This window comes from Cellulosimicrobium sp. NPDC057127 (assembly GCF_042670945.1).
GTDB lineage: Bacteria > Actinomycetota > Actinomycetes > Actinomycetales > Cellulomonadaceae > Cellulosimicrobium.
Genome location: NZ_JBHUUP010000004.1, coordinates 1 through 113,764 on the forward strand (window position 1 = coordinate 1; position 113,764 = coordinate 113,764).

101 protein-coding genes and 1 riboswitch (1 of these 102 cut by a window edge) are annotated in these 113,764 nt (G+C 73.4%); of the genes, 41 read left to right on the forward strand and 60 right to left on the reverse strand.

What is annotated here, in order from left to right:
- Positions 1-86: 86 nt before the first annotated feature.
- From ACFTZA_RS05025 to ACFTZA_RS05035, 3 genes are all read right to left on the reverse strand, one after another.
- On the reverse strand, positions 87-1,784 hold the full coding sequence (locus tag ACFTZA_RS05025; RefSeq protein WP_378191449.1) for a hypothetical protein: 1,698 nt from the start codon (positions 1,782-1,784) through the stop codon (positions 87-89).
- A gap of 83 nt (positions 1,785-1,867) precedes the next feature.
- Complete coding sequence (locus ACFTZA_RS05030) at positions 1,868-3,091, reverse strand: hypothetical protein (protein ID WP_378191451.1); 1,224 nt, start codon at positions 3,089-3,091, stop codon at positions 1,868-1,870.
- A gap of 133 nt (positions 3,092-3,224) precedes the next feature.
- On the reverse strand, positions 3,225-4,379 hold the full coding sequence (locus tag ACFTZA_RS05035; RefSeq protein ID WP_378191453.1) for a VIT1/CCC1 family protein: 1,155 nt from the start codon (positions 4,377-4,379) through the stop codon (positions 3,225-3,227).
- Between the two features lie 149 nt (positions 4,380-4,528).
- Between ACFTZA_RS05035 and ACFTZA_RS05040 the strand changes: the two genes are divergently transcribed.
- Positions 4,529-4,900, forward strand: coding sequence for an FKBP-type peptidyl-prolyl cis-trans isomerase (locus ACFTZA_RS05040; protein WP_378191455.1), 372 nt, complete (start codon positions 4,529-4,531; stop codon positions 4,898-4,900).
- A 13-nt stretch (positions 4,901-4,913) separates the two neighbouring features.
- On the opposite strand, the gene ACFTZA_RS05045 is transcribed toward ACFTZA_RS05040, so the two are convergent.
- The gene (locus ACFTZA_RS05045; RefSeq protein WP_378191458.1) at positions 4,914-5,678 is read right to left on the reverse strand and encodes a DedA family protein; all 765 of its coding nucleotides are present in this window, start codon (positions 5,676-5,678) and stop codon (positions 4,914-4,916) included.
- A 211-nt stretch (positions 5,679-5,889) separates the two neighbouring features.
- Here ACFTZA_RS05045 and ACFTZA_RS05050 point away from each other — a divergent pair, with 211 nt between their 5' ends.
- Together ACFTZA_RS05050 and ACFTZA_RS05055 are read left to right on the forward strand one after the other, a co-directional pair.
- Positions 5,890-6,465: a ribonuclease H gene (locus tag ACFTZA_RS05050; protein WP_378191460.1), complete on the forward strand. Its 576-nt coding sequence runs from the start codon at positions 5,890-5,892 to the stop codon at positions 6,463-6,465.
- 34 nt (positions 6,466-6,499) lie between these two features.
- On the forward strand, positions 6,500-7,522 hold the full coding sequence (locus tag ACFTZA_RS05055; protein ID WP_378191462.1) for a DNA-3-methyladenine glycosylase family protein: 1,023 nt from the start codon (positions 6,500-6,502) through the stop codon (positions 7,520-7,522).
- 47 nt (positions 7,523-7,569) lie between these two features.
- Here the strand turns inward: ACFTZA_RS05055 and ACFTZA_RS05060 are convergent, their stop codons facing one another.
- From ACFTZA_RS05060 to ACFTZA_RS05070, 3 genes are all read right to left on the reverse strand, one after another.
- Complete coding sequence (locus tag ACFTZA_RS05060; RefSeq protein ID WP_378191464.1) at positions 7,570-7,764, reverse strand: hypothetical protein; 195 nt, start codon at positions 7,762-7,764, stop codon at positions 7,570-7,572.
- A gap of 139 nt (positions 7,765-7,903) precedes the next feature.
- Complete coding sequence (locus tag ACFTZA_RS05065; protein ID WP_378191466.1) at positions 7,904-8,599, reverse strand: DsbA family protein; 696 nt, start codon at positions 8,597-8,599, stop codon at positions 7,904-7,906.
- A gap of 24 nt (positions 8,600-8,623) precedes the next feature.
- Positions 8,624-9,316, reverse strand: coding sequence for a DinB family protein (locus ACFTZA_RS05070; RefSeq protein ID WP_378191468.1), 693 nt, complete (start codon positions 9,314-9,316; stop codon positions 8,624-8,626).
- 286 nt (positions 9,317-9,602) lie between these two features.
- Between ACFTZA_RS05070 and ACFTZA_RS05075 the strand changes: the two genes are divergently transcribed.
- Both ACFTZA_RS05075 and ACFTZA_RS05080 read left to right on the forward strand, forming a co-directional pair.
- Positions 9,603-10,298: a histidine phosphatase family protein gene (locus ACFTZA_RS05075; RefSeq protein WP_378191470.1), complete on the forward strand. Its 696-nt coding sequence runs from the start codon at positions 9,603-9,605 to the stop codon at positions 10,296-10,298.
- Positions 10,299-10,348: 50 nt separating this feature from the next.
- Entirely contained in the window at positions 10,349-10,915 is a 567-nt protein-coding gene (locus tag ACFTZA_RS05080; RefSeq protein ID WP_378191473.1) for a PH domain-containing protein, read from the forward strand.
- Positions 10,916-10,960: 45 nt separating this feature from the next.
- Here ACFTZA_RS05080 and ACFTZA_RS05085 read toward each other — a convergent pair whose 3' ends face one another.
- Positions 10,961-11,686: an MOSC domain-containing protein gene (locus tag ACFTZA_RS05085; protein WP_378191475.1), complete on the reverse strand. Its 726-nt coding sequence runs from the start codon at positions 11,684-11,686 to the stop codon at positions 10,961-10,963.
- A gap of 73 nt (positions 11,687-11,759) precedes the next feature.
- Here ACFTZA_RS05085 and ACFTZA_RS05090 point away from each other — a divergent pair, with 73 nt between their 5' ends.
- The 6 genes from ACFTZA_RS05090 (at position 11,760) to ACFTZA_RS05115 (ending at position 18,577) form a co-directional block, all read left to right on the forward strand.
- On the forward strand, positions 11,760-12,377 hold the full coding sequence (locus tag ACFTZA_RS05090) for a class I SAM-dependent methyltransferase (RefSeq protein WP_378191477.1): 618 nt from the start codon (positions 11,760-11,762) through the stop codon (positions 12,375-12,377).
- Positions 12,374-12,646 carry a hypothetical protein gene (locus tag ACFTZA_RS05095; RefSeq protein ID WP_378191479.1) on the forward strand — a complete coding sequence of 91 codons (273 nt, stop codon included), beginning with the start codon at positions 12,374-12,376 and terminating at the stop codon, positions 12,644-12,646. The genes ACFTZA_RS05090 and ACFTZA_RS05095 overlap by 4 nt, the downstream gene beginning before the upstream one ends.
- 85 nt (positions 12,647-12,731) lie before the next feature.
- A complete protein-coding gene (locus ACFTZA_RS05100) occupies positions 12,732-14,516 on the forward strand; it encodes an AMP-binding protein (RefSeq protein ID WP_378191913.1) in 1,785 nt (594 codons plus the stop codon).
- 151 nt (positions 14,517-14,667) lie between these two features.
- Entirely contained in the window at positions 14,668-16,083 is a 1,416-nt protein-coding gene (locus tag ACFTZA_RS05105; RefSeq protein WP_378191482.1) for an NAD(P)/FAD-dependent oxidoreductase, read from the forward strand.
- A gap of 67 nt (positions 16,084-16,150) precedes the next feature.
- On the forward strand, positions 16,151-16,654 hold the full coding sequence (locus ACFTZA_RS05110; protein ID WP_378191484.1) for a hypothetical protein: 504 nt from the start codon (positions 16,151-16,153) through the stop codon (positions 16,652-16,654).
- Positions 16,655-16,795: 141 nt separating this feature from the next.
- Entirely contained in the window at positions 16,796-18,577 is a 1,782-nt protein-coding gene (locus ACFTZA_RS05115; protein WP_378191487.1) for a M28 family peptidase, read from the forward strand.
- 84 nt (positions 18,578-18,661) lie between these two features.
- On the opposite strand, the gene ACFTZA_RS05120 is transcribed toward ACFTZA_RS05115, so the two are convergent.
- Positions 18,662-19,321: an SDR family oxidoreductase gene (locus tag ACFTZA_RS05120; RefSeq protein ID WP_378191490.1), complete on the reverse strand. Its 660-nt coding sequence runs from the start codon at positions 19,319-19,321 to the stop codon at positions 18,662-18,664.
- 227 nt (positions 19,322-19,548) lie between these two features.
- On the opposite strand from ACFTZA_RS05120, the gene ACFTZA_RS05125 reads away from it, so the two are divergent.
- Entirely contained in the window at positions 19,549-21,819 is a 2,271-nt protein-coding gene (locus ACFTZA_RS05125; protein ID WP_378191915.1) for an alpha-galactosidase, read from the forward strand.
- On the opposite strand, the gene ACFTZA_RS05130 is transcribed toward ACFTZA_RS05125, so the two are convergent.
- The 5 genes from ACFTZA_RS05130 to ACFTZA_RS05150 form a co-directional block, all read right to left on the reverse strand.
- Positions 21,812-23,515: an acyltransferase gene (locus tag ACFTZA_RS05130; protein ID WP_378191492.1), complete on the reverse strand. Its 1,704-nt coding sequence runs from the start codon at positions 23,513-23,515 to the stop codon at positions 21,812-21,814. The genes ACFTZA_RS05125 and ACFTZA_RS05130 overlap by 8 nt on opposite strands.
- 88 nt (positions 23,516-23,603) lie before the next feature.
- On the reverse strand, positions 23,604-24,377 hold the full coding sequence (locus ACFTZA_RS05135) for a glycerophosphodiester phosphodiesterase (protein ID WP_378191494.1): 774 nt from the start codon (positions 24,375-24,377) through the stop codon (positions 23,604-23,606).
- Positions 24,374-25,738 (reverse strand): ABC transporter substrate-binding protein, encoded by a 1,365-nt coding sequence (locus tag ACFTZA_RS05140; RefSeq protein WP_378191496.1) that lies wholly within the window; start codon positions 25,736-25,738, stop codon positions 24,374-24,376. The genes ACFTZA_RS05135 and ACFTZA_RS05140 overlap by 4 nt, the downstream gene beginning before the upstream one ends.
- Before the next feature lie 105 nt (positions 25,739-25,843).
- On the reverse strand, positions 25,844-26,686 hold the full coding sequence (locus tag ACFTZA_RS05145; RefSeq protein WP_378191498.1) for a carbohydrate ABC transporter permease: 843 nt from the start codon (positions 26,684-26,686) through the stop codon (positions 25,844-25,846).
- Positions 26,683-27,687: a carbohydrate ABC transporter permease gene (locus tag ACFTZA_RS05150; protein WP_378191500.1), complete on the reverse strand. Its 1,005-nt coding sequence runs from the start codon at positions 27,685-27,687 to the stop codon at positions 26,683-26,685. The genes ACFTZA_RS05145 and ACFTZA_RS05150 overlap by 4 nt, the downstream gene beginning before the upstream one ends.
- 251 nt (positions 27,688-27,938) lie before the next feature.
- Here ACFTZA_RS05150 and ACFTZA_RS05155 point away from each other — a divergent pair, with 251 nt between their 5' ends.
- Positions 27,939-29,399 carry an exonuclease domain-containing protein gene (locus tag ACFTZA_RS05155; protein ID WP_378191503.1) on the forward strand — a complete coding sequence of 487 codons (1,461 nt, stop codon included), beginning with the start codon at positions 27,939-27,941 and terminating at the stop codon, positions 29,397-29,399.
- A gap of 67 nt (positions 29,400-29,466) precedes the next feature.
- Here ACFTZA_RS05155 and ACFTZA_RS05160 read toward each other — a convergent pair whose 3' ends face one another.
- Together ACFTZA_RS05160 and ACFTZA_RS05165 are read right to left on the reverse strand one after the other, a co-directional pair.
- The gene (locus tag ACFTZA_RS05160; RefSeq protein ID WP_378191506.1) at positions 29,467-30,009 is read right to left on the reverse strand and encodes a dihydrofolate reductase family protein; all 543 of its coding nucleotides are present in this window, start codon (positions 30,007-30,009) and stop codon (positions 29,467-29,469) included.
- Positions 30,010-30,324: 315 nt separating this feature from the next.
- Positions 30,325-30,771 carry a hypothetical protein gene (locus tag ACFTZA_RS05165; RefSeq protein ID WP_378191508.1) on the reverse strand — a complete coding sequence of 149 codons (447 nt, stop codon included), beginning with the start codon at positions 30,769-30,771 and terminating at the stop codon, positions 30,325-30,327.
- A gap of 139 nt (positions 30,772-30,910) precedes the next feature.
- Here ACFTZA_RS05165 and ACFTZA_RS05170 point away from each other — a divergent pair, with 139 nt between their 5' ends.
- Positions 30,911-31,918, forward strand: coding sequence for a hypothetical protein (locus ACFTZA_RS05170; protein ID WP_378191510.1), 1,008 nt, complete (start codon positions 30,911-30,913; stop codon positions 31,916-31,918).
- A 2-nt stretch (positions 31,919-31,920) separates the two neighbouring features.
- Here ACFTZA_RS05170 and ACFTZA_RS05175 read toward each other — a convergent pair whose 3' ends face one another.
- Positions 31,921-32,277: a hypothetical protein gene (locus tag ACFTZA_RS05175; protein ID WP_378191512.1), complete on the reverse strand. Its 357-nt coding sequence runs from the start codon at positions 32,275-32,277 to the stop codon at positions 31,921-31,923.
- 169 nt (positions 32,278-32,446) lie between these two features.
- Here ACFTZA_RS05175 and ACFTZA_RS05180 point away from each other — a divergent pair, with 169 nt between their 5' ends.
- Positions 32,447-32,971: an Hsp20/alpha crystallin family protein gene (locus ACFTZA_RS05180; protein WP_378191514.1), complete on the forward strand. Its 525-nt coding sequence runs from the start codon at positions 32,447-32,449 to the stop codon at positions 32,969-32,971.
- A gap of 135 nt (positions 32,972-33,106) precedes the next feature.
- On the opposite strand, the gene ACFTZA_RS05185 is transcribed toward ACFTZA_RS05180, so the two are convergent.
- The 3 genes from ACFTZA_RS05185 to ACFTZA_RS05195 form a co-directional block, all read right to left on the reverse strand.
- The gene (locus ACFTZA_RS05185; protein ID WP_378191516.1) at positions 33,107-33,607 is read right to left on the reverse strand and encodes a heme-degrading domain-containing protein; all 501 of its coding nucleotides are present in this window, start codon (positions 33,605-33,607) and stop codon (positions 33,107-33,109) included.
- A gap of 142 nt (positions 33,608-33,749) precedes the next feature.
- Positions 33,750-35,933 (reverse strand): fibronectin type III domain-containing protein, encoded by a 2,184-nt coding sequence (locus ACFTZA_RS05190; protein WP_378191518.1) that lies wholly within the window; start codon positions 35,931-35,933, stop codon positions 33,750-33,752.
- A gap of 180 nt (positions 35,934-36,113) precedes the next feature.
- Positions 36,114-36,539, reverse strand: a complete 426-nt coding sequence (locus ACFTZA_RS05195; protein WP_378191520.1) for a ChaB family protein — start codon at positions 36,537-36,539, stop codon at positions 36,114-36,116.
- Positions 36,540-36,705: 166 nt separating this feature from the next.
- Here ACFTZA_RS05195 and ACFTZA_RS05200 point away from each other — a divergent pair, with 166 nt between their 5' ends.
- Complete coding sequence (locus tag ACFTZA_RS05200; protein ID WP_378191522.1) at positions 36,706-37,458, forward strand: hypothetical protein; 753 nt, start codon at positions 36,706-36,708, stop codon at positions 37,456-37,458.
- A 165-nt stretch (positions 37,459-37,623) separates the two neighbouring features.
- On the opposite strand, the gene ACFTZA_RS05205 is transcribed toward ACFTZA_RS05200, so the two are convergent.
- The 8 genes from ACFTZA_RS05205 to ACFTZA_RS05240 form a co-directional block, all read right to left on the reverse strand.
- The gene (locus ACFTZA_RS05205) at positions 37,624-38,487 is read right to left on the reverse strand and encodes a PaaX family transcriptional regulator C-terminal domain-containing protein (protein WP_378191524.1); all 864 of its coding nucleotides are present in this window, start codon (positions 38,485-38,487) and stop codon (positions 37,624-37,626) included.
- Positions 38,488-38,527: 40 nt separating this feature from the next.
- On the reverse strand, positions 38,528-39,847 hold the full coding sequence (locus ACFTZA_RS05210) for a kynureninase (protein ID WP_378191527.1): 1,320 nt from the start codon (positions 39,845-39,847) through the stop codon (positions 38,528-38,530).
- Positions 39,844-41,424 (reverse strand): hypothetical protein, encoded by a 1,581-nt coding sequence (locus ACFTZA_RS05215; protein ID WP_378191529.1) that lies wholly within the window; start codon positions 41,422-41,424, stop codon positions 39,844-39,846. The genes ACFTZA_RS05210 and ACFTZA_RS05215 overlap by 4 nt, the downstream gene beginning before the upstream one ends.
- Complete coding sequence (kynA, locus tag ACFTZA_RS05220) at positions 41,421-42,305, reverse strand: tryptophan 2,3-dioxygenase (protein ID WP_378191531.1); 885 nt, start codon at positions 42,303-42,305, stop codon at positions 41,421-41,423. Before kynA ends, ACFTZA_RS05215 begins: the two co-directional genes overlap by 4 nt.
- Positions 42,306-42,371: 66 nt before the next feature.
- Positions 42,372-42,866 carry a GNAT family N-acetyltransferase gene (locus ACFTZA_RS05225; protein WP_378191533.1) on the reverse strand — a complete coding sequence of 165 codons (495 nt, stop codon included), beginning with the start codon at positions 42,864-42,866 and terminating at the stop codon, positions 42,372-42,374.
- A 2-nt stretch (positions 42,867-42,868) separates the two neighbouring features.
- Positions 42,869-43,624 (reverse strand): histidine phosphatase family protein, encoded by a 756-nt coding sequence (locus tag ACFTZA_RS05230; protein ID WP_378191535.1) that lies wholly within the window; start codon positions 43,622-43,624, stop codon positions 42,869-42,871.
- Between the two features lie 91 nt (positions 43,625-43,715).
- Positions 43,716-44,591 (reverse strand): hypothetical protein, encoded by an 876-nt coding sequence (locus tag ACFTZA_RS05235; RefSeq protein ID WP_378191537.1) that lies wholly within the window; start codon positions 44,589-44,591, stop codon positions 43,716-43,718.
- Positions 44,591-45,217 (reverse strand): DUF6318 family protein, encoded by a 627-nt coding sequence (locus tag ACFTZA_RS05240; RefSeq protein WP_378191539.1) that lies wholly within the window; start codon positions 45,215-45,217, stop codon positions 44,591-44,593. The genes ACFTZA_RS05235 and ACFTZA_RS05240 overlap by 1 nt, the downstream gene beginning before the upstream one ends.
- Positions 45,218-45,413: 196 nt before the next feature.
- Here ACFTZA_RS05240 and ACFTZA_RS05245 point away from each other — a divergent pair, with 196 nt between their 5' ends.
- Positions 45,414-46,355, forward strand: a complete 942-nt coding sequence (locus ACFTZA_RS05245; RefSeq protein ID WP_378191541.1) for a ribonuclease Z — start codon at positions 45,414-45,416, stop codon at positions 46,353-46,355.
- On the opposite strand, the gene ACFTZA_RS05250 is transcribed toward ACFTZA_RS05245, so the two are convergent.
- Positions 46,297-46,644 (reverse strand): hypothetical protein, encoded by a 348-nt coding sequence (locus ACFTZA_RS05250; protein ID WP_378191543.1) that lies wholly within the window; start codon positions 46,642-46,644, stop codon positions 46,297-46,299. The genes ACFTZA_RS05245 and ACFTZA_RS05250 overlap by 59 nt on opposite strands.
- A gap of 108 nt (positions 46,645-46,752) precedes the next feature.
- Positions 46,753-48,942 carry a family 43 glycosylhydrolase gene (locus ACFTZA_RS05255; RefSeq protein WP_378191545.1) on the reverse strand — a complete coding sequence of 730 codons (2,190 nt, stop codon included), beginning with the start codon at positions 48,940-48,942 and terminating at the stop codon, positions 46,753-46,755.
- Positions 48,943-49,193: 251 nt separating this feature from the next.
- Between ACFTZA_RS05255 and ACFTZA_RS05260 the strand changes: the two genes are divergently transcribed.
- Positions 49,194-50,453: an FAD-dependent monooxygenase gene (locus tag ACFTZA_RS05260; RefSeq protein ID WP_378191547.1), complete on the forward strand. Its 1,260-nt coding sequence runs from the start codon at positions 49,194-49,196 to the stop codon at positions 50,451-50,453.
- Between the two features lie 15 nt (positions 50,454-50,468).
- On the opposite strand, the gene ACFTZA_RS05265 is transcribed toward ACFTZA_RS05260, so the two are convergent.
- Positions 50,469-50,831, reverse strand: a complete 363-nt coding sequence (locus tag ACFTZA_RS05265) for a hypothetical protein (RefSeq protein WP_378191550.1) — start codon at positions 50,829-50,831, stop codon at positions 50,469-50,471.
- A gap of 92 nt (positions 50,832-50,923) precedes the next feature.
- Entirely contained in the window at positions 50,924-51,505 is a 582-nt protein-coding gene (gene mug, locus ACFTZA_RS05270; RefSeq protein WP_378191552.1) for a G/U mismatch-specific DNA glycosylase, read from the reverse strand.
- A gap of 96 nt (positions 51,506-51,601) precedes the next feature.
- On the opposite strand from mug, the gene ACFTZA_RS05275 reads away from it, so the two are divergent.
- Positions 51,602-52,039, forward strand: a complete 438-nt coding sequence (locus ACFTZA_RS05275; protein WP_378191554.1) for a helix-turn-helix domain-containing protein — start codon at positions 51,602-51,604, stop codon at positions 52,037-52,039.
- Positions 52,036-52,392, forward strand: coding sequence for a DUF86 domain-containing protein (locus tag ACFTZA_RS05280; protein ID WP_378191556.1), 357 nt, complete (start codon positions 52,036-52,038; stop codon positions 52,390-52,392). The genes ACFTZA_RS05275 and ACFTZA_RS05280 overlap by 4 nt, the downstream gene beginning before the upstream one ends.
- Before the next feature lie 520 nt (positions 52,393-52,912).
- On the opposite strand, the gene ACFTZA_RS05285 is transcribed toward ACFTZA_RS05280, so the two are convergent.
- Positions 52,913-53,734: a DUF4352 domain-containing protein gene (locus tag ACFTZA_RS05285; RefSeq protein WP_378191558.1), complete on the reverse strand. Its 822-nt coding sequence runs from the start codon at positions 53,732-53,734 to the stop codon at positions 52,913-52,915.
- Positions 53,735-54,173: 439 nt separating this feature from the next.
- Here ACFTZA_RS05285 and ACFTZA_RS05290 point away from each other — a divergent pair, with 439 nt between their 5' ends.
- Together ACFTZA_RS05290 and ACFTZA_RS05295 are read left to right on the forward strand one after the other, a co-directional pair.
- Positions 54,174-55,412 (forward strand): sensor histidine kinase, encoded by a 1,239-nt coding sequence (locus tag ACFTZA_RS05290; protein WP_378191560.1) that lies wholly within the window; start codon positions 54,174-54,176, stop codon positions 55,410-55,412.
- 80 nt (positions 55,413-55,492) lie between these two features.
- The gene (locus tag ACFTZA_RS05295) at positions 55,493-56,140 is read left to right on the forward strand and encodes a response regulator (RefSeq protein WP_378191563.1); all 648 of its coding nucleotides are present in this window, start codon (positions 55,493-55,495) and stop codon (positions 56,138-56,140) included.
- A 191-nt stretch (positions 56,141-56,331) separates the two neighbouring features.
- Here ACFTZA_RS05295 and ACFTZA_RS05300 read toward each other — a convergent pair whose 3' ends face one another.
- The 6 genes from ACFTZA_RS05300 to ACFTZA_RS05325 are packed head-to-tail and all read right to left on the reverse strand — an operon-like array spanning position 56,332 to position 63,976.
- Entirely contained in the window at positions 56,332-56,775 is a 444-nt protein-coding gene (locus ACFTZA_RS05300) for a very short patch repair endonuclease (RefSeq protein WP_378191565.1), read from the reverse strand.
- A gap of 26 nt (positions 56,776-56,801) precedes the next feature.
- Positions 56,802-57,575, reverse strand: a complete 774-nt coding sequence (locus ACFTZA_RS05305; RefSeq protein ID WP_378191567.1) for a DUF6339 family protein — start codon at positions 57,573-57,575, stop codon at positions 56,802-56,804.
- On the reverse strand, positions 57,572-58,471 hold the full coding sequence (locus ACFTZA_RS05310) for a hypothetical protein (RefSeq protein ID WP_378191569.1): 900 nt from the start codon (positions 58,469-58,471) through the stop codon (positions 57,572-57,574). The genes ACFTZA_RS05305 and ACFTZA_RS05310 overlap by 4 nt, the downstream gene beginning before the upstream one ends.
- On the reverse strand, positions 58,468-60,411 hold the full coding sequence (locus tag ACFTZA_RS05315; protein WP_378191571.1) for a hypothetical protein: 1,944 nt from the start codon (positions 60,409-60,411) through the stop codon (positions 58,468-58,470). Before ACFTZA_RS05315 ends, ACFTZA_RS05310 begins: the two co-directional genes overlap by 4 nt.
- The gene (locus ACFTZA_RS05320; protein WP_378191573.1) at positions 60,408-61,430 is read right to left on the reverse strand and encodes a PD-(D/E)XK motif protein; all 1,023 of its coding nucleotides are present in this window, start codon (positions 61,428-61,430) and stop codon (positions 60,408-60,410) included. The genes ACFTZA_RS05315 and ACFTZA_RS05320 overlap by 4 nt, the downstream gene beginning before the upstream one ends.
- Positions 61,427-63,976, reverse strand: a complete 2,550-nt coding sequence (locus ACFTZA_RS05325) for a Z1 domain-containing protein (protein WP_378191575.1) — start codon at positions 63,974-63,976, stop codon at positions 61,427-61,429. Before ACFTZA_RS05325 ends, ACFTZA_RS05320 begins: the two co-directional genes overlap by 4 nt.
- A gap of 254 nt (positions 63,977-64,230) precedes the next feature.
- Here ACFTZA_RS05325 and ACFTZA_RS05330 point away from each other — a divergent pair, with 254 nt between their 5' ends.
- Complete coding sequence (locus ACFTZA_RS05330) at positions 64,231-65,781, forward strand: DNA cytosine methyltransferase (RefSeq protein WP_378191576.1); 1,551 nt, start codon at positions 64,231-64,233, stop codon at positions 65,779-65,781.
- 317 nt (positions 65,782-66,098) lie between these two features.
- Here the strand turns inward: ACFTZA_RS05330 and ACFTZA_RS05335 are convergent, their stop codons facing one another.
- The gene (locus tag ACFTZA_RS05335; protein WP_378191916.1) at positions 66,099-67,055 is read right to left on the reverse strand and encodes an HNH endonuclease; all 957 of its coding nucleotides are present in this window, start codon (positions 67,053-67,055) and stop codon (positions 66,099-66,101) included.
- A gap of 253 nt (positions 67,056-67,308) precedes the next feature.
- On the opposite strand from ACFTZA_RS05335, the gene ACFTZA_RS05340 reads away from it, so the two are divergent.
- The 3 genes from ACFTZA_RS05340 to ACFTZA_RS05350 all read left to right on the forward strand — a co-directional run bounded on the left by ACFTZA_RS05340 (position 67,309) and on the right by ACFTZA_RS05350 (position 69,240).
- Complete coding sequence (locus ACFTZA_RS05340) at positions 67,309-68,013, forward strand: hypothetical protein (protein WP_378191578.1); 705 nt, start codon at positions 67,309-67,311, stop codon at positions 68,011-68,013.
- Positions 68,014-68,171: 158 nt separating this feature from the next.
- A complete protein-coding gene (locus ACFTZA_RS05345; protein ID WP_378191580.1) occupies positions 68,172-68,768 on the forward strand; it encodes a MarR family transcriptional regulator in 597 nt (198 codons plus the stop codon).
- Entirely contained in the window at positions 68,761-69,240 is a 480-nt protein-coding gene (locus ACFTZA_RS05350; RefSeq protein WP_378191582.1) for a HEPN domain-containing protein, read from the forward strand. Before ACFTZA_RS05345 ends, ACFTZA_RS05350 begins: the two co-directional genes overlap by 8 nt.
- 13 nt (positions 69,241-69,253) lie before the next feature.
- Here the strand turns inward: ACFTZA_RS05350 and ACFTZA_RS05355 are convergent, their stop codons facing one another.
- From ACFTZA_RS05355 to ACFTZA_RS05375, 5 genes are all read right to left on the reverse strand, one after another.
- Complete coding sequence (locus ACFTZA_RS05355) at positions 69,254-70,564, reverse strand: prolyl oligopeptidase family serine peptidase (RefSeq protein ID WP_378191584.1); 1,311 nt, start codon at positions 70,562-70,564, stop codon at positions 69,254-69,256.
- Between the two features lie 114 nt (positions 70,565-70,678).
- Entirely contained in the window at positions 70,679-70,891 is a 213-nt protein-coding gene (locus ACFTZA_RS05360; RefSeq protein WP_378191586.1) for a helix-hairpin-helix domain-containing protein, read from the reverse strand.
- 253 nt (positions 70,892-71,144) lie between these two features.
- Positions 71,145-73,616: an OmpL47-type beta-barrel domain-containing protein gene (locus tag ACFTZA_RS05365; RefSeq protein WP_378191588.1), complete on the reverse strand. Its 2,472-nt coding sequence runs from the start codon at positions 73,614-73,616 to the stop codon at positions 71,145-71,147.
- Positions 73,617-73,768: 152 nt separating this feature from the next.
- Complete coding sequence (locus ACFTZA_RS05370; protein WP_378191589.1) at positions 73,769-77,659, reverse strand: ThuA domain-containing protein; 3,891 nt, start codon at positions 77,657-77,659, stop codon at positions 73,769-73,771.
- Positions 77,660-77,838: 179 nt separating this feature from the next.
- The gene (locus ACFTZA_RS05375) at positions 77,839-78,888 is read right to left on the reverse strand and encodes a multicopper oxidase domain-containing protein (protein ID WP_378191591.1); all 1,050 of its coding nucleotides are present in this window, start codon (positions 78,886-78,888) and stop codon (positions 77,839-77,841) included.
- Positions 78,889-79,442: 554 nt separating this feature from the next.
- On the opposite strand from ACFTZA_RS05375, the gene ACFTZA_RS05380 reads away from it, so the two are divergent.
- Positions 79,443-80,564, forward strand: a complete 1,122-nt coding sequence (locus ACFTZA_RS05380; protein WP_378191593.1) for a saccharopine dehydrogenase family protein — start codon at positions 79,443-79,445, stop codon at positions 80,562-80,564.
- 1 nt (position 80,565) lies between these two features.
- On the opposite strand, the gene ACFTZA_RS05385 is transcribed toward ACFTZA_RS05380, so the two are convergent.
- From ACFTZA_RS05385 to ACFTZA_RS05395, 3 genes are all read right to left on the reverse strand, one after another.
- Positions 80,566-81,432, reverse strand: a complete 867-nt coding sequence (locus ACFTZA_RS05385) for an alpha/beta fold hydrolase (protein ID WP_378191595.1) — start codon at positions 81,430-81,432, stop codon at positions 80,566-80,568.
- A gap of 100 nt (positions 81,433-81,532) precedes the next feature.
- On the reverse strand, positions 81,533-82,741 hold the full coding sequence (locus ACFTZA_RS05390) for a cobalamin-independent methionine synthase II family protein (RefSeq protein ID WP_378191918.1): 1,209 nt from the start codon (positions 82,739-82,741) through the stop codon (positions 81,533-81,535).
- Between the two features lie 278 nt (positions 82,742-83,019).
- Complete coding sequence (locus ACFTZA_RS05395; RefSeq protein ID WP_378191597.1) at positions 83,020-83,544, reverse strand: nucleotidyltransferase family protein; 525 nt, start codon at positions 83,542-83,544, stop codon at positions 83,020-83,022.
- Positions 83,545-83,644: 100 nt separating this feature from the next.
- Positions 83,645-83,759, reverse strand: a riboswitch (SAM riboswitch).
- Between the two features lie 170 nt (positions 83,760-83,929).
- Between ACFTZA_RS05395 and ACFTZA_RS05400 the strand changes: the two genes are divergently transcribed.
- Positions 83,930-84,622 carry a histidine phosphatase family protein gene (locus tag ACFTZA_RS05400; protein WP_378191599.1) on the forward strand — a complete coding sequence of 231 codons (693 nt, stop codon included), beginning with the start codon at positions 83,930-83,932 and terminating at the stop codon, positions 84,620-84,622.
- Positions 84,623-84,696: 74 nt separating this feature from the next.
- Positions 84,697-85,266 carry a hypothetical protein gene (locus ACFTZA_RS05405; RefSeq protein ID WP_378191601.1) on the forward strand — a complete coding sequence of 190 codons (570 nt, stop codon included), beginning with the start codon at positions 84,697-84,699 and terminating at the stop codon, positions 85,264-85,266.
- A 13-nt stretch (positions 85,267-85,279) separates the two neighbouring features.
- On the opposite strand, the gene ACFTZA_RS05410 is transcribed toward ACFTZA_RS05405, so the two are convergent.
- Positions 85,280-86,128 (reverse strand): VOC family protein, encoded by an 849-nt coding sequence (locus tag ACFTZA_RS05410; protein WP_378191603.1) that lies wholly within the window; start codon positions 86,126-86,128, stop codon positions 85,280-85,282.
- Between the two features lie 140 nt (positions 86,129-86,268).
- On the opposite strand from ACFTZA_RS05410, the gene ACFTZA_RS05415 reads away from it, so the two are divergent.
- Entirely contained in the window at positions 86,269-86,454 is a 186-nt protein-coding gene (locus ACFTZA_RS05415; RefSeq protein ID WP_378191605.1) for a hypothetical protein, read from the forward strand.
- Between the two features lie 57 nt (positions 86,455-86,511).
- Here the strand turns inward: ACFTZA_RS05415 and ACFTZA_RS05420 are convergent, their stop codons facing one another.
- Complete coding sequence (locus ACFTZA_RS05420) at positions 86,512-88,206, reverse strand: FAD-dependent oxidoreductase (protein WP_378191607.1); 1,695 nt, start codon at positions 88,204-88,206, stop codon at positions 86,512-86,514.
- A 91-nt stretch (positions 88,207-88,297) separates the two neighbouring features.
- On the opposite strand from ACFTZA_RS05420, the gene ACFTZA_RS05425 reads away from it, so the two are divergent.
- From ACFTZA_RS05425 to ACFTZA_RS05440, 4 genes are all read left to right on the forward strand, one after another.
- Positions 88,298-90,973, forward strand: coding sequence for a DUF4062 domain-containing protein (locus ACFTZA_RS05425; protein ID WP_378191609.1), 2,676 nt, complete (start codon positions 88,298-88,300; stop codon positions 90,971-90,973).
- The gene (locus tag ACFTZA_RS05430) at positions 90,970-91,836 is read left to right on the forward strand and encodes a hypothetical protein (RefSeq protein WP_378191611.1); all 867 of its coding nucleotides are present in this window, start codon (positions 90,970-90,972) and stop codon (positions 91,834-91,836) included. The genes ACFTZA_RS05425 and ACFTZA_RS05430 overlap by 4 nt, the downstream gene beginning before the upstream one ends.
- 125 nt (positions 91,837-91,961) lie before the next feature.
- On the forward strand, positions 91,962-93,320 hold the full coding sequence (locus ACFTZA_RS05435; RefSeq protein WP_378191614.1) for an endonuclease/exonuclease/phosphatase family protein: 1,359 nt from the start codon (positions 91,962-91,964) through the stop codon (positions 93,318-93,320).
- A 295-nt stretch (positions 93,321-93,615) separates the two neighbouring features.
- The gene (locus tag ACFTZA_RS05440; RefSeq protein ID WP_378191616.1) at positions 93,616-94,773 is read left to right on the forward strand and encodes a ScyD/ScyE family protein; all 1,158 of its coding nucleotides are present in this window, start codon (positions 93,616-93,618) and stop codon (positions 94,771-94,773) included.
- Between the two features lie 17 nt (positions 94,774-94,790).
- On the opposite strand, the gene ACFTZA_RS05445 is transcribed toward ACFTZA_RS05440, so the two are convergent.
- Together ACFTZA_RS05445 and ACFTZA_RS05450 are read right to left on the reverse strand one after the other, a co-directional pair.
- Positions 94,791-95,741 carry an SDR family oxidoreductase gene (locus ACFTZA_RS05445; protein WP_378191618.1) on the reverse strand — a complete coding sequence of 317 codons (951 nt, stop codon included), beginning with the start codon at positions 95,739-95,741 and terminating at the stop codon, positions 94,791-94,793.
- A 51-nt stretch (positions 95,742-95,792) separates the two neighbouring features.
- Positions 95,793-96,539 (reverse strand): DUF3159 domain-containing protein, encoded by a 747-nt coding sequence (locus ACFTZA_RS05450; protein ID WP_378191620.1) that lies wholly within the window; start codon positions 96,537-96,539, stop codon positions 95,793-95,795.
- Positions 96,540-96,737: 198 nt separating this feature from the next.
- On the opposite strand from ACFTZA_RS05450, the gene ACFTZA_RS05455 reads away from it, so the two are divergent.
- Positions 96,738-97,586, forward strand: a complete 849-nt coding sequence (locus ACFTZA_RS05455) for a helix-turn-helix transcriptional regulator (protein ID WP_378191622.1) — start codon at positions 96,738-96,740, stop codon at positions 97,584-97,586.
- 3 nt (positions 97,587-97,589) lie between these two features.
- On the opposite strand, the gene ACFTZA_RS05460 is transcribed toward ACFTZA_RS05455, so the two are convergent.
- Entirely contained in the window at positions 97,590-99,017 is a 1,428-nt protein-coding gene (locus tag ACFTZA_RS05460) for a pyridoxal phosphate-dependent decarboxylase family protein (protein ID WP_378191624.1), read from the reverse strand.
- Positions 99,018-99,232: 215 nt separating this feature from the next.
- Here ACFTZA_RS05460 and ACFTZA_RS05465 point away from each other — a divergent pair, with 215 nt between their 5' ends.
- From ACFTZA_RS05465 to ACFTZA_RS05480, 4 genes are all read left to right on the forward strand, one after another.
- Complete coding sequence (locus ACFTZA_RS05465) at positions 99,233-100,852, forward strand: asparaginase (RefSeq protein WP_378191626.1); 1,620 nt, start codon at positions 99,233-99,235, stop codon at positions 100,850-100,852.
- Between the two features lie 185 nt (positions 100,853-101,037).
- Positions 101,038-101,373, forward strand: coding sequence for a hypothetical protein (locus ACFTZA_RS05470; RefSeq protein WP_378191628.1), 336 nt, complete (start codon positions 101,038-101,040; stop codon positions 101,371-101,373).
- Positions 101,370-103,640 carry a hypothetical protein gene (locus ACFTZA_RS05475; RefSeq protein ID WP_378191629.1) on the forward strand — a complete coding sequence of 757 codons (2,271 nt, stop codon included), beginning with the start codon at positions 101,370-101,372 and terminating at the stop codon, positions 103,638-103,640. Before ACFTZA_RS05470 ends, ACFTZA_RS05475 begins: the two co-directional genes overlap by 4 nt.
- A 126-nt stretch (positions 103,641-103,766) precedes the next feature.
- Complete coding sequence (locus ACFTZA_RS05480; RefSeq protein WP_378191631.1) at positions 103,767-104,195, forward strand: YchJ family protein; 429 nt, start codon at positions 103,767-103,769, stop codon at positions 104,193-104,195.
- On the opposite strand, the gene ACFTZA_RS05485 is transcribed toward ACFTZA_RS05480, so the two are convergent.
- The 7 genes from ACFTZA_RS05485 to ACFTZA_RS05515 all read right to left on the reverse strand — a co-directional run bounded on the left by ACFTZA_RS05485 (position 104,171) and on the right by ACFTZA_RS05515 (position 111,175).
- Entirely contained in the window at positions 104,171-105,133 is a 963-nt protein-coding gene (locus ACFTZA_RS05485) for a ribokinase (protein WP_378191633.1), read from the reverse strand. The genes ACFTZA_RS05480 and ACFTZA_RS05485 overlap by 25 nt on opposite strands.
- Positions 105,134-105,175: 42 nt before the next feature.
- Positions 105,176-106,033 carry a dihydrodipicolinate synthase family protein gene (locus tag ACFTZA_RS05490; protein ID WP_378191635.1) on the reverse strand — a complete coding sequence of 286 codons (858 nt, stop codon included), beginning with the start codon at positions 106,031-106,033 and terminating at the stop codon, positions 105,176-105,178.
- Positions 106,034-106,130: 97 nt separating this feature from the next.
- Positions 106,131-107,246: an exo-alpha-sialidase gene (locus ACFTZA_RS05495; RefSeq protein ID WP_378191637.1), complete on the reverse strand. Its 1,116-nt coding sequence runs from the start codon at positions 107,244-107,246 to the stop codon at positions 106,131-106,133.
- Complete coding sequence (locus ACFTZA_RS05500) at positions 107,243-108,769, reverse strand: tripartite tricarboxylate transporter permease (protein WP_378191639.1); 1,527 nt, start codon at positions 108,767-108,769, stop codon at positions 107,243-107,245. The genes ACFTZA_RS05495 and ACFTZA_RS05500 overlap by 4 nt, the downstream gene beginning before the upstream one ends.
- The gene (locus tag ACFTZA_RS05505; protein ID WP_378191641.1) at positions 108,766-109,392 is read right to left on the reverse strand and encodes a tripartite tricarboxylate transporter TctB family protein; all 627 of its coding nucleotides are present in this window, start codon (positions 109,390-109,392) and stop codon (positions 108,766-108,768) included. The genes ACFTZA_RS05500 and ACFTZA_RS05505 overlap by 4 nt, the downstream gene beginning before the upstream one ends.
- The gene (locus tag ACFTZA_RS05510) at positions 109,392-110,366 is read right to left on the reverse strand and encodes a tripartite tricarboxylate transporter substrate binding protein (RefSeq protein WP_378191643.1); all 975 of its coding nucleotides are present in this window, start codon (positions 110,364-110,366) and stop codon (positions 109,392-109,394) included. The genes ACFTZA_RS05505 and ACFTZA_RS05510 overlap by 1 nt, the downstream gene beginning before the upstream one ends.
- Before the next feature lie 95 nt (positions 110,367-110,461).
- Entirely contained in the window at positions 110,462-111,175 is a 714-nt protein-coding gene (locus ACFTZA_RS05515; protein WP_378191645.1) for a GntR family transcriptional regulator, read from the reverse strand.
- Positions 111,176-111,332: 157 nt separating this feature from the next.
- Between ACFTZA_RS05515 and ACFTZA_RS05520 the strand changes: the two genes are divergently transcribed.
- Together ACFTZA_RS05520 and ACFTZA_RS05525 are read left to right on the forward strand one after the other, a co-directional pair.
- Positions 111,333-112,364, forward strand: a complete 1,032-nt coding sequence (locus ACFTZA_RS05520; RefSeq protein WP_378191647.1) for a LacI family DNA-binding transcriptional regulator — start codon at positions 111,333-111,335, stop codon at positions 112,362-112,364.
- 127 nt (positions 112,365-112,491) lie between these two features.
- A protein-coding gene (locus ACFTZA_RS05525; protein ID WP_378191649.1) for a fucose isomerase crosses the window boundary here: on the forward strand, positions 112,492-113,764 show its 5' portion. Its footprint extends 380 nt past the window's final position; only the first 1,273 of its 1,653 coding nucleotides appear in the window; it begins with the start codon at positions 112,492-112,494; the stop codon falls past the right edge of the window.

Genomic DNA, 113,764 nt, shown 5'->3' on the forward strand with positions numbered 1-113,764 from the left:
GCGCCGCGCACCGCGCGCGGCGCCGCCCGTCAGCGGGGCCGGCGACACCTGTGCCGCCGGCCCCGGTGCTCTCCGGGGCTACCCGGTCAGACCCGGCCGCGGTCGGTGAAGACCGGGGCGTAGGCGTCCGGGTCCGCGAGCCGCGGCCGACGACGCAGGCCGCGCAGCGCCAGCCCGAGCGCCGTGAGCAGCCCCGCCATCACCAGGAGCCCGAGGTCGCCCCCGGCACCCGTCATGGCCAGCTCCGCCGGCCCCGAGGCCGCCGTCCACGTGCCCGAGCCGGCGGCCGACGCCGTCACGCCCGCCGGGTACGACACCCGCACCACCGTCTCGCCCGGGTCGGTCGGGTCCGTGCCGTCACCCGGCTGCGTCGGGTCGGTCGGGTCCGTCGGGCCCGTGGGGTCGGTCGGGTCCGTCGGGTCCGTCGGGTCCGTCGGGTCCGTCGGGTCCGTCGGGTCCGTCGGGTCCGTCGGGTCCGTCGGGTCCGTCGGGTCCGTCGGGTCGGTCGGGTCGACGGCTGCCGGGCACGCGGCTGCCGCGTCGCCCAGGAGCCCCACGCCGATGCAGGAGACGTCGACCGGTACCGCGACCGGGAGGTCGACGTCGAGCCGCGGGAGCCCGTCGAGCAGACCCTCGTCACCCAGCACCTCGTCGAGCAGCCCCTCGTCGAACAGCCCCTCGCTGCCGGAACCGTCCCCACCGAGGACACCGTCGCCCAGCAGGTCGTCGACGAGCCCGTCGTCACCGAGCAGGTCGTCGACCAGCTCGTCGTCACCCAGCAGGCCGTCGAGCAGCCCGTCGTCGACCAGCCCGTCCCCGAGGAGACCGCCGTCGAGGAGACCGCCGTCGTCGGAGCCGCTCCCGGCGTCCGAGCCGGGGCCGTCGGTCGTGCCCGAGCCGACGACCGCGTCTCCGATGACGCCCACCGCGACGTCCGACACGTCCACCGGCACCGTGACCGGCACGTCCACGTCGATCCCGTCCGACACGGCACCGTCCGGCTGGCCGCCGTCCGTCGCGCCGCCATCGGCCGGAGCCGTGGGCGTCTCGCCGCCCTCGGTCGAGCCCGCGCCGACGACCGCGTCACCGACGACGCCCACCGCGACGTCCGACACGTCCACCGGCACCGTGACCGGCACGTCCACGTCGATGCCGTCCGACGAGCCCTCGGCCGGCGGGGCCGTCGGAGCAGCGGCGTCCTGCTCCGGGCTCTCGCCGCCCGAGACCGCGGCGTCGCCCAGGAGACCCACCGCGACGTCCGACACGGAGACCGGGACGTCAACCGGCACGTCGACGTCCACGTCGGAGGGCTGTGCCGGTGACTGCTCCGCCGGGGCGGGGGCTGCAGGAGCCGGTGCCGCCTGCTGCCCGGCAGGCGCGGGTGCCACCGTGGCGTCGCCCAGGACGCCTGCGGCCACCCCCGAGACGTCGACCGGCACGTTCACCGGCACGTCGACGTCCACGTCGGCCGGCTCCGCGGGTGCCGGAGCCGGATCAGGCGCGGGGGCGGGCGCCGGGGCGGGCGCCGGGGCCTGCTGGACGGTCGCGTCGCCCAGGGCGCCGACCGCGACGTCGGACACGGAGACCGGGACGTGCACGGGCACGTCGACGGAGACGTCGGGCAGGACGTCGGTGACCTCGCTCAGCTGAGCGTCCACCGAGACGTCGAGTCCGAGATCGCCGAGGACGTCGCCCTCGGCTGCGTGGGCCGCACCGGCCCCGACGACCACGAGGCCGCCCGTGACGAGCGCTGTACGCAGCGCACGCCGGAGGAAGACATGCATGATGTTCTCTTTTCCTGGTCTGAGGTGTGATGGCGCGTCAGCGCCGGGCCGCGTGCCGTGCGCGCAGGCACGGCCGGGCCGCCTCAGGCAGGAGAAACAGGGACCTCGAAGAAGGTCGTGGGGTGGCCGGACCGCGCGTCGTCGGCGACCGCGGCCCAGCTCCGCAGGGAGATCACGAGGGCGTCGGCGCCGACGGCGGCGTCCGCGCCGCCCGCGGTCGTGCGCGACGTCGCGGAGCCCGACGGCCCGGCCCCGGTCGCGACGGCGTCACCGCTCCCGCCGAGCGCTCCGTCGCCGCCGAGGGCGACCGCGAGGCCGCTCGCGGAGAGGGCCGCGGTGGGCGCGGGAGCCGAGGTGCCGGCGCTGCCGGGTCCGCTCGCACGGACGGCCGCGTCGGCGACGGGCGCCCGGTGGGCAGGGTCGGGTGCCAGGAGCGGGGCCGCGGCGTCGACCACCGCTGGCGGCACGGCAGCGCGCCCAGGCGCCTGCGGCGGGTCCCGCGGGTCGGGCGCAGGGGCGCCGGGGACCCCCGGCGTCCCACCGGAGCCGTCCCCGTCGGGCGACGGCAGGACCGGAGCCAGCGGCTCGATCGGCGCCAGCGGGTCGAGCACGGGACCGAGGACGGGGTCGGTGACCGGCGCGAGCACGTCCGTGACGGGCGTGAGCAGGTCGAGCACCGGCGAGGTCACGGGCGCGAGCGGCGACGTCGCGCCGACGACCGGGTCGAGCACCGGCGCGAGCGCCTCGACGACGGGGGCCAGGCTCGGCAGCACGGCGTCCGCGACGGGCGTGGTGACGGGGGCGACGACCTCGACCGCCGGGTCGAGCGCGGGAGCCGCGGGCTCGACCACGCTCTCGACGACCGGCGCGACGGGCTCCACGACCGCCTCCACGACGGGCGCGACCGGCTCGGCCACGGTCTCCAGGACCGGTGCCGCCGGCTCCGTCACCGTCTCGACGACGGGAGCCACCGGCTCGGTCACCGCCTCGGCCACGGGAGCCACGGGTCGGACGACGTCGCGCACGACCGGCTCGACGACCGGCGTCACGACCTTCTCGACCACGGGGTCGAGGACAGGCTCCACGACGTCGTCCACCAGCGGGTCGACGACCGTCCCGACGGTCGAGGTCACGGGGTCGAGGACCGCGCCGATCCCCAGCGGGTCGTGCTCGGCGGCGGTCGCGCCGCCGGCCGTCGCGATCGCGAGGCCCGTGCCCAGCCCGGCCCCGGCGACGGCCGTCAGCCCGCGCAGGAGCCAGCGGCGGGCGCGCGTGCGCGCACCCTGCGCCTCCTGCGTGCCGTGCATGACCGCCCCCTGAACCGGATCGCCTGTCCCGGCCGGATCGACACCGACCGCGGGAACACGCTAACCACAGAGACGAACGTCACACCACCGGAGGGCGGCTTTCACCCGGACTTCACCCGACGGTGGCGCCACCTCATCCGACGGTGGCGCCGAACACGAGTCCGAGGACGTACGTCGCGGCGGCGGCACCGAGGCCGATCGCGACCTGGCGCAGCGCCCGCGTGACCGGCGACGTGCCGGACAGCAGACCCACGGTGGCGCCGGTCGCGAGGAGCGCGAGAGTGACGAGGCCCGAGGCGACCGCGACGGCGACGAAGCCGCTGAGGCCGAGCAGGTAGGGCAGGACGGGGACGAGCGCTCCCGACGCGAAGAAGAGGAACGACGACACCGCCGCCCCGAGGGCGGTCCCGTGGGTCTCGTGCTCGTCGCCCGACGGCGCGGGGGCGATGACGGTCTGCGCGGTGTACGTGTCGAGGACGTCGCGCGCGTGGGTCTCGGCCTCGGCCGCCGACATCCCGCGCGCCCGGTAGACGAGCGCGAGCTCGTTCGCGTCGACGTCGAGGTCGGGCAGCGCCGCGGACGCCTGCGGGCTGGGCGTCGACGCGTCCAGCAGCTCCCGCTGGGAGCGCACCGACACGTACTCCCCCGCGCCCATGGACAGCGCGCCCGCCAGGAGCCCGGCGAGGCCGGACAGGAGCACGGTCGACGTCGACGCGCCCGAGGCGCCGATGCCGAGGATCAGCGCCAGGTTCGACACGAGACCGTCGTTCGCCCCGAACACCGCGGCGCGGAACGTCCCCGACAGGCGGTTGCGCCCACGCGTCGCGAGCCCGCGCACGACCTCCTCGTGGATCCGCTCGTCGGCCGCCATGGAAGGCGTCGCGTCGGCGTCGGTGCCGTAGGACGAGCGCGACTCCGCCCGCTGGGCCAGCGCGAGCACGAACACGCCGCCGAACCGTCGCGCGAGCCACCCGAGCGTGCGGGTGCGCCGGTCGCCGGGCAGCGGTCGCCCGACGTCGGCCCCGAGGAGGTCGAGCCAGTGCTGCTCGTGACGCCCCTCCGCCTCCGCGAGCGCCAGGAGGATCTCGCGCTCCTCGCCCGTGCGCCGGCTCGCGAGGTCGCGGTACGCCGCGGCCTCGGCCCGCTCGTCGGCGAGGTAGCGGCGCCAGCGCCGCACGTCGCGCACGCTGCGCCGCTGCCCGACGACGCCCGGCACGTCGGTGGGGTGCGCAGGCTCGGTCGCGCCGTCGGCGGGCACACCGGGGCCGGGGTCGGCAGGGGTGGGCATGCCTCCATGATGGCGATCCGGCGCCCGTCCGTGTTTCGCCTGTCCGAACGCCGGCGCCGCGGGTGGCCGCGTCCGCGCGCGCGGAGGCCCGCTCGGCGGCGCACCTGCTCGGCTCTCGTCGGCGTGGCCCTCGTGGTTGGATCGAGGGCATGACCACACAGCCTGAACGCCCCGAGATCGACGCCCCCGAGGGCCCCGCGCCCACCGAGCTCGTCGTCGAGGACATCGTCGTCGGCGAGGGACCGGAGGCCGCCGCCGGGTCGACGGTCGACGTGCACTACCTCGGCGTCGAGTACGAGACCGGCGAGGAGTTCGACGCGTCGTGGAACCGCGGCCAGTCGATCAACTTCCCGCTCCGCAGCCTCATCGCCGGCTGGCAGCAGGGCATCCCCGGCATGAAGGTCGGCGGGCGCCGAAAGCTCGTCGTCCCGCCGGAGCTCGCGTACGGCCCGGCCGGTGCCGGCCACCGCCTGTCCGGCAAGACGCTGATCTTCGTGATCGACCTGCTCGGGGTCTCCTGACCGAACGCCGGGTTCAGCCCACCGACGAGCAGCTCGGGGGGCGGGACGTGCCGGGTCGTGGCGGGACCGGCGGGAGCGCCTGAGGGACGAGGGTGCGGACCGGAGACCCGGCACGTCCCGCCCCCCGAGCCACGTCCCCGCGCCCCGAGCGCGCCGCGACGACCCGGTCGACGACGACCCCCACCACCGTGCCCACGACGACACCGATGGCCACGGCCAGCAGCGGCTGGTCTCCGACCCATCGCGCCGCGAGCGTCCCGACGGCGACCGTCCACCCGGCCCAGGCGGTCGCCGCGACCGCGGACAGCGCCATGAAGCGGCGGCGCGGGAACCCGACCGCCCCCGCGGTGACGTTCACCGCGGTGCGCCCCACGGGCACGAAGCGGGCGCCGAGCACGACCGACGCGCCGCGACGGGCGAGCGCGCCGCCCGCCCACGCGACCGCGCGTCGTCCGCGGGGGCCGCGCAGCACACGCACGCGGTCCGTGCCGACGGCGCGGCCCACCGCGTACGCGAGCTGGTCGCCGCACCACGCCCCGACGGCGGCGACGAGGACCACGACCCACCAGGGGAACCCGTCGCCCGCCTGCGCCGCGACGGCGAGCGTGACGACGACCGTCTCGCCCGGCACGGGCGGGAAGAGCCCGTCGAGGGCGGTCGTCACGACGAGCGCCGGCAGCGCCCACGCGGAGTCGACGAGCGCCAGCACCCAGTCCTCGAGCTGTCCCCACAGCGCCACGATCCCGTCCACCATGCCCTCAAGGCTGCCGGTGGGCACCCACCACCACCATGGGGTATCCCCCCGGTTCGTCCCTGATGTTCCTCCCGTACGGCTCAGGACGAGGCGGCGCGGTGGACCGTGCTCGGCGGGTCGGGGGACGGGTGCGCCCGGCACCCCGTCCGGCAGGGGAGAATGGACGCCGAGCACCCACCTCCGCGCCGCGGCGAGGAGGTCCGTGATCGAGAAGCACCGTGGATCGAGGAGCGCCGTGATCACTGTCAGCACCGACGGCTCGTGCCTGAGCAACCCGGGCGGAGCGATCGGATGGGCGTGGATCAACCACGACGGGTCGTTCGACGCGGGCGGCGCGGCGAGCGGGACCAACCAGGTCGCCGAGCTGACCGCCCTCCTCCAGGCGGTGCGCGCCCACCCCGGCGCCGAGCCTCTCCTCATCGAGTCCGACTCGCAGTACGCCATCAAGTGCGCCTCCGAGTGGGTCGTGGCGTGGAAGCGCAAGGGCTGGCGGACGGCGGGCGGGCAGCCGGTGAAGAACCTCGAGCTCGTCCAGGCGATCGACCGCGCCATCACCGAGCGCGCCGGCCCGGTGCGGTTCCGGTGGGTGCGCGGGCACGTGGGCGACCCGTTCAACGAGCGCGCCGACCAGCTCGCCGGCCTGGCCGCGCAGGACTGGGCGGCGGGCCGCGGGGACGTCGACGGCACGCTCGTGCCGGAGCTGGGCGACCCGACGGCGTCACCGGGCCGCGCGCCGTCGTCGGCGGGCGTCTCCGCGTCCCGGGCGGCCGCCGCGGAGCCGGCGTGGGACATGGACACCCTCTTCGACTGACGCCACCGCTCGTCGCGGGTGCGACCATGGACGGGTGACCGTCCTGCCGAGCACGGGCCTGCCGCCCGCCGAGCACGGGATCGACGACCGTTCCCGCCCGGACCCGGTGGACGATCCCGAGGTCGGCGGTGGCGAGCCCCGTGCTCGACGCCTGGCGTCGCGCCGTCCGCTCGACCTGCACCTCACGCTGGCCCGCCTCGCCCGCGGCCCGTACGACCCGACGTTCCGTCGGACACCCGGGGGCGACGTCTGGCGCACCAGCCGCCTGCCGTCCGGGCCGGCGACGTGCCGGCTCGTCCAGGCCGGCCCGCAGGACGTCGTCGCGCACGCGTGGGGACCGGGGGCCGAGGAGGCGCTCGACGGGCTCCCACACCTGCTGGGCGAGCACGACGACGACGCGGGCTTCGTCCCGCCCCCGCAGCTGCGCGACGCGCACCGGCGCGCGCACGGTCTGCGCATCCCCCGCACGGGCCGCGTCCTCGAGTCGCTCGTGCCCGCGGTCCTCGAGCAGCGGGTCCAGAGCGTCGCCGCCTGGCGGTCGTGGGGCTGGCTGCTGCGCCGCTACGGCGAGCGCGCGCCCGGCCCCGCGGGCGAGGCCGGCATGCTCGTCGTGCCCGACGCCGCGACGTGGGCGGGCGTCCCGTCCTGGGACTGGCACCGGGCCGGGGTCGACCCGGCGCGGGCGCGCACCGTCGGCGCGGCCGCGCGCGTCGCACGGCGGCTCGAGGAGTGCCCGGCGGTGCTCGACGCGCACGGCGCGCCCGCCGCGCACGCGCGCCTCCAGCTCGTCCCCGGCATCGGGGTGTGGACCGCGGCGGAGGTCGCGCAGCGCGCCCTGGGAGACGCCGACGCCGTCTCGGTCGGCGACTTCCACCTCGCGAAGGCGGTCGGCTGGGCGCTGACCGGCGAGCGCGCGGACGACGAGCGCATGCTCGAGCTCCTCGCGCCCTACGCGCCGCACCGCTACCGGGTCGTCCGGCTCCTGGAGATCTCCGGGCGCGCCCGTCCGCCGGCCCGCGGGCCGCGGCTGTCGATCCAGGACCACCGCCGGAACTGACGACCGTCCGGGTCCGACGGCCGCCCGGGAGCGTCACGCCACGGACGTCACTCCGGGAGCGCGCACGTCCCGTCGACGCACACGCCCGCGTCGTCCGGGCCGACCATCGTGAAGCCGCCCTCGGCGCGCTGCGGGGCCGCGGCCTCGGAGGCCGAGACGCTGACGAGCGTGGTGCGGCGCGGGTTCGCGATGGAGCGGGAGAGACCTGCGGCGTGCTGGTGGTTCGCCGTGGAGTCGGCCATGGTGATCCTCCTCGTGGGGTTCACGGGCACCGGGAGGGCGGACGGGAGCCGGCGTCGGTGCCGTCCGCCCGCGGTGCGGGTGATTCAGTCTGGACGACACCCCGTCGCCCGGCCACCGGGCCGTGGTGTGAGGTGGGCCTCAGACGCCGGCGGCCTCGCGCGCCGCCTCCTCGAGCACCTGGACGAACACCGCCGGGTCCTGGGCGCCGGAGACGCCGTAGCGTCCGTCGACCACGAAGAACGGGACCCCGTTGATGCCGTAGGCACGCGCCTGCTCGATGTCCTCCTGGACGTCGTCCGCGTACCGGTGGTCCTCGAGGGCGGCGACGACCTCGCCGCGGTCGAGCCCCACCTCCGCCGCGAGGTCGGCGAGCACGTCGACGCGGCCCACGTGGCGGCCCTCCTCGAAGTACGCCTTGAGCAGGCGCTCCTTCATCTCGACCTGCCGCCCGTGCGCCTTCGCGTGGTGGAGCAGCTCGTGCGCGGTGAGCGTCTTCGTGTGCCGGAGGGCGTCGAAGTCGTACGCGAGCCCCTCGGCCGCGGCGAGCTGCGTCATCTGCGCGAGCATCTGCTCGACCTGCGCGGGCGGCATGCCCTTGTGGCCGGCGAGGAAGTCGACCTCGGTGCCCTCGAAGTCCACGGGCGTGTCGGGGGCGAGCTCGAACGAGTGGTACTCGATCTCGACGCGCGCCGGGAAGCCGCGCTCCGCCAGGCGGTCGAGCGCCGTCTCGAGGCGGCGCTTGCCGACGTAGCACCACGGGCACGCGACGTCCGACCAGATGTCGACGCGCACGACCGCGGGGGCAGGGGAAGGCGTCGGGGAAGAGTCCGTCATGGACGGGTCAACCGGGCGTCGTCGTCACGGATTCCCCGCACCTGCTGTGACGTGCGCCGCGCGGTAGAGGTCCTGGAGCACCATGATCTCGGCGCCGTGGTGGATGAGCTCGCGGTTGAGGTGCGCCACGAGGTGGGCGAACGGCGACTGCGCGTCGATCTCCGTGGCCTGGCTCAGCCCGACGGTGAAGACCTGGTCCTCGGGCAGCGCGTCCACGTCGGCGCGCCACCGCTCGACGACCCCGGCCAGGCCCGCGACCGCGTGCCCGACCTCGCCGGAGAACGTCACGCCGTCGCGCCGCAGCTCGTGCGCGCCGAACGTCCACTCCCAGCGCTCGGTGAACAGCTCGGTGAGGTGCGCCACGAGCCAGGCGATCGTGCGCGGCTGCGCGGAGTCGGGCCCGGCGGGCCACTCCATGACCCACTCGCCCGGCCCGAGCGTGCGCGGCGAGCGCTCCTCGCCCCGGCGCACCACCCGCAGCGCGCCCGGCCCGGGCTCCCACTCGAGCTCGGCCTGCGTGAGCGTCGCGAGCCGGCCCGCGAGCTCGAGCCACGAGAACCCGAGCTGGCCACGCACCACCGCGAGCGGCGTCGGCACCGCGAGGATCGACCAGTCGAAGTCGGGACTGCCGTACACCGCCGCGTCGCCCGGCGTCCCGGTCGACGTGCCGCGCTCCGTCTCGTGCTCCGACTCGTGCCCTGTCCGCTGCTCCGTCATCGTGAGCCTCCTCGCCCGTCATGGGCGAGACTAGAGCGCCCCGCCCACACACCGACCGACCGGGAGCCCGTCGTGCGCGTCCGTCCCCGCACCGTCCTGCTCGTCGCGACCGGGATCGCCGTCGTGCTCCTCGCCGCGCTCGTCGTCTTCCTCGCGAGCACGGGGCTCGACGGCGTCGCCGGCTGAACCCGCCGGCTGAACCCGCCCACGGCGCGGTCCCGGCGCGCGGACGACGGCGTGGCGCGCCATGCTGCGGGGGTACCTCTCCGAGCAGGAAGGACGGCGCATGAGCGCACCCGACCGGGCACCCGAGCGAGCATCCGAGCACGCGGACGACCCCGCGGACCGCGCGGCGCCCGACCCCCAGCTGGTCCTCGTGCGGCACGGCGAGACCGAGTGGAGCGCGACGCGCAGGCACACCGGGCGCAGCGACATCCCGCTCACGGTCGCCGGGGAGCAGCAGGCCGTCGCGGCCGGCGTGTGGCTCCAGCGGTGGGCCGACGAGCGCGGCCGGCGGCCCGCCGTCGTGCTGTCCAGCCCGCGGCAGCGCGCACGCCGCACCGCCGAGCTCGCCGGCTTCCCCGACGCCCCCACGGACGACGACCTCGTCGAGTGGGACTACGGCCCCGTCGAGGGCCGCACCTCGCGCGAGATCTCCTCGGAGCTCGGGCGCGAGTGGCTCGTGTTCCGCGACGGCGTCAACGTGCTCGCTGCACCCGACGGCCACCGCGGCGAGGAGCTCGACGACGTCGCGGCCCGCTGTGCGCGCGTGCTCGCCCGGGTGGAACCGACGCTGCGCGACGGGCAGGACGCCGTGGTGTTCGCGCACGGCCACCTGCTGCGCGTGCTCACCACGGTGTGGCTCGGCGTCGACCCCGGGCTGGGCGCCCGGCTGGAGCTGAGCACCGCGACGATCTGCCTGCTCGGGTACGGGCACGGCCTGCGCACGATCGAGGGGTGGAACCTGACCGCGACCGGCTGACCGGTCACGCCCGCGACACCCGGGACGGCCGAGGTGGCACCATGCTCCCCATGGGTCTCAGCGAGAAGCACCTCACCGAGGGCGAGCACGTCGTCATGGAGCTCAAGGAGCATGCCAAGGCGCTGTTCTGGCCCCTCGTGCTGCTCGCGGCCCTCGTGGTGGCCGTGGTCGTCGCCGTGGTGCTCGTGCCGGACGCCGTCGTGCGCTGGGTCGTCGCGGGGCTCGCGCTCGTCGCGGCGGTCGTGTGGGTGCTCGTGCCGTGGCTGCGCTGGCGCACCACCGAGTACACGGTGACCAACAAGCGCATCGCGATGCGCTCCGGCATCATCACGCGGACCGGCCGCGACATCCCGCTCTACCGCATCAACGACGTCAACTACGAGAAGGGACCGGTCGACCGGCTGTTCGGCTGCGGCACGCTCGTCATCTCCGACGCCACCGACAAGCCCGGTCTCGAGCTGCACGACGTGCCCGACGTCGAGGCCGTCCAGGTGCGCCTGCACGACCTGCTGTTCAGCGCGGACGACGGCTCCGACGACGGCGAGTGGCCGCCGAACGAGCCGCCGCGCGGACCGCGCGCCCCGCGGACGCCCCGGATCCCGCGCGCCGGCCGCTGACCGGGCCGGGCTGCCGCCGACCGACCGGGCCGACCGCGGCCGGGCTCAGTCCGCGATCCGCTGCCCCGCGGTGGTCTCGGCGCGCAGCAGCATCTCGGCCGAGAGGGTGACGTCGCCGCCGAGGTGGGCCTCGATCAGCCGCCGGGCGACGTCCGCCGCGCGCTCCGGGTCGGCGCCGCGTGCGGTCCACGCCCCGTACCAGTCCGCGAGCGTCACGCCGTGCTCGGGGCGGTAGCAGACGCCCACCGCGTCGCCCGCGCGCAGCTCGCCCGGGCGGAGCACCCGCAGGTACGCGCCGGTGCGGTTCGCGGCGGCGAACCGCTTGACCCAGCCGTCCTCGCCGAGGCGGCGCGCGAACGTCGAGCACGGCGTGCGCGGCTGCGTCACCTCGAGCAGGGCGGTCCCGACGGTCCACCGCTCCCCCACCACCGCGGCGGTCACGGGGATCCCGCGCACCCGGAGGTTCTCGCCGAAGAGGCCCGGCTCGACGACGCGCCCGAGCTGCTCCGACCACCAGTCGGCGTCGTCCTGCCCGTAGGCGTAGACGGCCTGGTCCTCGCCGCCGTGGTTGGCGCGGTCGGCCTGGAGGTCGGCGTGGAGCCCGAGACGGCGCACCCGCACCGGCCCCTCCACGGGCCGCTTGTCGATCGCGGTGACGCCGACGGGCCCGTCGTCGGGCAGCAGGGCGTGCACGCGGCAGACGGCGAGCACCTCCCCGGTCGGGGCGGACGACGCGAGATCGGTCACGGGGGCGGCGGCGGTCGTGCTCATCCTCGGATTGTGACAGCCCGAGGCCCTCACGAACACAGGTCTGCGCACCGCCGAGCACGGGTAGCCTCGGGCCATGAGCACCGCCCGCCCCTCCCGCTGGGAGCAGAAGGTCGCCGCCGACCCGTCGCACTCCACGTGGTACGTCGAGCGTTTCCGGAGCATGGCGGCCGACGGCGCGGACCTCGCGGGCGAGGCCCGCCTCGTCGACGCGATGCTGCCGCGCGGGGCTCGCGTGCTCGACGCGGGCTGCGGCCCCGGGCGCGTCGGCGCGGAGCTCGCGGCGCGCGGGCACACGGTCGTCGGCGTGGACGTCGACCCGGTGCTGGTCGAGGCGGCACGCGCCGACCACCCCGGTCCCGACTGGCGCGTCGGGGACCTCGCGGAGCTGGACCTGCCCGCGGAGGGTGTCGCCGAGCCGTTCGACGCGATCGTGTGCGCGGGCAACGTCATGACGTTCCTCGCGCCGGGCACGGAGGTCGAGGTGCTGCGACGGTTCGCGGCGCACCTCGCGCCGCAGGGACGCGCCGTCGTCGGCTTCGGCGCCGGGCGCGGCTACGCGGCGGACGCGTTCTTCGCCGACGTGGAGGCGGCGGGACTGCGCGTCGACGTCGCGCTCGCGACGTGGGACCTGCGCCCCTACGAGCCGACGTCCGACTTCCTCGTCGCCGTGCTGTGCCGTCGTACCGCGTGACGCTGGCGGTCGGTCTGCTGCACCCCGGCGCCGATCCCGAGGCGGTCCTGCCCGGCGCGGCCGACGCCGCCCGCGCGCTGACCACGGTCGAGGCGTACGACGTCGGGGTGGTGCGCGGGAGGGCGCGCGTCACCGTGCGGTTCCTCGCGGACGGCGACGAGGCGGCGCACGTCGTCGCTCGTGCCGTGGAGGACGGCGTGCGGGCGCACGCCGCGACGTCGGACCGCCGGGTCACCCGGCGCTGGGGAGCACGCTGGTACCCCGCCTGACCGGTCGCCGGCAGCCGCACGCCCGGGACCGCCCGCCGTCCACCACGAAACCTACGCAACCGTAGGTTACGGTGGCGTAGTGAACATGCTGGCGTCGAAACCTTGGATCTCCCGCTACGCGCCGGGCGTCCCGGCCGACGTGGAGATCCCCGACGAGCCCGTCACCGCCACCCTCACCGCGGCGGCCGGCCGGTGGCCCGCGCGCGTCGCCGTCGACTTCTTCGGCGCGACCACCACGTACGCCCGGCTCGCCGCCGAGGTCGAGCGCGCCGCCGGCGCCCTGCACGACCTCGGCGTACGCCGCGGAGACCGCGTCGCGGTCGTGCTGCCCAACAGCACCGCGCACGTCGTCGCGTTCTACGCCGTGCTGCGCCTCGGCGCGGTCGTCGTCGAGCACAACCCGACCTACGCCGCCGACGAGCTCGCGCACCAGCTCGCCGACTCCGGCGCGACCGTCGCGCTGGTGTGGACGAAGGCCGTCCCCGCCGTCCTGGCCGCGCAGGGCCCGCACGGCGGAGCGCCCGCGCTGCGCACAGTCGTCGCGGTGAACATCGCGCGCGACCTGCCACGGGCGTCGCGCCTCGCGCTGCACCTGCCCCTGGCGCGTGCGCGCGCCCAGCGCGACGCGCTGCGCGGCCCCGTCCCCGCGGGCGTGCCCGACTGGCACGACCTCGTGCGGCGCGCCCGGGGCCTGCCCCGGACGATCCCCGCGCCCGTCGGCGACGACGTCGCCCTCATCCAGTACACGGGCGGGACCACCGGCACGCCCAAGGGTGCCGTGCTCACGCACCGCAACCTCCTCGCCAACGTCGTCCAGGGCCAGGCCTGGGCGTCGTTCACCGAGGGCGCCGAGACCGTCTACGGCGTGCTGCCGTTCTTCCACGCGTTCGGCCTGATGTTCTGCCTCACGCTGCCGGCACGCATCGGCGCGACCCTCGTCGCCTTCCCGAAGTTCGACCCGCAGGCCGTCGTCGCCGCGCAGGCGCGCCGCCCCGCGACGTTCCTGCCCGGCGTCGCGCCCATGTTCGACCGCGTCGTCGACGCGGCGCAGGAGCGCGGGACGGGGCGCGGCGGCGACCTGTCGACGATCCGGCTCGCGTTCGCCGGGGCGATGCCGATCACGGCCGAGACCGCGCGCCGCTGGGAGGACGCCACGGGCGGTCTGCTCATCGAGGGCTACGGCATGACGGAGACCTCGCCGGTCGCGCTCGGCAACCCCGTCTCCGACGACCGCCGACCAGGCACGCTCGGGCTGCCGTTCCCGAGCACCGACATCCGCGTCGTCGACGCGGACGCGCTGGACGCCGGGACGCTGCGCGACGCCGAACCCGCCGACGACGGCACCGTGCGGGGCGAGCTCCTCGTCCGGGGGCCGCAGGTCTTCCGCGGGTACTGGAACCGGCCCGAGGAGACGGCGCACCAGCTCCTCGACGAGGGCTGGCTGCGCACCGGCGACGTCGTGCGCGTGCCGGTGACGGGGCCGGACGCCGGGCTCGTCACGCTCGTCGACCGCATCAAGGAGATGATCGTCACCGGCGGGTTCAAGGTGTACCCGTCGCAGGTCGAGGACCACCTGCGGCAGATGCCCGGCGTGCGCGACGTCGCCGTGGTCGGCCTCCCGGGGTCGGGGTCGGACGAGCGCGTCGCGGCGGTCGTCGTCCTCGACGAGGCCGACGGCGCCCCCGCACCTCCGCGCGTCGACCTCGCCGCTGTGCGCGAGTGGGGCGAGCGCCGCCTCGCCCGGTACGCGCTCCCGCGCACGCTCGCCGTCGTGACCGAGCTCCCGCGCTCGCAGATCGGCAAGGTCCTGCGGCGCGTCGTGCGCGACGACCTCGTCGGCCGCGACGACGTCGAGCACCACGGCGGCTGAGCCCTCCCGCTCACCCGGGCCGGGACGAACCGGGCGTGCCGGTTCGCCCGGTCCTCGGACCGGCCGTAACCTGGCAGACGTCGTCGGCGACGTCCGCGGCGCAGGTGGTGGGCGACGTCGGGCCCACCGTCGTCGTCCTGGAGGAGGCCCCGTGCCCGAGCCCGCCCCGTCCGCTCCCGTGCCGCACGTCGTGGTGGTCGGCGCCGGGTTCGCCGGGCTCGAGGCCGTCAAGGAGCTCGCGAAGGCTCCCGTGCGCGTCACCCTGGTGGACCGCCGCGTCTACAACACGTTCCAGCCGCTGCTGTACCAGGTGGCCACCGGGGGCCTGAACCCCGGCGACGTCACGTACTTCCTGCGCGGCCTGCGCCTCAAGCAGAAGAACGTGCGCGTCGTGCACGAGCACCTCGTCGGCATCGACCACGAGGCCCGCCGGATCCGGCTCCTCAACGACGAGTGGGTCGACTACGACTACCTCGTGCTCGCGAACGGCGTGACGACGAACTTCTTCGGCACCCCGGGCGCCAAGGAGCACGCGTTCCCCATGTACTCGCGGTCCCAGGCCATGCGGATCCGCGACACCCTCTTCATCCGGCTGGAGAAGGCGGCGGCCACGCCGCGCACCGACGACGGCCTCCGGGTCGTCGTGGTGGGCGGCGGCGCGACCGGGGTCGAGGTCGCGGGCGCCCTCGCCGAGCTGCGCACCGCCGGCCTGCGGCCCGCCTACCCGGAGATCCACGGCGACGCGTTCGAGGTCAAGATCGTCCAGCGCGGCGGCGAGGTGCTGAAGTCGTTCCACCCGAAGCTGCGCGAGTACGCGGCCCAGGAGCTGCGGCACCGCCACGTCGGCCTGCACCTGGGCGCCGGTGTCGCCGAGGTGCTGCCCGACGCCGTCGTGCTGACCGACGGCACCCGGATCCGCTCGGACCTGACGATCTGGTCCGCGGGCGTCAGCCCGCACGAGGAGGTCGACGACTGGGGCCTGCCGCGCGGGAAGAGCGGACGCGTCGTCGTCGGCGACGACCTCCAGGTCGAGGGCCTGCCCGGGGTGTTCGCCGCCGGGGACGTCGCCGTCTCCCCCGCCGAGCTGCCCCAGCTCGCGCAGCCCGCGATCCAGTCGGGAAAGCAGGTGGCGCGCAACATCCGGGCTCTCGTCGAAGGACGCCCGACGGCGCCGCTGCACTACTTCGACAAGGGCACCATGGCGGTCATCGGCCGCCGTGCGGCGATCGCCGAGGTGGTCGGGAAGATCCGGCTGACGCGCGGCGTCGCCTGGCTGGCCTGGCTGTTCGTCCACATCATGGGGCTCATCGGACCGCGCAACCGCCTCACGACGCTCGCCGGTCTGGTCACGCGGTACGGCTTCCCGTTCCACCGCCGGCCCATCCCCATCGTCGGCGACGTGCCCACCGTCCGGCCCCCGAAGCGCACCGGCGGCGCGCGCACGGCACCGGCTCCCGGCGCGTCGACGTCCGCGGGCACTGGCACTGGCACTGGCGCGAACCCGGACACGGACCCGGCCGCGGGTATGGAGACGCCGGAATCACCCGACTCCGGCGGCGCCCGTTGACAGAACGTCCCGTACCCTCGTAGAGGGCAGGGTGTCGCAGGGGCGGCGCCGCAGAGCAGGGGGCAGCATGCGTCTCGTCGCGCGCAGGAGCGCCGTCGTCGTCACGACGGTCGTCGCCGTCGTGCTCCTCGGGGCGTGCAAGGTCCCCGCCTTCCCCGGCGAACCGGAGCCGACGACGAGCCCCACCGACTCCCCCACGGCCGAGCCGACGGAACCGGGCGAGGACCCGACCGACGAGCCGGGCACCGACCCCACCGAGGAGCCGACGGACGACCCCACGACGGTCCCGGTCGAGCCCGGCGGGTCCGACGGCGTGGAGGTGAGCGTCACCATCGAGCCCGGGTTCTCCATGCCGAACGTCGTCGAGGCGTCGCTCCGGCAGGCCCGCAGTGCCCTCGAGCGCGAGGGCGCCGAGGCGGTGACCGTCGTCGACGCCCGGCGCGGCGGCGAGGTGCGGGGCCGGGCCAACGGGTGGGCGGTGTGCTCGCAGGAGCCCGCGGCGGGCGACTTCACGCGGGTCTCGGTCCCCGTCGTGCTCACCGCGGCACCGAACGAGCGGCAGTGCCGCTGACGGGTCATCTTCTCCCGGCGGGCGCGAGCGCGTACGCTCCCCAGCACACGAGTCCTCGCAGCGTCGCGCGTCTCGTGCGACTCGGCTGACTCCTCGGCACGACCGGGGACGGCCGGCGGGGGCCACTGCCGAGGAGGATGCGTGAGACCACGATCGATCGTCCCGTCCGCAGCTGCCGCGAGCCTCGTGCTCGCCGTGATGACCTCCGCACCCGTGGCCGCCGCCGGCCCCGTGGGTGCAGCACCCGGCGCCGTGCGCGCCGCCGCCGACCCCCTGCCGCTCGAGGACCTCGTCACCGGCGACGCGGTCATGGACCGCCTGGAGGAGCTCCAGGCCATCGCCGACGCGAACGACGGCAACCGGGCGCTGGAGACGCCCGGGTACGAGGCGAGCGCCGCGTACGTCGAGCAGGTGCTCACCGACGCCGGCTACGCGCCCGAGCGCCAGTACTTCACGTTCGAGGACCTCGTGGTCGACGACCTGTCGCTCACGGCCGCGGGCGTGGACGTGACCGAGGACCTGTACGCCGCCGAGTTCGCGCCGGACACACCCGACGAGGGGCTCACGGGCCCGCTCGTCCAGCCCGTCGACGAGATGCGGCACGGCTGCACGGCCGACGCCTGGACCGGGGTCGACGCCACCGACGCCGTCGCGCTCGTGAGCCGCGGCACGTGCGCCTTCTCGGAGAAGGTGCTCGCGGCGTCGCAGGCCGGGGCCGCCGCCGTGATCCTGTACAACAACGCCGACGGCGCGCTGAACCCGACGCTCGGGGCCGAGAACGACGCATGGGTGCCGACCGTCGGCATCCCGCAGGCCGCCGGGCAGGAGATCCTCGCCGCGCTCGAGTCGGGCGCGTTCCCCGAGGCGACCTACGACTACCAGTCGCACGTCGAGGAGTTCGAGTCGTTCAACGTCCTGGCGCAGACCCCCGGCGGGCGCACGAACAACGTCGTCATGGCGGGCGCGCACCTCGACAGCGTCGAGGACGGCGCGGGCATCAACGACAACGGGTCGGGCTCGATGGCGATCCTCGAGGTCGCGGTGCAGCTCGCCGCCGCGGCGGAGGACGGCGGTTGGCCCGACAACGCCGTCCGCTTCGCGTGGTGGGGCGCCGAGGAGGTCGGCCTGCGCGGGTCCACGCACTACGTGACGGACCTCGCCGAGAACGACCCGGAGGCGCTCGAGGACATCGCCACGTACCTCAACTTCGACATGGTCGGCTCGCCGAACTACATCATCGGCGTCTACGACGCCGACGAGTCGACGCACGAGGCCCCGGTCGAGGTCCCGCCGGGCTCGGCCGAGACCGAGGACGTGTTCACGGACTACTTCGACTCCATCGGCCAGCCGTGGGTCGACACCGAGTTCTCGGGCCGCTCCGACTACCAGGCCTTCATCGAGAACGGCGTCCCGGCGTCCGGGCTCTTCACCGGGGCGGACGGCTCGAAGACCGCCGAGGAGGTCGAGCTGTTCGGCGGCACCGAAGGCATCTTCTACGACCCGAACTACCACTCGCCGCAGGACACGATCGACAACGTCGACCCGACGGCGCTCGACATCATGTCCCGGGCGATCGCGCACGCGGTCGCGGTGCTCGCCGACGACACGCTCGCGGTGAACGGGGTGGCGAACCCCGAGCTCGCGGACCTCACCGCGGAGGCGCGCTGCCTCGGCGGGACGGCGTACGTCGCGGTGCGCGCGACGAACGACGAGACGGTGCGCGCCGACGTGCGGATCATCACGCCGTTCGGCCAGCAGAAGTTCGCGGGCGTCGCGCCGGACAGCGCGGCCTACCAGTCGTTCACCTCACGCGCGGCGTCGCTCGAGGCGGGCACCGTGACGGTGCGCGGGTACACGTGGAACGACGGCGACCCGCGGTACCACGCGTACGAGGTGCCGTACGAGGCCGTCAGCTGCGGCTGACACCACGCCCGACGCCGCGGGGCGCGCGCACGTGGTACCGGTGGCCGGGCCCCTCGGGACCCGGCCACCGGTGTGCGCAGGCTGCTAGCGCAGCGCCTCGAGGATCGGCGTGCCGCCGCCGGTGAAGCGCACGAACCGGCCCGCGGTCCCCGGCGTGCGCAGGACCTCGGCCGCAACCATCGCGACGTCGGCCCGCGGCACGCGTGACGCCGCGCCCGTGGGCATGTCGTCCTGCTCGCCGAGGACGGTGATCGCGCCCGTGGGGTCGTCGTCGGTCAGCGTGCCGGGGCCCAGGATCGTCCACTCCAGGTCGGTGGCGCGCAGGTGGTCGTCGGCCGCGAGCTTGGCGTCGGCGTACGGGAAGAACGCGGCGTCCTCGGGGATGCCGTGCTCGGGCACCGACCCGATCCACGACACCATGACGTAGCGGCCGACCCCCGCCGCCCGAGCCGCGTCCATCGAGCGGATCGCGGCGTCCCGGTCGACGGCGTACGTGCGGTCGGGGTTCCCGCCCCCGGCCCCGGCGGCCCACACGACGGCGTCCACGCCCCGCAGCGCCTCCGTGATCTGCTCCGTCGAGGCGTGCTCCACGTCGAGCAGGACGGGCTCGCCGCCGACCTGCCGGACGAACGGTCCCTGCTCGTCCTTGCGGACGATGCCGCTCACCTGGACGTCGCGGTCGACGAGGACGGGCAGCAGCAGACGCGCGACCTTCCCGTGCGCTCCGATGACGGCGACCTTCATGAGGGTGTCCTCTCGCTCGGGGGTGCGGTGCGCCTCCACCGTCGCGCGTCCGCGCGCGCACCGCCAGTCGGCGTCCGCGGCACGACCGCGTGCGCGATCCGTGCCAGGATCGCGGCGTGGCACAGCACGACCCCGCGCAGCACGGTCCCGGCAGCGGCTCCGCGCCGCTCTCCGTCCCCGCGGGCGCCGCGCGCGTCGACGCGCTCGTCCACCTGCGCGCGGACGGCGTGAGCGTGCTCCTCGACGTGCGCGCGGGCGAGCTGCCCGCCGTCGTGCACTGGGGCGACGACCTCGGCCCGCTCGACGCCGCCACCGCGCGCGCGGTCGTCGACGCCGGCGTCCCGCCGCTGCTCGGCAACGTCGTCGATGACCCCGTCCGCGTCGCCCTCGTGCCCGAGGCCCGCACGGGCTGGCTCGGGCGACCGGGCCTCGTCGGCGACCGCGGTGGCCGCGACTGGTCTCCACGCTTCACCACGACGGCGGCGACGCTCGACGGCGCCCCGCTCCCCCACGGCCTCGCCACGGCCGACGGCGGCGGAGCGCTGCGGGTCGAGGCCCGCGACGACGTAGCGCTCCTCGCGCTGACGCTCGACGTCGAGCTCACGCCCGACGGGGTGCTGCGCGCCCGCGCGGCGGTGACGAACGCGGGCGCGCCGTACCGCCTCGACGAGCTCGCCGTCGTGCTGCCCGTACCGCCGCGTGCCCGCGAGCTGCTCGACCTCGCCGGCCGGTGGACGAAGGAGCGCGTCCCGCAGCGCCGCGCGCTGACCGTGGGCACGCACCTGCGCGAAGGCCGGCGGGGCCGCACCGGACCGGACGCCCCGACCCTGCTCACCGCGGGGCTGCCCGGCTTCGGGTTCGCCGACGGCGAGATGTGGGGCGTGCACGTCGCGTGGTCGGGCAACCACCGGCACTGGGCCGAGCGGCTGCCGAGCGGTGAGCAGGTGGTCGGCGGGAGCGAGCTGCTGCTCCCGGGCGAGGTCGTGCTCGGCACCGGCGAGACGTACACGTCGCCGTGGGTCTACGGCGTCCACGGGCACGGGCTCGACGCGCAGGCCGCGCGGCTGCACCGCATGCTGCGGCGTCGGCCCCACCACCCGCGCACGCCGCGCCCCGTGACGCTCAACGTGTGGGAGGCCGTGTACTTCGACCACGACCTGTCGACGCTGCGCGCGCTCGCGGACGCGGCGGCGGAAATCGGCGTCGAGCGGTTCGTGCTCGACGACGGCTGGTTCCGCGGCCGGCGCGACGACACCGCCGGGCTGGGCGACTGGTTCGTCGACGAGGAGGTGTGGCCGGACGGCCTCGGCCCGCTCGCCGACCACGTGCACGGGCTCGGCATGAAGCTCGGCCTGTGGTTCGAGCCCGAGATGGTCAACCTCGACTCCGACCTCGCGCGCGAGCACCCCGACTGGGTCATGGCCACGGGCGGGCGGGTCGGCGTCCCGGCGCGCCACCAGCACGTGCTCGACCTGACGCACCCCGGTGCGGCGGCGTTCGTCCTGGAGCGCATGACCGCGGTGATCGGCGCGTCCGGCGTCGACCACGTGAAGTGGGACCACAACCGCGACCTCGTGGACGCCGGTTCGCCACCCGGCGGGGAGCCGGCCGTCCACGAGCAGACCCTCGCCGCGTACGGGCTCATGGCCGAGCTGCGGCGCCGGTTCCCCGGGCTGGAGATCGAGTCGTGCTCGTCGGGCGGCGGGCGCGTCGACCTCGGCGTCGTCGAGCACACGCAGCGCGTGTGGGCCTCGGACTGCACCGACGCGCTCGAGCGGCAGCAGGTCCAGCCGTGGACGGCGCAGCTCCTGCCGCTGGAGTACGTCGGCGCGCACGTCTCCGCGGACGTCAACCACCAGACGCAGCGCGCGCACTCGCTCTCCTTCCGCGCCGGGACCGCGCTGTTCGGCCACCTCGGTGTGGAGTGGGACCTCACGCGCTCCACGCCCGAGCAGCTCGCGGAGCTGCGCGCGTGGATCGACCTGTACCGGGCCGAGCGCGACCTCCTGCACACCGGGACCCTCGTGCGGATGGACGCCGCCGACCCGGAGTCGCAGCTCGTGTGGGGCGTCGTCGCGCCCGACCGGTCGCGCGCGCTGTTCCAGGTCGCGACCCTCGCCCGCCCGGTGACCGGGCCGCCCGGACGGTTCACGCTGCGCGGGCTCGACCCCGACCGGCGCTACCGCGTCGTGCCGCTCGCGCTCAGCCGCGACGCGTTCGGTGACCGCGTCCCGCCGTGGTTCGGCCTGCCGTCGGCGGACGGCGTCGTCGCGCCCGACGGGGTCACGCCGCGCTCGACGGCGCCGGCGCCCGACGACGTCCCGCGCGGGGCCGTGCTCACCGGCCGGGCCCTCGCCGTCGTGGGGCTCCAGGCCCCCGAGTCCCCGCCCGCGAGCACGCTCGTGCTGCGCGTGGAGGCTGCGGACGGGCCGTCCGACGGCGAGCGACCGGCCGAGGGCGTCGACGGGCCGACCGCCGGGAGGGCCGGCGTCAGCTGAGCGCGGACGCGCGCGGCTCCGGGGCGTGGACGCCGCGCGGGGTCCACCCGAGGAGGTCGGCGACGCCGAGCAGGTCCGCCGCGTACCAGGCGGTCGCGAGCCACATCTCGGTGCCCTGGAGGCTGGGTATGCCCTCGGGGACGCCGGAGGCGGTGTCGCCCCGCGTGCGCCGTGGGCCTGACGGTGCGAACGCGAGCCCGTCAGCGGACCAGCGCGTGAGGACGCCGTCGAGCACGGCCCGCGCGACGTCGGCCACCTCGTCCGTGCGGTAGCCCTCCGCGCCGCAGCGGCGCGCCCAGCGCAGCAGGTGGACGACGTCGAGCGCGTCGCACGCGGTGACCCGTGGCGGGTCCAGCACTCCCGAGGCGGCGTGCCGCAGCACCGTGTCGGTGAGCTCGCGCCCGAGGCCGAGCGGCGTGCCCCACTGGGCGAACGTGCCGCGCACGAGGCGGTACGTCCCGTTGACCGGCTCGCGCCAGCCGTCGCGGGCCCGGGGGGCTCCCCACAGCCCCGTCACGGGGTCGCGGTGCTCGACGAGCCAGCCGACGAGCGCCTCGCGCGCGCCGTCGGGCACGGCGACGCCGGTCTCGCGCGCCCACGTCAGGGCGGTGCCCACGGTGTCGACGACGGACCCGGCACCCCACGCGTTCGTGCCCCACGGCAGCGCGGCGAGCCGTGCGGCGACCTCGCCCGGGGTCGCGCCCGTGCCGGGGACGGCGGGCAGGGCCGAGCCGAGGAGGTCGAGCGCGTACCCGACGGACAGCACGTGGTATCCCTCGGCGCCCCGCGGCCACGCGTCGTCGGCCCGGTGGCTGGGGTCCGGGGCGGCGGCGGTCCCCTCGTGCTCCGCGCCGTGCTCGGGGACACGGCCGTCCGGGCCGACGAGGGCGGTGAGGCGGTCGACGTGCGCGTCGCGGGTGAGACCCGCGGGCACGCCGCCCGCGAGCGCCGCGAGCTCGACGGCGTCGCAGTGCGCGCGGACGGTCGGCGCGGCGCCGGGGGCGTCGCGGTAGCGCTCGCCGTCGAACGCGCGCTCGACGAGCCCGGGCAGGGCCGCGAGCGCGTCGGCGCCGAACTGCTCGACGCGGCGGGCGCGGTCGGCGTCCGGGTCGGCTCGGCGGGGTGCGGGGCGCTCGCCGGTGCGGCGGTCGCGGACCACCCGGGCGGGGTTGCCGACCGCGACGGCGTACGGCGGGACGTCGCGCGTCACGACGGCGCCCGCGCCGATCACCGCGTGCGCCCCGACGGTCACGCCGTCGAGCACGACGACGTGCGCGCCGATCCACACGTCGTCGCCGATCGTGATGCCGCGCGACGTCAGGCCCTGGCGGAAGACGGGGACGTCGACGCGGTCGAACGCGTGGTCGAAGCCGAGGATGCTCGTGCGGCTGCCGATGCGCACGCCGTCGCCGACGGTCACGCGGCCGCGCAGCGCGGCGGCGACGTTGACCGAGCAGTCGGCGCCGATCTCGACGTCGCCCGTGACGTGGGCGTGTGCGGCGATGTAGCTGCGGTCGCCGAGGGCGAAGGTGTCGGCGTCGACCTCGGCGAGGTCGGAGACCACGCAGCCCTCCCCCACCGCGTGGCCGGCGGTGCGCAGCGCGGCGACGCGGTCGTCGTTGGCGGCGCGCTGTTCCGGCGAGGCGGTGGTGTCGAACGTCCAGGGGGCGAAGTCGGGGGTCAGCGGGCCGGGCACGCGCCCCACTCTGGCACAGACGACTCCGCGAGACAGAGGGATCCGCGCGAGGTAGAGGGCGATCGCCCTCTACCTCGCAGGAATCCCTCTACCTCGCGGACGCGGCGAGCCAGCCGACGAGCCGGTCCGGCCGGTCGGTGATGATGCCGTCGACGCCGAGACGCACGGCGGCCTCCCAGTGCTCCGGCTGGTTGAGCGTCCACACCATGACCTGGAGGCCGGCGGCGTGCAGCCGGTCGACGAGGTCGGGCTGCTCGAGGAGCAGGGTGCCGAGCGGGTTGCACGTCATGACGCCGAGCTCGGCGCAGCGGTCGAGCAGGTCGTCACCGGCCTCGAGGACGAGCAGGCCCCGACGCAGCCCCGGGTCCGCCTCGCCGAGCGCGGCGACGGTCTCGGGCCAGAAGCTCTGCCCGATCACCCGGTCGGTCAGCCCGGCGGCGCGCAGTGGCTCGGTGACCTTGCGGACCTGCTCGGTGGTCCACGCCCCCTTGACCTCGAGCAGCAGCTCGACGCCGGGCCGGGTGAGCAGGAGGTCGACCACCTCGGCGAACGTCGGCACGCGCTGGCCCGCGAAGGCCGGCGAGAACCACGAGCCCGCGTCGAGCGCCCGCACGGCCGCGAGGTCGAGCCCCGCGAGCGCGCCGGTGCCGTCCGTCGTCGCGTCGACGGTGTCGTCGTGGATGACCACGACCTCGCCGTCGGCCGTGAGCTGGACGTCGATCTCGATGCTGCCGGCGTCCGCGCGCCACGCCGCCTCGAACGCGGCGAGCGTGTTCTGCGGCGCCACCGCGCTGTTGCCGCGGTGCGCGACGACGAGCGGCGTGCCCGGCCGACGGGCGGCCGAGGCGTCGACGGTGGTCACAGGTAGGGCTCCACGTTCTCCTCGTACGCGCGCTCGATCTGCGGCGCGATGGACTCGAAGGCCTCGGCCGGGTCGGTGCCCTCGATGACGATCTGCTCGATCGCGTCGTTGAGGAGCGCGTCGGCGCCGGGGACGAACACCCGGACATCGTCCTGGATGCGCGCCTTGTCGGCGAGCTGGTCGACGGCGGTGCGGAACTGCGGCGTCTGCTCGTAGATGGCCGTCATGGTGTCGCTCTCCACGGCGGAGGTGCGCACGGGCATGTACCCGGTCCCCTGCGAGAAGGTCGCCGTGTTCTCGGTGTTCGTGAGGAACTCGAGGAACATGGCCGCCGCGAGCTGCTCCTCGGGCGTGCTGGAGGAGGAGATGGCGACGCCGGTGCCGCCGGTCGGCGTGCCGCCGCCCGCGGGGCCGTCGGGAAGGTAGGCGGTGCCGACCTCGAACGTCGCGGCGTCGAGCGCGCCCTTGAGCGAGCCGGTCGAGCCGATCGTCGAGGCGATGAGGCCGGACGAGAAGTCGGCCATCGCGTCGTCGGCCGAGAGCGTCGCGACGCCCGACTCGTGGAAGAGGTCGTGGAGGAACTGACCGCCCGCGATCGACTCCTCCGAGTCGAGCGTGAGGTCGAAGCCGTCGGAGTACGCGCCGCCCTGGCCCCAGATCATGTTCTCGAACCACCACGCGCCCCACGACGGGCCGGTGGACAGGCCGAACGTCGAGCCGCCCTCGGGCACCTGGGCGGTGAGCGACGCGTTCCACTCCTCGAGCTCGGCCCACGTCTCGGGGCCCCGGTCCGGCAGGCCGGCGGCGGTCCACATGTCCTTGTTGTAGTAGAACAGCGGCGTCGAGCGCGCGTACGGCACGGCCCAGTGCTGGTCCTCGTACTCGTAGTCGGCGTAGAGCGCGGGCTGGAAGTCGTCCGCGTCGGCGTCGAGGTGCTCCATGACGTCGTCGAGCGGCATGATCTGGTCGTTCAGGTGGTACCGGAACCACCAGACGTCGGAGGCGATGACGAGGTCGGGCATCTCGTCGGTCTGCGACGCGGCCTGGAAGCGCTGCGCGACCTCGTCGTAGTTCGCGCCCGCGGTGACGAGCTCGACGCTGATGTCGGTCTCGGCCTCGAAGGCGTCGATGATCTGCTGCTCGATCTCCTGCGACTGACCCGGGTGGTTGCTCCACCACGTGATCTCGGACGCCGGCTCGACGGACGACCAGTCGGTCGCCTCCTCGGTCGGCTCGTCGGAGTCGCCGGCCGAGCCGACGCTCGGGCCCGCGCACGCGGTGACGGTGAGGGCCGCGACGGCGGACAGGACGGCGTAGCTGCGCAGGTTGTGCGACGCGCGCCGGGCGGGACGGTGGGACACGGGTGCTCCTTCAGGTCGTGCACCGGGACCGGTGCGCGGTTCAGGGTGCTCGGGGTCCGAGCGGGGGTGCGCCCGGCGGCGCCGGACGCGGGTCTGGTGCGGACGTCAGCCGGTGACGGCGCCCGCGGTGAGGCCGGCGACGAGCCGGCGCTGCAGGACGAGGAAGACGAGCAGGATGGGGAGGGTCACGACGACGGTCGCGGCGAGCAGCACGCCCCAGTTCGTCATGCCGTCGGTGTTCTGCAGGAGCGTGAGGCCGACGGGGAGCGTCATCGTCCTCGGGTTGTCGACGACGAGGAACGGCCACAGGTAGTCGTTCCACTCGGTGACCACGGACACCAGCGCCACCGCCGCGACGGTCGGCGAGCTCATCGGCACGACGAACCGCCACAGCGTGCGCCAGTGGCCGGCGCCGTCGAGCTCCGCCGCCTCGAGGATCGAGCGCGGCAGCGTGAGGAAGTGCTGCCGGAAGAGGAACGTGCCGAACGCGCTCGCGAGGCCGGGGACGAGGATGCCCTGGTACGTGTTCAGCCAGCCGAGGCTCGCCACGAGCGTGTAGTTCGGGATGATCGTGATCTGCGGCGGGATCATCAGCGTCGCGATGACGAGCCCGAACACGGCCTTCTTGAACGGGAAGTCGAGGAACACGAGCGCGTACGCGCAGCACAGGCCGAGCACGACCTTGAGCCCCGCCCCGACGACCGTCAGCCCGACGCTGTTCGCGAGCAGCCGGCCGAGCGGGATCGACTCCGCCGCCCGCGCGTAGTTGTCGAGGTTCACCTGTCCCGGGAGCCACTGGAGCGGGAGCTGGTACAGCTCGTCCGGCGTCTTGAAGCTCGCCAGGACCATCCACACGAGCGGTGCGCCGAGCGCGATCGTCGCGAGCACCATCGTGAGGTGGCTGCCGACCGGCAGGCGGCGGGGGCGGCGGGGCGTGAGGACGCTCATGAGTAGTGGACCTTCCGCTGGACGAACCGCATCTGCACCGCCGTCACCACGAGCAGCACGAGGAACAGGACGGTGGCGACGGCGGACGCGTAGCCCGCGCGCCCGTTGACGAAGCTCTCCTCGTAGATCGAGTACATGAGCGTCGTCGTCGAGCCGAGCGGGCCGCCCTGCGTCATCGCCTTGATGATGTCGAAGGACTGCAACGAGCTGAGCAGCATCGTCACGAGGAGGAAGAACGTCGTGGGCGTGAGCAGCGGAAGCACGATCGAACGCAGCGTGCGCGCGGAGGAGGCGCCGTCGAGCGCGGCTGCGTCCTTGAGGTCCTTCGGCACGGCCTGCAGGCCCGCCAGGTAGATGAGCGCGACGTACCCGAGGTTCTTCCACAGGTAGACGACGATGACCATGACGAGCGGCCAGGGCCGCTCGGTGTACCACTGGGGCGACGGCAGGCCCACGAGGCCGAGCAGCTCCTGCACGAGCCCGTAGCGCGGGTCGAACATGAACAGCCACAGGATGCCGACGGCGAAGCCGGAGAGCACGTAGGGGGCGAAAGCGACCGTGCGGGCGAACCCCCGCCCGGCCAGCCTGCGGTCCAGCAGGAGCGCGAGACCGAGGCCGAGGACCATCGCGCCGCCCACCGTCGCGACGGTGAACACGAGCGTCGCGGTCACCACGGTGGGCGTGCTCGCCGCGGTGAACCACTCGACGTAATTGCCGAACCCGATGGACCGGGCCACGGGCGAGCCGAGGTTCCACTGGAGCGTGGACAGGTACAGGCTCTGCAGCAGCGGCCGGTACACGAAGACGAGCAGCAGCAGGACGTTCGGACCGCCGAGCAGCAGCGCCCACAGGAGCGCGGTGCGGCGTCGGCGCGCGGCGAGGCCGCGCCGGCGCGCCGGGCCCGGCGAGGACAGGCGCGGCGAGGACGGGCGCGGCGTGCGCGCGTCGGCGGCTGGGAGGGCCTGCGCTCCGGGCGCAGGCGGGATGTCGACAGTGGTCACAGCGATGTTTCCGCTCACACGGGGATGGGTCGTCGGCCAGGCGGCCACCGCCATCTTGGAGCGGGTGAAGGGCGTGATGAGAGGTTTGTCCCCACCATCGGCCAAGGGTTCCGGCAGCGTTCATCTGCGAGCACCGGATGCGTCATCTGGGCCGGGCTGATTCACCGGCGCGCCACCCGCGCACGGCCGTCGTCCCTCGTCGTGCCACCGCGGTGGCACGGGCCGTCGGTGCGGTCGGGCAGACTGTGCGCGTGCCGTTCGCCGTCCTCGACCTGGAGACGACAGGGTTCTCCCCGCGTCTCGGCGACCGGGTGGCGGAGGTCGCCGTCGTGCTGGTCGACGACGCGGGCCGCGTCGAGGACGAGTGGTGCACCCTCGTGAACCCGGAGCGCGACCTCGGCCCGCAGCGGGTCCACGGCATCGCGGCCGCGGACGTCGCGCTCGCCCCCACGTTCGACCGCGTCGCGCCGGACCTCCTGCGGCTCCTCGCCGGCCGCGTCCTCGTGGCGCACAACGCGGCGTTCGACACGCGGTTCCTGCGCGCCGAGCTCGGCCGCGCGGGCGTCGCCGCCGCGATCGACCCGCTCGCGTGCCTGTGCACGCAGCAGCTCGCCGGCCGCCACCTCGACGGCCCGCGCGGGCTCGCCGCGTGCTGCGCCGCCGTCGGCGTGGTGCACGACGGCGTCCACTCGGCCCTGGGCGACGCGCGCGCCACCGCGGGGCTGCTCGGGCACTTCCTCGACGTCGCCGTCGACGACGCGTGCTGGGACGTCGCACGCGCCGCGGCCGAGGGCGTCCGCTGGGTGCTGCCCGGCGGCCGCGGCATCGAGCCGGTGACGCGCGGTGCGAGCCGCCGGCACGGGCACTGGCTCGCGGCGCTCGACACGGAGCCGACGCCGCGGTCGGGCGCGGCGGCGGACGGTCGGGCGGTCGGGAGCGTCACCGCCGCGGGCGCAGCGACCGCGGACGCAGCGACCGCGAGCGCGGAGTACTCCGCCCTGCTCGAGCTAGCGCTGCTCGACCGCTACGTGTCGTCGACCGAGCGCGCCGCGCTGCTCGACGTCGCGCGCCGCGCCGGCCTCGGGCGGGCGGACGTCGAGCGTCTCCACCGCGACCACCTCGCCGAGCTCGCGCGCGAGGCCCTCGACGACGCGACGGGCCGTGGCGACGCGACGGGCTGCGGCGACGCGACAGACTGCGGCGACGCGACCGGCTGCGGCGAGACCCGCGCGGACGACGTGCTCGCCGCCGACCCCGGACTGCACGAGGTCGCGGGGCAGCTCGGGCTCGACGCGGACGACGTCGCCGACGCCGTGCAGGCCGCGCTCGGGGCGCGGCTCGTGGACGCGGTGCGCGCAGAGAAGGCGGGCGGGCCCGGCACGGTAGGCCGTGCCGTCGGGCACGGCTCCCGGTTCACGCTCGCCCCGGGCGACGAGGTAGTGCTGACCGGCGAGATGCGACGCACCCGACCGGCGTGGGAGGACGCGGTCCGCCGGGCGGGGCTGGTGCCCTGGCCGCACGTGACCCGTAGTGCCCGGCTCGTCGTCGCCGCCGACCCGGACACGCTGTCGACCAAGGCGCGGACGGCGCGCCGCTACGGGATACCGGTCGTCACCGAGGACGGTTTCGAGCGGCTGCTCACCGCCGTCGCCGCGCTCGGCGCTGAGCGCGGAGTCGAGCACGGAGTCGAGCGCGGCGCGCTGTCGGCGTAGCGCACTGCTCGACCGCCGGAACGACAGTGTCCCGTGCGCGCGGGTCCCACCGTGCGACCGGGCCGGGCTATCGGTCCGTGGGGAAGCGGTAGACCGACTGGACGGCTCCGGCGTCGAGCACGCGCGACTCGACGAGCTCGGCCCGCACCGGCGCCGGGACGGGGCCGAACAGCGGGATGCCCTCCCCGACGAGCACCGGCACGCGGGTGATGACGATGTCCGAGAGCAGGCCGGCGAAGAGGAAGCCCTGCACGGTGCGGCCGCCGTCGACGTACGCGCGCTCCGCACCGGCTTCCGTCAGCGTGGCCTGCAGAGCGGGGACGTCCCGGTGGACCGTCACGGCGGAGTTCCCCATGGCCGCCTGCGGACCGGGCGGCAGGGTGCGGGAGAGCACGTGCACGGGCGTCGTGCCGTAGAACCCTGGCCCCGATGCGCTGATCACCTCGTAGCTCCGGCGGCCCATGACGACCGCGCCCACCGAGCCGAAGAAGTCGTCGTAGCCCGTCTCGCCGAGCACGTCGTCGAAGGCCGTCAGCCAGTCGATCTCGTCGTCCGGCCCGGCGATGAACCCGTCGAGACTGCAACCGAGGAACGCGTGGAAGGTTGTCATGACCGGCACGGTAGGACCCGGCGCCGACAAACCGCCGGGCGGTTGTCGGCGGACCGTGACCGCTCAGGGATCGCGACGAAGCGGCACGAGGAGGTCGGTGGCCCACCTCGACGATTCCCGAGCCGACGGAGCAGGCGTGGCCGCTTCCACCTCGTCGGACGCAGGACGCTCGCTGCCCGGACCGGGGGCGCCCCTGCGTCGTCGTCCAGCTCCGGCCCGCACCGGTCCAGTCCGGTCGTCATCGAGGACGGGGCCGAGCGCATGCTCGGTACCGTCCCCCCGCGACGCGCGTCGACATGGTGCTTCCTCGAAACGCTACGGGCAGACCTCGTCGAGCTTGACGGCAGAGAGCGTCACCACGGTTGAGATCGGGACGACGGTTCCCGGCACAGGATCTTGTGCACACACCGTCCAGTTCGAGTCGTTGACCGCAAGGCGCTCAAGTCCCGTGGCGTCCACCTGGTCCATGACGAAGGAGTCGAGGGTCTGCAACAGATCCTGTGCATCCTGCAGGTTGTGCCCGACAACGCTCGGCATTTCGAACGTCGCTTCCACCTCGGCCTCGGCCTCGGCCACTGCCTGCGGCTCCGTCTCCGCCGTCGCGGCGTCGGGCGCCACCTCGCTCGCGGAAGGGGACGGCGCAGGTTCGACAGCTTCCTCCGTGACAGTAACCGTCACCTGTTCGGGGGATTCACTTCCGCAGCTACTCAGGGCGAACGCGGTGACCGCTGCTACGAACACTCCGAACAATGATCTCCTCATTGCACCCTCCTCGTCGTCGTCCCCCAACGAAAGCGGACGGCAGGCGAGGCGTAAACCGTTGTCCCGGGTGAATCCCGACGTCGCGGTGGATGTTCAGCGTGAGTCAGCGAAGCGCTCCTCCCGATGCCACTCTGTGCCCATGAGCCCGGACGCATCTGTCGACGTCGACCCCGTCCTCGACGAGCTCTACGCGCTGCCGCTGGAGCAGTTCGTCGTCGCGCGCAACGCCGCGTCCAAGCGCATCAAGGCGTCGGGCGACGCGGTGGGCGCAGAGCGCGTCGCGCGCCTCGCGAAGCCGACCGTCGCGGCGTGGGTGGTCAACCAGGTCGCGCGCGAGCACCCCGAGGAGGTGGCGGCGCTCGTCACGCTCGGGGACGAGCTGCGGGACGCCACCGAGGACCGCGACCGCGCGCGGCTGACGGTGCTCGACCGGCTGCGCCGCGAGCGCACCGAGGCGCTGGTCCGCGTCGTCCGCGACGCCGGCGAGGTCGCGGGCCGCGCGGTGTCCGCGAGCGCCGTCGACCGGCTCGCGGAGACCCTCACGGCCGCGGTCATGGACGCCGACGCAGGCGCGGCCGTGCGCACCGGGCGGCTGGGGCAGGCTCTGCAGCACGTGGGGTTCGGGCTCGTCGACGAGGGGGGCGAACCGGCCGACGTCGTCGAGCTCCGCGCCGTCGGGTCGCCGGGCGGCACGGGCGGGCAGGAGACGGGCGGGAAGGAGGCGCGCGGCGGTCCGGGACGAGCAGGCGGGACGCGCGCGCGGTCAGCAGCCCGGTCCCGGGCGGGAGACTCGGACGACCGTGGGGAGGGCGGCGCCGACGACGCGCTCGCCGCGGCGGAGCGCGAGGTCGAGCGGGCCGCGGCGGAGGTCGACCGGCTCGAAGCGGCCCGGGACGCGGCGGACGGGCGGGCGCGCGAGGCGAGCGACGCCGTCGGGCAGGCCGAGGACGAGCTGGGGCGGATCGAGGACGAGCTGGCGCGGCTCGCGGACGAGCGCGACGCCGTCCGTGCCCGGCTGGAGGCCGCCCGTGCCGAGCAGGACGAGGCGCAGGAGGCGCTGGACGCCGCCGACGACGCCCTCGAGACGGCCGAGGAGCGCGCGTCCGCGGCGCGCAAGGCGCGGCGCGCGGCGCGCTCTCGTCGTTGACGCTACGCGGGGCCGGACCGTACGAGCGGGGCCGACCTCTCCAGCGACACGCTGCCCGACGTCAGCCGGTCCTCGATGCACCGCACGACGACGGACGCCTCGGACCGGGTCACCTCGACCTCGAACCGCACCCCGACCGACGACGGCGGTATGTCGGTGGTGGACAACGACTCCGCGACCGGGAGGCCCGAATCCTCGACGCACGACATCCAGTCGCCCTCACCGTGCCCGACGCCGATCATCCACGTCTCCCCCGACGAGCCGTCCCGCGGCTCGCCGGAGACCCCACAGGCCGACAGGGCGACGGCCAGCGCGCCGGCGACCGCCCCGACCGGCCGAGCACGAGACGTCCTCGCCATCACGCCTCCCTCCGTTCTGGTGGTGTCGGAAGCTCACGAGACCTTGCACGCACCGCACCGGTGGCATCGTTTCGTCGTGCGCGAACGCGGGATTGAGCGGGGTCGACTCAAGGTTGACGACGTCAGGACGCTGCGGGACCACCGCGGCAGCAGACCTGGAGGAGTCGACATGACCACCACCCTGATCCCCGCACCGTTCGGCACGTTCACCGCGGACCGCCTCGTGCGCGACCTGTGGACTCGTCCGGCGCCCGTCGCGCGCACCGGCTACGCACCGGCCGCGGACGTCTACCGCGACGGCGACGACCTCGTCGCCCGCTTCGACCTGCCGGGCGTCGACCCGGAGCGCGACGTGACCGTCGAGCTCGAGGGACGTCGCCTCGTCGTGCGGGGTGAGCGTCGCGACCAGCGCGTCGTCGAGACCCCGGCGGACGCCGACGGTCCGGACGCAGCCTCCGACGCGCCCGCCGAGGGCGAGTCCGAGGACGCGCGCGCCGAGACGGTCGAGAAGCCGGCCGGGCGCCGCATCCGCGAGGTGCGGTTCGGCGAGTTCCGCCGCACCGTCACCCTGCCGAAGACCGCGGACGCCGACGCGGTCCGCGCGTCGTACAACGCGGGCGTGCTCGCCGTGACCGTCGCCGGCGTGTTCGCCGGCCGGACGCCCCAGCGCATCGAGGTCACGCGCGCGGCCTGACGCCGCGCGACCGAGCAAGGACGGGGCGGGGCACCGCGCGCCGGCCCCGTCGTCGTGCCGAACCCCGGGTTGCGCGCCATGAAGCGGCTCGAACGGCGCACAACCCGGGGTTCGGCAGATCAGGCGAGCTGTAGCTCAGGCGAGCAGCGTCTCGGGGCGGCCGAGGAACGAGCGCAGCGCCTCGACGACGAGCGCGTGGTCGTCCGCCTGCGGCAGCCCGGACACGGTCGCGACACCGACGACGCCCACGCCCTCGACACGCACGGGGAACGCGCCGCCGTGCGCGGCGTACTCCTGGAGCGGGAGCTGGTGCTGGTCGTTGAACGTCGTGCCCTTGGCCTTCGCCCGCAGCCCCACCAGGTACGACGACGCGCCGAACCGCTGCACGACCCGCACCTTGCGCTCGACCCACGTGTCGTTGTCCGGCGTCGTGCCCTCGCGCGCGGCGTGGAACACCTGCTGCGGGCCCTTGCGCACGTCGATCGTCACCGCGAGGTCGCGCTCGGCGGCGAGCTCGACGAGCAGGCACCCGAGGCGCCACGCGTCGTCGTGCGTGAACGAACGGAGCACGAGGTCGTGCTCCTGCGCCTCGACGGAGGCGATGAGCGCGGGCAGGTCGTCGGGCGTCGTCGTCATGGCGACATCGTGGCACGCGCGGCGACGCGCCCGCAGACGCGCCGAACCCGGGGTTGCGTGCCGTCCGTGCGTCGGAACGACAGGTAACCCCGGGTTCGGCAGCCGAGCCGGCGGCGTCAGGGCCGACGGCGACGTCCGGCCGTCAGGCGCAGGTGAGCGCCGGGACCGGCACCTCGTAGTCGCGCGACGTGCCGTCGAGCGTGCCCGTGACCGTCACGGTCGCGCCCTCGACGGAGGCCGCGCGCACGGGGAACGACTGGTACGCCGACTTCCCGGACGCGACGTCCGCGACCTGGCGCGTGCCGAACGGCGTCGCGAGCGTGACGTCGACCGGCACGTCCTCGCCGTTGGTCGCGCGGACCGCGACGTACGCCTTGCCCGCGAGGCAGCGGGACTGGGCCGTGACCTCGACGAGCTCCGGGCCCTGCGCGGCGCGCTGCAGCGTGACCTGGTCCATGACGCGCTCGGTCGCCGTCTCGTACGTCGTGACCGTCAGCGTCCCGGGGGTGACGTCGACGTCGGAGTAGCTCGGCGTGCGCTCCTGCTCCCAGCGCGCCGTCCACGGCTTGAGCCCGTCGAAGCCGTAGAACTTCGAGCCGCTGGCCGAGTTGCCGGTCACGTACAGCACCTGGTCGTCGTCGGGCACGAGCACGTCGCCGACGGCCGCCTCGGACGCCGGGGCGACCGGCGTCGTGCCCTCCATGAGGTGGCTGCGCGTGTAGATGTGGTCGTGGCCCGCGAGGACCAGGTCGACGCCGAGCTCGCTGAACACGGGCGACAGCGCCTCACGCATGCGGACGACGTCCGTGTCGCGCGAGTGGAACGCCTGGCTGTACAGCGAGTGGTGGAACGTCACGAGCACCCACGCGTGGTCGTCGCCGTGCTCGGTCACGACGTCGCGCAGGAAGGTCTCGTGCTGCGCGATCTGCGCGGCGCTGGAGTCGTTGGAGTCGATCGCGACGACCAGCACGTCGTTGTACGAGTACCAGTAGTCGCGGCGCGGGTCGCTCGACAGGTTCGGCATCGCGTAGTGCTGGTCGTACAGCGCGCTCGCGGTGTCGTGGTTGCCGTCCTGGACGGCGAAGCGCAGCTCACGCATCTGCTCCGGGGCGAGGAAGCCCGTGTACTGCTGCGTGCTGCCCGCGGTGTCGACCTGGTCGCCCGCCGACAGCAGGAACGCCGTGTCCGGGTGACGCTCGGTCATCGTGTCGAGGCTCGCGGCCCAGCGGTCGGCGTCGGCCGCGGCGTTGCCGCTCGCGCCGATCTGCGCGTCGCCGATGAACAGGAAGCTGAACTCGTCGCCGAACGTGCCGGTGTCGAACGTGCTCGGCTCGGACCAGCCCGTGGCAGCGCTGCCCACGCGGTAGGTGTACGACGTGTGCTCCTCGAGCCCCGTCATCGTCGCGTGGTGGTACGTCGCGCCGTCGGAGGACGGGCCGCCGGTGGACGACGACGTCTGCGCGCTCGCCCAGTCGACCTCGCCCGCGCCGTCGGTCGCCCGGGCCCACTGGACCTCGCCGGCGCCGGGCAGCGTCGAGAACCAGGCGACGTTCGCCTGCGTCTCGTCCGCGCCGATGTTCAGCGCGACGTCGCGGACCTCGCCGTGCGTCGGCACGAGCGAGCGGACGTCGAGGTAGATGTCCGAGCTCGTCGGCGCGTCCTGGTACAGCGCGACGGAGACGGTGTTCTCCCCCGCCTCGAACGCGTCGGCCGGCACGACGAACGTGCTCGTCACCGGGATGGTGCGACCGTTGCCGAAGTACTGGAGGTTCTCGGTGATCTCACGGTTGTCGTCACCGAGGCGCGCGACCTCCTCGCCGTTGACGTAGACGATCGCGACGTCGTCGTAGACGATCTCGCCCTCGAACGCCGGGACGCCGTCGAGGTCCGCCGCGGTGAGCTCCACGTCGGTGCGGAAGAAGAACGTCGGGACGTCCGTCGTCGTGCCCGGGATGTACTGCGTGAGCAGCGTCGTCACGGGGAAGCCGTCGCCGACGCCCGTCGGCTGGCCGCGCTTCGCGCCGAACGGCGCGACGCCGGTCTTCCACGCCGCGTCGTCGTAGGCCGTCGTGGTCCAGACCCGCTGGTCCGGGTCGTCGCCGGCCGGGTTCGTGTTGTCCTCGAGGTAGCGCCACGTGGTGCCCGTGGTGCTGAGCAGCGACTCGTCGGCGGCCGCGGCCGTCGTGGCGGGGGCGACGTCGGCCGCGGCCGGGGCTGCGGAGGTCGCGGACGCGGCGACGAGGACGGCGCCGACAAGGGACGCGGTGAGCGCCGAGGCGGTGACGCGCGTCGGCGCGCCCGACCGCCCGGAGGCATGCAGGTCCATGGGTTCCTTCACGGGTCGGGGGCCTGGCGGCGACGGCCGTCGGACCACCGTGGCAGCGCCGGACCCAGGATGGGAAGCGCTGTCAACCTACGGAACGCGCGTGACCCCCACCGGTCGCGCGGGTGAACGGCGAACGGCGATCAGGTGACCCGGGCGACGCCCGTCCGACGACGGCGTCCGTCAGTCGCCGCGCGCCTTGCGCGTCTCCCTGTCGTTCTCCCGCTGGATCGCCTCGACGAGCTCGTCCTTGTTCATCGACGAGCGGCCGTGGACGTCGAGCTCGCGTGCCACGTCCATGAGGTGCTCCTTCGACGCGTTCGCGTCGACGCCCCCCGCGCTCTTCCCGGAGGCGTCCGGCCCGCCGCCCTCCGCGCGCTCGTCCGACGGCCCCGCCTCGTCCTTCGGCTCCCAGTGGTCGCCGACCTTCTCGTGCGTGTGCTTGAGCGCCGCGTACGCGACGCGCGCCGCCCGCTCGTCCTCGCCGTACTCGTCCATCGCGGAGTCGTACGCCTTGGCGAACGTGCGCTGCGCCTTCTCGTCGGAGCGCTGCAGCGTGCTCGGGATCTCGGACTGCTTCGCGTCCCCGCTGCGGTTGGTCTTCGGCACGTCGGCCTCCTCCCGGTCGCTGTCCGACGGCGGTCGCCGCCTCGCCCGAGCGTCTCGCCCTCGGCGCGGTCTCGCCACCGGAGCTCCGGCGGACCCCGGCTGGCACCGCGTCGCACCGAGCGGCCCGCGCCGAGCGACCTGCGTCGGCGCGGCCTACGCTGCCCGGGTGCCGAGCGCGCTGTTCTTCTCCGGCCGGATCGCCGGCTGGGGCACGACGTCCGGGACGCGGCTCGTCGTCGGGCGGTGGGCCACGTCCCCGTTCGGCGCGTTCGCCGACGTCATGGTCGAGCGGCCCGACGGCGAGCGCCTCCTGCTCGCCCCGACCGCAGAGGTCGCGGAGCTCGTGGCGTCCACGTACGCGTTCGACCGTGTCGAGGTCGTCCCGGTGCGGGTGACCGACGCCGACCCGGACGAGTCCCGGAGGCTCGTCGGCCCGACGTCGGCGCCGGGGCCGAGGCCGGGGCCCGAGCCGGGGCCGACGGGCGCGCGCAACCGTGCAGAGCGGGCCCGGGGTTCGACGACGTCCCGCTCGCCGGGGCCGTGGCGCGTAGTGGCCGGGCCGCTCGAGGCGACGCTCGTCGTCGGGCCGCGGACCAGCCTCGGCTGGGCGCTGCGCGCGGTGCCCGAGCGGCTCGCGTCGTCGCGGCGGTTCACCGCGGTGACCGACCCCGTGGCGCGCGCCCTGCTCGACGGCGTCCGCACGCGCGGCAGCGCCGGCGCCGGCCGGGTCGAGCACTACGGCGCGACGGACGTGCACGCGTTGCACGGCGCCACGACGTCCTGGGACGGCGCGGACCTCGGCGGGCTCGCGCCGGTGGACCCGCCCGTGCGGTTCGGGTTCGGGTCCACGCCGCGCCGCCCCGCGGTGACGGACGTCGTGACGACGATCGTGCTCCCGGCCGACGGCCGCGGGGCCTGAGCCCGGGGTCGGCACCGGCGACCGCGCCGCGCCGTGGCACCGGTCCGCCGGGACGAGTGCTGTGTCCCCGCCCGAGTGATGCACCTGCGCTCGAGCGATGCACTCCGGCTCGAGCGATGCACTCCTGAGCGCATCTCTCGAGCCGGAGTGCATCACTCTGCGCGGTCAGCGTCCGGCGGGCGAGGCCACTCCCGTCACGACGGCGCGCACGTGCTCCGCGGCGAGCGGCTCCAGCCGGGTGCGCAGGTCGGCGAACAGGGCGACGCTCGCCGTGCCGGGCCAGTCGCGCGGCAGCGCGCTCGGCGGCAGCCCGGGGTCGAGGTACGGGATCACCCGCCAGTCGTCGACGGCGCGCACCCACCGGGAGAACGCGTCGCGGGCCGACTCTGCGCCGTCGGCCACCGGGTCCTGCCGGGGCCTCACGCGGTCGTGCTCCGCGAGGAACGCGCGGTGCAGCGCGGCGAGCCGGTCGAGGTCCCACCAGCGGGCGGCGGCGTCGGCGAACGACCCGGCCGGGCGCGGCGTCCCGCTCGAGAACAACGTCGCGGCGCCACGCAGGTCGAGGTGGTCGAGGATCTCCTCGACCTCGATGATGAGGTGCCCGGGCGCGATCCACAGGCCGTCGGCGACCGTGCCGCAGCCGATCCACCCGAGGTGACGGCGCAGCTGGTGTCGCGCGTCGCGGCGGCCCTCGGGGATGGAGAAGGACACGAGGCACCACGGGTCGTCGTCGGCCTGCTGCCGGTAGGCGAAGATGCGGCGGTCGCCGCGTGCGAGCATCGCGTCGGCGCCGGGTGCGAGCCGGTAGCCCGGACGGCCGTCCACCGTCTCCGCCACGAGGAGGCCCTTCGCCTTGACGCGTGAGATCGCGCTGCGGGCACCGGTCGGACGGATCCCCACGGCGTCCAGCAGCGCCACGAGATCAGCCGTCGCGACCGCGCCGCCCAGGTCGCGCAGGTACAGCCCGACGACGGTACGCAGCAGCGACGTCGCACTGCCCGGGCGCGCGTCGATGTCGTCGAGGATCATGCGGCGGTGCTGGCGACGCGGGAGCCGCAGACGTCGAGAGTCACGGGGTCGGGGCGTCAGGTGCGGCGTCGACGAGCGCGTCGGCCGGGACCGCGCCGGACGTCACCTCGACGAGCGCGTCGCGCACCTCCTGGACGCCGACGCGCACCTCATCGAACGACGTCGACAGCGGCGACAGCCCGAGCCGCAGCCCGTTCGGCCGCCGAAAGTCGGGGATGACGCCGCGCTCCCAGAGCAGCGGCAGCGTCGCCTCGAACGCGTCGTGGTCGACGGTCACGTGGCTCCCCCGCCGGTCCGCGTCGCGCGGGGACGCGACGCGCGCGCCGAGCGGGACGAGCAGCTCCTCGACGAGCTCGAGCGCGAACTCGGTGAGCGCGACCGACTTCGCGCGGATCGCGTCCATCCCCGCGTCGGCGATGAGCTCGACCATGTCCTGCATCGCGAGCATCCCCACGATCGCCGGCGTGCCGGACAGGAACCGTCGCGCGCCGGCGTGCGGCGCGTACCCCGGCCCCATCTCGAACGGCGCGGCGCTGCCCATCCAGCCCTGGATCGGCTGCGTCAGCGCGTCCTGCAGGTCGGCGCGCACGTACCCGAGCGCGGGCGAGCCCGGCCCGCCGTTGAGGTACTTGTACGTGCACCCGACGGCGAGGTCGACGCCCCACGCGTCGAGCGCGACCGGGACCGCACCGGCGGAGTGGCACAGGTCCCACAGCACGAGCGCGCCGGCGTCGTACGCGACGCGCGTGATCACCTCGGCGTCGCTCACGTACCCCGACCGGTACGCGACGTGGCTCAGCACGACGAGCGCGGTACGGTCGGAGACGACCTCCGCGACCTGCTCGGGCGTCACCCCGCCGTCGTGCGCAGGGTCGATCCAGCGCAGCGTGGCCCCGTGCTCGCGCGCGACGCCCTCGAGCACGTACCGGTCGGTCGGGAAGTTGCCGGAGTCGAGGACGATCTCGTCGCGGCCTGCGACCTGCGGCGCCGCGAGCGCCGCCCGCACGAGCTTGTAGAGGATGACGGTGGTGGAGTCGGCGACGAACGTCTGCCCCGCCGCCGCGCCGAGCGTCGCCGCGCCGATCCGGTCGCCGAGCGTCAGTGGGAGCTCGTACCACTCCTCGTCCCAGCCGCGGATGAGCCGCGCACCCCACCGCTCCGTCGCGAAGCGCGCCAGCCGGTCCGCGGACGCACGCGTCGGGCGGCCGAGCGAGTTGCCGTCGAGGTAGGCGACCACGTCGTCGGACGGCACGAACGCGTCGACGTAGCCCGCGAGCGGGTCGGCGGCGTCGAACGCTCGCGCACGTGCGGCGCGCGCGGCGGCGTCCGGGTCGGTCGCGGTGCGGGGCGTGGTGGTCATCGGTGGTCCTCTCGGGTGGTGCCCGACGGCGGCGCGAACGCCGGCTGCAGCACGTCGGCCAGGTGCAGGGTCGTCGCGCCGGCGAGCCAGCGCGTGAGCTCGGCGAGCTCGTCCGGGCCGTCGAGACGGTCGAGGTCGGTGAGGCGCGTGGGAGGAGGTCCGGGGACATAGGTGACGGCGCCGACAACCGCACCGCGGCCCGTCGCGGCGAGTGCTGCGTCCGTGTCTGAGTGCTGCGCCCAGGGACGCATCTCTCGCGCGGTGACGCGTCGCTCGACGGTGCTCGGGCGCGGCACGCCGGAGGTCAGCGCGCGCACGAGGTCGTCCGCGCCGAGGCCGGCGGCGACCAGCGCTCGCAGCTCCCCCGGGTTCACGCCGAGCGGCAGGGCCCCGTTACCGAGGTCCGTCCCGTAGACGACCGTGCCGCCCAGGGCGACGAAGCGCCGCACGTTGTCGACCGCGACGTCCTGCTCCGGCGTCGGCGTGCCCCAGCCGTGGATGTCGAGCGTGCTCACCCACGTCGTGCGGCCGGTCCCTGCCCGGCCGAACACGACTTGGGCGTCGTTCTCGGGCGCAGGGCGACGCTCAGGTCGTGCTCGACGGCGCGCGGTGTCGTGCTCGGCGCGAGAGCCGGACCTGGGGCGCGGGCGGGCCATGGCGAGCAGCAGCGCGTCGGGCAGCCGCTCGGAGAACGGGGCGTGCGCGAGGCGGTCGACGCCGGCCTCGAACGCTTGCGCGGCCTGGCCCGGGCCTTCGGCGTGCGCGACGACGGCCACCCCGCGCTCGTGGGCGCGGCCGACGACGGCGGCGAGCGTCGCGTCGTCGGGCACGGGACCCGCGTCGCTGTTGAGCGCGACCTTGACGAAGGAGGCACCGGAGGCGAGCTGACGGTCGACGGCCGCGACGGCCTCGTCGGGCGTCGCGATCTCCACGACGGAACCGTCCGGTGCCCATGACCGGTCGGACGGGTAGCCGCCGGGGGCGGTGAGGAAGGCGCCGGCGAAGGTGACGTGGGGCATGCGTCGGGTCGGGTTCGCGGACGGTGCGTCCTCGGTGCTCGGGAGGCGGGTCGGGTCCGCGAGCGGTGCACCGTCGGCGCTCGGGCTGGCCGCGCCGTCACCTCCAGCGGTCCGCTGGCCGTGGCCGCGCGCGGCTTCTACGCCCTTCGCCTCCGACGTCGCACCGCGCGCTCGGCCTGCGTCGTCACCATCGCGTGCCCATGCCGCCACTTCCTCGGGGATCCAGCCGAGGTCGTGGACGGCAGCGATGCCGTGCGGGACGAGGGCCGTCGCGTCGATCAGGCCGAGGTGGACGTGGGCGTCGGTGAACGGCGGGAGCAGCGTGCCCGGGAGGTGCAGCGGGTCGGGCGCGCGGTGGTCTGCGAAGTCGACCCTCACGTCCGGGGTCGGCCTTCCGAGGGCCGACGTCGCGGCGGACGGGTCGATCTCGGCGTCGCTCCGGCGGCGGAGGCCGGACGCGGTGGCGAGGAACGACGTCGGGCCCGTGGGAGGGCGGCCCGGGAACCAGGACGCGTCGACCGTGACGACGCGCGCGGCGTCGGGCACCGGGGACGTCATGGCCGGGTGGCGCCGATCTCGGTGCGGACGGCGAAGAGCTCGGGGAAGAACGTGAGGTCGAGCGCCTTCTGGAGGAATCCGACGCCGCTCGAGCCGCCCGTGCCGCGCTTGATGCCGATGATGCGCAGGACCGTCTTCATGTGGCGGAAGCGCCAGAGCTGGAAGTTGTCCTCGAGGTCGACGAGCTCCTCGCACGTCTCGTACGCCGACCAGTGGGTGTCGGGGTCGGCGTAGATGCGGCGGAACACCTCGACGAGGTCGTCGTCGAGGTCGTGGGCGACGGTGACGTCGCGGTCGAGGAGCCGCTGCGGGACGTCGTGGCCGTGCCGCGCGAGGTAGCGCAGGAACTCGTCGTAGACGCTCGGCTCGGCGAGCAGGCGCGAGAGCCCGGCGTGGGCGCGCGGCTCGGAGGCGAACACCTGGAGCATCGCGGCGTTCTTGTTGCCGAGCACGAACTCGACCGCGCGGTACTGCCACGACTGGAAGCCGGACGCGTTGCCGAGGTAGCCGCGGAACTGCGCGTACTCGCTCGGGGTGAGCGTGGCGAGGACCGACCACTGCTCGGTGAGCGTGCGCTGGACGTGCTTGACGCGGGCGATGCGCTTGAGCGCGGCCTGGAGGTCGTCCGCGGCGAGGAGGTCGCGCGCCGACGCGAGCTCGTGGAGCACGAGCTTGAGCCACAGCTCGGTGGTCTGGTGCTGGACGATGAACAGCATCTCGTCGTGGTGCGGCGGGCTGCTGGTCGGCTGCTGCGCCGCGAGAAGGGTGTCGAGGTGCAGGTACGAGCCGTATGTCATCTGCTCGCGCAGGTCGGTGACGATGTCGGGCTCGAGGGCGCGCTCGTTCGCCGAGGGGCGTGAGGGCGGCGGCTGGTCGACCATGCCGTCGAGCGTATGGCGCGGACGTGACGATCGCCATGAGTCTGCGACACCGGTCGCCTGCTCGGCTCAGGGAAGACGGCGCATCTCGGTGTTGGGGACGACGACGCCGCGCACCGTGTTGTCCGGGCGGTCGGCGACGACGGTGAAGCCGAGGCGCTCGAAGACCGGCCGCGCGCTGCGGCTCGCGTAGGTGCGGAGCTCGGCGATCCCGCGGGCTTCGGCGTCGTGCAGGATCACGGTGAGCAGGGCGCGCGCGACGCCGCGTCCCCCGGCCCGTGGGTCGACGAACAGCATGTCGACGAGGCCGTCCGACCGCAGGTCGGCGAAACCGACGACGATGCCGTCGAGCTCGGCGACCAGGGTTGAAGCGCCGTGGCGACGTTCGTCCCAGCCGGTCAGGTCGAGACGGGCCGGTCCGAGCCAGGCGGCGATCTGGTCGGGGTCGTAGGCGGTGGCCGCGGTCCGGGCGATCGCGGTGCGCGCGACGACGTAGGTCGCCGCGGCGTCGTCCGGGCTCCGGTACGGCCGGATCTCGGGCTCGGTCCCGTCGGGGGTCGCCACGCTCAGCGGGCGTACGGGTCGTGCCGCGCGTCGGTGTGTGCGTCGGCGTCTCGGTGTGCGGTGGCCTCCGCGCGCTCGTGGTCGACGTCGGTGCGCTCGTCGGCGACGGACTCACCGGTCGGGTCGTCGGCCAGCTCGTCGGTGAGCACGTGGCCGCCGAGCGGGCCATCGCTCATGCCGACGTAGCGCCAACCGCCGTCGGGGTCACCCTCGACCTCCACGAGCCCCGTGTTCTCGAGCTGCCGGTACGCCATCGCGTCGAGGTCGACGCCGGCGGCACGGATGCTGGCCCAGGAGCGGATCGCGGCGCCGTGGGAGACGACGACGGCCGTCTGCCAGCCCGTGGACGCCACCTTCGCGACGGCGTCGTCGAAGCGGGCGACGAACTCGTGACCGTCCGGCCCGCCGGGCATGCGCCGGGTCATGTCGCCACCGCCCCAGGCGAACACCGTCTCGAGGTAGAGGACGTGGTCCTCATGCCGGCCGGACATCTCGAGGTCGCCCGCGTCGATCTCGCGGAGGCCGTCGAGCTCGAGAGGTTCCAGGTCCAGGCGCTCGACGAGCGGGGCCGCCGTGAGGTGCGTCCGGACGAGCGTCGAGACGGCCACGCCCTCGACCACCCTGTCCGCGAGCGCGTCGGGGATCGCGGCGGCCTGGCGTGCGCCGAGCGCCGTGAGGCCCGGTCCGGGAAGGGCGGTGTCGAGCAGACCGGCGACGTTGGACGGGGTCTGTCCGTGGCGGACGAGCAGCAGACGCATGATGCTCCGGAGGTCGAGGGCTACCCCACCACCCTACGAGCGGTTCGCGTGCCCGCTCCCCGGACCGGCGGTCGCCGTCCGCGACGACCGCTCAGCCGAGCGGGTCCGTGACGAGCCGCGAGCGCGCCTCGTAGACCTGGAGCGGCGGTGCCGTGGTCGACGTCGTCGCCGTCCCCGGCACGTCCGTCCACGTCGGCGCGCCGGTGATCCGGAACTGGCCCGTCCACGTCGTCGTCAGGCCGATCGTTACCGCGTCCGCCGGCTGCGCGTACGTGTGGTGCACGGTGTGGTCCGGGTACGGGGCGCCCGGGTCCGTCGTGACGAGCGGCGCGCTGCCGTCCGCGTAGTCCCACGCGTACGACTCCGGCGTCGCACAGATCTGCACCGGGATGCCGAGCAACGCCGTGTCGAACGTCTGCTCCGCCGGGTCGGTGTACGTGATCGTCGGGAGGTTCACCACCGTCCAGCCGTCCGGCGGCTGCACCACCACCGGCGAGGGTGCGATCGGCAGCGTCGCGAACTCGCGCTCCGCCTCCGCGAGCAGGTCAGCGGGCGTGATGCAGCCCTCGTCACCGACGAGCTCCGGCGGCCCCCACGAGCCGTCGGGCTGACGGGCCTCGCGGAACAGCGCGCCCTCCGCGAACTCGTCCGGCCCGCACTCGATCCCCTCGTACGCGAGCTGCTCGCCCTCGGTGCACGCGTAGTCGTAGGCGGTTGTCGGGCCGTCAAGACTGTTGACGAGCGCGCACAGGGCGGGCGTCGCGGAGAAGTACCGATCCGTCGGCTCCTCGTCGCTCGTGGGGACGTAGACGTTTCCTCCCCGAGTAGCTTCTCGTGCAGCCTCGACCGAGACCTGCTGCCCCTTTGCCTCGCCCTTGTATCCCCCGTAGTCAGTGCCCGCACTCGACGAGCCCTGGAGCGCTGGAGAAGCCATGAGTGTGACGCCGATGACTGCAGCGACGAGCATCACGCCTGCTCCAGCAGTGCAACCTCAACGACGACCCATTCCCCGTCCTTCCGGCCGATCTCCGCGCGGTAGAGGTCGTCCGTCCGCTCCTGGGAGAAGAGCTCCTTGCCCTCGGCGTCGGAGATCGTCATGGCTTCCTGAACTATGCGCATGTCTAGCGGGAAGATGCCCGTGGCCTCGTCCCGCGCATATAGCCCTGGGTCGTCCACGGTAGCTGTCACGGCACCGCCCACGAACGCGTCACCTCGCTCGCGAATCGTCTTAGCTTGGTCAATTGAGCCCTGACAAAAGCCGCAAGACTCATGCGCGAGGCTTAGCCATTCCGAGGTGTCGCCGGTAGTCATGACGTACGGGTAAAGCTCTGAGAAGTACTCCGCCGCCGCGGCAGCGCCCTCGGCGTTCTCTTGCTCCATCGCCGCGGGCCTCTCGGGCTTCGCGGGGCCGGTCTCGGTCGGCGTCGGTTCGGGCGTCTCGGTGGGCTCCTCCTCGACCGTGCTGGTCGTCGGGTCGGGCTCGGTGGGCTCCTCGCCGGTGCACCCGGCGACCAGCAGGCTGGTGGCGACGAGCGCGCCGACGGCGAGCGGCCGGCGTCGGACAGGGACTGACGACGAACGACCGGGACGCATCTCTCTCCTGCTGACGAACTGCTGCTGACGAACGCTTGCTGACGTCCCGCTGCGGGCGGGACCACGCGTACGGGGCGACCGCACCGCGCGAACTGCCCCAGAACCTAGCGAATCGACGCGGCGGACGGTACTTCGGGTCCGCACTCTGTGGAGGACCGGCCCTGTGGACGACGGGCCGCCGTGGGAGTCTGTCGGCATGTCGCGCCGTGAGCTCGTGGTTCTGGGGACGGCCAGCATGGTGCCGACGCGCACCCGGAACCACAACGGGTACGTGCTGTTCTGGGACGACGAGGCGATCCTGTTCGACCCGGGCGAGGGGACGCAGCGGCAGATGACCCTGGCCGGGGTGTCGGCGACGGACCTGACGCGCATCGCGATCACGCACCTGCACGGCGACCACAGCCTGGGTCTCGCGGGCGTCGCGCAGCGCATCAGCGGCGACGCGGTGCCGCACACGGTCCCGGTGTCGTACCCGGCGTCGGGGCAGCGGTGGGTGGAGCACCTGCTCGACGCGTCGGCGTACCGGCGCCAGGGCTCGATCGAGCTCCAGCCGCTCGACGGCGACGGCCCGGTCCCGCCGGCGGCCGATCGTCGCACCCCCGGGTTCACGCTGCGCGCGCGGCGGATCGACCACACGATCGACGCCGTCGGCTACCGCCTCGACGAGCCCGACGGCCGCCGCATGGACCCGGACCTCCTCGCCCGTCACGGTCTCGCGGGGCCGGTGGTGGGGCAGCTGCAGCGCGACGGCGTCGTCGTCACCGCCGACGGCCGGACGGTCACGGTCGAGGAGGTGAGCGGTCCACGGCCGGGTCAGTCGTTCGCGTTCGTCATGGACACGCGCCTGTGCGACGCGGTCCGGGAGCTGGCCGACGGCGTCGACCTGCTCGTCATCGAGTCGACGTTCCTCGACCGCGACCTCGACCAGGCCGAGCGCTGGGGCCACCTCACCGCCTACCAGGCCGCGAAGGTCGCGGCGGAGGGCGGCGTGCGGCACCTCGTGCTCACGCACTTCTCCCAGCGGTACAGCGACCCCGCGGAGTTCGAGCGCGAGGCCCGCACCGTGTTCGACGGCGAGCTCACCGTCGCGCAGGACCTGGACCGGGTACCGGTTCCGCCGCGTCGATCGGCCCGCTGAACCCGGTGGCTGGGAGGCTCGACACCGATCCGGCGCTCGTCCCCGTCGGCTCGGGCCCGGTGCGCCCGACGCTCGGCAGGAGGAGCATGCCGCCCGCGAGGAGAACGGCAGCCACCACCAGCAGGACGCCGAACAGCCGCACCGTCCCGACGTCGCGTGCGGTCGGCTCGGCGCGGTCGCGCTTCTCGAACAGGATCACCTCGTTCATCAGCCTGGTGGTCCTCGGCGCGATGATGTGCCAGACGCCGGCGAGGACGAGCGCGACGCCCAGGAGGATCTCGAACTTCATGGGCCCGCACCGTAGTGCGACGGGCGGCACGACGGAGGCCGCCGTCCACACCACCCTGTGGACGACGGCCTCCTGACGGGCGTTCAGCCCGTGGTCAGCGCGGCTGCGTCATCCGCACTGCACTGCGGCGTAGTCGGCGGTGACCTCCGACGTCGTACCCTCCGACGTCGTCACGGTCACCGTCGCCTCGCCAGCCTCGAGCGGTCCGCGGACCTTGAACGCCTGGTAGGCGTTCTTGCCCGGCTCGACCGCCGCGAAGTTCTTGTCGCCGAACGCGGTGGTGAGCATCATGCCCACCGCTGCGTCGCCGTCGTTCTGCGCGCGCACCGCGAGGTACGGGGTGCCGCCGAGGCACCGCGTCTGCGCGTGCACGGTGACCTCGGGCTCGGTGGGCGTCTGCTCCGACGGGTAGACGTCGACCGCGTCGAGCTCGGTGTACCAGGCCTTGCGCGTGAGGGTCACGGTGTTCGTGCCCGCCTGGAGCTGGACCTCGTGCGCGACGCTCTGCCAGTTGCCCCAGGTGGTGTGCGGGAACGTCACGACGCCGGCGTCCTCGCCGTTGACGGTGACGTAGTCGCTCGACTCGAGCGTGTACCCGCCGCGCTCGGAGCCGTTCGCGAACCGGATGGCGAGCGTGTACGGGCCCGCCTTCTCGGCCTCGATCTCCATCGCGATCGTCACGGAGCTGTCGGCGAAGTCGAGCCCGCCGACCTTCTCGCCGCCCGACGCGCCCGGGGCGGAGCCGACCGTGCCGCGCACGATGACGCCGTCCTCGAACTCGTACCGCTCGGCGTCCGCGGGGATCACCGGGGGCACGACGACCTCGGGCTCGCGCACGGTGTCGTAGACGTCGATCGCGTCGATCTCGACGAAGAACGTGCCCCGCGTGAGCGTGAGCGTGTTCCAGCCGGCGTCGAGGTCGACGAGGTGCTCGGCCGTCTGCCAGTTGCCCCACGTGGTGTGCGCGAACGTCACGACGCCGGCGTCCTCGCCACCCACCGAGACGCTGCTGGTCGCGGGGACGCGCTCGCCCTCGTCGATCGACCCGTTGGCGTAGCGGATCCCGATGAGCGCGGGCCCGGCCTCGTCGGCCCAGACGTCGACGGACACCGAGCTGTCGGCGAAGTCCATGCCGCCAACCTTCGCGCCGCCCGACGCGCTGCCGTCCTGGACCACGCGGGCGTTGGTGACGACGCCGTCCTCGGCCTGGTAGCGGTCCGACGCGGCGGCGACCGACGGGACGCCGTCCTGCGACCACTCGAGCTCGCTGAGGTACATGGCGCGGTAGGTGAACGCCTCGTTCCAGCCGTGGAAGACGATCGCCGTGCTGCCGTCGGGCCGCGTGACGACGTCCTGGCCGCCGGGGCCGCGCACGTCGCCCTGGAAGCGGTCGCTCGTCATGAGCTCGGTGGTCGCCTTGGTCCACGGGCCGAGCACGCTGTCGGACGTCGCGTACGCCGTCCGGTAGTTCCCGCCGTAGAAGTCGTTGGCGGAGTAGAAGAGGTAGTACGTGCCGTCGCGCTCGATCATGGTCGGCGCCTCGACGACGATGCCCTCGTTCGGACGGTCGACGCGGATGAGCTCGGTCGGCGGGCCCGTGAGCGTCGTGCCGTCCGCGGAGAGCGGCTGGGCGAAGAGGATGGCCGTCTTGCCGGCGCAGCAGTTCCCGTCGGCCTTCCACAGGAGCCAGAGCTGCTCGCCGTCGTGGAACGTGCCCGCGTCGATCGCGCCGCCGAGGTCCTCCGTGCCGTCCTCACCGTTGGGGCAGACGAACGGGTCGTCACCGACGGGGACGAAAGGCCCGTCCGGCGACTCGGACAACGAGACGCCGAGGCACTGGCGCGGCGAGGTCGCGTCGCGCGCGGTGTAGTAGAGCGCGTAGCCGCCCTCCACCGCCGCGACCTCGGGCGCCCAGACGCACCGGTCCGTCGCGCCGCCGGGCGAGAACGTGCACGACTCGCTCACCCAGGCCCCGAGGTCCGGCGCGACGTCGGTCGGCTCGCTCCACGTGACGAGGTCCGTCGACGTGCGGTGCTGCACGTTCCGGCCCTCGTCGTTCGTCGCGTAGGCGTGGTAGACGCCGTCGACGAGCAGGATGTCCGGGTCGGGGAAGTTGTCGTCGACGACCGGCGAGATCGTCGGGGCCTGCTCGGCGACGGCGGCCGGTGCGGTGCTGGCCGACGACGTGCCGGTCGCGGCGGTCGCGGTCGCGGCGCCCGTGACGGTCAGGCCGAGCACCATCAGGGCACTCGTGACAGCGGTGGCACGCGCGCGTGCCCGGGACCAGTAGGGCTTCATGGGGGTGTCTCCTCGACGGTGAGGCGGCAGGACCCGGGACGACGTCGACCGCGGGCACTCGAGTGTCGCGGGTGAGGTGCACACAAGTCAACGGTTTCCCGCAGAACTGAACACCGCGTCGTCGTCACCAGGCCCGACGTCGGATCCTGTCGACCTCGCCGCTCCGCCGCTGCCTCCCCCGCCCGGGGGAGGCCGCGCGGGCTCTGCGTCCGTAGAGTCACGTCCGTGACACGAACCGGTGGGATCGGACGGTGAGCCGGCGGGCCGTCGTGATCGGCGGAGGCATCGGCGGGCTCGCGTCGGGCGTCGCGCTCGCACGGGTCGGCTGGGATGTCACCGTGCTGGAGCGCGCGACGTCGCTCGAACCCGTGGGCGCGGGGATCGCCGTCGCCCCCAACGCGGTGCGCGCGCTCGTCGCGCTCGGCCTCGGCGACACCCTGCGCGACCTCGCGACGCTCCAGGGCGAGCTCGGCATGCGCCGCCCGGACGGCCGGTGGCTCGTGCGCGCCGACGCCGGGCAGGCGAGCGCGCGCTTCGGGGACAGCACGCTCGTCCTGCACCGCGCACAGCTCGTCGGGATGCTCGCGGACGCCCTGCCCGACGGCGCGCTGCGGCTCGGGGTGAGCGGCGCCGTCGTGCACCCGGGCGACGACGCGCGGCCCGCGGTGGTGCGCGTGGCCGACGCCGTCCGGCCGGCCGGAGCGGACGTGCCCGACGCCGCGGGGCCGGCCGGAGCGGACGCGCCCGACGCCGCGGGGTCGGGCACGGAGGTCGAGGCGGACCTCGTCGTGGCTGCGGACGGCATCGACTCCCCCACCCGCACGCGCTGGTGGCCGGACGCGCCGCGGCCCGTGCACGGCGGGTCGACGGCCTGGCGCCTCGTCGCGCCGGCGCCTCGCGGCGGGACAGTCGATGGCGGGACGGTCGGCGGCGAGACGTGGGGGCGCGGGATCGTCGTCGGGGTCGTGCCGCTCGCGGACGGGCGCGTGTACGCCTACGTCTCCGTGGCCGACGCCGCGGGCGTCCCCGACACGCTCGCCGAGCTCCGCGAGCGCCTCGCCGGCTGGCACGACCCGATCCCGGAGCTGCTCGCGTCGGTGCCGCCGGACCAAGTGCTGCGCCACGCGCTGCGGCGCCTGCCCGCTCCCCCGGCGTCGCTCGCGACCGGGCGGGTCGCGCTCGTCGGGGACGCGGCGCACGCGATGCTGCCGAACGTCGGACAGGGCGGGTGCCAGGCGCTCGAGGACGCGGTCGTGCTGGGCGCGCGCGTGCCGGCGCCGGGCGACGTCGTGCCCGCGCTGCAGCGCTGGTCGGCCGAGCGCCGTCCGCGCGTGGACAAGGTCATGCGGCTCTCGGCGCGGGTCGCCGTCCCGACGCGCTGGACGTCGCCCGTGCTGGCCGGCGCGCGGGACCTCGGCGCGCGCGCCGCCGGGTCGTGGGCCGCGTCGCTCGGGTCGCGGGCCCTCGACGACGTCATGGGGTGGCGGCCGCCGACGACGGACGCGCGCTGAGCGGTCCGGGTCCCGTCAGTCGGTGGGCAGCGGTGTGAGCACGCCGATCTGCCACCGGTCCCCCGTATCGAGGATCTGGTAGACGAACCGCTCCGTCATGTCGTTGTCGTGGCGCCACGTGACGTCCGCCCAGATGCTGTGCGGCGCCGAGGCGATCACGTCGATGTCCGCGGTCGTGTCCTCGATGCCCTCGTACTGCCCGAACGCCGACCCGAAGAAGACGGAGATCTGCGAGCGCTCCGCCACGGCGAGCGACTGCGCGGGGAACGCGATGAGCGACGGCACGGCGTACAGGTCGGCCAGGGCCTCCTGGTCCCGGTCGAGCAGCGCGCGCGTGTAGCGGTCGAAGAACTCCCGAGCCGTCCCGTCGATGTCCATGTTGCCGACGGTAAGCAGGGCCCACGTCGCTCGCGCGAGGTGGCGCGTTCGCTGTCCTGCCGGCGGCGTGCGGCCCGCCGGGGCGGGGCGCGTCAGGACCGACGGCGGTCGGGCAGCTTCGCGGCGACGCGCAGCTCCCCGTACGTCTCCCCGAGCGTCGCGACGGTGTGGTGCGCGTTGAGCCCGCTCGGGTTCGGCAGCAGCCACACGCGCGCCGGGCCGATCCGGCGCTCCTGCGGCCCCGCCGTCGCACGACGGTCGCCGAACGCCGTCCGGTACGCACCGAGGCCGAGCACCGCGACCCAGCGCGGCTCCCACTCCTGCGCCGTCTCGACGAGCCGGCGCCCGCCGTCGACGATCTCCTCGCGGGACAGCTCGTCCGCCCGGGCGGTCGCGCGCCGCACGACGTTCGTCATGCCGAGCCCGGCGTCGAGGAACGCGTCGCGCTCCCACGGGCCGAGCACCCGCTCGGTGAAGCCCGCCTCATGCATCGCCTTCCAGAACCGGGTGCCCGGGTTGCCGAACGGCAGCCCGACCGCGGCCGAGTACAGGCCGGGGTTGATGCCGCAGAACAGCACGTCGAGGCCTGGGCGCAGCCAGTCGTCGATCTCGCGGTCGCGCGCGGCGGCGAGGTCGGACGGCGACGGGCGCGGGGAGGGCGGGGCAGGCGGCACGCCGCCATTCTCGTCGGCCCCGTGAGCCCGGTCGACGCGCGGTGCGTGCGACGACGCCCTCCCGTCCCGGCAGATATCACTGATAACCTCGGAACCATGACCGACATCCGGGCCGAGCGGGTACGGGCCGGCCTCTCGCAGGCGCGACTGGCCGAGCTCGTGGGCATCGCGCCGTCGAACCTGTCGGCGTACGAGTCCGGCAAGCGTCGCGCGTCCCCCGCCATGATCGAGCGGATCCACCGCGCGATGGTCCGGCCGTCGGACCGGCTCCGCGCCCACCGGGACGAGGTCCGAGCCGTCATCCGCCGCAACGGGGGCAGGAACCCACGACTGTTCGGGTCGGTCGCGCGCGGGGACGACACCCCGACGAGCGACATCGACATCGTCGTCGACGTGCTCCCCGAGGACGCCTGGCGCTTCGTCTCGACCGCCCGGGAGCTGTCCGAGCTGCTCGGTGTCCACGTCGACGTCGTCACCGAGCGCGGGCTGCGCGCGAAGCACCAGGAGATCCTCGACGAGGCCGTCCCCCTGTGAACGTCCGCACGCAGCGCTGGCTCCGCGACCTGGTCGAGCACGCCAGGGCCGTCGACCGTCTGGTCGCGCGCGGCAAGGAGGCGTACGACACCGACGAGATGCTGCGCTACGCCGCCGAGGACCTCCTGATCCGCCTCGGCGAGTGCGTGAGCAGGATCGACCGCGACGACCCGGCGTACGTCGACGCCCACCCCGATCTTGAGCTCCGACGACTCAAGGACGCCCGCAACGTCGTCGCCCACGGGTACGACATCGTCGACGCCGAGCTGCTGTGGGCGATCCTCTCGACCAACGTCGGCCTCGTGGCGCAGCGCGTGGAGCACCTGCTCGGCGACCCGAGAGCCCGGGACTGAATCGCCACACCCGGCGACTGCGCGACCACGCAGCTGCATGCACGGCACGCTCGCGGAAGGTCCGGGTTTTCTACTGCACGCGGCCGAATCTACTTCGTCGACCAGTACTCGAAGCAGCGCTGGGCCTCGGTGAACCACTCGTGCTTGCCCTTGGTGAACCCGCTACCGGGCTGGCCACCGGACTTCGCCACCACCAGAACGGCCAGTGGCGGCTCACCGGCGTCGATGCAGACCTGAGACACCTTGTCCAGGACTCGTGAGACATGGCCCGGGGAGCGGGACCTTCCGGTCGATGCCCACGGCTCGGCCCAGCTCCCCGTACGTCAGGAGCGTGCGCCGCATCGCTGCGACCACCAGCGCCGAGCGGGCCTGAGATGCCATCAGTTCGTAGTCCACGTCACTCCCTTGTCACGACGACCGGCCACGCTCGTGGTCGGAGGCGGCTCAGCATGCCGGGCCGCCCCGACCGATGTCCCGGCGCGGCGGCCGACTTCACCCGCCGCAGCCACGCCGATCACCGTCAGCCCAGCGCGACCTCGACCCCACCGGAGAACATCGAGTCGTGCAGGTCGATCGTCGCCGGCACGGCGTCGGCGGGGATGTCGAACACGACGGTGCCGTCGACGGAGTTCCCCGGGTTGATGTCGGTGAGGAAGCTGTTGGCGTCGCCAAGGTAGATCGCGGCGCTCGTGTCGGCGGAGTGCGTGCGGCCGGCGGTGTCGGTGAGCTCCTGGCTCGACCCGTCGAACATCTGCGCCTCGGTGCCGATGTTCGTCACCGTCATGTGCACGAGCACGTACTGCCCCTGCGCCTGCTGGTTGAGGAACTCGTCGCCGACGGTCGCGACGCCCGTCTCCACCGACGTCACCGTGAACTCGAACTTGCCGTCGCGCACCGGCGTGCCGACGCCCGGTGCGGCCGGCTCCTCCGGCGCAGGCTCCTCGGAGGGTGCCTCGGGCGCGGGCTCGGCGGGCGCGTCGTCGGACGGCGCGTCCGACGCGGGAGCGACGGCGGCGGGCGGCGTCGGCTCGTCCTCTCCCCCGCCGCCCAGGGCGGCGCCGATGATCGCGAGCAGCACGACGACGCCCAGGCCGGTGAGGATCTTGTGGCGCGCGAACCAGCTCTTGCGGGGCGGCGTCGGCACGCCCGGCTGGGCGCCCTGCGCGGGATAGCCCTGCGGGTAGGGCTGGCCGGGGTACGGCTGTCCGGGGTGCTGACCGGCCGGCGGCTGGCCCGGCTGCGGGTAGCCGTCCGGGCCGGGCTGCCCGGTCGCGCCGGCCTGGTGCGGCGTCGTGTACGGCTGGGGCTGGCCGGGCTGCGGGTGCGGGCTGGGCGTGGACATCGTGGCCTCCTGGTGACCGGCGTCGGTCGTCGTCGCGGACTGCGTCTCGATGACGATCGTGCTGGCCGGCTGCCCACCGTCGGATCCCCCGATCGGCTCGTCACCGCCACCCGACCGGTGGAGATCCGGCCCGCCAGAACCACCCGCTCGGGCGGGCCGCGGCGTCGGCGCGCGCCCGTATGCTCGCCGCATGTACCCGCCCCCGCAGCCACCTGGGACGCCGCCGTCCGGCGCTCCGCACGGTGGCGCGGGGTATCCGCCCCCTCCCCCGGCGGTCGTCCCGCACACGGGGTGGCCGGGTCCTGCCGTCGGTCCGGCGACGCCGTGGGGCACGACGACGCACCTCGCCCCCGCGGGGTACGCGCCTCTCCCGGGGCAAGGTCGGGGGCGGCGTGCGCAGCCGCACCGCGTGTGGTCCGCACTGGGCACCGTGGGCGCCGTGGTCGTGACCTTCACCGTCGGGATGATGGCCTCGACCTTCGACGCCATCGCGTACGGCCCGACGCCGTCCGGCGCGCAGATTGCACGGACGGTCCTGTGGTGGGTGCTCCTCGCGGGCGTGGCGACGGCCGTCGTCTGGCGTGACCGGTACGCGGTGGTCGTCTGCCTGTCCACGGCCGCGGCCGGTGTCCTGACGCCGGTCGGTGCCGTCGCGCCGCTGCTCGCGCTGCCGTTCGTCATCGCCCGGGAGAGGCGGTGGCGCGTCGTCGTCGGCTGCGCGGCCGCGACCGCCCTGTCCGTCGGGGTGTCGTTCTGGCGCGACGAGGTGCGCGAGGGTGAGGCGGTGATCTTCTCGATCACCAGCACCGGCCTGTCCGGGACGTCGTACCTCACGCCCGCCGGCTACGCGATCCTCACCGCGCTCCTGCTCGGCGCCTCCGTTGGCGCCGGATTCCTGCGCCGAGCCGTGAGTCGTGCGGACGCGGCGCAGAAGGCCGCCGTCGCCGAGAACCTGCGCGCGCAGGTGCTCAGCACGCAGGCCGACGAGCTGCGCACCGAGGTGTCGCGTCAGGACGAGCGCGAGCTCATCGCGCGCGAGATGCACGACACCGTCGCGCACAACCTGTCCCTCATGTCGCTGCAGGCGTCGGCGCTCGAGGTGACGACCGACAACCCGGAGGTCGTGGACGCCGCCCGCACCATGCGCTCGTCGGCCCACCGCGCGCTCGACGAGATGCGCACGCTCATCTCGTCCCTGCGCGCCGGCTCTGAGCAGTACACCGGGTCGGCGCCCGCGCTGGGTGACCTGGCGACGCTGCTCGACGACGCCCGGGCCGGCGGCGTCGATCTCGCCGCGACGGTGTTCATCACGGACGGCGACGACGCCCCGCCCGCCCTCACGCGCGCCGTGTACCGGATCGTGCAGGAGGCGATGACCAACGTCATAAAGCACGCGCCCGGCGCCCGAGCCGAGGTCGACGTCCGCGCGCGGCCGGGCGACGGCGTGGACATCACCGTGCGGAACGCGGTACTGCCTCAGCTCAACCCGTACGCCGACGCGCCCGTGCTCGGCGATGCCGGCGCCACCGTCGGGGCCTCGGGCATCCCCGGTGGTGGCTCGGGCCTCGTCGGGATGCGCGTGCGGTGCCAGGCCATGGGCGGGACGTTCGACGCGGGCGTCGAGAACGGGCGGTACGTCGTGCGCGCGCACCTGCCCTGGGATCGCCCGACGGCGTAGCTCGCCCTGGCTTGTACGGCTGGCCGCCGTGCGGTGGTCGCCGCCGACGGCGCGTGGGCGGCCGTCGCTACGCTCGCGCCGTGATCAGGGTGATGGTCGTCGACGACGACGCGATGGTCCGCCGACTGCTGCGCACCATCCTGCGGCCCGACGACATCGAGGTCGTCGCCGAGGCGTCCGACGGCGACCAGGTCGTCCCCACGGTGCAGGCGCACCACCCGGACGTCGTCCTCATGGACCTGCGGATGCCCCGTGTCGACGGCGTCACCGCGACGCATGCTGTACGAGCGCTGCCCGACCCGCCGGGTGTCATCGCCATGACGTCGTTCGACACCGAGCAGGTCATTCTCGACGCCGTGCACGCCGGCGCCTCCGGGTTCCTCGCCAAGGATGCCGAACCGGCAGAGATCGTCGCGGCCGTGCGGGCCGTCGCAGCCGGCGACGGCGCTCTGTCACCGCGCGCGGCGAGGACCGTCATCGCGCAGGTCAGTGCGGCACCTGGTGCGGCAGGGCGGCGCGACGCGGCCGAGCGCGTCGCGACGCTCACCGAGCGGGAACTCGACGTCGCACGGCTGGTGGTCGAGGGACTGTCCAACGCCGACATCGCGCAGCGGCTGTTCCTCGGCGAGGCAACGGTCAAGACGCACCTCGCGTCAGCGAGCGCGAAGCTCGAGGTAACCGGTCGTGTCCAGCTAGCCGTGGTACTCGTGCAGACGGGTCAGTTCTAGAACGCAATATTCGTCCGACCCATACTGCGGGGGTTGGTCGACTCGTCATCTCTCCGGCTGACCAAGACGACCGAATCATCCTCCCGTTATGCGCGGCTGTATTTAGCTCCCTTCTTCGCGGCAGGAGACGGAGCGCTTGTCAAGAGTCGGTCAATCCGAGCGCTGACGGCAATGGCGACGCCCTCATGAGCTCAGAGCTCTGCGATGAAGGCCGGGCGGACGACCGCTTCGATCTCGTCCGCGACAGCGGCCGGGTCTTCGTGCTCCCAGAACCGCAGCACGGTCCAGCCGTAGTCGGACAAGGTCTGATTGGTATCAGCGTCGCGGGCGACGTTCTTGCGTAGCTTCTGCCGCCACCAGTCGGCGTTGGCGTGGGGTTGCGTGGCGTGCTCCGGGCACCCGTGCCAAAAGCAGCCGTCTACGAACACGGCGACCTTGGCGCGGGTGAACGCAACGTCCATCGTGCGGCGCGGCTTGCCCGGTACCGGGTACGTGACGCGATACCGCAGGCCGCGCGCGTGCAACAGCCTGCGAAGGTCGAGTTCCGGCTTGGTGTCGCGTCTCCGTGCCGCGCTCATACGCTGGCTTACCTCGGGAGTGGACGCGCCCGGATGACGCCCCAGAGAGGTGGTCATGGCGCCACCGTACCCACGATCTGGGGTCAGGCCGGCCCCTCTCCCCTCAGCGCCATGATCGCCTGACGCGCAGTGCGATCGAGCTCGTCGTGGAGCGCGCCGTCACTCAAGGCGTTCAAAGAGAGGAACGGCACGATGCGGCGCAGCAGCACGAGCATCGACCGAAACGCCTCGCGCTCGTTCAGTGCGTCAAGCTGGCCAGCCTCGCGCAGGTCACTCCACACGATTAGAAGATTACGGACGATCTTGGGACTCGCGCCGATCTGCGCGCGGCGCGCATAGACGTGGTCGAAGTCAGCCTCACCGAGGATCGTCAGGAACTGGTACGGGTCTTCGAGGGCGGCGTCGTGGACGAGCTCCGCCCTCCACCACAGTCGCCCGAAGACGTGCCGAGTGATGTCCGTGTTCTTCACCCGATCACCCGGCGGGTTGGGGAAGCGCCAGTAGGCGACGTCTGGCAATAGCACCAATGATAGGAACGCCCACATCTCGCGCGAAGCAGCCTCGGCTGCTGCCACGTTCATGGTGCCGTGCAGGAGCCGCGAAAGGGCGACGTCGAACTCTGGGGCGCGATGGGGTGGCTGGGGATAGCCGTGCTGGCCTGCCAAGTCACGGACGGAGGTGGCGAGATCGGCGAGGCGTTCCGGCCGAACACGGCTCCCACCCGTGGCAACGTAGACCGCGGCGTCGTCGTGCGCGGAGGCTCTGGATGCCAGTTCCTTGAGCGATGTCGAGTTCGCGTACTCGTCGAAGAGAGCGTCGACTCTAGCTCGGAGGAGACGCGGGTACAGCGTGCTCATCGGTCGCTCCCAAAGATGTTCACCGCGGCCTGGACTTCGGTCGCGACTAGGGACGGGCTGTCCTTGGCACGAAGCCGGACGTCCTTGACGGTCCGCACGCCGAAGACACGGCGGAACACGTCGAGTAGCATGGCCCCGAGCGTCTCGTCGTCGTAGTAAATGTCGTCGTCGAAATCGTCACATTCCAGAGCATGCTCGATCATGGCCCTGGCGACGTCCGCGTATACGGCCGAGAGGATCAGCCGATCAGCAAGCCGAGGCTTGCCAGCGTTCCCGAACGCCTCGGCGACGGGCTTGTGTCTCGCGTTCACGAGCAGGAGCAGCGAACCCATCGCCGCCGACTCCAAAGAGCCACTGATCTGCAGGTGCCAGCCCGCACCCTCTGGCAACGATGTACTTGAGAAGTCGACGACGGAGATCGGGAATTGCGAAGCAGTGCCTTGCAGGCGGATCGAGGAACGGTGCTCCCACAGCATCGACCCGGCACGCCAGGGCGCCAAGGGGTCGGTGCGCCCGCAAGCCTTCGCCAGTACGAGAACCGTGTCGACGTCCACGACCCCGCCTACCGAGGCGCCCGGGATCGTAACGTTCAAATTCATGTCCACTGTCCCGGAGGGGGCGAGCCGTCTTGCGGCCGCGCGACCGAACAGCCCGGAGCCACTGGATCTCCAGACGACACAGAGGTCGAGCGGCGCGCCTTCAGGTAGTCGACACTCCGCCCTCACGGTGGTGACATCTATTTGGATCGTGCGTCGAAGTTGGACGTCGAGGTTGTAGTCCCAGTCATCGAGGCTCCCCGGCAACTCCACCAAGCCGTCACCGAGAACCAGGGACCATTGAGATGACACCACGGAGGACGGCGACGGCCGAAGGTAGGGGTAGGCGATCTTGCTCACTGCTGCACCGCCTCGGCGCCAATCTCGACCACTGTCATCGTGTCCTCGACTGGCCGGACCATGAGCCTCCATGTGCCGTCCCCACCGGTCACGACCGGGGAGGGCTCGGCAACAACCGTTTCGTCGGGCCTCACCCAGCCGAGGACCTCTGGCAGTTCCGTGGCATCGCGGTCTCGTCCCGTTGCATCAACTGCAATCGCGATCGTCAATTGAGCACCGAGCCGCACTGGCGGGCTGCCGGGAATCCTGAACTCCTGAACGAGAGCGAGCTCGCCTTCACGGTGCACGAGGTACGGGTCTCCGACGTAGTCAACCTTGACGCGTGCGACCGTTTGCGTCCCGGCACCGTTTCCGGGCTCCCTCTTGCCGCCGCCGGAACCGGACCGCGTTCCGGTGCCTGTGGGCCCCGAACCAGGGACGTTTGATCCGCCGCCGCCGCCCTGAGTCCCGAAGGACACGTGCCTGCCTCCGAATCCTGACGAGCCTCGAAGCAGATCCGAGAAGTAGTTGCTGGCAGCGCCCAGCGCGACGCCCTTGCTTTCCGACCCCACGACCACTCGAAGCCCGCTGATTTCGCTCTGGATGTCACGCAGCTTTCGGAACACCGCGTTGACGAAGCGCCGTTCTTCCTGAGGAAGGCTATCGACATTCCAGGCATCATGAGTCGGCGGCTCGGCCCTCGCGAATATTCCATCGAGCGACTGGTCAACGCGGAAGACTCCCGCGTATCCCTTCAGTTCAGCCTGCGGTTCAATACCCGGGCGGTAGGTCACCACCAGTTCGGCAGACCGCATCAGGCATACGTGGTGAACGAGGTTGTTCGAGAAGCCCGCGCTCTCGGCGGCCCTGGTCAAGGTCCAGGGCAACACAAAGGTGTCGTAAAGCCCGAACGTGCCGAGCGCGCGCTTCGGACGTCCGGCGTCGATCGTGCGAACCTCCGGGCCATTCATTCGCCGATACGCCTCGACAAACATCTGCACCGGCTGCGTGGTGGTCGGGTCAGGGACCGCATGCTCTCGGCCGTCAACTGTGACGCTGAACGTCATAGTTGGCAGCCCGTCGGTGCGAGGCAGCATCTTTGGCCAAAGCTGCCACATAATTGTCTCCGCCAGGTAGTCCCCGACAGCCTCCATCGAACCTAGTTCCTGATCGATCTCAGGGTCGACCACCACCACGGTCGTGCCGGTCTCGTTTGGCCCGAATGGGCGCAGGCCGAGCCTCTCGGCGACGTCGTTGGCCTCGTCGTCGATCAGCGGCTCGACGATTCCGCCGTCCACCTTCCCCCACCAATGTCGGCCCGTGAATCGGGCCTCGCCACCGCCAGCTACTCGTTCGGTGTAGCTGTGGGCCAATACCGACCCGACGAGCCTCGTTTGGAGCCGACCCTCGTGCCGGGTCCTCGTGTGGATCAGCACGGTGTGGGCACGGGAGAGCATGAAAAAGATGCCCTTGCCAAACCCGTAGGTGCCGCCACCGAGAAGTGTGTCCCGAGGCTCCCCGACATTCCGCACGAATGTCACGAAGTCGCGCGGGCCGTTGGTTACGACGTCGGCACGAGTGGGCCCGCCGAGCCCTTTGGTTCCGCGGTCCGACACGACCAGGGCACGGATCGTCGTGCTGTTAAGAGTTCGACGCAGCGGAAAATGCTTCGCGTTCCGGGGAGCACCCTCGAGAAGGAGACTTCGCCAGGCGTAAGTGTGCGCCGGGCCGACCGTGTACAGGTCGAGTGCGAAGTGGACGTCCACACCGGGCATGTCGGATCGCGCGTCCCAGCTGTTCTGGGCTGCCTCACGGACGAGCACGGTGAGCAGATCCAACGCTGGCCGGCCCAGCTGGTTGCGTATGCCCTCGGCGGCAGACGCACCCTCGGGCGGATACTGCTGAGAATCCCAGCAAGGCGCGGTTGCGGTGAAGGACGAGTCTGCAGAAAGGGAAGTCATGAAAGGCCGTGCGCTCCCTTGCTCAACAGCTGTTTGACGTTGTCGGACGGCACGGGAGACGGTGAGTCTGCCGCTAGGTCGACGCAGTAGTCGACATCGCGGATGGCGTCACTGATTCTCGCTGCCGCCAAGGCGGCTCGAGTGAGGCGTGGGAACGCGTCGTCCACGTCGTACCAGCGCTCGTCCGTGACCGTCCAAGCGCGCGAGTCGTTGCTCTCGACGGCGCCGAGAACGTACCCGACCGAAGCCAGAAGGGACAGCACGGCAGCTTCGTCGTCGGAGAACGCGAGCACGTCTTTCGCGAGATCCAGGAGTGTCGTGCCGCCACCCGTTCGCCTTCTGTCTTCTAACTGGATCACGGCCAGGAGAAGTCGTCGATCCTCGGACGCCTCCAGCTGATCCAATCCGTGGATGCGGACGGTACGGCCCTCGGTGAGGCTCGTCGCCTTTACTTCGACGTCGAGGTCTTCAAGACGGAAATCGTGGCGCGCTCCATGAGGTCCGGCCCAGCACAGATGCGCGCTTGCGTCGGCTTCAAGTAGGCGCCGCAGGACCAAGAGCTCGCCGTACAGGCCCGCCGCTGCCTCGTCCGACAGAACACCGGCGGGCCGGTCGAAGAGCGAGCGCCAGCGGTCGACGACCTGGTAGACGGCCTTCATCGGTTGGTGCCCGAGACCATCTAGTTCGACCACGACGTCGGAACACAAGTCGTCGAAGAGGTAGGAGAGCTCAGGTCGGAGGCACGAGAGCGCAGCGAAAGTCGTGTGGCTACGGTCGTCTTCGAGCACGCGTTTACGCAACATAAGACCTGGACCGTCGAGTCCCGAACGTACTCGCGTGGAGGACAAGATCGGTACCAGGAGGTGACGAACGCCGTCGTGGTCGACGGCGAGTGCAACGTTGCCCCACGACGTCGCGGTGGGGAGCTGGTGAACACGCATGCGAGTGTCGGATGACGGCGGCAGGGCAAGCAGCCGCTCCCACTCCGCCTCGAAGGTACTGCGGGCCGAAGAGCTCAATCCTCTTCCTCCAGGGCGCTGAAGTCCTCGTCCTCTATCGCGACGCCGGAGAGATCGGCCTGGATGTAGCTGTGGGCTGTGTCATCGCCGGCCGTCACCTCGGGGAAGACGATGCCAACACCGATGACGTGGTCTTCCGCGGCGAGATTTTCACGCGTCTTGGCCGCCCGAACCGTAGCTGGCTTGGAGTCCTTGTCGATCGGGTAGAGCACGAGCAGGCCCGTCGAGGGGGCGTGCACGCTTCGCGCTTGCATCAGTTCCTTCTCGGTCGCGTTCGAGTAGTCTCCGGGCAGGTCGACGGCGGCATCCTTGCGACTCATGAGGGTCTTGATGTCCGCAAAGTCCTCGCGCTCGGTCTTGATTCGTGCGCGCCCGACCCGCCCGACCGTGACGTTCTCGTCAAAGGAGAAGCCGTTGCTGCCGTTCAGCGGATTCCCCACAACAGCAATATTCCACTGCCGGAGGGCATTTGCTGCGCGGACGCGCTTTTGGATGTACTCGGTGAGGAGCTCGGTGTTGGCCACTCCCCAGTCTTCGTGAAACGTGTACTCCGTAAGGAAGCCTAGAACGGCCGTGTATGAGACGTCTCTGAACACGTACCGCGCGTCGTCCACAACGGGGGAGACGCCCTCAGCGGTAGCCGCCTTGATCAGCCCTCGTGACGCTGATATGTTCCCGCGAAGCCATTCGCCGTCCGTCTGAAAATAATGCGTCTGGAGCCGCTGCCCCCCATAAGAGGCTGACGCAGTGACGGCGTCCTTCATCTTCGCTCGCGCCGTCACCAAAAGTGCTGGATGCGTCTGCAGGCGAACTGCGAAGTCCAGCGGTGTGACATCCTCGGTCATGTACCGGTCGATATCGGAACGCATCTCGTGCTCCACCATCGCGAGGTGCCGGAACCAGCCTGCGAGCTCATCGGTCATCCAGATCCGAGGTAGATCTGCGTAGCCGGAGCGGAACCCGAACCAGCGGCCCATCTGGAGCAAGGTGTCATAGGCCGACACCGCCCGTACGAAGTAGCTGACGGACAAGCCCTCAAGCGTGAGTCCGCGGGACAACGTGTTCCCTCCGACCGCGACGGCCACGACGGGGCCGGCCTCATAGTCGAGTCGGTCGTCGCTGCTGGAATTGTCCATGATGACGCGGCAAGCTCGTATCACCCCCGGGAGCTCGCCAACCAATTCCTCGAAAGCAACCGGTGTTTCGCCGAACTGCTCCGCGGGCACACGCTTGGTTTCAAGCTCCCAAAGGTCACGCAGCCGTGCGACGGCGGCGCCACTCGCAACATCGCGATACAGGTCGCCGAGCAACGTCCGCAGCGGACCTCGATAGCTTAAATGCACTGCCGTGTTCACACTGGTGTGAATGAGCATCGTGTTGTGCGGGTTGCCGGTCCCCCGAACCCGACGCGCGGCAGTGGCCAGGAGGAAGTACTCGAGCGCGTCGCGTAGAGAATCGACGATCGTCGGAGCGAAGGTCTCCACGTCCGTCTTCTTTAACGGGCGGACGTGCTCGCAATCCCCCTTCGGGACCGTGCGCACCATGTCGTACCCGTCCGGAGCATCCTGGGGCTCCTCCCCATCGATAGGATCGCGTCCGAAGATGACCTCCGTGCCGAAGTGGCCAGCTGGCTTCGGCAGATTCACGATGAAGTCCCGCGGGTACAGGTCCTCCGCCGCCGGGTTGATGAGCAGATTGGCGAAGGGCGTCGCCGTGTAGCCAAGGTACACACTGCGCGGAAGCCCGCCCATAATCCGCATGATCAGCGGGTTGATTGTCTTCGTTGCAACAGTCGCCTGATCCGATTCGTCGTCAACGATCAGGGTCGGCGTGTCGACAAGGTATTGCGACGCGGCCTCCAGCCACTCGGCCAGCTTTCGCAGCACCGTGCCGTTCTTCTTGACGACGCACAGAACCTTCGGCCCTGACGCCTTGCCGAAGAACGCTGCTGGGTTGGGCGGGGGGATGAAGTCGTGGTCAGGGCTGGTCAGCTGATGCCAGTGCGACGGGTTGGGCTTCACCAGCTGATTGACGAGGCGGTTTTGCGTCTGGCGCCGCAGCCCATTGTGAATGCCCGAAAGCACGATAACGAACTTGTACCCTCGGTCGGCCGCCTTCGCGACCACCGACGTGTAACTCGTCGTCTTGCCCGACTGTACGTAGCCGACGACCAGGCCCCGGGAGCGGAAGGTCTTCTCGTGCGGATGGTTGAGCAGCGACACGATTCTAGTCGAGGAGTCGTCGAGTGATCTGACCGAGTCCTTCCCCCAGCCGTCGGCGCGGAGGATCTTCTGCACAGCGGGCCAGTACCGATCAGCTGCTCTCGGGCCCGTGTACCACGCTGCGCGCCCCTTGCTCTCAACGACGGCCGGCTCGTCAAGCTCCTTGACCTTCTGAGTGCTCGCTTCGAAGCGGGCGCGGATGGACTCGACGGTAGCGGTCGGAACCCCCAGGGTCAGCAGACCCTTGACCGCGTCGGCGGGCGTCTGATTCTCAAGGAACGTCAGGAACGTCTGGTACTGGATCTCGAACACTTCCGCGGACATCCCCGAACTCCCTCGTCGTCAAGGTACCGACCCGTAGCGAGGCACGACAGTAGTGGCGGCCGGCACGCGCCAGGCGGCCTCGGAACGAAATCACCCGGTGGTGCTTCGGCGCCCACCCAGCGTGACGACCCTAGATGACGTCAGGCCTCACGTCACTCACCGCCCCACGAGGTCGGAGGGACGCAGCTACCTGCGCCGAACCAGGCGACAGCCATGCAGGTATGACCGTGGGCGCGTGCCGATACGATGCGCGGATGCAAGGCGCACCGAACCGTCCCGATCCGATCACCGTACTTGATCTGTTCGCAGGCTGTGGTGGCCTCACGGAGGGGTTCCATCAGTTCCGTCCCGAGGGTACGAGCCCAGCGGACCCGCCGGTCTTCCGAAGCGTCGGTGCGGTCGAGTGGGATCTTGCCGCCGCGGCGTCGTACGCGATGAACTTCGGCGCGTCATCACCTCGGAGAGTACAAGATATTGATCCGACGGAGATATTTCGCGAGGACATCATTGGGTGGACTCCGAAATGGGGGCCTGATGAAATCGACGTCGTCGTCGGCGGCCCGCCTTGCCAAGGATTCTCCGGACTCAACCGGGACAAGGTCGGCGCCGAGCGCAACAAGCTCTGGCAAGAGTTCATTCGCATCGTTGTTGCGGTCCAACCCAAGGTTTTCGTCATCGAGAATGTCGACCGCTTTGTTCGATCACCAGAGTTCAGCGACCTCCTCAGACGCATGGGTAACGGTGATCTAAAAAACTACGAGCCCCGAGACGCTCCGGGGACGAAGGAATGCGACACTTCACAGCAGCGGGCCTCAAGGTACCTGTTGAACGCCGCCGACTACGGCGCGCTGCAGGCCCGCCGGCGCGCAATCTTCATCGGCGTCCGTGTGGACGTACCGCTACGACCCGACCGAATGCAGTACCCAGAACCTACTCACTCGAAAGAGCTGTTGGAGCATCGAGACCTTCTTGCTGGTTTGGACCTACCAAGGGGTATGCGGGCGTGGCGGACGATCGATGAAGTTTTTGAACGGACCCGCACGTGGGACTTGAGCCGGACCGAGCTGCCGTCGAGATCCAAGTGGGTCCCCGAGCTCGAAGAGAAGTTGCAGGGCCCCTACGCGACCGAAGAACTTCACATCACGCGAAACCCCGAGCCGATCTCGCTGGCACGCTACGACGCCATTCCCCCGCGTGGCAACCGTAAGGATCTGCGCGGACGCTTCTGGTGCCGCTTCGCCGACGGCCAGGAGATTCTGATGCAGAAGAACTCGGCTTACAGAGACGATAAGGGCAGACTGATGTTGCCGGGTTCGTACACGGAGGTTGTGCAGGGAGGCGCCCTAGGCGCACGCACCTACACCGTCGAGCGGGCTTCCAGGCTCAGACTTCGATCTGACCGCTCCGCCAGGAGCAAGGCCGACGCCTTTCGCGCAGTGATTGAAGATGGGGAACGGAAGCGTATTGGCACTCTCGTATATCTATCGACTGAAGCGTGGGACAAACATGATGCCGGTGCGGGCGATGTAATGGGTCGGCTCCGTGGCAACGCTCCGTCGGTGACGATCAGAACCGAGTTTTTCAAGCCCGAGAAGGGCAGGTATCTTCATCCGGTTGAGGGAAGGCCAATCACTCACTACGAGGCCGCCAAGCTCCAGGGCTTCCCAGAGGACTTCTTGTGGTGCGGATCGAAGACCCAGATCGCCAAACAGATTGGTAACGCGGTACCCATTCCGCTTGGCACCGCGATCGCAGGTTCGATCTACAACTATCTACGAGCAGGCGAACCGGCGCTCGAGTCGTGACGGTCACCTCCGGGGCGTGGTCGGCGGCCCCACAGCGCCAGCCGTCCGCGCAAAGACGCCGCAGATTCGACGATGCACTGATTCTGCAACCGTGGCCCTTAAGCAGTGCCGGTCCGCTGATATGCGAGCACCGAGCGGATCGTGACAAGCTGAAACCAGTCCACTGTTGGGCAGCTGAGGGCGAACTCAGCGAGCACTCTTCCGCAAAATATGGGACGCAGGCGGGCAGGCTCGAACTTCGATGGCCTTGCCGCGCCCCGGCCGCGAACGGGAGTGTCCTCCGTTCATCCACGACTGGCTCGGCACTAGACCTGCAACTACCCCCGTCGCCGGCTCCTCCAAGCTTGCGTTGCGAGCTCGAAGTGGCCGTGGATCAGGTCGATTCGCGGACGACTTGCCGTGCCGAGCACGAGGTCACGGCCGGAAAGCTCCTGAAGAAGCGTGAACCGATCGGTCAATGCGGGGTCGACACGCGCTCGCCAGGTGCGCGGGTCGATCGTGAGGACAAGCCGATCGAAGAGCCGATGAACATCGGCACGGAGCAGTAGTCCGCCCTGGAGATCATGGTGCGGCGAGCTGGCGTAAGCATAGAGATGCGCAGCGTCTAGCACCTGCTCCGGCTGCGGTCCGGTTACTGCACACACCGCCCCGTAACGCTTGAGTAGCTCGCGGCGAAACTCGGCTTGGCCCCGTCGAGCCTTCGCGAGAGCTTTCAGAAACCCGCCTTCAATCGCGCTAACCTCGCGAGTTGCTTGGAGGAGTAAGCGCCCGTCTATACCGGCAAGGCGTCCAACCAAGTCTTCCACGGCTCTGGGTTCGAGTTCTCTGATCGCATTCTGCTGATCTGCCCCAGCGTACACGTCGGCCAAGAGGCGCACGGGGGCAGGCGAGGGCAATGGAAGCCACCCGTTGCTATAACGCGCGACGAACTTGGTGACAGATTCTATTCCGAGATCGGGCGCGTGGAACTCGGCCTTGCACTTGCTGCAACGAAATTCGGGCAGAAGCCTCGCGCGCCTTACAACCGCGGATTTGCGGCAATTGGGGCAACGTAAGATTTCTTTCTCACCTTCCGTGTGATCGATACGATCGACGACGCCGAACCCGAATATTAGTTGCGCGTCGCGAATCACGAGCACGTCGCCTTCGCTCAGGCGTGAGCTATTTATGACGTTCGAGTCGTACTCGTAGCGCTCGCCAAATCGATCGCCGTATAGCGCCTCTTCGCTGGAGGCGAAGATTTTAGAGAAACAGCTCCAGGCGGACCGCGTCATCACGACCCCAATCTTGGCAAGGTGCGAACTTCCTTTGAGTGCAATCGCTTCAACGCTGACAGCTAGGCCCGGGAACCTGCGTTAGTTCATGCCTTCCCTGAGCGTCGTCGGACGTCTCTCCGTGCCTGGCGACACTATCGCGTATGGGTCTGATCACGCGGCAGATTCACCCGATGGGCTTCCGATGGACCAGTGATGTGCCCAGGATGAGCCCCGTAGGGTCCCGGTGAGCCCCAGAAGGAGCGACGAACCGGTGCGCATCCGCAGGAGGAATACAGTGCCGCTCTCACCGAACCTCATCGAGGCCGTCCGCGCGCTGGACGTCCGTCCCCGCGAGCGCCGATGGTCGAGTGTCACGTACTGCGTCCTGGACGCCGTCTGGTCGATCGGCATCAGCTACGACCGGCACGTCGTTCCGGCTGTCCGACGCGTCGCGGCCGCCGCGGGTGACGTCGAGCCGGTCGTCTCCGTCATGACGCTCCCGGCGTCCGATCCCCTGCCGCTCTCGGCGTTCCGTGACACGTACCGGACTCCCGACGAGCTCGTCGCGGTCACGACCGCGCACCGCACGTCATCTCGCAGCAGGGTCCTCAAGGCGGAGACTGCCCTCCGGTACGCGGATGTTCTCGTCGAGGCGGGCGTCGACACGTTGCCGGACGCAGCCAAGGCGCTGGAGGACTTCGCCAGGGTGGACGAGATCAGCGCTCGTCTACGCCAGATCCCTGGGGATGGGGTGCGCACCGGATACTTCTGGATGCTCGTCGGCGACGACGACACGCTGAAGCTGGACCGCATGATCTTGCGTTTCCTCAAGCGTCACGGCACGGAGACCGGCGTTGCCGGCGCGAAGGACGTACTTCGCGCACTGGCGGCCGAGCTGACGGGGACATCGAACTATCGCGTGACGCCGTGGATGGTTGACCACGCGATCTGGAACGCAGAGCGAGCGCGTCGCTGACGGGGAGCCCAGAGGGAGCGTCCACCGCAGCACTCGGCCCATCTGATGCACGGCGGGCAACGCTCTTCGCGACGCAGCGGCGAAGGTGGCCGCCGATCGCTCCGGAGACAGCTCCCGCGGTCTAGCGATTTCATAAAGCGACGGATAGCCTTCGTTATATGAAAGTAGCGCCACCACTGCTGCTCCCCCTGCTGCGGTCGCGGACCCAGGGTGACCTCCTTGCGCATGTGCTCCTCGCCCCGGGACGTGTACAGAGCGTCTCCGAGATCGCTGACGCTGTGGGGACCTCCGCACCGACGGCGACGCGCGAGGTGTCGCGTCTCGAGGACGCCGGTCTCGTCCGGACCACGAAGCGGGGCAACACCCGCCTGGTGCACGTGCTCACCGCATCGGTGGTCTACGGCCCGCTCGCCGAGCTGCTCGCCGTCACGTTCGGCCCGCTGGCAGTGCTGCGCAACGCGCTCCGCGAAGTCGCCGGCATCCAGCACGCCTTCATCTACGGGTCGTGGGCCGCGCGCTACGAGGAGCAACCCGGGTTCGTCCCGGCCGACATCGACCTCCTCGTCGTCGGCGACCCGGACCGGGACGACCTGGCGGACGCGGTCGAGGAGGCCGAGCGGCGACTGCACCGCGAGGTCAACGTCCGCCGTGTTCGCGCCGACGAGTGGGCGCAGGACACGAGCAGCTTCAAGAGCACGGTCCTCGCCGGGCCCACCGTGGACGTGATCGGCACGACGGGCGGTGGCGATGCCTGAGCCCCGAAGCAGATGGACGACCGGAGCATCAGTCATCCTCGACGCGCTCAACCAGCGCCGGCTCCAGACGGTCCACCCGTCCGACGAGCACGCCGCCCTCCTCCTCCAGCAGGCCGAGCAGCACCTGCGCACTGCGGCACTGATCCTCGACACCGACCCTGCCGGCGCCTTCGCAATGCTGTACGACGCCGCGCGGAAGTCGATGGTCGCCGTGCTCGCCGCACAAGGGCTGCGGCCCACCTCGCGCGGCGGGCACCGCGTCGTCCAGGACGCCCTCGAGGCCCAGCTCGGACCCGACGGACGTCGCGTGGTCCGTCGGTTCCGCGAGCTACGGCTCCGGCGGCACGACTCCGAGTACCCGGACCTCGACAGCCAGCCGGTCACGGCCGAGCAGGCACAGCAGGGCCTCGACGACGCGCGGATGATCGTCGCGGCGATGCAGCGGTTCCGCCCGCTGGTCGGTCCGTGGTGACCCGCCGCTGGCCTCAGCGCGAGGCGGCCGTGTCACCCTCGCCGTCACGCACCTGCTGGCTCATCCACTCCCAGACGGACGTGCCGTCGTCGGCCGTCGGGGCGTTGCGCGCGAGGTAGATCCACGACCAGTGGCCGGAGTAGGTCTGCCCGCCCCACTCCACGGAGTCGTAGAGCGTGATGAGCGAGCCGGGGACGAGCTCGTGCGCCCAGACGGTCGCGCGGTCGAAGGGCACGGTGCCGTCGTCGCGCGAGTGGATGAACCACGTCGGGGTGTCGGCGAGCCGGGAGACCTCCTCGGCGTCGGTCCGATAGCTCGGGTCGCGGTTCAGCGTGATCGCGGGGGCGACGGACACGAGGGAGGCGAACGTCGCCGGGTAGGCGGCGACGAGCTCGATCGACATGAGCCCGCCGGCGGACGCGCCGGCGACGTGGATACGGCTCTGGTCGATGTCGTGCTCCGCGGAGAGCTCCTCGACGAGCGCGCGCAGCTTCTCGCGGTAGCCGGCCTCGTCGGCGTTGTACCAGGTGTCCGGCACCTGGGGTGCGACGACGTACGCGCCGCCGAAGATCCGCTGAGCCTCGGGGGTCGTGAACCCGAGTGCGCCGCGGTTCGCCCGGAGCTGGGCCTCGTTCTGGTACAGCCCGGGCAGCCCGCCCTCGCCGTTGCCGTGCAGCCAGACGACGAGCGGCCGGTCCCCGCGGGCTCGGCGCGGCTCGTACAGGCGGTACTTCAGCCCGTCGCTGGTCACGTCGCTCGAGAAGGCGTCGACCTCGGGGTCCACGAGGTCGCCCTGGCGGAACTCCTCGATCACCACGTCGCGGCCGTTGCGCAGCTCGATCGGCTCGTCCTGCGTGATGGTGTAGTCCAGGTCGAGCAGCACGTTGCGACCCTCCGCGCCGAGGTACTGGAGCGTCCCGGCGCCGGTTCCCGAGGCGAGCAAGAGCCGGACGCTACCGTCGCGCGTGATGTCGGCGTCGGTCACCTCCCGCTCGACGTCGAAGACGACGTCCGACGGCGCGCCGGTCGCGACGCCGTCGGGCAGGCTGCCCACCGCGCGCACCGAGAACGCGGACGGCTCGACCGAGGCGGCACGGATGCCGGGCAGACGGTCGAGGTCGAGCGTCACCGACGTGACCTGCTCACCGGCGTCCAGGACCGTCCCGTCGAGCGTGAAGGACACCGTGCCGGGGTCGAACGGATCATGACCGTGCCCCAGCCCGTGGCCGTGCCCTGGACTGCCGTGCGCCCCGCTGGGGACGGCGGTGGCGAGCAGGAGGGCGGTGGTTCCGGCGAGCACCGATGCTGCGCGGACGAGCTTCATGACGACTCCTCGACGGTGAGGGATCCGGACGTTGGCCGCGACCAACGTACGGTCGCCCGACCGCGCCGGCACCTCGGGACGACGGCGCTCGAGAACCGGCGCCGTCCGGGCGCGTCAGCGTTCCGCGATCGCTGCGCGCAGCAGCCGCACCGCCTTGGGCCCGACCCCGTGCAGGGCGAGGAGCTCCGCGTCGCTCAGCCGGGCCACGTCGGACAACGACGTCACTCCTGCCTCGAGCAGAGCGCGCGTCGCGGGTCCCCCGATGGTCGCGGGAAGGTCCTCGACCGGCCCCGGTCGAGCCGCGTGGGAGCGGGGGAACCTCGTCATGCTCTCACCCTGCCACGCGCCGCGATCCCGGTCCGCAGCGAGCACGCGGTTGTCGACAGCCCGGCACGTGGTTGGCCACCGGATTTCCACCCTGACGGTGGCTGAGCCCGTGTTCGGCGCGCGCCTCCACGAGCGCGACCACGGACACCCGGCACGATCGTCGCCCCGGCGGCGCCGGCACCCCGGGACGCGGACGAGCCGGGCCGCACCCCACGACGAAGGGTGCGACCCGGCCCGGGTCTGGCTGCTCGCGTCAGCGAGCGATGTCGGACATCTCCGCGGCGGTGATGATGAGCTGCCGCTCGGCGCCGATGAGCACGCCCGCGTCGACGAGGTCACGGGTGACCTGGCGCACGTGGCGGACGAACTCGCGGTGGGTGGGGTACTCGTCGTCCTGCGCGATGTGGTCGTTGACGGTGCAGCCCTCGCCGTCGTCGAAGTTCTCGACGGTGGAGTCGTGGCCGTCGATGATCACGGTGGGGCGCACGTCGGAGCCCTGGCAGCGGTCGCGCCGCAGCTCGAGGATGGTGAACGTGACCTCGCCGGTCTGCGAGACGTTGCCCGCGCCGTCGACGGCGCGGTACCGCACGACGTGCTCGCCGTCGGCGGCGAGGACGAACGGGGCGGCGTAGCGCTGCCACGTGCCGTCGTCGACCTGGAACTCGGTGCGGTCGACGCCGGACTCCTCGTCCACGGCCGTCAGGGTGACGGTGGCGCGGCCGACGAAGTCGCCGTCGCGCGTCCGGCTGCCGCCGACGCCCGCAGTGACCTCGGGACCGTCGGTGTCGCCGGGGCCCTCGCCCTCCATGTCGACGACGATGGACTGCGGCGCGGACACGTTGCCGGCGACGTCCGTGGCGCGGAACGTCACGGTGTGCTCGCCCGGGTCGCGCAGCGTGATGGCCTTCGAGTACGGCATCCACTCGCCGCCGTCGATCTGGTACTCGACGGACGCGACACCGGAGTCGTCGTCGGTCGCGAGCAGGCGGACGAACGCCGGGCCGACGTACTCGCCGGCGTCGTTGCGCGGGCCCATCACGCGGTGGCGGATCTCGGGGGCGACGGTGTCGCTCCCGTCGGCCTCGACGACGTCGAACGTGACGGTGCCGGCCTCGGAGACGTTGCCGGCCTCGTCCGTCGCGCGGTACGCGAGGGTGTGCTGGCCGGGCTCGTCCACGACGACGGCCTCGGTGTACTCGGTCCAGCCCGCACCGTCGAGGTCGTACTCGACGGAGGCGACGCCGGAGCCGTCGTCGGTCGCGGTGACCATGACGGACGCGGAGCCCACGTAGGCGCCGTTCTCGTCCTGCGTGCCGCTGAGCTCGGTCGCGACGGTCGGGGCGGTGGTGTCGCCGTTGTCCTCCGCGACGACGGTGAACGTCGTCACGGTCTCCTCGGAGACGTTGCCCTCGGCGTCGGTGGCCCGGTAGACGAGCGTGTGCTCGCCCGGCTCGTCGACCACGACGGGCTCGGTGTACTCGGTCCAGCCGGCGCCGTCGAGGTCGTACTCGACGGTCTCGACGCCGGACGCGTCGTCGGTCGCGGTGAGGGTCGCCGTGGCGGAGCCGACGAACGCGCCGTTCTCGTCCTCGGTGCCCGACACCTCGGCGGTGACGGTCGGGGCGGTCGTGTCCGGCTCCTCGCCCTCGACGACGGTGAACGTCGTCGAGCCGACCTCGGACTCGTTGCCCGCGGCGTCGGTGGCACGGTAGGAGACGGTGTGCTCGCCGGGCTCGGTGATCTCGAACGGCGCGGTGTACGGCATCCACTGCCCGTCCACCTGGTACTCGATCGTGTCGACGCCGGAGCCGCCCTCCTCGTCCTCGGCGTGGATCATGACCGACGCGCTGCCGACGTACTGGCCGTGGTCGTTCATGTCGCCGCTGAGCATCGCGTGGACGGTCGGGGCGGTCGTGTCCTCGACGACGTCGCCCTCGACGACGGTGAACGTCGCCGTCTGCGCCTCGGACGTGTTGCCCGCCTCGTCGGTCGCGCGGAACTCGAGCGAGTGCTCGCCCACCGCGTCGACGGCGAACGGCTCGGTGTACGCGGTCCAGCCCGCGCCGTCGAGGTTGTACTCGACGCCCGCGACGCCGGAGCCGTCGTCGACCGCGTCGAGCGTGACGGTGGCCCCGCCGACGTACGCGCCGTCGCCGTCCTGGTCGCCCGTCACCGTCGCGGTGACGGACGGTGCCGTGGTGTCGTCGCCGCCCCCGCCGTCACCGGTGACGACGAGCTCGCCCCACATCTCGCCGTGCCCGGGGATCGCGCAGAAGTAGCGGTACGTGCCCTCGGTGAACGTGACCTCGGCCTCGTGCAGGCCGCCGTTCGCGTCGAACGGGCTCGCGAGGATGTTGAGGTCCACGTCGTGGTTGTAGCCCGGCGTGGAGGTGTCGAACGTCAGCGTGTGGCTCATGCCGAACGTGCTGCCGGTGGCGATGCTGTTCTCGAAGATGATCGTCGCCGGGCCGGCGGTCGCCGTCGCGGGGAACGCCTTGTAGTCGGTGACGGAGTTGTCGGCCGTCCAGGTGAGCACCTGCTCGGCGGCGACCTGGGCCGCGGGCGCCGCGGGCAGGCCGACGGCGGCGGTCGAAGGGGGCAGGGTTGTCGCCGTCGCGGGCGCGACGGAGACGACGGTGGCGGCGGTCAGCCCGGCGACCACGGCGGCTACGAGCCGTGTGGTGCCGCGGCGACCGGTGGCGCCGGAACAGGGACGTCGTTCCATGGGTGTGCACTCCTCGTCGATGTGCAGTGTGGTGCGTGCGTGGGGGTGGAGCGTGGGGGTGGAGCGTGGTCCGGCCCGAGCGGGCGCGGGGCGGGGAGGACCGGGCCGGCGGGGACGACGTCTGCGCCGTCCCCGCCGGCCCGGTCACGCGGTCACAGGTCCGCGACCCGGATGTCGCGGAACTCGATGAGGTCCGCGTTCCCGTGGTTCTGCAGCCCGATGAACCCGCTGTCGAACTGGCGCAGGTCCGTCGGCGGGTCGCCCGCGCGGGACGACTCCTGGCCCGGCGCGTTCTCCCACTCGTTGATCACGACGCCGTTGCGGATGATCGTGTACTGCTGACCGACCACCCGGATCTCGTACTCGTTCCACTCGCCCTTCGGCTTCTCGCCGCCGGTGTCGAGACCGACCGGGTCGAAGTTGTAGACCGAGCCGGTCTTCTGCGGCTCGCCCGTCGGGCCGTCGTAGATCTGGATCTCGTGACCGCAGTAGATCGCGACCCAGGCCGGCGACGACTGGCCCTCGGCGCACTCGGCGTCGCCGGGCTCCTCGGGGTTCGGGAAGCGCGTGAACACACCCGTGTTGGCGTGGTGGTCACCCGGCGAGACGTCGCGGTAGAGCAGCTTCACGGAGAAGTCCCCGAGCTCCTCGCCCGCGTACCAGAGCATCCCGAGACCGCCGCTGGAGCGCAGCGACCCGTCCGGCTGGAGCGTGAACTTCCCGGTCGGCGCCTGGACCCAGTCGAACAGGGACTCCTCGGTGCCGTCGAAGATCGTGCGGTACCCACCCGGGTCGACGCCGATCTGCGAGCGCGCGGCCGCGTTGACCAGGGCGTTGCGCTCCGAGCCGGTGATGCGGCTGTCGTCGAACAGCTGCTTGGCGACCGACCGCACGTGACGCAGGAACTGCTTGTGGTTGTCCCACTCGGCGTCGTCACGGAACAGGTCGTTCATCGTGCAGCCGCCCAGGTCGAGGTTCTCGACGTGCGAGTCGAAGTCCCCGAAGAACACCGTCGGGCGGTCGTCCGGCAGCGTGCAGCTCGGGCTCGAGTCGGTCGTGACCGTCTCGGTGGACCCGTCGGCGTACGTCACCGTGAGCGTGGCCTGGTAGTCGTCCACGCGCTGGTAGGTGTGCTGCGGGTTCGCCTTGCGCGAGGTCGCGCCGTCGCCGAAGTCCCAGTGGTACGCGACGCCGCCGGAGCGCTCGCCCGTGAACTGCACCGTGAGCGGGTCGCCCTGGACGCTCGTCGCGGACGCGGTCGGCACCGGGGTGGGAGCCCCGCCCTGGTACGTGATCCGCATGAGCTTCTGGTTCGGGTCGAGGCTGAAGAAGCCGCCCGCGTAGTCGAGCAGGTACAGCGCGCCGTCCGGACCGAACTTCGCGTCCATCCAGCTCTGCAGCAGATCGTCGCCGCGGCCGCCCGGGATGATGTGGCGCAGGTCCTCCATGAACGCGGGAGCACCGGCCTCCTCCACGGTCTCCGGGTCGACCGTCACCGCGACGCGGTTGTTCGGGTTCGACTGGTCACCGAGGAACCACTTGCCCTCCCAGTACGACGGCCAGGCGACGTCGGACTCCGGGTCCACCTGCGACTGGCGGAACGTCGGGCCCGACATGACGGCCTGGCCGCCACCGCGCAGCCACGGGATCGTGTACGTCGCGTCCTCGTCCTCGTACGTCGGGATGCCGTTGCCGCGGTCCGGGAAGACCGGGCCGCCACCCGACGGCGAGTACCAGATCATGTTGTCGCGCACCGGCGGGATGTCCACGAGGCCGGTGTTGCGCGGCGACGTGTTCTGCGGGTTGTCGCAGTCGTACCAGTCGGTGAGGACGCTCGCGTCCTCGTTGCTGCGGTCGCGGTACGGCTGGCGGTTGCCCATGCAGTAGGGCCAGCCCTGGTTGCCGGCCGACGTGATGATCGTCGCCGTCTCGTACTTCGCCGGCCCGAGCTCCGGGTTCGGCATCGTCGCGTCCGGCCCGACCCACGCGGCGGTGAGCCAGTCGGTGTCGGGGTCGATCTGCAGGCGCGAGATGTTGCGCACGCCCATCACGTAGATCTCCGGGCGCGTCTTGTCCGCCGGGTACTCGCCCTCGGGGAACAGGTTGCCCTCGGGGATCGTGTACGTGCCGTCGTCCTCGGGGTGGATCCGCAGGATCTTGCCGTTGAGGTCGTTCGTGTTGCCGGAGGTGCGGCGAGCGTCCTGGAAGCTGATGCCCGCGTACTCCTTCGTCCAGTTGTTGCCGGAGTACCCGTTCGAGCCGCCGGACGAGTTGTTGTCGCCGGAGCCGATGTAGAGGTTGCCCTCGTCGTCGAACGCCATGCCGCCGCCCGCGTGGCAGCAGCTGTGGATCTGCGTCTCCCACTCGAGCAGGTCGACGCGCGAGCTCTGGTCGATCGTCGGGCCCGCGGGGTCGTACGTGAACCGCGAGACGGTGCGGTAGCCCACGCGGCGCTCACGGTCGATCGACTCGTGCGGCATCCAGTAGGCGTACAGGTAGTGGTTCTCGGCGAAGTCCGGGTCGGGGACGAGGCCGAGCAGGCCCTCCTCGTTCTTCACGAGCTCGTCGCCGGAGCCGCGGTTGCCCATGACGTCGAGCGTCGTGAGCAGCGTGACGTCGCCCGTGTCCGGGTCCCACTGGTGGATCGTGCCGCAGCCGAGACCGACGTCGGGGTTGTCCCACGACGCGATCGGGCCCGACGGGCACGCGCCGCGACCGATGTAGAAGACGGTGCCGTCGGGCGCGATCGTCACGCCGTGCGGCTCGCCGTTCTGGTCGAGCGTGCCGGGCGTGTTCGGCGCGGACAGGCGCTCCGCGGTGTAGTTCGCGGCGATCGTGGCCTGGCAGTCGCCGCGCACGGCGCCCGTCGTCCACTGGAGCGCGCCGAGCAGGTGGTTGCGGAAGTTCTCGTCCGACCAGCTCTCCGCGGTGCCGCCCATGCCGGTGAAGAACGAGCGGCCGCCGTCGTAGTCGCGGCACCACGAGACCGGCTGGAACGGCGACGTGCTGGGGCCGGCGTCCGGTCCCGGCTCGAGCGTCGCGACGGTGTGCACCTCGCCGGCCGGGTCGTCGGACCAGTCGAGCCACTTGTCCTCGCGGTCCCACGTCAGCGGCAGCTCGGCGTTCGCCGGGTGCTGCCGGTCGACGAGGTCCACCGTGCGCGCGGAGACCGGGATCTCCGGCTCGGGCTGCTCGACGGAGTCCGCGCCGTACAGCGAGATCTCCGCGAGCTGCGTGAGGTCGTCGCCCGCGGTCTGCTCGATGTTCAGCCGGAACCACGTGTACTCGGTGTCGCTCTCGACCTCGAAGTCGCGCGGCTGGAAGCGCTGCGGGAAGTCCTCCCCGCTGCGCGAGTCGACGTCCTCCCACGACTCGCCGTCCGTGGAGCCCTGCAGCGTCCACACCTGCGGGTCGCGACCGTCGGCGTCGTTGGCCGACGTGAGGGTGTACTGCGCGAGCTCGAGCGGTTCCTCCATGCGCAGCGTGATGGTCGCCGTCGGCTCGAACGCGAGCCACTTGGTGCCCGGGTCGCCGTCGATCAGGTTGGGCGCGTCCTCGTTCGGCGGGTTCTCGGCGCTCGCCGTCACCTCGGCGACGTCCTCCGCGTCCGGCTGCGCGCCGGCGATGCGGGTACCGATGAGGCCCGTGAACCACTGCGACGCCTCCTGGGCGCGCGCCGCGTCGCGCACGCCGAGGAACCCGCCGCCGTCGTTCACGTAGTCCTGCAGCGCCGCCTCCTGCTCGGCGCTGAGCTCGATGCCCTCGGACGACAGCATGACCACGCCGCGGTACTCGCCGAGCCCGGCCTGGCTGAAGATCGCCGGGTCGGACGACGCCTCGACGTCGAACCCGTTCTCGGCGCCCAGCTCGCGCAGGGCGGTCGCGGCCTCGACGACCGGGTCGTCCTGCGCGTCGGGCGCGCCGTGGAAGACGAGGACGCGCAGCGGGTCCGCGCCCTCGACCGGGGCCTGGACCGCCGTCGTGGTGCTGCCTGCCGCGGGCTGCGGCTGCGCGACCGCGGGCATCACGGCCGCGGTCGCCACGAGCGCGGTGCTCAGGCCGACGGCCAGGACTCTGGGCGCTCCCGGGCGGGAGCGTCCTCCCCTCGCGGGGGATGGTGTTCGTCTGGTCAGCACTCTCCAACTCCTTCGTCATCGGTGCGGTGCGCCCGGGGCGGATCCCGGGCGACGGACGTGGTGGTGGGTCTCGGCGACGCCGGCGGTCAGTGACCGGCGTGCGCCCCGGTCTCCGGCGCGGGCTGCGTGGTCGCCGTGTGCGCGTGCCCGTGGAAGTTGTCGATCGCCTCCTGGGCGCCCGGCGGCATGCTGCCGTCGGCGTCGCGCACGAGGAAGATCCCGGCCATCCCACCGTCGGCGTGGAACTGCACGTGGCAGTGGTACATCCACGCCCCCGGCCCGACGCCGAGGCCCGCGACCACCTGAAACCCGAACGAGTCGCCCGGGTTGAGGTCGCGGTTGTCGACCACCTGGCTCACGTCGTCGCGCCCCGACAGCAGGCCCGTGCGGTTGTTCGCCCAGCGGTGCGCGTGCAGGTGGAACGTGTGGAAGGTGTTGCCGTGGCCGATGCAGATGAACTCGACCCGCTCGCCGAGGTTCGCCTCGAACATCGGGGTGTCCGGGGCGATCTTGTTGTTGACGAGCATGTCGTTGAACACGACCGTGAACTGCTTCTCCGGCAGCACGTCGCCGATGCGGCGCACGACGAGCGCGCCGTACAGCCCGGCGGCGACGCCCTGCGTCCCGTGCTCGCCCCACGCGTGGTCGTGGTAGTGCCAGTACCCGGCGCTGCCCGGCATCCAGATGCCCCGGTCGCGCCGCATCTTCGTCGACGACCAGATGTAGGTGCGCGTCTCGCCCGGCTCGTTGAACGAGCCCAGGTAGGGGCTGCCGTCGCTGTTGACGTCGTAGTTGACGCCGTGCGGGTGGATCGACAGCCGCTGGTCCGTCGTGTTGACGAGCGTGATCTCCAGCGTGTCGCCCTCCCACATCTCGAGGACGGGGCCGGGCACGGTGGCCTTGCCGGGCTCGAGGCCGTAGCCCACGGTGCGCTCGTCGAGGCGCTCCGCGTACATCGTGATGCGACGCACGGTCCCGCTCGTGGCGGTGGCGACGGGCGCGGCCGCGACGGCGCCGCCCGAGCCGAGGACGAGTGCGGCTGCGGGTGCGGCGGCGACGACGCCGGCCCCCATGAGCAGCGAGCGCCGCGAGAGCGGCTTCTTGGGGGTGGCGAGGTCGGTCGTCGGCTCGCTCATGGTTCTCCTTCCGGACGCGGGCGCGCCGGGGAGACGTGGCGCCACGGCGCGCCACGCCGGTCCGTGCGCCACGTCTCACGGTCGAGCGGGTGATCGGGGCGGTGCCCCGGGTCGGGTGGTGTGCAGCGCGGCGTGCAGCACTCATGCGGTCGGACGCGTGCTGCGGGGTCGAGCTGCGGGGTCGGTGCAGGGGTGCGGGAGCGTGGGGGGCTCGTCCGTCGGCGTCCGTGCCGTCGTCGAGGGTCCGGGGGCCGCACTGGCCGTGCCGGTCCGTGCCGCGGTGCACGTACCGACGTCGTCGGTCCGGGCGACCGACTCCCCCAAGCCTGTCGTCCGGCTCCCTGGTGGGTTCCAGGGGCAACGGCGTCCATCAGATCGCACCCCGACAGCGATGTCAACAGGGGTCCCGAAGTTCTGCTGTGATCAGGCAAAAGTCGACGGTCGACCGCCACATCCACCCCACGACGCGCGAGACGGACCGACGCCGGAGGCCCTCGCGGCGTCCGCCCGCGGCCCGACGAGCGAGGCGTCGCCCGGGTCCGTACGCTCGCGGGATGACCGGTCGCATCGTCCTGCTCGGCGCGACGGGGTACACCGGTCGGCTCGTGGCGCACGAGCTCGCGGCGCACGGCGCCCGCCCGGTCCTCGCCGCCCGCTCGCGCGACCGGCTCGACGACCTCGAGCGCGAGGTCCGTGCGGTCTCGCCCGGCGCGAAGGTCGAGACGGCGGTCGCGGACGTCGAGGAGCCGCGGACGGTCCGGGCCCTGGTCGGGCGCGGCGACGTGCTGGTCTCCACGGTGGGGCCGTTCACGCGCCGGGGCGGCCCCGCGGTCCGGGCGGCGGTCGACGCAGGTGCGGTGTACCTCGACTCGACCGGCGAGCCGGCGTTCATCCGCGAGGTGTTCGAGACGTACGGGCCGCGCGCACGCGAGAGCGACGCCGCGCTGCTCACCGCGTTCGGCTACGACTGGGTGCCCGGCAACGTCGCCGGGACGCTCGCGCTGCGCGAGGCGGGTGACGCGGCGACCCGCCTGAGCGTCGGGTACTTCGGCAGCGGCGGCGTCAGCGCGAGCGCCGGCACGCGGACGACGGCGGCCTCCGCCCTCGTGGACCCGTCGTACGCGTGGCGCGACGGCCGGCTGCGCACCGAGCGGATCGGCGCGCGGGTCGTCACGTTCGACGTCGGCCGGCGGCGCGTGCACGGCATCTCCGCCGGGGGCACCGAGCCGTTCACGCTCCCCCGCCTTGCCCCCGGCCTGCGCGACGTCGACGTCGTGATCGGCACCGCGAGCCCGGCCGCGCGCCTCGTCCCGTCGGGGACGGCGCTGCTCTCCCGGGCCCTGCGCGCACCTGCGGTCGGCGAGCGGCTGCGGCAGGTCGTGGAGTCGCGCTCCGGCGGGCCGTCCGGCGCGGGCCCGGACGCCGCCGCGCGCGCGGCGTCGCGCAGCCACGTGCTCGCCGTCGCGCGCGACGCCGCGGGCGCCGTGCTCGCGCGCGTGCGGCTGGACGGCCCCGACCCGTACGACCTCACCGCCCGGTTCCTCGCGACGGGCGCGACGTGGGCCGCCCGCGACGGCGTGCGCGGCACGGGCGCGCTCGGCCCGGTCGAGGCGTTCGGCCTCGGCGGGCTGCTCGAGCTCGTGCAGCGGGCCGGGGTCGTCGTCCACCGCGCCTGAATCAGCCGGCGAGCACCTCGCGCAGGCGCGCGGCGAAGGCCGCCGGGTCGTTGTCGGGCGCCCAGTCGTTGCGCATGAAGCCGCCGTGGTCGCCGGGGAACCTCACCGCGTCGACGCCCAGCTGCGCGGCGAGCGCCGCACCTCCGCGCCACGCGAGCGTCCCCTCGCCGCGCTCGCTGACCGCGGGCACGATGCGCACGCCCGACGACCGCAGCGCCTCGACGTCGGGGGCGTACTCGGGCTGGGCCTTGAGGTTGCCCGAGAGCAGGAGGTCGTCGCGCGACCCGTCGTCCTCGGTGGGCATGCCGAACTGCGCCGGGTCCGGCGCCGGCCGGTCGAGGTAGTCGGCCGGGAGCGGCCCGACGTGGCTCACCAGCGCGATGAACTTCGCCATCGCGGGGCCGTAGCCCTCGCGGTGGTACGTGTCGACGATGTCGAGCTCGGCGGCGTCGGCGACCTCGCGGTCCTCGAGCAGCGCCGTGACCGGCGGCTCGTGCGACACGAACGTGCCGATCGCGGCCGGGTGCTGCTCGATCCACGAGAGCCCGACGATGCCGCCGCCGCTCGACCCGAACACGTCCACGGTGCCCAGTCCGAGCGCCTGGACGATCCGGTGCAGGTCGTCCGCGTGGCCCGGCATGGTCACCTCGCCCCCGGGCGCGAGGGTGCTGCGCTCCGCGCCGCGCGGGTCGTACGTGATCACCGTGCGGTCGTCGAGCAGCGCGACGAGCTGCTCGAAGCCCGACGCCCCCATGGGCGACCCCATGACGACGAGCGGCGGCAGGTCGCTCGCCGTCGCCGGCTCGTTCACGTCGTAGGTGAGGACGGCACCCGGCACGTCCAGGGTGTAGGTCTTGCGCTCGCTCATGGTCGCCTCCGCGTCGTCGTCCCGCCCGGGTGCGGGCGGTTCCTCCACGAGGACGACGACTGCGGAGCCGACCGGGACTCATCGGTGCCGCGCGGAGCCGTCAGCTCCAGAGGCGGCGTGTGGCGATCTCGGCGCCCTGCGCGAGCGACTCGAGCTTCGCCCACGCGATCTGCGGGTGCACGCGCCCGCCGAGCCCGCAGTCGGTCGAGGCGACGACGTTCTCGCGCCCCACGCGCGTCGCGAACCGCTCGATGCGCTCGGCGACGAGCTCGGGGTGCTCGACGACTTTCGTCGCGTGCGAGACCACGCCCGGCAGCAGGAGCTTGCCCTCGGGCAGCGCGACGTCGTCCCACACCCGGTACTCGTGCTCGTGGCGCACGTTCGCGGCCTCGAACGAGTACGCCGACGCGTTGATCTCGAGCATGAGGCCGACGACGTCCTGCATCGGCAGGTCGGTCGTGTGCGGACCGTGCCACGAGCCCCAGCACAGGTGGTACCGCACGCGGTCCTCGGGGATGCCGCGCAGCGCGTGGTTGAGCGCCTCGACGTGCACCCGGGAGAAGGCGAGGTAGTCCTCGACGGTCGGCTCGGGCGTGACCTGGTCCCAGGACTCCGCGAGACCCGGGTCGTCGATCTGGACGACGAGGCCGGCGTCGACGATCGCGAGGTACTCCTCGCGCAGCACGTCCGCCCACGCGTACGCGTACTCCTCGTGGGTCGCGTAGTGCTCGTTGGCGATGCGCGTCGCCGAGCCGGGTGCGATCGCGGTGACGAACGCGTCCTGCACGCCCGCGGCGTCGGCGGCCGCGCGCAGGTTCGCGGCGTCCTGCGCGACGGCGGCCTGCCCGGTGTACGTCAGCGGGCCCGTCACCTTGGGGAAGGCCCCGGGACCCTCGCCCGCGAAGATGCCCGACGTCGGGTCCGTGTACGCCTCGCGGAACCGCGCCTGGTCACGGCGGTTGCCGAACCCGGTGAGGCGCACGTCGCCGGGCGCGGACTGCACGTCGGCCAGCACCCACGCGGCGTCCGTGTCGAGCTCCAGCCCGCCAGTGCGCTGGAACGAGTACGACCACCACGCGCCGTAGTCCATCGGCGACGACATCGACTTGCCGTACTCGCCGTCGCCCACGAGCGTGATGCCCGCGCGCCGCTGCCGCTCCACCACGTCCACGACGGCGTCGCGCAGCAGCGCGTCGAAGTCGCCGTTCCCGTCGCCTGCCTCGCGCGCCGCGTTGGCCGCGAGCAGCTCGGGCGTGCGCGGGAGCGAGCCCGCGTGGGTGGTCTGGATACGGTCCTCGTTGCGGCGCACGGCCCTGCCTCTCGTCACGTCACCGCGCCCGTCCGGGCGCGACCCCGATCGTCACACGCCGGCACGCCGTCGGGACGTTCGCGGCCACCATGCGGGAGCGCGTGCGCCTCACATGTCGACCGATCGCCACTCTCGACGGAACCTACCCGTCGGCATCACGCTCTCCGGCCGCACGGCGTCGACGACCACCTGCTGCGTCCATGATCCTTCTTCGACGTGATGCACGAGCACGGCCAGATGCTCCAGCGCCTCAAGGGCGTGGTCGCCGTCACTCCTTCTCACAGCGGGATCGCCTCGATGGTCGCGCGCACCGCATCACGCAAGGTGCGCTCCGGTACGACGTCGACCGGGCGACCCAGTATCTGCTCGAGCTCCGCCTGGAGGGCGCCAAGCCCGAAGAGCCCGACCCTGTCGTCGAGGTCGACGAGCAGATCGACGTCGGAGTCCGGCCTCTCGCCACCGGCGGCGACCGAGCCGAACACGCGCACGTGCCGGGCACCGTGGCGAGCTGCCGCCTCGACGACCTCGTCCCTCTTGACGCGCAGCACGTCGTCGAGTACCGAGCCGTGCCTGTGCTCCTGCGACGGGCGGGGGCCTTCATGCGAGAGAGCTCGGTCGAGCAGACGCTTGACCTCCGGCTGGCTGCGACCGAGTGCCACCGCGGTTCGGCGCTGGCTCCAGCCGAGGTCGTGCGCCTGGCGGACGGCGCGCTCCAGCGTCGCACCGGCCTCTGCGCGCATCGTGTCCGCACGGGCACCCGCACCCTCCAGATACCGGGCGAATGCGTCCTCGACAGCGCTCATCAAGCCACCTCCGATAGCAGATGCTATCACTTCGGGTCGTCGGGGGCAGCGGACGTGGTGAGACCGCCAGGCCCTGCTCGCGCGACGCCGGCAGACGTCGACCTCGCGCATCCCGCGGCCGTGGCCGGGGCCGGTCTTCCCCCTGGGGCACCGTGCGCGAGGGGCGCGGTTGCCGGACCGGCACGCGGAGGGCGTCTCGCCGGCCACTCGTGACCTGCCCCGATGTCTACACGACCGCGCGGACGCACGGCAAGCGCGCACCTGCGCGACCCCACCGGACGCCCGCCGGACGTCTGCCGGACTCCTGCCCGACGCCGTCCGGTCACCTGCCGGGCCTAGCGTCGAGCGCGGACACAGCCGGGACCACCGGAAGGGCACAGCGACGATGACCCTCACGATCACGCTCGTCCGCCACGGGCAGACCGTCCTCAACGCGCGCCGGCACCTGCAGGGCGCGTGCGACTCCCCGCTCACGCGCACGGGACGCGCCGGCGTCCGCGTCACGGCGCAGCACCTCGCGCTCCACGACTTCGACGCCGTCTACTGCTCCCCGCAGGGCCGGGCGGTCCTCACGGCGATGGAGATCCTGCGCCATCACCCCGACCTGCCGATGACGGTCGACCACGACCTGCGCGAGCTGTCGTTCGGCAGCTACGAGCGACGCCCGGAGCACGAGCTCGACGCCGTCGAGTCCTGGACGGACCTCGTCCCCGCCGTGCTGGCCGGCACCCACCCGGGAGTGGGCGGCGGCGAGCCCGGCGCCGACTTCATGGCCCGCGTGCGTGGCGTCTTCGCGCGCATCGTGGCCGCGCACGACGACGCGGCCGGCCCGGGTGCGGCGGAGGACCGGCAGGTGCTCGTCGTCGGGCACGGACTGACGCTCGGCGCCTACCTCGCGACGATCGACCCGTCACGCCTCGTCGCGCTGCCGAACGCGTCGGTGTCGACGGTCGAGGTCACCGACGGGCGCGCCACCGTCGTGGCCGCGGGGATCGACGTCGCCGGGCACGGCTCGGTCGCGGCACGCCCGGCCCCCGTCCCGCACGACGTCGCGCCGGTCGCGGTCGCGCAGGGCTGACCTCGGCCCTGCCGTCCGGGCGCCCGCGCCGCTACCCTCGGGGGCGCAGCACAGCCCGAGCCGGGAGGACGACGATGACCACGGCGACGCCACGCACGACGGTCCTGGACCGCCTCGACGCCGCGCTGACCGCACCGGACGCGACGCGCACCGAGCGCGCGCTCGGGTACGGCACCGCGCTCGTGGGCGGCGTCCTCGCCCTCGTGCTGGCGCTCCGCGCCGACCTCGACGTCTGGCAGGTCGCGCTGCTCACGCTCGTGGGCTTCGACCTCTTCGGCGGGGTCGTGGTCAACGCGACCGCGTCCGGCTCGCGCCGCTTCCACGCACCGGGCACTCCGCGCCACCGCGTCGTCGTCTTCACGGCGGTCCACGTGCACCCGCTCGTCGTCGCCGCGCTCGTGCCCGACCTGCCGTGGCCGACGGCGGTCGTCACCTACGCCGGCGTCCTCGCCGCGGTGGTCCTGACGGTCCTGGTGCCCGACGCCGTCCGCGCGCCCGTCGCGTTCGCCGCCGCCGCGGTGCTCGTCGCCCTCCTCACGACGGCGCTCGCTCCCGAGCCGTGGGTCGCCTGGGTCGGGCCGCTGCTGGTGCTCAAGCTGCTGCTCTCGCACGCGCTCCCCCACCCCGCCGCCGCCCGGGCGTGACGCGACCCGACGGCTACGGCTGGCCCTGCGGCGCGAACTCGGACAGGACGAGCTCCGCGCCCTGCGGGTCGCGGACGACCGCCTCGCGCGTCCACGGCGACTCGGACGTCGCCTCGACGGTGCCGCCGGCGCGCTCCGCCCGCTCGGCCGCCGCGTCCCGCTCCGCTACGGCGAAGACGACGGAGAACCGGGCGGGACCCCGGTCGCGCTCGACGCCCGCGACGACGTCCGCGAAGCCGGGCGGGACGAACGCCTGCCGCTCGTGGATCTGCGGGTCGACCGTGCGCGCGAGGTGGTCGCCGTACCCGGCCACGCGCGCCATCCCGGCGCCGAGGTCCGGACCGACCTCCCACCCGAGCAGCGGCCCGTAGAAGTGCAGGGCGTGCTCCGGGTCGGGCGTGCGGAGGTTGCTGAAGTTCCACGTGCCCGGCTCGTTCACACGCTGCGCCCCGAGCAGCTCGCCGGCCTGCCAGAGCCGGAAGGTCGCGCCCTGCGGGTCCCGCACGACGGCGACCTCCCCGGCGTCGCCGACCTCGCGCGGGCCGTCGAGGACCGCGCCGTCGAGGTCGGGCACGCCCCGCGCGGAGGCGTGGACGTCGTCGACCGCCACGTACGTGGCCCACTCCGGCGACCGGTCCCCCGCGCCGATCCCCGCGACGGCGAGCCCGCCGAGCGACGCGACGACGTAGCGGCCGCCGAAGCCGTGCCGTTCCTCGTACTCCCACCCGAACAGCGACCGGTAGAAGCCGAGCGCCGCGTCGAGGTCGGGCTGCTCGGTGCTCACCCAGCACGGGACGCCGTGCGGGTACGTCCGCGGACCGGGCCGCCCGCCCGGCTGCGCACCTGCTCGTTCGGCCGTCATCGTGCCTCCGTCCGCCGTGCCTGCGGGTCCGGCCCCACTCTTCGCCGGCCGCGCCCGGTGCGCAAGACCCCGTCGCGCGAGCGGGCCCGCTTCGTCCTAGCGTCGGAGGTCGGAGCACCGTCACCGATCGGAGGACGACCATGTGGGCCTTCCTGGGCCGCCGCCTGCGCACCCTCGTCATCGCCGTCGTGCTGATCCCCGTGGTGGGGTGGGTCGCGCGCAGGCTCGCCGACCGGCAGGAGTCCAAGCACGGCGGGCCGACGACGCTCTCGAAGGGGCTGCGATCGGCCGACGGCCTCGTCAAGAAGGCCCGCCGGCTCGTCTGACGGGCCGTCCGGCGGGACTGCCGGCGGGCATACCGACGGGCATACCGACGGGCAGGGTCAGCGGCGCTCGGCGAGCGCCTGGTGCACGGACGACACCACGACGCTGCCCTCCCCCACCGCGGACGCGACGCGCTTGACCGAGCCGCGCCGCACGTCGCCCACGGCGAACAGCCCGCGCGCGGAGCTCTCGAGCGGCCAGGGCGCGCGCTCGTGCGGCCACGCGCGCCGCCCGCCCTCGGCGAGCACCTCGGGGCCCGTGAGGACGTAGCCCCACCGGTCGCGCAGCACGTCGCCGGGCAGCCAGTCGGTGTGCGGGCGCGCGCCGATCGTGATGAACAGCGCGTTCGACGGCACGGTCGTCTCGTCGCCGGTGACGCGATGGCGCAGCACGAGGTGGTCGAGCCGCCCGGCCGTGCCCCCGCCGCCCACGACCTTCGTCTCCGCGAGGATCGCGACCCCCGCGGCGGCGAGCTGGTCGACGAGGTACTGCGACATGCTCGCCGCGAGGTCCGGGCCGCGGACGACGAGCGAGACGGACGCCGCGTACCGGGCGAGGTGCAGCGCCGCCTGCCCGGCCGAGTTGCCGCCGCCCACCACGTGCACGACCCGCCCCGCCTGGCCCTTCGCCTCCACCGCCGAGACGCCGTAGAACACCGCGGAGCCCACGAAGGGGTCGAGGCCGGGCACGGCGAGCCGCCGGTACGACACGCCGTCCGCGAGCACCACGGTCCGGGCCCGCACGGCGCCGCCGTCGGCCACGTGCAGGAGGAAGCCGCCGTCCCCACCGGCCTCCCCACCGGCCTCGGCGCCCGCTCCGTCCACCACCTCCAGGCCGACCGCCTCGCGCGTGTGCGCGAACTGCGCGCCGAACACCCACGCCTGCTGGTACGCGCGGTCGGACAGGTCGGCGCCCGAGACGCCGCGCGGGAAGCCCAGGTAGTTGCGGATGAGCGAGCTCGACCCCGCCTGCCCGCCGACCGCGTCGCGCTCGAGCACGAGGGTGCGCAGCCCCTCGGACGCGGCGTACACGGCCGCGGCGAGACCGCCCGGCCCGGCGCCGACGATCGCGACGTCGACGGGTTCGGTGGGCAGGTCGGTGGTGAACCCGTGCGCGCGGGCGAGCTCGGTGTTCGTCGGGTCGACGAGCTCGCGGCCGTCGGCGAGCCGGACGACGGGCGCGCCCTCGCCGGGAGCGGACGCGTACCGCAGCCCGGCGCGCGCGAGGAAGCGGCGGACGTCGTGCACGCGCGGCAGGGCGTCGTCGCCCGTGACGACGACGTCGGCCCGCTCGCCGCCGCGCACGGCGCGCTCCCAGTCGAGGAGGAACTCGGTCACGGCCCGGTGGAAGTACTCGTCCGGGGCGTGCCGGGGCCGCACGACGTAGTAGTCGACGAGCGTGGCGGCCATGAGCCCCAGCACGGCGTCGACGGTCTGCCGGTCCGTCCACGACCCCCACTCGATGACGAGGGCGCGCCGCACGTCCGGGAACGCGTGCCGGGCCGCGACGAACACGGAGTCCTCGCGGCCGACGGCGTCCCGGTCGTCGGAGAGCACGAGCGCCACCTCGCGCCCGGCGGCCGCGGCGTCGTCGAGGAGCTGCACGGCCTCGGCGCGGTCACGTGCCGCGGCCACGGCGTAGTCGGGCGCGTACCGGCGCTCGAGCTCGGCGACGAGGGCGTCGCGGGCGGCGTCGGACGCGGCCGCGACGAGCACGAGCGGTGCCGCGGCCGGGGTCTCGGGGACGTCCGTCATGCGTACCTCCCACCGGCTCTCGCACCGTACCACCGGCCCGTCGCGGACTGATCGGTGGACACTGCTGTGGCCCAGGTCACAGAATGCGAGGGTGGACCCGAGCTCGGGGAACATCCGCACGCCGGACCAGCGGCTGCGCGTCTTCGTCAGCTCGACGCTCAAGGAGCTCGCCCCGGAGCGCCGGGCGGTCCGTGCTGCCGTCGAGCGGCTGCACCTCGCCCCCGTGATGTTCGAGCTCGGCGCACGACCGCACCCGCCCCGCGCGCTGTACCGGTCGTACCTGAGCCAGAGCGACGTGTTCGTCGGGCTGTACTGGGAGCGGTACGGGTGGGTCGCGCCCGGAGAGGACGTCTCCGGGCTGGAGGACGAGTACCGCCTCGTGCCGCCGAGCATGCCGCGCCTCGTCTACGTCAAGGACACGACCGGCACGCGCGAGCCCCGACTCGTCGAGCTGCTCGACCGCATCAGGTCCGACGACTCCGCGTCGTACACGGCATTCACCGATGCCGACTCCCTCGGCGAGCTCGTCACGGCGGACCTCGCCGTGCTCCTCGCCGAGCGGTTCGACGCGAGCCGCGCGCCGGCACCCGCCCCTGAGGCCGCGCCGGGCGGCACGACCCCTGCGGGCGCCGACGACGGTCACCCGGAGGCACGCGCCGCCCTGCCGACGCCGCCCACCGCGCTCATCGGCCGCGAGCGCGAGGTCGCGGAGGTGCTGCACCTGCTGGCGGCGGGTCTCGGCAGCACGCCCGTGCGGATGCTCACGCTCACCGGCCCGGGCGGCATCGGCAAGAGCCGGCTCGCGCTGGAGGTCGCGAGCCGCCTGCGGTCGGAGTTCCCCGACGGCGTGCAGTTCGTCGACCTCACGCCGGTGCACGACGCCGCGCTCGTCCCCGGGGCGGTGGCGCAGGCGCTCGGGGTCCGGGACACGGGCGACGGACCCATCGCGGACAAGCTGGCCACGGCGCTGCACGAGCGCCGGATGCTGCTCGTCCTCGACAACCTGGAGCAGGTGACGGGCGCCGGGCCGTACCTCGCAGGCCTGCTGGCCTCCGCCCCGGGCCTGGTCCTGCTCCAGACCAGCCGCGTCCTGCTGCGCGTCTCTCCCGAGCACAGCTACGAGGTCGGGCCGCTCACGATGCCCGGCCGGCACGGTGACCTCGACGCCGCGCGCGCCGCGCCCGCCGTCGCGCTGTTCGTGGAGCGCGCACGGGCGCTGCGCCCCGACTTCGACGTCACCGCGGCGAACGTGGACGCCGTCGTGGCGATCTGCGCAGCGCTCGACGCCGTGCCGCTCGCGATCGAGCTCGCCGCCGCGCGCGTGCGCGTGCTGCCGCCCGTCGCGATGCTCGCCCGGCTCGACCGGCGGCTGCCGCTGCTCACCGGCGGCGGCCGCGACCTGCCCGAGCGGCAGCAGACGCTGCGCCGCACGATCGAGTGGAGCGTCGACCTGCTCGACGACCCCCAGCGCGCGCTGCTCGCCACCATCGGCGTGTTCGACGGCCCGTTCACGCTCGAGGCGGTGGAGGCGGTCGGCGGCTCGCCGGAGGACGGCACCGACACCCTGGCGCTGCTCGGCGCGCTCGTCGACTCGAGCCTCGTGCGCCAGCGCGACGAGGAGGACGGCCAGGAGGACCTGCCGTCGTTCACCGTCCTGGCGACGGTGCGCGAGTTCGCGCGCGAGCGCCTCGCCGCGGAGGACCGGACGGACGCGGTGCGCGACCGGCACGCCGCGTACTACGAGCAGCTCGGGCGCGAGGCGGGCCCGCTCCTGCTCGGTCCCGGGCTGCGGACCTGGACGGCACGCCTCGCGCTGGAGGACGCCGAGCTGCGTGCCACGGCGCGCCACCTGCTGGACCAGGGCGAGCCGGACCGGGCCGCGGCGTTCGCCTGGTCGCTGTACACGTACTGGTGGGTCGGCGGCCGGCTCGGCGAGGTGCGCCGGTGGATGGCCGAGGTGCTGGACGCGCCCGGCGACGTCGCCCCCCGCACGCGCGCGACCGCCCTGTACTTCACGCGCGCGATCACGTTCTGGCAGGACCCGGACGACCTCGTCGTGCCGGGGCTCACCGAGAGCGCCGACCTCTTCCGCGCCGAGCACGACCCGTGGGGCGAGGCGCTCGCGCTCGTCTCGCTCGCGCTCGCCCGGCTGGCCGCCGCGACGCCCGACCCCGCACGCGCCGCGGAGGCGCTCGACCGCGCGCTCGACCTCTTCCGTGGCGCGGGCAGCCGCTGGGGAGAGGCGATGACGCTCGTCACGCAGGGGCGCGTCGCCCTCCTCGAGGGCCAGGTGCCCGACGCCGCGGGCTGCTTCGAGGAGAGCCTCGCCGCGGCGCGTCAGGTCCACGACCCGCTCGGCGAGGCCATCGCCCTGCACCACCTCGGGTGGGCCCGTCTGCTGCTGGGGCGGCTCCCGGAGGCGGACGCCGACTTCCGCGAGAACCTCAGCCTCTCCGCGCGCCTCGGTCACGACGACGGCGTCGCCTACGGGCTCGAGGGGCTCGTCGCCGTCGCCGCCTCCACCGGCGACGTCGAACGGGCCGGGACGCTGCTCGGCGCCGCCGAGGCGCTGCGCGAGCAGACCGGTCTCTACAACGCCCCGACGTTCTCCTTCCACCTCCTGACGCTGGACCAGGTGCTCGACGACGACGCGCGCGACCGGCTCGAGACGGCGCGCGCGGCCGGCCGGGCCCTGCCGGTCGCCGACGCCGTGGACCTCGCGCTGAGCGGGGCCCCCTCGCCCGCGCCCGCCGGAGGGGCGCCGTGACACTCTGGCGGGCCGACCGCGGCGACGACCGGGTGCTGCCGTTCACGCTCGCCGTCTCCTACCTCGTCCTGCCGTTCCTCCTCGTCGCCGTCGTGCTGCTGTACCTCCTGCCCGAGCGCACCGACGAGCTCTTCGCATGGACCATCGAGCCGCCCCTGACCGCGATGTTCCTCGGCTCCGCGTACGTGGGCGGCATCTGGTTCTTCACCCAGGTGGTGCGGCTGCGGCGCTGGCACCGCGTGCAGTACGGCTTCCCCGCCGTCGTGCTGTTCGCGACGCTGCTCGGCGTCGCGACCGCGCTGCACTGGGACCGGTTCCACCACGGTCACGTCTCGTTCGTCGCGTGGGCCGTGCTGTACGCCACCACGCCGTTCCTCGCCCTCGCCGCCCTGCTGCTCAACCGGCCCGCTGACCCGCGGACACCGGAGACGTACGACATCGGCGTGCCGCGGCCCGTGCGCCTCGTCCTCGGGGCCGCCGGTGCCGTCGCCCTGCTCGTCGGGCTGGCGCTGTTCGTCGTGCCGTCGGTCGGGGTCGAGCTGTGGGCGTGGGAGCTCACGCCGCTGACCGCGCGCGTCGTCGGCGCCGTGCTGACCCTCCCCGGTGCGGTCGACGTCTGGCTCTTCCTCGACAGCCGGTGGTCCTCGTTCCGCTGGATGTTCCAGGCGCAGCTCGCCAGCCTGCTGCTCATCAACGCCGCGTGGATCGTCGAGCGCGACCACCTGCTGTGGGAGCGGCCCGTCACCTGGCTCTTCGTCGTCGGGGTCGTCGGCGCCCTCGTCGTCTACGCCACCCTGTACGCGTGGTGCGAACGGCCCACGCGGGCAAGCGCCGTCGACCGAGGCGGACCCGCGGTCCGCTGACGGCACCCGGCGGACGGGGTTCATCCCGCCGTCTCCCGGCCGTCACCCGCGCCTCGTACGGTGGGCGGGGACGACGGTCACGACGGCGGGCACCGACGCTCCGCCGACGAGGAGAGGGGCTCCGCATGCGCAGCACGTCCAGGACCTTCCGCGGGCGGGCACGATCCGCCGGCACCAGCACGCGGCGCGGGCGCACCGCCCTCGCCGCGGCTCTCGCGGCGACCCTGGCCGTCGGCGCCGTGGGCGCGTCGGCGGGCTCCGCCGTCGGGCACCCCGGGCAGGACCACTGGCACGAGCAGGGACACGGACGCGGGCACGGACACGGCTGGGCCCACGGGAAGGGCACGACGCTGCGCGTCGCGACCTACAACGCGAGCCTGAACCGTGCCGCGGCGGGCGAGCTCGAGGCGGACCTGTCGACGCCCGACGACCCGCAGGCCGCGACGATCGCGGAGGTGCTCCAGCGCACCCGCCCGGACGTCGTGCTGCTCAACGAGTTCGACTTCGTGCCCGACGGCCGGGCCGTCGACCTGTTCCGCGACAACTACCTCGAGGTCCCCCAGGGCGGCGCGGAGCCGATCGAGTACCGGTACGCGTACGTCGCGCCGTCGAACACCGGGATCCCGAGCGGGTACGACCTCAACGACGACGGCACCGTGGGCGGCCCCGACGACGCGTTCGGCTTCGGCGCGTTCGAGGGGCAGTACGGCATGGCCGTGCTGTCGCGGTACCCGATCGAGACGGACGACGTGCGCACGTTCCAGCACTTCCGGTGGAAGGACATGCCGGGCGCGCTGCTCCCCGACGACCCGGCGACGCCCGAGCCGGCCGACTGGTTCTCCCCCGAGGAGCTCCAGGTCGTGCGGCTGTCGAGCAAGTCGCACTGGGACGTGCCGGTGCGCGTGGGCCGCGAGACCGTGCACGTGCTCGCGTCCCACCCGACGCCGCCGACGTTCGACGGCCCCGAGGACCGCAACGGCCGCCGCAACCACGACGAGATCCGGTTCTGGGCCGACTACGTCACGCCGGGGAAGGCGTCGCGGTACGTCTACGACGACGACGGCCGCCGCGGCGGGCTGCGCCCCAGCGAGTCGTTCGTGATCCTCGGCGACCAGAACGCCGACCCGCTCGACGGCGACTCCGTCGACGCCGCGATCGACCAGCTGCTCGACCACCGGCGGATCACGGACCCGGTGCCCGCGTCCGAGGGCGGCGTCGAGGCCGCGGCGCTGCAGGGCGGCGCGAACGCGACGCACGAGGGCGACCCGCGCTACGACACCGCAGACTTCGCCGACACCGCGCCGGGCAACCTGCGCGTCGACTACGTCCTGCCGTCGCGCGACCTGCGGGTGCGCGACGCGGGGGTGTTCTGGCCCGTGCAGGCCGACCCGCTCTCGCGCCTGACCGGCACCTTCCCGTTCCCGAGCAGCGACCACCGGCTCGTGTGGGTCGACCTGCGGGTGGGTCGCGGCGGCGGGCGCTGACGCACCAGCGCGGAGGGCACCGGCCCCGAGCGGGCCTTCTCCGACAGTCGCCCGGGGCGACGATCGTGGCGCGATCGTCGCCCCGGGTGCACACTCGTCGAGGCTGCGACGCTCATCGTCGAGCGTCCAGGCCCGTCCAGCCGGCACCGCGCCGGCTCACGGCACCGTCGCCCGCGACGCGCGCCTCCGTCGTCCGGCCCGACGACACCCTTCCTCTCGCCCTGGTCTCGTCGGCCCGCCCGCCCCCGTGGCGACCCCTGCCGAGGCCCGGGCACCGCCGGACCTTGGAGCACCCATGAGACGAGTTCCCACCGTCCTGGCCGCCGCGGCGACGACGCTGCTGCTGGCCGCCACCCCCGCCGTCGCGCACGGCGGAGGCCGACCGGACCCCCGCCCGCCGACCGTCACCGACGTCACCACCGGCCTCGTCGGGCCGCTGAGCCTCGCGGTCGGCCACCACGGCACCACCTACGTCACCCAGGACTTCGCCGGCCTGCTGACCGCCGTCGACCGCCGCGGAACGCAGACCGTCCTCTACGAGTCAGGAGGGCCCGAGGTCGCCGGCGTCTCGTACGACGGCCACCGGACGCTCACGTTCACCGAGACCGTCGCGGACCCGGAGACGATGGCGATCTCCGCGTCGGCGGTCAAGACCCTGCGCCTCGACCGGCGCGGCGCACCGAGCGGTGACCCGGCCGTCCTCGTGGACACGTACGCGTTCGAGCAGGCGAACAACCCCGACGCCGGCGTGACCTACGGCCTGCGCGACACCGACCCGGCGTGCGTCGCCCAGATCCCGGAGAACCCGATGTTCCCGGCCCTGTACCAGGGGATCGAGGACTCCCACGCCTACGCGACGACGTCGTGGCTCGGTACCACGTTCGTCGCCGACGCGGGCTCGAACACCGTCCTCTCGGTGGACCGTCGCGGGACGGTCCGCACGGTCGCCGTGCTGCCCGCGCAGCCGGCGACGATCACCCCGGAGGCCGCGGCCGCCGTCGGGTGGCCCGAGTGCGCCGTCGGCCAGACGTACTGGTTCGAGCCCGTGCCGACGGACGTCGAGGTCGGCCCGTTCGGCCAGCTGTACGTGACGACGCTCCCGGGCGGCCCAGAGGACCCGAGCCTCGGGCTGGGTGCCCGCGGTGCCGTGTACACGGTCGACCCGTGGCGCGGGAGGACGCGGCAGGTCGCGACGGGCTTCGTCAGCGCCACGGACCTCGCCGTCAGCCCCCGCGGTGACGTCTACGTCGCCGAGCTGTTCGGCGGCCGGATCTCCGAGGTGAAGCGGGGCGGTCCGCGGACCGTGGTCGAGGTGCCGCTGCCCGCCGCGCTCGAGTGGGACGGCCGCGGGCTGCTCGCGACGACGAACGCCCTGCCCGGCGAGGGCGCGCCGCCGGACGGGCACCTCGTGCGCGTCGACCTCGGCAAGCGCTGGGGGCACTGGGGCCGCTGACCCTGATGCTGCCGGGCTCACGCCGCCACGGCCGCCGCGAACGACACCCCCGTCAGCTCCTCGGAGACCCGCCAGACCCGGGCGGCCTCCGCGGGGTCGCGCAGGGGCCGGTACAGGGCGTGCTCGGCCGGGCCGCCCCCGAGGTGCCCCGGCCCGTCCGGGCCGTGGAGCCGACCGCCGCGGGCCTGCGGCGACGTGGCGGCGAAGAGCGCCGGCAGCGCGGCGCTGTCCGGCGTCCCGAGCAAGATCCCGGCGCGCGACAGCCGGCGGATGAGCGCGATCTGCGGGGTGTCCCGGTCGCGCCCCATCTCCGGCCGCGCGACGAGGAGGCTCGTCGGAGCGACGCCGGGGTGCGACAGGTTGCTCGTGACGCCCCAGCCGCCGGCCACGCTCCGCCGCTGGAGCTCGAGCGCGAAGAGGCCGAACGCGATCTTCGACTGGCCGTAGGCCCGCCGCGCGTCGTAGAGGGTCTCCCAGTTCACGTCGTCCCAGTGCATCGACCCGCTCCGGGCCGCCACGCTGATCTGGGAAGTGACGCGCGCCCGGCCTGCGGACAGCAGCGGCAGCAGGTGCGCGACGAGCGCGACGTGCCCGAGGTGGTTGGTGCCGAGCTGGAGCTCGAACCCGTCCTCCGTGGTCCGCCGCTCCGGCGGGGTCATGACCCCGGCGTTGTTGACCAGCAGGTGGAGGGGCCGGCCCTCGTCCCGCAGGTCCTGGCCGAGCGCGGCCACGGAGCGCAGGGACGCGAGGTCGAGGTCCTTCAGCACGACACGTGCCGTCGGGTGGGCCGCGACGATGCGGGCGGCGGCCGCGTCGCCCTTGGACCGGTTGCGGACGGGGAGGACGACCTCGGCGCCGGCGGCGGCGAGCCGCTGCGCGACGACGAGACCGATCCCGTCGCTCCCCCCGGTGACGAGGGCGCGCCGCCCGGACAGGTCGGGCAGGGTCAGGTGAGGTGTACGAGGCACGATGGCTCCTTCGGAGACGGGTTCGGGTGGGTGAGGTCGACGAGGTCGGGATCAGCGGTGGCCGGGCACCGGGAGGGCGACGGGCGCTCCGGCGACCCGGCGCGCGACGACGAGGGTCACCGCGAAGTGGACGGCGAACGCCGAGGTCGCGCCGACCTGGACCGCGGCCAGCACCGCGGGCTCGTCGGCGAGGTAGAAGACCACCCGGACGACGAGGTTCGCCGCGGCCATGCCGAGGCCGACGAGCGAGGTGACGGTGTAGACGCGCCGCAGGGCGGCGTGCCGGGGCCAGTCGCGCGGCCCGCCGGCCAGCCGGTTGACCATGAAGCCCGTCAGGGGCCTGCCGGCGAGCAGCGAGACCACGTAGGCGAGGACGAACACCACGGGCAGCACCATGGTGGGCAGGAAGAACGCGCGCGCCTCCCCGGCGAGGGCCGCGACCGCCGCGCAGACCGCGGCGACCACGAGCCCGGCGACCGCCGCCCCGGGCGGCTCCCGGCGGGCGAGCCGCACCCCGCTGGCCACGACGGCGGTGACCGCCAGCGCGACGAACGCGGGTCCGAGCCCGGCGGCGGCGTCCGTGGCGACGAACGCGATCGTGGGAGCCGCGGCGACGGCCAGGCCGACCGGCCCGCCGACGCGCTCCAGCGCTCGCCGTGCGGCGGCACGCCCCTCGGACAGCTGCTCGGGCTCCGGGAGCCCGAGCACCTGACGAGCGGTCGCGCTGGCGCTCCACGGCACGCCGCCCGGAGGGGCGAGCCCGGGGGGCAGGGCGGTGGTGACAGGTCCAGAGCTCATGGGTTCCTCCTGGGATCGGACGGTGGCGTGCTGCCACCCTCGTCCCAGGACGCCGGCCGCATCCAGGGCCTGCCGGTCCCTGCCTGACGGTCGCCGCCCGGCGGGAGCGCGCCGGCGCAAGGGGGGATCGGCAGACCGTGGCTCAGGGGTGCGTCGGCGCGGTAGAAACGAGGACCACCCAGCCGAAGGAGACGACCGGTGATCGACAGGCCAGGACTGGCGGACTTCCTCCGCCGCCGCCGGCACGCGCTGCAGCCCGAGGACGTCGGCCTCCCGCGCGGGCGCCGGCGCCGGACCGCGGGGCTGCGCCGCGAGGAGATCGCGACGCTGTGCCACATGTCGACGGACTACTACGCGCGCCTGGAGCAGGAGCGCGGACCCCACCCGTCGGAGCAGATGGTGGCGTCGATCGCCCAGGGGCTGCACCTCAGCCTCGACGAGCGCGACCACCTCTTCCGCCTCGCCGGCCACCACCCGCCCGCGCGCGGCGACGCGCTCGGCGACCACGTCAGCCCGGGCCTGCTGCGCATCCTCGACCGCCTGGTCGACACCCCCGCGGAGATCGTCACCGAGCTCGGCGAGACGCTGCGGCAGACGCCGCTCGGCGTGGCCCTCACGGGGGACACCACCCGGTACACCGGGCCGTCCCGCAGCCTGGGCTACCGGTGGTTCACCGAGCCCGCGAGCCGCGACCTCTACCCCGCCGAGGACCAGCCGGTCCTGTCCCGGGTGTACGCCTCGCACCTGCGCGAGCTCGTCACGCTGCGCGGCCCCGGATCCCGGGCGGCTCGCCTGGCCGAGCTCGCCCTCGCGCGCAGCGAGGAGCTGCGGCACCTGTGGGACGCGCACGAGGTCGGCCAGCGCCGCCGTCTCGAGGAGACCAAGCGCTTCGTCCATCCCGAGGTCGGCCCGCTGGAGCTGCACTGCCAGACGCTCGTCGACCCGCAGCAGTCGCACCTGCTGCTCGTGTACACCGCCGTGCCGGGCAGCGAGAGCTACGAGAAGCTGCAGCTGCTCTCGGTCGTCGGCGCCGCCACGCACGCCTGACGGTCAGACGCTCGCCGCGCGGTCCAGCGCGGCGAGGCTCGTGCGGACGTCGTCGTCCGTCGTGGCCCATCCGCTCACGGAGATGCGGAGCACGGACCTGCCGTGCCAGCGCGAGCCGGACATCCACGCCGTGCCGTCGTCGAGGAGTCGCCGCACGACGTCCTGGGTCCGCGCGTCGTCGCCGAAGGACGCGCACACCTGCGTGAAGACGACGTCGTTGAGCACGCGCGCGCCGTCGATCGCGCGCAGCCCGTCGGCGAACGCGGCCGCGTGCCGCACGAAGCCGTCGACGAGGTCGGCGACGCCCGAGCGGCCGAGCGCGCGCAGCACCGCCCACACCGGGAAGGCCCGGCCGCGGCGCGACAGCTCGGGCACCTTGTCGAGCGGGTCGCCGGCCTCGCTCTGGATGAGGTAGTCCCCGTGCATCCCCATCGCCGCGCGCAGCGGCACGGGGTCGGCGACGATCGCGAGGCCGCAGTCGTAGGGCACGTTGAGCGTCTTGTGCGCGTCGGTCGCCCAGGAGTCGGCACCTTCGTACCCGGCGACGAGGTGGCGCAGCGCGGGCGACGCCGCCGCGAAGAGGCCGAACGCGCCGTCCACGTGCACCCACGCGCCGTGCCGGTGCGCGACGTCGACCACGTCGGCGAACGGGTCGAACGCACCCGAGTGCACGTTGCCCGCCTGCAGGACGACGATCGTGGGGACCGTGTCCCCCGCGCCGCCCCCGGCGCCGTCGTCGGCGCCGTCGTCGGCGCCGTCGTCGGCACGCTGCGGCGCGTCGTCGAGCGCGGCCGCGAGCGCCGCGGCCGAGATGCGGCCCTGGTCGTCCGCCGCCACGACCTCGGGTGCGCCCAGGCCGAGGTAGGACAGCGCGAGGTCGACCGACTCGTGGCGCTCGGCGCCCACGAGCACGCGCACGCGCGGCGCGCCCGTCAGCCCGTCGCGGCGCACGTCTCGGCCCACGCGGCGCAGCACCTCGGTGCGCGCGGCCGCGAGCGCCGTGAAGTTCGCGGTCGTCGCGCCGGTGACGAACCCGACCGCGCTCGAGGTGGGGAGGCCGAGGAGGTCGAGCAGCCACGCGCTCGCGACGTCCTCGACCGCGGTGTGCGCGGGGGTGAGGGCGCGCAGGGCGGCGTTCTGGTCCCACGCGCTCGTGAGCCAGTCGGCGGCGAGCGCGGCCGGGTGGCTGCCGCCGATGACCATGCCGTAGAAGCGGCCCGACGGCATCGCGGTGAGGCCGGGGCCGCACGCGGTGGCGAGGTGGTCGACGACGTCCGCGGCCGGCGTCGGGCGGTCGGGGAGGTCGGTGCCGAGGGCGGCGACGACGTCGTCGACCGTCGCCTGCGGGGGCACGGGCCGCGTCGCGAGGGCGTGCAGCCAGGTCGTCGCGTGCTGGTGCGCCCGGTCCAGCGCGGCGTCGCGCTCGTCCATGGGTCCTCCCGAGGGCCGTGCCCGTGGTGGACCGGCGTCCGTCCACCCACGCGTCTCGAGGCGGGGGACGCCCGTCCACCCGGAGAGATGCGCCGCGGGGCCCCGGTGATACAGCGCCGGGCGACCGGTCGTCAGTTCTTACGTCCGGGCAACGGCCCGGCAACACCCGGCCCCTAGCGTCGGGCGAGCCAGGCTCCCTCGACGGAAGGCCCTTCGTGAGAACGTTCACCCTGACCCTCTCCGGGCGCGTCGTCGCGCTCGTCGTCGCCGTCGTGCTCGCGCTCGCGGCCGTCGTCGCGACCGTCGCGTACGGCGTCGCCGACTCGCGCGCGACCGCGGCCGCGGCGCGCGCCGCCGGCGCGCAGCCCCCCGTCGTCGCCGCGGGCGCGCCGACGGCGACCAACCCGCTCGGCATCTCCTCCACCCGGTACGCGACCGCGACCGCGACGGCGAACGAGCCCGACGCGAGGCCGAAGGTCGTCGTCGTCGGCACCGGCGGGACGATCTCGGGCAAGGCCTCGGGCCGCGAGACCTTCACGAGCTACCGCTCCGGCTCGTACCTCATGGAGGACATGCTCGACGCTCTCCGCCCCGAGCTCGACGCCGTCGCCGACGTCTCGGCGGTGCAGTTCGGCAACGCCGGCTCGTCGGGGTACTCGATCGCGCAGTTCCACGCGCTGACGCAGGAGGTCGAGAAGCAGCTCGAGACGGCGGACGCCGTCGTCGTGACCACCGGCACGGACACGCAGGAGGAGTTCGCCTACTGGCTGGACCTCACCGTGCAGTCGCGCAAGCCCGTCGTCACGTCCGGCTCGATGCGTCCGTGGGGTGCGGGCGACGGCCCGGAGACGGACCTGGTGTTCGGCACCGACGCGCCCGCGAACCTGTACAACGCGATCAAGGTCGCCGCGTCGCAGCAGACGTACTGCTTCGGCACCGTGCTCATGCTCAACGACGAGATCCAGGCGGCGCGCGAGGTGACGAAGACGAACTCGTACCGGACGGACACCTTCCAGTCGCGCGAGTACGGCGTGCTCGGCTGGATCGACGGCGACCGCATCACGCTGGGCCGCGCCCCCGCTCGCGTCCTGACGTGCGACACGGAGGACTGGTTCACGCCGTTCGACCTCGACGACGTCGCGCCCGACGACCTGCCGCGCACCGAGATCCTCATGTCCTACCAGCAGGCCGGCGGCGAGGCCGTCACCGCGTTCGCGGACGCGGGCGTGCAGGGCATCGTCACGGCGGGCACCGGCGCGGGCGGCATCTCCTCGGCCATGAGCCAGGCGCGCTCCGCCGCGATCGGCGAGGGCGTGTGGTTCGTCTCGACGACGCGCACCGGGTCCGGGTCGTCGTACGGCGCGGGGAACGGGGTCATCGCGGGCGGCGACCTCACTGCGATCAAGGCCCGGCTGCTGCTCCTGCTCTCGCGCGCCTTCACCGAGGACCTCGAGACGGCGCGCGGCTGGTTCGCGACGTACGGGTCGCCGTCGTTCGACCAGTCGACGACCGCGGAGACGGTCGGCGCCACGCCCGGCAGCACCGCCGTGCTGTTCTCCGGGACCGCGACGCCCGCGTGCAAGGCGAAGAAGGCCGAGCTCACCGTCGCGATCACCAACAGCGACTCCGTGGCGATCGACGTGCGCGTCGCCAGCCCGGCGGGCGGCTACAAGTTCACCAAGGTCCCGGCCGGGAAGACGGTGAAGCACACCATCCCGGCGAAGGCCGCGGACCTCGCCGCGGGCGAGGCCACGCTCACCGCGTACAAGAACGTCGACGGCCAGGGCATCCAGACCGTCACGACGGCGGCGTACCCCGCGACGAGCTGCGGCTGACCCGCTGAACCGCTGACGACCGCGTCGCCGAGCACGAGGTTGCTGCCGGTATCGGCCTGATACCGGCAGCGACCTCGTGCTCGGCAGGGCCTGTGGATGACGCCTGCGGAGGTTCGTGCCGCGTTGCTACGGTCGCGGCGCGACGCGGGCACACGGCTCGCGCGGTGGACCGGTCAGGGGGCGCGATGGCGCACGTCGACGTCGACACGGACGCGCTCGCCCTCGCGGCAGCGCGGACGGCAGGTGTCGCCGGGGCGCTGCTCGCCGTGGCAGGACCGCAGGGCGGCACGGCCGCCGCGACGGGTGACGTGACCCTCGCCGCCGCGCTGACGGAGCTGCACCGCACGTGGGCACCCGCGCACCGCGCCCTGCTCGCGGACCTCGACGCGCTCGCCGTCGCGCTGCGCGGCGCGGCCGCCGTCCTGGACGGCGCGGAGTCGCTGACGACGCAGGACCTCGCCGCGGTCCTCGTGCCCGCCGCGCCCGCCGGCCCCCTCCAGGCACGGGCGGTGTGCCGGTGACCGACACCGAGTTCCGCCCGCTCACGGGCGACCCGTCCACGCTGCGCGCCACGGCGGACGCCTTCGCCCGGGTGCAGGCCGCGCTGACGACGACCGGCGACGGTCTCGCGCCCGTGCGCGACGTCCTCACAGGTCAGCGCAGCACGGCCGTCACCCTCGCCCTGGGGCACGTCGACGACCTCGTCGCCCGCGCGCGCACGCAGGCGGCCCTCCTCGGCGCGGCGGGCGACGCGCTGCGCGACTACGCGGAGCGGCTCGCCGAGCGGCAGACCGCCGCGGCGCTCGCGGTCCTCGGCCGGGAGGCCGCCCTCGCCGCCCAGGAGCGCTGGGACGCCGAGGAGCGAGCCGCCCGGGTCGAGGCGGCCTGGGACCCGACCCGGGTCGGCGACCCGTTCACCGCGGACCGCGCCGTGCGCGCCCGGGCTCAGGCCGAGGCCGCGCGCGACGACGCCCGGCGCGCGGAGGACGCCTGGCGTCGCGCCCGCGACGCGAAGCAGGAGGACGCCGCGAGCACCACGGCGCGGATCGTCCCGCTGCACGACTCCGCCGCGGTGCGGGCCTGGGTCGGGACCGGCGACGACCTCGCGGCGTTCCAGGCGTCGGCCGCGGGGCTGGCCGCGGCCCGTCTGGTCGACGGCGTCGTGGACCGCAGCGTCCACGGCGCGGAGCGCGACGCGGCGGTGGCCGAGCTGGCCCGGCAGATCGACAGAGCCGGCGACGACCCCGCGTTCTGGGCGACGTTCTACGACGAGACGCCGCCCGCGGACCTGTACGTGCTGCTCGGCGAGGAGGGCAGCGCGGTCGGTGTCGACGGGTCGGTGCTGGACCGTACGTCGCCCGCCGGGGCTGTCGCCGCGGCGGTGCGGTCGAGCTTCGGCGCGTGGACCTCCACGCTGCCGCCCGAGGAGCAGGAGGCGCTCGGAGCGCGGGTCGTGGACGACCTCGGGACGCAGACCATCCCGGTCGGGTGGTCGTCCACCGCGACGCTGCTCCTCGCCGGAGCGCACGTGCACCCCCGCGTGCACGCGGGCGCCGTCCGGCGGATCGAGGCGGTGCGGCGCGACCTCGCGGCCCACCCCGACCCGCTGGCCCCGATCCCGTTCGAGCGGGACACGACGCACCTGACCGCCGCCGCGCTCGAGGGGATGGCCGCGTCGTCGGAGGAGTCGTTGCGGTACCTCGACGGCGACGGCGACAAGGTGCTCGCAGCGGCGCGGTCGGCGCTGTGGTTCGGCACCCAGCCCGCCGGCGGGTGGGCCGACGGTGGCGACGGCGTGACGGCGCTGCTGCGGTCGGCCGTGCTCCTCGGCGAGGCGGAGCCCGACCACCAGCGGGCCGCTGCCCTCGTCCTGTCCCGGGCGACGATCGACCTGCCCGGCGGCCTGCTCGCGCACGACGGCCTGCTCGCCGCGCGAGGCCTGCTTCCCCCCGACCTCTCGGAGACGGCGCAGCGCCGCCTCGCCGACGCGTACGCGCCCTACATCGACGCGTTCGACCGCAACGTCAACGCCATGGACGACTTCCCCGCGGTCGGGACGTGGACGGCGCTGCCCGACGCTCACGACGCCGCGTTCCCGGGCATCGCCGGCCGTCACCTGCCGTACCTCGAACCGCAGGGCCTCAGCGACGTGCTGTCCGCCACGATGGCCGGCGAGGCGGGGACGGCACGGTGGCAACGCGAGATGCTCGAGCACCACGAGCGGACGGCGGCCGCCGTCCTCGCACCGGGCTCGGACGTCCGCGGGCGGGCGGAGACGGTCTCCGTCGTCGACGCCTTCCTGCACGCCCACGGCCACGCGGTGTCCGACGCCGGGGTCATCGCCGGCAGCATGCACCGGGCAGCGCTCGAGCACGCCGAGGACGGGAACGCGCGGTACGCGGCCCAGGTGTCGACCCTCATGACGGCGCTCGGGCTCCTCGTCCCGACGCAGGGAGCGGCGGCCGCCGCCGCTCCCGTGCTCACCGTCACCGGCGACTACCTCGTGAGCCTCGACGGCCGGGTGCAGATGGCCGTCGACGAGGCGGCGGCGGATGGCCACGCCGAGCAGGTCGTCCTGGCGAGCCGCGGACAGAGCCTGCTCCTGGCCGCGCTCGCCGAGGACGGCGTGGACCCCACGGAGGCCGAACGTCTCGTCACCGCCCGCCTCGCGCTCGACGACGGCGCGTCCCGTGCCGCCTTCACGTCCGCCTTCAAGGAGGCCGCGGGGCTCGCGGATCCCACGGGCACGCCCGACCCCGACCCCACCGACCAGGCAGGCACCCCGTGAGACCGACGTCCCTGACCTCTCCCCTCCCGCGCGTCCTGCTCGTCGTCCTCGCCGTCTCGGGCGTGCTCGTCGCGATGCTCCTCGTCGGGCGGACGAGCACGGCCACGACGGCCTACGCTCGTCGCCATGGCCACGTCGTCCCGCGCCCTGCCCGACGACGCACGGTGCCCGTGCCTGTCCGGAGACGTCTACGGCGCGTGCTGCGGTCGCCACCACGCCGCCCTGCGCGCCGGCGGCGCCGGTGCCCCGACGGCCGAGGCGCTCATGCGTTCGCGCTACAGCGCCTTCGTCGCGGACGACGTCGCGTACCTGCTCGCGACGTGGCACCCGTCGACCCGTCCCGACGAGCTCGACCTGGACGACGACGTGCAGTGGCGACGCCTCGACGTGCTGCGCACGGAGGCCGGTGGCGCGTTCGACGACACGGGCGTCGTCGAGTTCGTGGCGCACCACCGCTCGCGGCTCGACCCGGCGGCACGGGGCCGGCTGCACGAGGTGAGCCGGTTCGCCCGGGTCGACGGGCGCTGGCTCTACGTCGACGGCGAGGTCGGCTGAGCCGCGGCGAGCACCTCGTCCCGCGCGGGGACCGCGTCCTGCGCGCCGTGCCGCGTGACCGCGAGCGCACCGGCGGCGCCGGCGACGCGTGCCGCGGCGACGAGGTCCGCACCCCGGGCGAGCTCGGCGGCGAGCACGCCGCAGAACGTGTCCCCGGCGCCGGTCGTGTCGACCACGTCGACGCGGCGGCCCGGGAGCCGCACCGCCTCCGCGCCGCGACGCGCGACGAGGCACCCGTCGCCGCCGAGCGTCACGACGACCGAGGGCACCCGCGCGAGCAGCGCGCCCGCGAGGCCTGCCGGGTCGGCGTCGGACCCCGCCCCGGCGAGGTCCGCCGCCTCGTGCTCGTTGACGACGAGGACGTCGATCTCGCGCCACAGCACGTCCGGCAGCTCGCGCGACGGCGCGGCGTTGAGGACGAACGGCACGCCGGCACGGCGCGCGCCCGCCGCTGCGACGACGGTCTCGACGGGGATCTCGAGCTGCGCGAGGACGACGCCGGCGGCGGCCAGCAGGTCGTGCGCCGCGTCGTCCACGACGACGTGCGAGTTGGCGCCGGGCGCGACGACGATCGCGTTCTCGCCGTCGGGCGAGACGGTGATGAGCGCCGTCCCGGACGCTCCCGGGACCGTGCGCACGGCCTCGGTGGCGACACCCGCCCGGGCGAGGGACGCGCGGAGCAGGCGCGCGCCGTCGTCGTCGCCGAGCGCCCCGACGAGCGCCGTCGTGGCGCCACCCGCGTGCGCCGCGGCGACCGCCTGGTTGGCGCCCTTGCCGCCCGGTGCCCGGCGCAGCTCGCCGCCGAGCACCGTCTCGCCGCCGTGCGGGTGCCGCGGGACGTCGACGACCACGTCGACGTTCGCGCTCCCGACGACGACGACGCGGCCGTCACCCGTCCCGACGTGCATCCCGTCCGCCTCCCGCTCCACGGAGCCCATCCTGCCTCGTGCCCGCCTCGTGCCTGTCCCGGCCCGTGCCGGTCAGCGGTGCGCGGCGACGGCGTCGGCGATCCGTGCCCGCGTGTCCGCGTCGACGGCGGGCAGGGACATGCGTGACGCCCAGGCAGCGCCGTCGCGTGCGGCCATCGCGGCCTTGAGCCGGGGGATGGTCGGGCCGACGAGCGGCACGATCTCCTGCACCGTGCGCTGGAGGTCCTCGGCGGCCGGGTCGCCGGCGTCCAGCGCGGCGGCCAGCGCGGCGAACGTCTCGGGGAACGCGCTCGAAACACCGGACACGACCCCGGTGCCGCCCGCGGCGAGCACCGTGGGCAGGGTCGAGTCGTCGCCGGAGTAGAGCTGCTGGCCGTCGCCCAGCACCGCGGCGTACTCGGGCAGGCGCGCGGCGGCGCCGCCGGACAGCTTGACGCCGACGAGCCCCGGCAGCTCCATGATCCGGCGCAGCGTCTCGGGCGACACCTCGGACCCGGTCCGCTCCGGGAAGAGGTACGCGTAGACCTCGGCCTGCGGGTGCGCCTGCGTGAGCGAGCGGAAGAACTCCACGGTCCCGTCGTCGTCGGTGGGCAGGTAGTACGGGGTGAGCAGCGCGAAGCGCGTGATCCCGAGGTCGGCGGTCGCGGCGGCGAGGCGCAGGACCTGCCGCGTGCTGCCGTGGCCGAGGTGCGCGACGACGCGCTCGGCGCCGAGCACGTCCGCGGCCCGGCGGAAGAGCTCGAGCCGCTCGTCGTCCTCGAGCGCGGGGAACTCGCCCGTCGTGCCGGCGACGAGCGCGCCGCCGACGTGCGGGGCGATCGTGGCGAGCGCCTTCTCGTACGTGCCCAGGTCCAGCTCGCCGTCGGCGGTGAACGGGACGGGGACGGCGCTGATGATGCGTGCGGTCATGATGTCCTTCCGGAGGGTCCCGGCGGTGGGCGCGGGACGTGGTGCTCGGTGGTCGGGTGGCGGGGCGGGGCGCCGCAGGGGCCGCGGCGCGAGGAGGTCAGACGGCGCGGAGCAGGTCGAGCGGGACGTGCGCCTCGACGACGCCCCGGCGCTGCCAGGTGTAGGTGACGAGCAGGGCGTCGTCGTGGAGCACCGCGGCGGGGTACGAGTACTCCCCCACCCCGGCGGTCGCGACGCCCTCGTCGGCGGGGGCGAAGGCGGCGACGTCCTGCGGTGGCAGGGCCGGGACGAGGAACGGGTCGTCGTCGACGGGGGTGCGGCCGTCCTCGACCGTCGCGGCGTACCGCCACGTGCGGCCGTCGTCGTCGGAGACCGAGACGACGAGCGGGCAGCGCGGCGCCCAGTCCCCCGACACGGGGTTGTGGACGCACGCGGCGCGGCCGCCGGGCAGCGCGACGACGGTCAGCCCCGAGTTGTTGTTGGGCAGGTCCGCCGGCTCGGCCGTCGACCACGTCCGGCCACCGTCGGACGAGGACGCGCGCAGCGCGTGCCCCTCCGTGCTGCGCAGCAGGACGTGCAGGCTGCCGTCGGCACCGGCCCAGAGCGCGGGCTGGATCGCGCCGGCGCCCCGCAGCCGCGAGCGGTCGAGCGGGATCGGGACCTTCTCCCACGTGCGGCCCGCGTCGGTCGAGCGGTCGACGAACGGCGCCCACTCGGGCGCGTCGCCCCAGCGCTCCGTCGACCCCGGGGCGAGCCACGCGCCGTCGGGCAGCAGCAGCGGGGCGTTCTTCACGGGGCCGCGGCCGCCCGCGTCGCCGGGGACGAGCTCCGTGGCGTCCGACCACGTGCGCCCGCCGTCCGTCGACCGCGCCACCCACGTGGACCAGGCGGAGATCCGCGGGCCCCGCTTGGCGAAGAGCCAGACGGCGCCGTCGGGGCCGTGCGCGAGCACGGGGTTCCAGTGCGGGACGTCGGCCGGCAGCACCACCTGCGGCTCGCTCCACGCCTCGCCCGGTGCTCGGCGGGCGAGGCGCACGCGCGTGTCCGTCGCACCCTCGTGCGTGCCGGCGAACCAGGCGACGAGGATCTCGCCGTCCACGACGAGCACCGAGGACGCGTGCGCCTGGAACCGCTCCGGCCCGTCGACGTGCACCCAGCGTCGGCGCACGCGGCGGTCGACCGCGGCGGGTGGCCGGGCCGAGGTCGCCGTCACCGCCCGCTCCCGCTCGTCGCCTTCTCGCGGTCCGCGTCCTGCTCGGTGCGGCGGCGGCGCGCGGTGCGCGCCCGGGCGACGATCGGCGTGGCGAGGCCGATGAGCGCGAGCACGAGGAGGACGGCCGAGATGGGCTGCGTGACGAGCACGGACGGGCCGTCGATGAGCAGGGCGCGGCGCAGGTTCGCCTCGGCGAGCGGGCCGAGGAGCAGCCCGAGCACGACCGGTCCCGCGGGGAACCCGGTGCGCTTCATGATCACGCCGATGACGCCGGAGACGAGCATGACCCACACCGTGTACATGTTGTTCGTCGTCGTGTACGTGCCGACGATGCAGAACACGAGGATGCCCGCCCACAGGTAGTGGTTCGGCAGGTCGAGCAGCTTCACCATGCCGCGCATGCGCACGAGGCTGATGCCCAGCGAGAGCACGGTCGCGACGATCATGATCGTCGCGATGGTCACGACGAGGTCCGGGTTGTTGCTGAAGAGGGACGGACCCGGCTGCAGTCCCCAGATGACCATCGAGCCGACCATGACGGCCATGACGGAGTCGCCCGGGATGCCGAGCGCCATCGTCGTGGTGAGCGACCCGCCGAGCGTCGCGCTCGACGAGGTGTCCGCCGCGGTGAGGCCCTCGACGGAGCCCTTGCCGAACTTCTCCGGCTCCTTCGACAGCCGCTTCGCGCGGTCCCAGCCGATGAGGCCGGCGATGTCGCCGCCCGCAGCGGGGACGATCCCGACGACCGTGCCGATGACCGAGCCCAGCGCGAACGGCTTGCGCATCTGCTTGAGCTCGCCCCGCGTCGGCCACCAGCGGCCGAGCGACGAGATGGGCTTCACGGCGTGCGCGCGGTGCGTCAGGAGCTGGTCGAAGAGCTCCGCGATGCCGAACAGGCCGATGATGACGGCGATGAACGGCAGGCCCGAGTTGAGGTCGTTCACGCCGTACACGAAGCGCTCGTCGCCCGTGATCGGGTCGCGGCCGATCGTCGCGATCGCCAGGCCGACGATGCCGGCGATGACGCCCTTGAGGATCGAGCGCGACGAGATCGAGATCATCACCGTCAGGCCGAAGACGACCAGCGCGAACATCTCGGCGGGGCCGAACTCCAGCGCGAGCTGTGCGATCGGGCGGGCCGCGACGAGGAAGACCGCCATCGACACGAGGATGCCGCCGGTCGTCACGAGCGAGGACGAGACGAGCGCGAGCCCGGCCTTGCCCTGCTTCGCCATCGGGTAGCCGTCGAGGGTCGTCGCGATCGCCGCCGGGGTGCCGGGCGTGTTGACGAGGATCGACGGGATGCGGTCGCCGTAGTTGGCGCCGACGTAGATGGTGAGCAGGACCGCGAGGCCCTGCACCGGCTCGAGCGTGAGCGTGAAGCCGGCCGCGAGCGCGACCGCCATCGACCCGGTGACACCGGGGAAGGCGCCGACGAGCGTGCCGACGAGGAGCCCGGCGAGCAGGCAGACGAGGACCGTCAGGTCGAGCAGCGGGGACAGCCCGTCGAGGAGGACGTTCACAGCGGCACCTCGAGAAGTGTGTGGAAGAGCAGGTAGATGCCCGCGGTCGTCAGGAGCGGGAACAGGACGAGGGTGCGCCAGCCGCGCGCGCCGAACAGCGCGACGGCGGCCAGCAGGAACACGGGCGTCGCGACGAGGAACCCGACGAGCGGCCACAGCACGAGGTAGCCGGCCGCGAGCGCGACCGTCGCCACGAGCCGGACGAGACCGGTACGGGTGGTCGCCTCCAGGTCGCCGCGGTCGGGCGGTCGCACGACGGCGACGACGAGCAGCGCGGCCGCGAGCACGGCGCCGACCGTGCCGAGCAGCTCGGGCCACCAGCGCGGGTCGATGCCGCCGGTCTCGACCCGGACCTCGATGCGCCGTGCGAGGAACGCGAGGCCCCCGAGGACGACGAGAGCGACGAGCGCCGACCCGATCTCCAGGCGACGCGACGGCTCGGCCGCCGGGACGGTGTCGTCGTCCCGGGTCGCGGCGTCGACCAGCATTGCGTCGGTGGGCGAGGCGCCGGCGGGCTGGACGTCGGCGGGGTGTGCGGTGCCCGCGGCCGGGGCCGCCGCCCCGTCCACGGAGGACGGGGCAGCGGCGCCACGGGTGCTACGGGTGCTGCGAGCGATCTTCATCAGTCGTCCCCGAGCAGCGTCCCGAACCGGTCGTACTCGCTGTTGACGAAGTCGGTGAACTCGTCCGCGGTCTTGTAGACGGGCAGGTTGCCGGACTTCGTCACGGTGTCGACGAAGCCGTCGGAGGTCGCGGCCTCCTCGATCGCCGACTCCAGCGTGGAGCGCACGTCGTCGGGCAGGCCGGCGGGCGCGTAGATGCCGCCCCAGCCGCCGAACTCGAGGTCGTAGCCGGCGTCCGCGGCGGTCGGGACGTCGGGCAGGTCGGGGTAGGTCTCGTCGTGGAAGACGGCGAGCGCCTTGACCTGGCCCTCGTCGACCGCGGCGGAGACCTCGCCGGCGCCCGCGACGGCCGCGTCGACCTGGCCACCGATCGCGGCGGCCAGTGCCGGCGCCCCGCCGTCGAACGGCACGGGGTTGATCTGGGCGCCCGTCTCGGCGGCCAGGCCCAGCGCGGCGGCCTCCCAGATGGACCCGGCGCCCGAGTTGGCCACGGCCATCGGCGTGGACTGCGCCGCGTCGACGAAGTCCTCGAGCGTGTCGTACGGGCTGTCGGCCGGGACGACGAGCACGCCCGGGGCGAGCATGATCTGGCCGAGGAAGTCGTAGTCGGCCGGGTCGACGTCGTAGCCCGCGTGGCCCAGCATCGCGATCTCGACCGGCGAGAACCCGATCGTGTAGCCGTCCGGCTCCTGCTGCGCGACGTACTGCATGGCCGTGGACCCGGCCGCTCCGGGCCGGTTCTCGACGACGACCGACTGGCCCAGGATCGGCTCGAGCTCCGTCGCGAGAGCGCGCGAGGTGAGGTCGGAGCCACCGCCGGCGGCGGCCTGGACGATGAGGGTCACGTCGTCGGTGGGGAACTCCTCGCCGCCCCCGCCGGAGGAGGTGCCGCCGTCGGAGCAGGCGGCGAGCGCGAGGCCGGACGCCGCGAGAGCGGCACCGAGGGCGAGCGAGCGGGTGGTGCGTCGGGTCATGGTCGTAACAACTCCCTTGTCGGTACTCGGGTGGTGCGGGGGGTGCGGGTCGTGCTGGGTGGGGCGGCGCCCGTCTCTGGGCGTCGGCGGGAGGGTCAGGCGGGGGTGTCGCCGTGGGCGGTGGCCACGAACCGCGAGTACGCGGTGAGCATGCGGCGGTGGGAACCGTCGAGGTGGGCCTCGAGGAGCGCCACGGCCTGCGGCTGGTCGCCGGCGCGGATCACGCGCAACAGCTCGACGTGGTCCTCCAGCGTGGGCGCGAGGTCGTGGTCCTCCGCGTTCGTCACCGTGAGCATCCCGGCGAACGTCGGGCGGTACTGCTGCCAGATCGCCTCGAGGCGCCGGTGGCCGGACGCCGCGTAGAAGGCGGAGTGGAAGTCGAGGTCGGCGGTCGCGAAGGCGGCGGGGTCCTGCGCCCTCGCGGCGGCGGCCATCCGGTCCAGCGCGGCGTCGGCCGCGGCGTGGTCGACGTCGGTGCCGGACATGCACTGCCGCACGGCCTCGAGCTCGAGCAGGCGCCGCAGGACGTACAGCTCCTCGATGTCGTCGAGCGCGAGACCGATGACGAACACCCCGCGACGGCGGGACTCGACGAGCCCTTCGGTCTCGAGCTGGCGCAGGGCGTCGCGCACGGGGCCGCGGCTGACGTCGAAGGTCCGGGAGAGCTGGGCCTCCACGAGGTGGGTGCCCGGGCGGAGCTCGCCGGTGATGATGAGACGGCGCAGGTGGTCGACGACGTGCTGCCCGAGGGCGGGAGCCGGTCTGACCCCGAGGGCTGCGCGCCCCCACTGACCGTCGGTGATGCTCACGTGGACCTCCTCGTCCATGGTGTAATCGATTACTGCTAACGGTTGACCGTCAACATAGGCCCATGCAGGCGCGCCGCGCAACACCCCAGGTCACATCCGGTGCGCCACCCTCGCCGCGTGCAGCAGACTGGGCGCCACCCCGACCCCAGGAGGTCCCGTGACCCGGATCGTCGACGTCGCCCGGCAGGCCGGCGTCTCGACGGCGACCGTCTCGCGCGTGCTCAACGGCAAGACGGTGCGTCCCGAGCTCGCGGCCGCCGTGCACGCCGCGGTCGCGGCGCTCGACTACGTGCCGGACCGCACGGCCCGCTCGCTGCGCCGCCGGTCGAGCGACGTCGTCGCGCTCGTCCTGCCCGACGTCGAGAACCCCTTCTTCACCGCCGTCGCGCGCGGCGTCGAGGACGTCGCGCAGGAAGCCGGCTACTCCGTGGTGCTGTGCAACACCGACGACGACCCGGCGAAGGAGGCGCGCTACCTCGGCGTCGCCGAGCACGAGAACATGGCCGGCGTCCTCATCGCCGCCGCCCCGGGCGACCCGCCGCTCGCGAACCTCCTCGCCCGCGGCCGCGCGGTCGTCGCGCTCGACCGCGCCGTCGCCGAGGACGTCGACCAGGTCACCTTCGACAACACCGCCCTGGGCCACCGGGCGACGCGCTCGCTCCTCGACCGCGGCTTCCGGCACATCGCGTGCGTGACCGGACCCGACGCGACGAGCACGGCGGTGCAGCGCGCCGACGGGTGGCGCGCCGCGCTCGCCGAGGAGGGCCTCGACGCACCCGACGAGCTCCTCGTCCACGCGAACTTCCGCGTCGACGGGGGCTACGCCGCGACCAGCCGGCTCCTCGACCGGACCGACCCGCCGGACGCCGTCCTCGCCACCAACAACCTCGTCGGCGTGGGCGCGCTCCGTGCGCTCGCGGACCGCCGCGTCCCCGTCGCCGTCTCGGGCGGCGACCGCCCCGCCGACGGGCGGGGGGAGGGCGCGACCGGCGTCGGGATCGTCGGCGACCTCCCGTTCGCGACGTCGCGCACCGACCAGGTGGCGCTGCTGCCCCTCAACCCGCGCGGCCTCGGCGTGACGGCCGCGAGCATGCTGCTCGAACGCCTCGACGGGCTCGACGAGCCGGCGCGCCACGTCGTCCTGGACGGCACACCGAGCGACGGGTCCCGCGCCGCGGCGCTCCCCTGACACGGGCCGTCCGCACCGCGTCACCGGCTCCGACCGACCGGCTCCCGCGTCCGGCGACTTGCTTCTGTAATCGATTACTGCCAGTCTCGCGACAGGCTCTGACCCACCGCACCGAAGGAGCACCCGCATGACCGAGGCACCCGCCTACGCGGTCCCCGCGCTCGCCGAGCCGGCCCCCGCGCCCGAGAACACCGTCTACCTCGTCGCGTCGGGCGACCTGCGCGAGTCCGCCAACGTCGCCGGCTGGCCGACCCAGGTCGAGCTCGAGCGCGTGCTCGCCGACGCGTTCGCCGCGAACGGTCGGAAGGTCGTGCGCGCGAACGAGGTCGACCCCGAGACCGGGCACGGCTTCATCAGCTCCCAGCGCATGGGCCTCGACGTGTTCGCGACGATCCCCCCGGACGCGCCGCTCGTCGTCGCCGAGGCCGTGTGGCAGTACAGCCACCACGTGCTCGCGGGCCTGCGCACGCACCGCGGCCCGATCCTCACGGCCGCGAACTTCGCGGGCGACTGGCCCGGCCTCGTCGGGCTGCTCGGCCTCAACGCCGGCCTGACGAAGATGGGCAAGGACTACTCGACCGTGTGGACCGTGGACGGGACCGACGTCTGGTTCCAGGACGCGGTCCGGTCCTGGGTGACGACCGGCCGCATCGAGCACGACGACGCGCACGTCCACGCCCTGCCCGAGCTGCCTCCGACGCCCGAGAAGGAGCTCGGGGACGCGCTCGCCGCCCAGCTGCTGCGCGAGAAGGCGATCATCGGCGTCTTCGACGAGGGCTGCATGGGGATGTACAACGCGATCTTCGACGACGAGCTGCTCAACGGCATCGGCATCTACAAGGAGCGCCTGTCGCAGTCCGCGCTGTGGGCCGAGATGCAGCGTGTCTCCGACGACGAGGCCGACGAGGTCCAGCGCTGGCTCGAGGACGCGGGCATGACGTTCCGCCTCGGCACCGACGAGGCGACCGAGCTCACGCCGGCGCAGCTGCGGTGGCAGCACAAGATGTACGTCGCGGCGCTGCGCATCGCCGACGACTTCGGCCTGGACGCCGTCGGCATCCAGTACCAGCAGGGCCTCAAGGACCTGTCCCCCGCCTCCGACCTCGCGGAGGGTCTGCTCAACAACGTGCAGCGCCCGCCGGTGCGCTCGCGCGACGGCGCCCGCGTGCTGTGGGAGGGCGAGGCGTTCCCGCACTTCAACGAGGCCGACGAGGGGGTCGCGGTCGACGCGCTCGTCACCAACCGGGTGTGGACGGCGATGGGCCTCGACCCCGCGACGACGCTGCACGACGTGCGCTGGGGCGAGGAGTGCGACGGGCAGTTCGTGTGGGTCTTCGAGATCTCCGGCTCCGTGCCGCCGTCGCACCTCGAGGGCGGCTACGCGGGCGCCGAGGGCTGGC

Excerpts from the sequence above, each read along its gene's own strand:
- ACFTZA_RS05325 (WP_378191575.1), bottom strand. The coding sequence starts at position 63,976 with ATGTCCGCGGAAGTGTTCGAGATCCAGTACCAGACGTTCCTGACGTTC.
- ACFTZA_RS05160 (WP_378191506.1), bottom strand. The coding sequence starts at position 30,009 with ATGACAACCTTCCACGCGTTCCTCGGTTGCAGTCTCGACGGGTTCATC.
- ACFTZA_RS05060 (WP_378191464.1), bottom strand. The coding sequence starts at position 7,764 with ATGGCCGACTCCACGGCGAACCACCAGCACGCCGCAGGTCTCTCCCGC.
- ACFTZA_RS05085 (WP_378191475.1), bottom strand. The coding sequence starts at position 11,686 with ATGAGCACGACCGCCGCCGCCCCCGTGACCGATCTCGCGTCGTCCGCC.
- ACFTZA_RS05485 (WP_378191633.1), bottom strand. The coding sequence starts at position 105,133 with ATGGGCTCCGTGGAGCGGGAGGCGGACGGGATGCACGTCGGGACGGGT.
- ACFTZA_RS05450 (WP_378191620.1), bottom strand. The coding sequence starts at position 96,539 with ATGAGCTCTGGACCTGTCACCACCGCCCTGCCCCCCGGGCTCGCCCCT.
- ACFTZA_RS05240 (WP_378191539.1), bottom strand. The coding sequence starts at position 45,217 with ATGCGTCCCGGTCGTTCGTCGTCAGTCCCTGTCCGACGCCGGCCGCTC.
- ACFTZA_RS05420 (WP_378191607.1), bottom strand. The coding sequence starts at position 88,206 with ATGACGGACGTCCCCGAGACCCCGGCCGCGGCACCGCTCGTGCTCGTC.
- ACFTZA_RS05330 (WP_378191576.1), top strand. The coding sequence starts at position 64,231 with ATGCAAGGCGCACCGAACCGTCCCGATCCGATCACCGTACTTGATCTG.
- ACFTZA_RS05405 (WP_378191601.1), top strand. The coding sequence starts at position 84,697 with ATGACCACGGCGACGCCACGCACGACGGTCCTGGACCGCCTCGACGCC.
- ACFTZA_RS05365 (WP_378191588.1), bottom strand. The coding sequence starts at position 73,616 with ATGGAACGACGTCCCTGTTCCGGCGCCACCGGTCGCCGCGGCACCACA.
- ACFTZA_RS05490 (WP_378191635.1), bottom strand. The coding sequence starts at position 106,033 with ATGACCGCACGCATCATCAGCGCCGTCCCCGTCCCGTTCACCGCCGAC.
- ACFTZA_RS05230 (WP_378191535.1), bottom strand. The coding sequence starts at position 43,624 with ATGCGTCTGCTGCTCGTCCGCCACGGACAGACCCCGTCCAACGTCGCC.
- ACFTZA_RS05355 (WP_378191584.1), bottom strand. The coding sequence starts at position 70,564 with ATGAAGCTCGTCCGCGCAGCATCGGTGCTCGCCGGAACCACCGCCCTC.
- ACFTZA_RS05300 (WP_378191565.1), bottom strand. The coding sequence starts at position 56,775 with ATGACCACCTCTCTGGGGCGTCATCCGGGCGCGTCCACTCCCGAGGTA.
- ACFTZA_RS05400 (WP_378191599.1), top strand. The coding sequence starts at position 83,930 with ATGACCCTCACGATCACGCTCGTCCGCCACGGGCAGACCGTCCTCAAC.
- ACFTZA_RS05435 (WP_378191614.1), top strand. The coding sequence starts at position 91,962 with ATGCGCAGCACGTCCAGGACCTTCCGCGGGCGGGCACGATCCGCCGGC.
- ACFTZA_RS05215 (WP_378191529.1), bottom strand. The coding sequence starts at position 41,424 with ATGACGTCCCCGGTGCCCGACGCCGCGCGCGTCGTCACGGTCGACGCG.
- ACFTZA_RS05305 (WP_378191567.1), bottom strand. The coding sequence starts at position 57,575 with ATGAGCACGCTGTACCCGCGTCTCCTCCGAGCTAGAGTCGACGCTCTC.
- ACFTZA_RS05170 (WP_378191510.1), top strand. The coding sequence starts at position 30,911 with ATGAGCCCGGACGCATCTGTCGACGTCGACCCCGTCCTCGACGAGCTC.
- ACFTZA_RS05395 (WP_378191597.1), bottom strand. The coding sequence starts at position 83,544 with ATGAGCGCTGTCGAGGACGCATTCGCCCGGTATCTGGAGGGTGCGGGT.
- ACFTZA_RS05410 (WP_378191603.1), bottom strand. The coding sequence starts at position 86,128 with ATGACGGCCGAACGAGCAGGTGCGCAGCCGGGCGGGCGGCCCGGTCCG.
- ACFTZA_RS05350 (WP_378191582.1), top strand. The coding sequence starts at position 68,761 with ATGCCTGAGCCCCGAAGCAGATGGACGACCGGAGCATCAGTCATCCTC.
- ACFTZA_RS05030 (WP_378191451.1), bottom strand. The coding sequence starts at position 3,091 with ATGCACGGCACGCAGGAGGCGCAGGGTGCGCGCACGCGCGCCCGCCGC.
- ACFTZA_RS05100 (WP_378191913.1), top strand. The coding sequence starts at position 12,732 with ATGCTGGCGTCGAAACCTTGGATCTCCCGCTACGCGCCGGGCGTCCCG.
- ACFTZA_RS05035 (WP_378191453.1), bottom strand. The coding sequence starts at position 4,379 with ATGCCCACCCCTGCCGACCCCGGCCCCGGTGTGCCCGCCGACGGCGCG.
- ACFTZA_RS05345 (WP_378191580.1), top strand. The coding sequence starts at position 68,172 with ATGAAAGTAGCGCCACCACTGCTGCTCCCCCTGCTGCGGTCGCGGACC.
- ACFTZA_RS05385 (WP_378191595.1), bottom strand. The coding sequence starts at position 81,432 with ATGAGCGAGCGCAAGACCTACACCCTGGACGTGCCGGGTGCCGTCCTC.
- ACFTZA_RS05190 (WP_378191518.1), bottom strand. The coding sequence starts at position 35,933 with ATGGACCTGCATGCCTCCGGGCGGTCGGGCGCGCCGACGCGCGTCACC.
- ACFTZA_RS05505 (WP_378191641.1), bottom strand. The coding sequence starts at position 109,392 with ATGAAGATCGCTCGCAGCACCCGTAGCACCCGTGGCGCCGCTGCCCCG.
- ACFTZA_RS05025 (WP_378191449.1), bottom strand. The coding sequence starts at position 1,784 with ATGCATGTCTTCCTCCGGCGTGCGCTGCGTACAGCGCTCGTCACGGGC.
- ACFTZA_RS05285 (WP_378191558.1), bottom strand. The coding sequence starts at position 53,734 with ATGTCCACGCCCAGCCCGCACCCGCAGCCCGGCCAGCCCCAGCCGTAC.
- ACFTZA_RS05080 (WP_378191473.1), top strand. The coding sequence starts at position 10,349 with ATGGGTCTCAGCGAGAAGCACCTCACCGAGGGCGAGCACGTCGTCATG.
- ACFTZA_RS05110 (WP_378191484.1), top strand. The coding sequence starts at position 16,151 with ATGCGTCTCGTCGCGCGCAGGAGCGCCGTCGTCGTCACGACGGTCGTC.
- ACFTZA_RS05185 (WP_378191516.1), bottom strand. The coding sequence starts at position 33,607 with ATGACGACGACGCCCGACGACCTGCCCGCGCTCATCGCCTCCGTCGAG.
- ACFTZA_RS05415 (WP_378191605.1), top strand. The coding sequence starts at position 86,269 with ATGTGGGCCTTCCTGGGCCGCCGCCTGCGCACCCTCGTCATCGCCGTC.
- ACFTZA_RS05255 (WP_378191545.1), bottom strand. The coding sequence starts at position 48,942 with ATGAAGCCCTACTGGTCCCGGGCACGCGCGCGTGCCACCGCTGTCACG.
- ACFTZA_RS05380 (WP_378191593.1), top strand. The coding sequence starts at position 79,443 with ATGACCGGTCGCATCGTCCTGCTCGGCGCGACGGGGTACACCGGTCGG.
- ACFTZA_RS05480 (WP_378191631.1), top strand. The coding sequence starts at position 103,767 with ATGGCCACGTCGTCCCGCGCCCTGCCCGACGACGCACGGTGCCCGTGC.
- ACFTZA_RS05235 (WP_378191537.1), bottom strand. The coding sequence starts at position 44,591 with ATGCTCGTCGCTGCAGTCATCGGCGTCACACTCATGGCTTCTCCAGCG.
- ACFTZA_RS05245 (WP_378191541.1), top strand. The coding sequence starts at position 45,414 with ATGTCGCGCCGTGAGCTCGTGGTTCTGGGGACGGCCAGCATGGTGCCG.
- ACFTZA_RS05510 (WP_378191643.1), bottom strand. The coding sequence starts at position 110,366 with ATGACCCGACGCACCACCCGCTCGCTCGCCCTCGGTGCCGCTCTCGCG.
- ACFTZA_RS05375 (WP_378191591.1), bottom strand. The coding sequence starts at position 78,888 with ATGAGCGAGCCGACGACCGACCTCGCCACCCCCAAGAAGCCGCTCTCG.
- ACFTZA_RS05470 (WP_378191628.1), top strand. The coding sequence starts at position 101,038 with ATGGCGCACGTCGACGTCGACACGGACGCGCTCGCCCTCGCGGCAGCG.
- ACFTZA_RS05090 (WP_378191477.1), top strand. The coding sequence starts at position 11,760 with ATGAGCACCGCCCGCCCCTCCCGCTGGGAGCAGAAGGTCGCCGCCGAC.
- ACFTZA_RS05250 (WP_378191543.1), bottom strand. The coding sequence starts at position 46,644 with ATGAAGTTCGAGATCCTCCTGGGCGTCGCGCTCGTCCTCGCCGGCGTC.
- ACFTZA_RS05165 (WP_378191508.1), bottom strand. The coding sequence starts at position 30,771 with ATGAGGAGATCATTGTTCGGAGTGTTCGTAGCAGCGGTCACCGCGTTC.
- ACFTZA_RS05360 (WP_378191586.1), bottom strand. The coding sequence starts at position 70,891 with ATGACGAGGTTCCCCCGCTCCCACGCGGCTCGACCGGGGCCGGTCGAG.
- ACFTZA_RS05075 (WP_378191470.1), top strand. The coding sequence starts at position 9,603 with ATGAGCGCACCCGACCGGGCACCCGAGCGAGCATCCGAGCACGCGGAC.
- ACFTZA_RS05440 (WP_378191616.1), top strand. The coding sequence starts at position 93,616 with ATGAGACGAGTTCCCACCGTCCTGGCCGCCGCGGCGACGACGCTGCTG.
- ACFTZA_RS05175 (WP_378191512.1), bottom strand. The coding sequence starts at position 32,277 with ATGGCGAGGACGTCTCGTGCTCGGCCGGTCGGGGCGGTCGCCGGCGCG.
- ACFTZA_RS05180 (WP_378191514.1), top strand. The coding sequence starts at position 32,447 with ATGACCACCACCCTGATCCCCGCACCGTTCGGCACGTTCACCGCGGAC.
- ACFTZA_RS05205 (WP_378191524.1), bottom strand. The coding sequence starts at position 38,487 with ATGATCCTCGACGACATCGACGCGCGCCCGGGCAGTGCGACGTCGCTG.
- ACFTZA_RS05120 (WP_378191490.1), bottom strand. The coding sequence starts at position 19,321 with ATGAAGGTCGCCGTCATCGGAGCGCACGGGAAGGTCGCGCGTCTGCTG.
- ACFTZA_RS05460 (WP_378191624.1), bottom strand. The coding sequence starts at position 99,017 with ATGGACGAGCGCGACGCCGCGCTGGACCGGGCGCACCAGCACGCGACG.
- ACFTZA_RS05145 (WP_378191498.1), bottom strand. The coding sequence starts at position 26,686 with ATGAGCGTCCTCACGCCCCGCCGCCCCCGCCGCCTGCCGGTCGGCAGC.
- ACFTZA_RS05065 (WP_378191466.1), bottom strand. The coding sequence starts at position 8,599 with ATGACGGACTCTTCCCCGACGCCTTCCCCTGCCCCCGCGGTCGTGCGC.
- ACFTZA_RS05210 (WP_378191527.1), bottom strand. The coding sequence starts at position 39,847 with ATGACCACCACGCCCCGCACCGCGACCGACCCGGACGCCGCCGCGCGC.
- ACFTZA_RS05070 (WP_378191468.1), bottom strand. The coding sequence starts at position 9,316 with ATGACGGAGCAGCGGACAGGGCACGAGTCGGAGCACGAGACGGAGCGC.
- ACFTZA_RS05040 (WP_378191455.1), top strand. The coding sequence starts at position 4,529 with ATGACCACACAGCCTGAACGCCCCGAGATCGACGCCCCCGAGGGCCCC.
- ACFTZA_RS05315 (WP_378191571.1), bottom strand. The coding sequence starts at position 60,411 with ATGACTTCCCTTTCTGCAGACTCGTCCTTCACCGCAACCGCGCCTTGC.
- ACFTZA_RS05335 (WP_378191916.1), bottom strand. The coding sequence starts at position 67,055 with ATGACGCGGTCCGCCTGGAGCTGTTTCTCTAAAATCTTCGCCTCCAGC.
- ACFTZA_RS05265 (WP_378191550.1), bottom strand. The coding sequence starts at position 50,831 with ATGGACATCGACGGGACGGCTCGGGAGTTCTTCGACCGCTACACGCGC.
- ACFTZA_RS05275 (WP_378191554.1), top strand. The coding sequence starts at position 51,602 with ATGACCGACATCCGGGCCGAGCGGGTACGGGCCGGCCTCTCGCAGGCG.
- kynA (WP_378191531.1), bottom strand. The coding sequence starts at position 42,305 with ATGGTCGACCAGCCGCCGCCCTCACGCCCCTCGGCGAACGAGCGCGCC.